102 protein-coding genes and 1 riboswitch (2 of these 103 cut by a window edge) are annotated in these 115,343 nt (G+C 39.1%); of the genes, 26 read left to right on the top strand and 76 right to left on the bottom strand.

Going from position 1 to position 115,343, the window contains the following annotated elements; genetic code table 11:
* The 13 genes from wecB to prfA form a co-directional block, all read right to left on the bottom strand.
* Window positions 1-775 carry the 5' portion of a non-hydrolyzing UDP-N-acetylglucosamine 2-epimerase gene (wecB, locus tag ACNSTQ_RS00785; protein ID WP_418197954.1) on the bottom strand. It extends 371 nt beyond the left edge of the window, so the window shows 775 of its 1,146 coding nt (coding positions 1-775); the start codon lies at window positions 773-775; its stop codon lies beyond the left edge, outside the window.
* Window positions 776-813: 38 nt separating this feature from the next.
* Window positions 814-1,443 (bottom strand): uracil phosphoribosyltransferase, encoded by a 630-nt coding sequence (gene upp, locus ACNSTQ_RS00780; RefSeq protein ID WP_418197953.1) that lies wholly within the window; start codon window positions 1,441-1,443, stop codon window positions 814-816.
* Window positions 1,444-2,126: 683 nt separating this feature from the next.
* A complete protein-coding gene (gene glyA, locus ACNSTQ_RS00775) occupies window positions 2,127-3,368 on the bottom strand; it encodes a serine hydroxymethyltransferase (protein WP_275119302.1) in 1,242 nt (413 codons plus the stop codon).
* A 110-nt stretch (window positions 3,369-3,478) separates the two neighbouring features.
* Window positions 3,479-4,054 (bottom strand): TIGR01440 family protein, encoded by a 576-nt coding sequence (locus tag ACNSTQ_RS00770; RefSeq protein ID WP_418197952.1) that lies wholly within the window; start codon window positions 4,052-4,054, stop codon window positions 3,479-3,481.
* A 21-nt stretch (window positions 4,055-4,075) separates the two neighbouring features.
* On the bottom strand, window positions 4,076-4,516 hold the full coding sequence (gene rpiB / locus ACNSTQ_RS00765) for a ribose 5-phosphate isomerase B (RefSeq protein ID WP_418197951.1): 441 nt from the start codon (window positions 4,514-4,516) through the stop codon (window positions 4,076-4,078).
* 16 nt (window positions 4,517-4,532) lie between these two features.
* Complete coding sequence (locus ACNSTQ_RS00760; RefSeq protein WP_418197950.1) at window positions 4,533-5,828, bottom strand: methyl-accepting chemotaxis protein; 1,296 nt, start codon at window positions 5,826-5,828, stop codon at window positions 4,533-4,535.
* A 44-nt stretch (window positions 5,829-5,872) separates the two neighbouring features.
* A complete protein-coding gene (locus ACNSTQ_RS00755; RefSeq protein WP_418197949.1) occupies window positions 5,873-6,310 on the bottom strand; it encodes a low molecular weight protein arginine phosphatase in 438 nt (145 codons plus the stop codon).
* 90 nt (window positions 6,311-6,400) lie between these two features.
* A complete protein-coding gene (locus ACNSTQ_RS00750; RefSeq protein WP_418198234.1) occupies window positions 6,401-6,913 on the bottom strand; it encodes a manganese efflux pump MntP family protein in 513 nt (170 codons plus the stop codon).
* Between the two features lie 495 nt (window positions 6,914-7,408).
* On the bottom strand, window positions 7,409-8,452 hold the full coding sequence (locus tag ACNSTQ_RS00745; protein ID WP_418197948.1) for an L-threonylcarbamoyladenylate synthase: 1,044 nt from the start codon (window positions 8,450-8,452) through the stop codon (window positions 7,409-7,411).
* A gap of 292 nt (window positions 8,453-8,744) precedes the next feature.
* Complete coding sequence (locus tag ACNSTQ_RS00740; protein WP_418197947.1) at window positions 8,745-9,203, bottom strand: GNAT family N-acetyltransferase; 459 nt, start codon at window positions 9,201-9,203, stop codon at window positions 8,745-8,747.
* 87 nt (window positions 9,204-9,290) lie between these two features.
* The gene (spoIIR, locus tag ACNSTQ_RS00735) at window positions 9,291-9,899 is read right to left on the bottom strand and encodes a stage II sporulation protein R (RefSeq protein ID WP_418197946.1); all 609 of its coding nucleotides are present in this window, start codon (window positions 9,897-9,899) and stop codon (window positions 9,291-9,293) included.
* Between the two features lie 149 nt (window positions 9,900-10,048).
* A complete protein-coding gene (gene prmC / locus ACNSTQ_RS00730) occupies window positions 10,049-10,900 on the bottom strand; it encodes a peptide chain release factor N(5)-glutamine methyltransferase (protein WP_418198233.1) in 852 nt (283 codons plus the stop codon).
* A gap of 13 nt (window positions 10,901-10,913) precedes the next feature.
* Window positions 10,914-11,984 (bottom strand): peptide chain release factor 1, encoded by a 1,071-nt coding sequence (gene prfA / locus ACNSTQ_RS00725; RefSeq protein WP_418197945.1) that lies wholly within the window; start codon window positions 11,982-11,984, stop codon window positions 10,914-10,916.
* A gap of 480 nt (window positions 11,985-12,464) precedes the next feature.
* On the opposite strand from prfA, the gene ACNSTQ_RS00720 reads away from it, so the two are divergent.
* A complete protein-coding gene (locus tag ACNSTQ_RS00720; protein ID WP_418197944.1) occupies window positions 12,465-13,799 on the top strand; it encodes an FAD-dependent oxidoreductase in 1,335 nt (444 codons plus the stop codon).
* Window positions 13,800-14,018: 219 nt separating this feature from the next.
* On the opposite strand, the gene ACNSTQ_RS00715 is transcribed toward ACNSTQ_RS00720, so the two are convergent.
* From ACNSTQ_RS00715 to ACNSTQ_RS00675, 9 genes are all read right to left on the bottom strand, one after another.
* Window positions 14,019-14,495: a hypothetical protein gene (locus tag ACNSTQ_RS00715; protein WP_418197943.1), complete on the bottom strand. Its 477-nt coding sequence runs from the start codon at window positions 14,493-14,495 to the stop codon at window positions 14,019-14,021.
* A gap of 89 nt (window positions 14,496-14,584) precedes the next feature.
* Entirely contained in the window at window positions 14,585-15,196 is a 612-nt protein-coding gene (locus ACNSTQ_RS00710; protein ID WP_418197942.1) for a thymidine kinase, read from the bottom strand.
* 151 nt (window positions 15,197-15,347) lie between these two features.
* Window positions 15,348-15,593 (bottom strand): type B 50S ribosomal protein L31, encoded by a 246-nt coding sequence (locus tag ACNSTQ_RS00705; protein ID WP_216829967.1) that lies wholly within the window; start codon window positions 15,591-15,593, stop codon window positions 15,348-15,350.
* A gap of 130 nt (window positions 15,594-15,723) precedes the next feature.
* On the bottom strand, window positions 15,724-17,001 hold the full coding sequence (gene rho, locus ACNSTQ_RS00700) for a transcription termination factor Rho (RefSeq protein WP_418197941.1): 1,278 nt from the start codon (window positions 16,999-17,001) through the stop codon (window positions 15,724-15,726).
* Between the two features lie 442 nt (window positions 17,002-17,443).
* Window positions 17,444-18,409 (bottom strand): class II fructose-bisphosphatase, encoded by a 966-nt coding sequence (gene glpX / locus ACNSTQ_RS00695; protein WP_418197940.1) that lies wholly within the window; start codon window positions 18,407-18,409, stop codon window positions 17,444-17,446.
* 65 nt (window positions 18,410-18,474) lie between these two features.
* Window positions 18,475-19,761 (bottom strand): UDP-N-acetylglucosamine 1-carboxyvinyltransferase, encoded by a 1,287-nt coding sequence (locus ACNSTQ_RS00690; protein WP_418197939.1) that lies wholly within the window; start codon window positions 19,759-19,761, stop codon window positions 18,475-18,477.
* Window positions 19,762-20,185: 424 nt separating this feature from the next.
* The gene (gene fsa / locus ACNSTQ_RS00685; protein ID WP_418197938.1) at window positions 20,186-20,830 is read right to left on the bottom strand and encodes a fructose-6-phosphate aldolase; all 645 of its coding nucleotides are present in this window, start codon (window positions 20,828-20,830) and stop codon (window positions 20,186-20,188) included.
* Between the two features lie 110 nt (window positions 20,831-20,940).
* Window positions 20,941-21,804, bottom strand: a complete 864-nt coding sequence (gene fba / locus ACNSTQ_RS00680; protein WP_418197937.1) for a class II fructose-1,6-bisphosphate aldolase — start codon at window positions 21,802-21,804, stop codon at window positions 20,941-20,943.
* Between the two features lie 244 nt (window positions 21,805-22,048).
* Complete coding sequence (locus tag ACNSTQ_RS00675; protein WP_418197936.1) at window positions 22,049-22,423, bottom strand: response regulator; 375 nt, start codon at window positions 22,421-22,423, stop codon at window positions 22,049-22,051.
* A gap of 150 nt (window positions 22,424-22,573) precedes the next feature.
* On the opposite strand from ACNSTQ_RS00675, the gene ACNSTQ_RS00670 reads away from it, so the two are divergent.
* On the top strand, window positions 22,574-23,113 hold the full coding sequence (locus tag ACNSTQ_RS00670) for a DUF2529 family protein (protein ID WP_418197935.1): 540 nt from the start codon (window positions 22,574-22,576) through the stop codon (window positions 23,111-23,113).
* A 118-nt stretch (window positions 23,114-23,231) separates the two neighbouring features.
* On the opposite strand, the gene ACNSTQ_RS00665 is transcribed toward ACNSTQ_RS00670, so the two are convergent.
* From ACNSTQ_RS00665 to ACNSTQ_RS00625, 9 genes are all read right to left on the bottom strand, one after another.
* A complete protein-coding gene (locus tag ACNSTQ_RS00665) occupies window positions 23,232-24,869 on the bottom strand; it encodes a CTP synthase (protein ID WP_418197934.1) in 1,638 nt (545 codons plus the stop codon).
* A gap of 323 nt (window positions 24,870-25,192) precedes the next feature.
* Window positions 25,193-25,708 carry a DNA-directed RNA polymerase subunit delta gene (gene rpoE / locus ACNSTQ_RS00660; protein ID WP_418197933.1) on the bottom strand — a complete coding sequence of 172 codons (516 nt, stop codon included), beginning with the start codon at window positions 25,706-25,708 and terminating at the stop codon, window positions 25,193-25,195.
* 472 nt (window positions 25,709-26,180) lie between these two features.
* Window positions 26,181-29,444: a fused isobutyryl-CoA mutase/GTPase IcmF gene (gene icmF / locus ACNSTQ_RS00655; protein ID WP_418197932.1), complete on the bottom strand. Its 3,264-nt coding sequence runs from the start codon at window positions 29,442-29,444 to the stop codon at window positions 26,181-26,183.
* 36 nt (window positions 29,445-29,480) lie between these two features.
* Window positions 29,481-30,104 carry a TetR/AcrR family transcriptional regulator gene (locus ACNSTQ_RS00650; protein ID WP_418197931.1) on the bottom strand — a complete coding sequence of 208 codons (624 nt, stop codon included), beginning with the start codon at window positions 30,102-30,104 and terminating at the stop codon, window positions 29,481-29,483.
* Window positions 30,105-30,199: 95 nt separating this feature from the next.
* Entirely contained in the window at window positions 30,200-31,342 is a 1,143-nt protein-coding gene (locus ACNSTQ_RS00645; RefSeq protein ID WP_418197930.1) for an acyl-CoA dehydrogenase, read from the bottom strand.
* Between the two features lie 81 nt (window positions 31,343-31,423).
* Window positions 31,424-32,566 carry an acyl-CoA dehydrogenase gene (locus ACNSTQ_RS00640; protein WP_418197929.1) on the bottom strand — a complete coding sequence of 381 codons (1,143 nt, stop codon included), beginning with the start codon at window positions 32,564-32,566 and terminating at the stop codon, window positions 31,424-31,426.
* A gap of 26 nt (window positions 32,567-32,592) precedes the next feature.
* Entirely contained in the window at window positions 32,593-33,444 is an 852-nt protein-coding gene (locus ACNSTQ_RS00635) for a 3-hydroxybutyryl-CoA dehydrogenase (protein ID WP_418197928.1), read from the bottom strand.
* A gap of 430 nt (window positions 33,445-33,874) precedes the next feature.
* Entirely contained in the window at window positions 33,875-35,053 is a 1,179-nt protein-coding gene (locus tag ACNSTQ_RS00630; RefSeq protein WP_418197927.1) for an acetyl-CoA C-acetyltransferase, read from the bottom strand.
* Between the two features lie 183 nt (window positions 35,054-35,236).
* Window positions 35,237-37,348, bottom strand: coding sequence for a (Fe-S)-binding protein (locus ACNSTQ_RS00625; protein ID WP_418197926.1), 2,112 nt, complete (start codon window positions 37,346-37,348; stop codon window positions 35,237-35,239).
* 495 nt (window positions 37,349-37,843) lie between these two features.
* On the opposite strand from ACNSTQ_RS00625, the gene cls reads away from it, so the two are divergent.
* On the top strand, window positions 37,844-39,040 hold the full coding sequence (cls, locus tag ACNSTQ_RS00620; RefSeq protein ID WP_418197925.1) for a cardiolipin synthase: 1,197 nt from the start codon (window positions 37,844-37,846) through the stop codon (window positions 39,038-39,040).
* A 218-nt stretch (window positions 39,041-39,258) separates the two neighbouring features.
* Window positions 39,259-41,136: a heavy metal translocating P-type ATPase gene (locus ACNSTQ_RS00615; RefSeq protein ID WP_418197924.1), complete on the top strand. Its 1,878-nt coding sequence runs from the start codon at window positions 39,259-39,261 to the stop codon at window positions 41,134-41,136.
* On the opposite strand, the gene ACNSTQ_RS00610 is transcribed toward ACNSTQ_RS00615, so the two are convergent.
* From ACNSTQ_RS00610 to speE, 6 genes are all read right to left on the bottom strand, one after another.
* Window positions 41,133-41,915: an alpha/beta fold hydrolase gene (locus tag ACNSTQ_RS00610; RefSeq protein WP_418197923.1), complete on the bottom strand. Its 783-nt coding sequence runs from the start codon at window positions 41,913-41,915 to the stop codon at window positions 41,133-41,135. The genes ACNSTQ_RS00615 and ACNSTQ_RS00610 overlap by 4 nt on opposite strands.
* Before the next feature lie 32 nt (window positions 41,916-41,947).
* On the bottom strand, window positions 41,948-42,118 hold the full coding sequence (locus ACNSTQ_RS00605; RefSeq protein WP_418197922.1) for a XapX domain-containing protein: 171 nt from the start codon (window positions 42,116-42,118) through the stop codon (window positions 41,948-41,950).
* Between the two features lie 860 nt (window positions 42,119-42,978).
* On the bottom strand, window positions 42,979-44,646 hold the full coding sequence (gene argS / locus ACNSTQ_RS00600) for an arginine--tRNA ligase (protein ID WP_418197921.1): 1,668 nt from the start codon (window positions 44,644-44,646) through the stop codon (window positions 42,979-42,981).
* Complete coding sequence (locus ACNSTQ_RS00595) at window positions 44,643-45,086, bottom strand: DUF1934 domain-containing protein (protein ID WP_418197920.1); 444 nt, start codon at window positions 45,084-45,086, stop codon at window positions 44,643-44,645. Before ACNSTQ_RS00595 ends, argS begins: the two co-directional genes overlap by 4 nt.
* A 239-nt stretch (window positions 45,087-45,325) precedes the next feature.
* Complete coding sequence (gene speB, locus ACNSTQ_RS00590) at window positions 45,326-46,201, bottom strand: agmatinase (RefSeq protein WP_418197919.1); 876 nt, start codon at window positions 46,199-46,201, stop codon at window positions 45,326-45,328.
* 13 nt (window positions 46,202-46,214) lie between these two features.
* The gene (gene speE, locus ACNSTQ_RS00585; RefSeq protein ID WP_418197918.1) at window positions 46,215-47,042 is read right to left on the bottom strand and encodes a polyamine aminopropyltransferase; all 828 of its coding nucleotides are present in this window, start codon (window positions 47,040-47,042) and stop codon (window positions 46,215-46,217) included.
* Window positions 47,043-47,445: 403 nt separating this feature from the next.
* On the opposite strand from speE, the gene ACNSTQ_RS00580 reads away from it, so the two are divergent.
* The gene (locus tag ACNSTQ_RS00580) at window positions 47,446-49,518 is read left to right on the top strand and encodes a transglycosylase domain-containing protein (protein ID WP_418197917.1); all 2,073 of its coding nucleotides are present in this window, start codon (window positions 47,446-47,448) and stop codon (window positions 49,516-49,518) included.
* Between the two features lie 635 nt (window positions 49,519-50,153).
* Here the strand turns inward: ACNSTQ_RS00580 and ACNSTQ_RS00575 are convergent.
* From ACNSTQ_RS00575 to ACNSTQ_RS00565, 3 genes are all read right to left on the bottom strand, one after another.
* Window positions 50,154-50,687 carry a YwhD family protein gene (locus ACNSTQ_RS00575; protein WP_418197916.1) on the bottom strand — a complete coding sequence of 178 codons (534 nt, stop codon included), beginning with the start codon at window positions 50,685-50,687 and terminating at the stop codon, window positions 50,154-50,156.
* Window positions 50,688-50,947: 260 nt separating this feature from the next.
* Entirely contained in the window at window positions 50,948-51,451 is a 504-nt protein-coding gene (locus ACNSTQ_RS00570; protein WP_418197915.1) for a YwgA family protein, read from the bottom strand.
* Between the two features lie 14 nt (window positions 51,452-51,465).
* Window positions 51,466-52,761 carry an HD domain-containing protein gene (locus ACNSTQ_RS00565; protein ID WP_418197914.1) on the bottom strand — a complete coding sequence of 432 codons (1,296 nt, stop codon included), beginning with the start codon at window positions 52,759-52,761 and terminating at the stop codon, window positions 51,466-51,468.
* Between the two features lie 150 nt (window positions 52,762-52,911).
* On the opposite strand from ACNSTQ_RS00565, the gene ACNSTQ_RS00560 reads away from it, so the two are divergent.
* On the top strand, window positions 52,912-53,055 hold the full coding sequence (locus ACNSTQ_RS00560) for a hypothetical protein (protein ID WP_418198246.1): 144 nt from the start codon (window positions 52,912-52,914) through the stop codon (window positions 53,053-53,055).
* A 43-nt stretch (window positions 53,056-53,098) separates the two neighbouring features.
* On the opposite strand, the gene ACNSTQ_RS00555 is transcribed toward ACNSTQ_RS00560, so the two are convergent.
* Window positions 53,099-53,320: a DUF1450 domain-containing protein gene (locus ACNSTQ_RS00555; protein ID WP_418197913.1), complete on the bottom strand. Its 222-nt coding sequence runs from the start codon at window positions 53,318-53,320 to the stop codon at window positions 53,099-53,101.
* Window positions 53,321-53,464: 144 nt separating this feature from the next.
* On the opposite strand from ACNSTQ_RS00555, the gene ACNSTQ_RS00550 reads away from it, so the two are divergent.
* On the top strand, window positions 53,465-54,310 hold the full coding sequence (locus tag ACNSTQ_RS00550) for a lipoate--protein ligase family protein (RefSeq protein ID WP_418197912.1): 846 nt from the start codon (window positions 53,465-53,467) through the stop codon (window positions 54,308-54,310).
* A 40-nt stretch (window positions 54,311-54,350) separates the two neighbouring features.
* Here the strand turns inward: ACNSTQ_RS00550 and pta are convergent, their stop codons facing one another.
* Complete coding sequence (pta, locus tag ACNSTQ_RS00545; protein WP_418197911.1) at window positions 54,351-55,340, bottom strand: phosphate acetyltransferase; 990 nt, start codon at window positions 55,338-55,340, stop codon at window positions 54,351-54,353.
* 358 nt (window positions 55,341-55,698) lie between these two features.
* Here pta and ACNSTQ_RS00540 point away from each other — a divergent pair, with 358 nt between their 5' ends.
* The 4 genes from ACNSTQ_RS00540 to gerQ all read left to right on the top strand — a co-directional run bounded on the left by ACNSTQ_RS00540 (window position 55,699) and on the right by gerQ (window position 58,704).
* Window positions 55,699-56,439 carry an enoyl-CoA hydratase/isomerase family protein gene (locus ACNSTQ_RS00540; protein WP_418197910.1) on the top strand — a complete coding sequence of 247 codons (741 nt, stop codon included), beginning with the start codon at window positions 55,699-55,701 and terminating at the stop codon, window positions 56,437-56,439.
* Between the two features lie 145 nt (window positions 56,440-56,584).
* Window positions 56,585-57,334, top strand: a complete 750-nt coding sequence (hemQ, locus tag ACNSTQ_RS00535; RefSeq protein WP_418197909.1) for a hydrogen peroxide-dependent heme synthase — start codon at window positions 56,585-56,587, stop codon at window positions 57,332-57,334.
* A gap of 264 nt (window positions 57,335-57,598) precedes the next feature.
* Window positions 57,599-58,030, top strand: a complete 432-nt coding sequence (locus tag ACNSTQ_RS00530; RefSeq protein WP_418197908.1) for a cell wall hydrolase — start codon at window positions 57,599-57,601, stop codon at window positions 58,028-58,030.
* Between the two features lie 134 nt (window positions 58,031-58,164).
* Window positions 58,165-58,704: a spore coat protein GerQ gene (gene gerQ, locus ACNSTQ_RS00525; RefSeq protein ID WP_418198232.1), complete on the top strand. Its 540-nt coding sequence runs from the start codon at window positions 58,165-58,167 to the stop codon at window positions 58,702-58,704.
* Window positions 58,705-58,843: 139 nt separating this feature from the next.
* Here the strand turns inward: gerQ and ACNSTQ_RS00520 are convergent, their stop codons facing one another.
* The 12 genes from ACNSTQ_RS00520 to ACNSTQ_RS00465 form a co-directional block, all read right to left on the bottom strand.
* Window positions 58,844-59,215 carry a DUF423 domain-containing protein gene (locus tag ACNSTQ_RS00520; RefSeq protein ID WP_418197907.1) on the bottom strand — a complete coding sequence of 124 codons (372 nt, stop codon included), beginning with the start codon at window positions 59,213-59,215 and terminating at the stop codon, window positions 58,844-58,846.
* Between the two features lie 102 nt (window positions 59,216-59,317).
* On the bottom strand, window positions 59,318-59,587 hold the full coding sequence (locus tag ACNSTQ_RS00515; RefSeq protein WP_418197906.1) for a DUF5327 family protein: 270 nt from the start codon (window positions 59,585-59,587) through the stop codon (window positions 59,318-59,320).
* Window positions 59,508-61,187: an ATP-binding protein gene (locus ACNSTQ_RS00510; RefSeq protein WP_418197905.1), complete on the bottom strand. Its 1,680-nt coding sequence runs from the start codon at window positions 61,185-61,187 to the stop codon at window positions 59,508-59,510. Before ACNSTQ_RS00510 ends, ACNSTQ_RS00515 begins: the two co-directional genes overlap by 80 nt.
* A gap of 152 nt (window positions 61,188-61,339) precedes the next feature.
* Window positions 61,340-63,121 carry a M3 family oligoendopeptidase gene (locus tag ACNSTQ_RS00505; RefSeq protein ID WP_418197904.1) on the bottom strand — a complete coding sequence of 594 codons (1,782 nt, stop codon included), beginning with the start codon at window positions 63,119-63,121 and terminating at the stop codon, window positions 61,340-61,342.
* A 602-nt stretch (window positions 63,122-63,723) separates the two neighbouring features.
* Window positions 63,724-64,077 (bottom strand): MerR family transcriptional regulator, encoded by a 354-nt coding sequence (locus ACNSTQ_RS00500; RefSeq protein WP_418197903.1) that lies wholly within the window; start codon window positions 64,075-64,077, stop codon window positions 63,724-63,726.
* 40 nt (window positions 64,078-64,117) lie between these two features.
* Entirely contained in the window at window positions 64,118-64,843 is a 726-nt protein-coding gene (locus ACNSTQ_RS00495; RefSeq protein WP_418197902.1) for an exonuclease domain-containing protein, read from the bottom strand.
* Window positions 64,840-65,826 carry a DUF294 nucleotidyltransferase-like domain-containing protein gene (locus ACNSTQ_RS00490; protein ID WP_418197901.1) on the bottom strand — a complete coding sequence of 329 codons (987 nt, stop codon included), beginning with the start codon at window positions 65,824-65,826 and terminating at the stop codon, window positions 64,840-64,842. The genes ACNSTQ_RS00495 and ACNSTQ_RS00490 overlap by 4 nt, the downstream gene beginning before the upstream one ends.
* Window positions 65,827-65,847: 21 nt before the next feature.
* Entirely contained in the window at window positions 65,848-67,116 is a 1,269-nt protein-coding gene (locus ACNSTQ_RS00485; RefSeq protein WP_418197900.1) for an ammonium transporter, read from the bottom strand.
* Between the two features lie 82 nt (window positions 67,117-67,198).
* Window positions 67,199-67,441 (bottom strand): hypothetical protein, encoded by a 243-nt coding sequence (locus tag ACNSTQ_RS00480; RefSeq protein WP_418197899.1) that lies wholly within the window; start codon window positions 67,439-67,441, stop codon window positions 67,199-67,201.
* 265 nt (window positions 67,442-67,706) lie between these two features.
* Window positions 67,707-68,375, bottom strand: a complete 669-nt coding sequence (locus ACNSTQ_RS00475; RefSeq protein WP_418197898.1) for a uracil-DNA glycosylase — start codon at window positions 68,373-68,375, stop codon at window positions 67,707-67,709.
* Window positions 68,376-68,475: 100 nt separating this feature from the next.
* Window positions 68,476-69,252 (bottom strand): inositol monophosphatase family protein, encoded by a 777-nt coding sequence (locus ACNSTQ_RS00470; protein ID WP_418197897.1) that lies wholly within the window; start codon window positions 69,250-69,252, stop codon window positions 68,476-68,478.
* Window positions 69,253-69,276: 24 nt separating this feature from the next.
* Window positions 69,277-71,253: a 7TM diverse intracellular signaling domain-containing protein gene (locus ACNSTQ_RS00465; RefSeq protein WP_418197896.1), complete on the bottom strand. Its 1,977-nt coding sequence runs from the start codon at window positions 71,251-71,253 to the stop codon at window positions 69,277-69,279.
* 248 nt (window positions 71,254-71,501) lie between these two features.
* On the opposite strand from ACNSTQ_RS00465, the gene ACNSTQ_RS00460 reads away from it, so the two are divergent.
* Window positions 71,502-71,843, top strand: coding sequence for a YojF family protein (locus ACNSTQ_RS00460; protein ID WP_418197895.1), 342 nt, complete (start codon window positions 71,502-71,504; stop codon window positions 71,841-71,843).
* A gap of 320 nt (window positions 71,844-72,163) precedes the next feature.
* On the top strand, window positions 72,164-72,829 hold the full coding sequence (bshB2, locus tag ACNSTQ_RS00455; protein ID WP_418197894.1) for a bacillithiol biosynthesis deacetylase BshB2: 666 nt from the start codon (window positions 72,164-72,166) through the stop codon (window positions 72,827-72,829).
* Between the two features lie 135 nt (window positions 72,830-72,964).
* Here bshB2 and glnA read toward each other — a convergent pair whose 3' ends face one another.
* The 7 genes from glnA to ACNSTQ_RS00420 form a co-directional block, all read right to left on the bottom strand.
* The gene (gene glnA, locus ACNSTQ_RS00450; protein WP_418197893.1) at window positions 72,965-74,323 is read right to left on the bottom strand and encodes a type I glutamate--ammonia ligase; all 1,359 of its coding nucleotides are present in this window, start codon (window positions 74,321-74,323) and stop codon (window positions 72,965-72,967) included.
* A gap of 470 nt (window positions 74,324-74,793) precedes the next feature.
* Window positions 74,794-76,272, bottom strand: a complete 1,479-nt coding sequence (locus tag ACNSTQ_RS00445; protein ID WP_418197892.1) for a methyl-accepting chemotaxis protein — start codon at window positions 76,270-76,272, stop codon at window positions 74,794-74,796.
* A 140-nt stretch (window positions 76,273-76,412) separates the two neighbouring features.
* Window positions 76,413-77,924, bottom strand: a complete 1,512-nt coding sequence (locus ACNSTQ_RS00440; RefSeq protein WP_418197891.1) for a DEAD/DEAH box helicase — start codon at window positions 77,922-77,924, stop codon at window positions 76,413-76,415.
* A 215-nt stretch (window positions 77,925-78,139) separates the two neighbouring features.
* Window positions 78,140-78,337, bottom strand: coding sequence for a cold-shock protein CspD (gene cspD, locus ACNSTQ_RS00435; protein ID WP_418197890.1), 198 nt, complete (start codon window positions 78,335-78,337; stop codon window positions 78,140-78,142).
* 161 nt (window positions 78,338-78,498) lie between these two features.
* Window positions 78,499-78,996, bottom strand: coding sequence for a preQ(1) synthase (gene queF, locus ACNSTQ_RS00430; protein WP_418197889.1), 498 nt, complete (start codon window positions 78,994-78,996; stop codon window positions 78,499-78,501).
* Window positions 78,997-79,254: 258 nt separating this feature from the next.
* A riboswitch (PreQ1 riboswitch) is annotated at window positions 79,255-79,300 on the bottom strand.
* Between the two features lie 428 nt (window positions 79,301-79,728).
* Entirely contained in the window at window positions 79,729-80,820 is a 1,092-nt protein-coding gene (locus ACNSTQ_RS00425) for a fatty acid desaturase family protein (RefSeq protein WP_418197888.1), read from the bottom strand.
* A gap of 426 nt (window positions 80,821-81,246) precedes the next feature.
* Window positions 81,247-81,822 carry a TIGR00730 family Rossman fold protein gene (locus ACNSTQ_RS00420; RefSeq protein WP_418197887.1) on the bottom strand — a complete coding sequence of 192 codons (576 nt, stop codon included), beginning with the start codon at window positions 81,820-81,822 and terminating at the stop codon, window positions 81,247-81,249.
* Between the two features lie 215 nt (window positions 81,823-82,037).
* Here ACNSTQ_RS00420 and ACNSTQ_RS00415 point away from each other — a divergent pair, with 215 nt between their 5' ends.
* Both ACNSTQ_RS00415 and ACNSTQ_RS00410 read left to right on the top strand, forming a co-directional pair.
* Window positions 82,038-82,232 carry a hypothetical protein gene (locus ACNSTQ_RS00415; protein ID WP_418197886.1) on the top strand — a complete coding sequence of 65 codons (195 nt, stop codon included), beginning with the start codon at window positions 82,038-82,040 and terminating at the stop codon, window positions 82,230-82,232.
* Window positions 82,232-82,423: a YwbE family protein gene (locus ACNSTQ_RS00410; RefSeq protein ID WP_418197885.1), complete on the top strand. Its 192-nt coding sequence runs from the start codon at window positions 82,232-82,234 to the stop codon at window positions 82,421-82,423. Before ACNSTQ_RS00415 ends, ACNSTQ_RS00410 begins: the two co-directional genes overlap by 1 nt.
* Before the next feature lie 106 nt (window positions 82,424-82,529).
* On the opposite strand, the gene ACNSTQ_RS00405 is transcribed toward ACNSTQ_RS00410, so the two are convergent.
* Window positions 82,530-84,182, bottom strand: coding sequence for a glutamine--tRNA ligase/YqeY domain fusion protein (locus ACNSTQ_RS00405; RefSeq protein ID WP_418197884.1), 1,653 nt, complete (start codon window positions 84,180-84,182; stop codon window positions 82,530-82,532).
* Between the two features lie 537 nt (window positions 84,183-84,719).
* On the opposite strand from ACNSTQ_RS00405, the gene ACNSTQ_RS00400 reads away from it, so the two are divergent.
* The 3 genes from ACNSTQ_RS00400 to ACNSTQ_RS00390 all read left to right on the top strand — a co-directional run bounded on the left by ACNSTQ_RS00400 (window position 84,720) and on the right by ACNSTQ_RS00390 (window position 87,653).
* Complete coding sequence (locus tag ACNSTQ_RS00400; protein WP_418197883.1) at window positions 84,720-86,180, top strand: GAF domain-containing sensor histidine kinase; 1,461 nt, start codon at window positions 84,720-84,722, stop codon at window positions 86,178-86,180.
* A 12-nt stretch (window positions 86,181-86,192) separates the two neighbouring features.
* Window positions 86,193-86,825, top strand: a complete 633-nt coding sequence (locus tag ACNSTQ_RS00395) for a response regulator (protein ID WP_418197882.1) — start codon at window positions 86,193-86,195, stop codon at window positions 86,823-86,825.
* Window positions 86,826-87,116: 291 nt separating this feature from the next.
* Window positions 87,117-87,653, top strand: coding sequence for an NADPH-dependent FMN reductase (locus ACNSTQ_RS00390; protein ID WP_418197881.1), 537 nt, complete (start codon window positions 87,117-87,119; stop codon window positions 87,651-87,653).
* A 194-nt stretch (window positions 87,654-87,847) separates the two neighbouring features.
* Here the strand turns inward: ACNSTQ_RS00390 and ACNSTQ_RS00385 are convergent, their stop codons facing one another.
* The 6 genes from ACNSTQ_RS00385 to ACNSTQ_RS00360 all read right to left on the bottom strand — a co-directional run bounded on the left by ACNSTQ_RS00385 (window position 87,848) and on the right by ACNSTQ_RS00360 (window position 94,282).
* On the bottom strand, window positions 87,848-88,855 hold the full coding sequence (locus ACNSTQ_RS00385; RefSeq protein WP_418197880.1) for a hypothetical protein: 1,008 nt from the start codon (window positions 88,853-88,855) through the stop codon (window positions 87,848-87,850).
* Between the two features lie 64 nt (window positions 88,856-88,919).
* Window positions 88,920-89,591 carry a hypothetical protein gene (locus tag ACNSTQ_RS00380; RefSeq protein ID WP_418197879.1) on the bottom strand — a complete coding sequence of 224 codons (672 nt, stop codon included), beginning with the start codon at window positions 89,589-89,591 and terminating at the stop codon, window positions 88,920-88,922.
* A gap of 38 nt (window positions 89,592-89,629) precedes the next feature.
* Window positions 89,630-90,130: a signal peptidase I gene (locus ACNSTQ_RS00375; protein WP_418197878.1), complete on the bottom strand. Its 501-nt coding sequence runs from the start codon at window positions 90,128-90,130 to the stop codon at window positions 89,630-89,632.
* Between the two features lie 797 nt (window positions 90,131-90,927).
* Window positions 90,928-92,082 carry an HD-GYP domain-containing protein gene (locus ACNSTQ_RS00370; RefSeq protein WP_418197877.1) on the bottom strand — a complete coding sequence of 385 codons (1,155 nt, stop codon included), beginning with the start codon at window positions 92,080-92,082 and terminating at the stop codon, window positions 90,928-90,930.
* 12 nt (window positions 92,083-92,094) lie between these two features.
* Window positions 92,095-92,727: a response regulator gene (locus ACNSTQ_RS00365; RefSeq protein ID WP_418197876.1), complete on the bottom strand. Its 633-nt coding sequence runs from the start codon at window positions 92,725-92,727 to the stop codon at window positions 92,095-92,097.
* Entirely contained in the window at window positions 92,720-94,282 is a 1,563-nt protein-coding gene (locus ACNSTQ_RS00360) for a sensor histidine kinase (protein WP_418197875.1), read from the bottom strand. The genes ACNSTQ_RS00365 and ACNSTQ_RS00360 overlap by 8 nt, the downstream gene beginning before the upstream one ends.
* 443 nt (window positions 94,283-94,725) lie before the next feature.
* Here ACNSTQ_RS00360 and ACNSTQ_RS00355 point away from each other — a divergent pair, with 443 nt between their 5' ends.
* Window positions 94,726-96,816 carry a S8 family serine peptidase gene (locus tag ACNSTQ_RS00355; protein ID WP_418198231.1) on the top strand — a complete coding sequence of 697 codons (2,091 nt, stop codon included), beginning with the start codon at window positions 94,726-94,728 and terminating at the stop codon, window positions 96,814-96,816.
* Between the two features lie 58 nt (window positions 96,817-96,874).
* On the opposite strand, the gene ACNSTQ_RS00350 is transcribed toward ACNSTQ_RS00355, so the two are convergent.
* Window positions 96,875-99,016, bottom strand: a complete 2,142-nt coding sequence (locus ACNSTQ_RS00350) for an EAL domain-containing protein (RefSeq protein WP_418197874.1) — start codon at window positions 99,014-99,016, stop codon at window positions 96,875-96,877.
* A gap of 466 nt (window positions 99,017-99,482) precedes the next feature.
* Here ACNSTQ_RS00350 and ACNSTQ_RS00345 point away from each other — a divergent pair, with 466 nt between their 5' ends.
* From ACNSTQ_RS00345 to ACNSTQ_RS00330, 4 genes are all read left to right on the top strand, one after another.
* Complete coding sequence (locus ACNSTQ_RS00345; protein ID WP_418197873.1) at window positions 99,483-100,943, top strand: alkaline phosphatase PhoX; 1,461 nt, start codon at window positions 99,483-99,485, stop codon at window positions 100,941-100,943.
* Window positions 100,944-100,995: 52 nt separating this feature from the next.
* Window positions 100,996-101,202, top strand: a complete 207-nt coding sequence (locus ACNSTQ_RS00340) for a twin-arginine translocase TatA/TatE family subunit (RefSeq protein WP_418197872.1) — start codon at window positions 100,996-100,998, stop codon at window positions 101,200-101,202.
* Between the two features lie 78 nt (window positions 101,203-101,280).
* A complete protein-coding gene (gene tatC / locus ACNSTQ_RS00335; protein ID WP_418197871.1) occupies window positions 101,281-102,018 on the top strand; it encodes a twin-arginine translocase subunit TatC in 738 nt (245 codons plus the stop codon).
* A gap of 18 nt (window positions 102,019-102,036) precedes the next feature.
* Window positions 102,037-102,222 carry a hypothetical protein gene (locus ACNSTQ_RS00330; protein ID WP_418197870.1) on the top strand — a complete coding sequence of 62 codons (186 nt, stop codon included), beginning with the start codon at window positions 102,037-102,039 and terminating at the stop codon, window positions 102,220-102,222.
* Between the two features lie 186 nt (window positions 102,223-102,408).
* Here ACNSTQ_RS00330 and ACNSTQ_RS00325 read toward each other — a convergent pair whose 3' ends face one another.
* Together ACNSTQ_RS00325 and ACNSTQ_RS00320 are read right to left on the bottom strand one after the other, a co-directional pair.
* A complete protein-coding gene (locus ACNSTQ_RS00325; protein WP_418197869.1) occupies window positions 102,409-104,442 on the bottom strand; it encodes an ABC transporter ATP-binding protein in 2,034 nt (677 codons plus the stop codon).
* The gene (locus tag ACNSTQ_RS00320) at window positions 104,443-106,191 is read right to left on the bottom strand and encodes an ABC transporter ATP-binding protein (RefSeq protein WP_418197868.1); all 1,749 of its coding nucleotides are present in this window, start codon (window positions 106,189-106,191) and stop codon (window positions 104,443-104,445) included.
* Between the two features lie 652 nt (window positions 106,192-106,843).
* Here ACNSTQ_RS00320 and ACNSTQ_RS00315 point away from each other — a divergent pair.
* Together ACNSTQ_RS00315 and ACNSTQ_RS00310 are read left to right on the top strand one after the other, a co-directional pair.
* Window positions 106,844-106,987: a hypothetical protein gene (locus ACNSTQ_RS00315; protein ID WP_418197867.1), complete on the top strand. Its 144-nt coding sequence runs from the start codon at window positions 106,844-106,846 to the stop codon at window positions 106,985-106,987.
* A 414-nt stretch (window positions 106,988-107,401) separates the two neighbouring features.
* Window positions 107,402-109,051 carry a M20/M25/M40 family metallo-hydrolase gene (locus tag ACNSTQ_RS00310; protein ID WP_418197866.1) on the top strand — a complete coding sequence of 550 codons (1,650 nt, stop codon included), beginning with the start codon at window positions 107,402-107,404 and terminating at the stop codon, window positions 109,049-109,051.
* A 58-nt stretch (window positions 109,052-109,109) separates the two neighbouring features.
* Here the strand turns inward: ACNSTQ_RS00310 and ACNSTQ_RS00305 are convergent, their stop codons facing one another.
* Together ACNSTQ_RS00305 and ACNSTQ_RS00300 are read right to left on the bottom strand one after the other, a co-directional pair.
* Window positions 109,110-109,739 carry a hypothetical protein gene (locus ACNSTQ_RS00305; RefSeq protein WP_418197865.1) on the bottom strand — a complete coding sequence of 210 codons (630 nt, stop codon included), beginning with the start codon at window positions 109,737-109,739 and terminating at the stop codon, window positions 109,110-109,112.
* 9 nt (window positions 109,740-109,748) lie between these two features.
* Window positions 109,749-110,927 carry a hypothetical protein gene (locus ACNSTQ_RS00300; protein WP_418197864.1) on the bottom strand — a complete coding sequence of 393 codons (1,179 nt, stop codon included), beginning with the start codon at window positions 110,925-110,927 and terminating at the stop codon, window positions 109,749-109,751.
* Window positions 110,928-111,707: 780 nt separating this feature from the next.
* On the opposite strand from ACNSTQ_RS00300, the gene ACNSTQ_RS00295 reads away from it, so the two are divergent.
* Window positions 111,708-112,109: a helix-turn-helix domain-containing protein gene (locus tag ACNSTQ_RS00295; RefSeq protein ID WP_418197863.1), complete on the top strand. Its 402-nt coding sequence runs from the start codon at window positions 111,708-111,710 to the stop codon at window positions 112,107-112,109.
* Window positions 112,110-112,195: 86 nt separating this feature from the next.
* Here ACNSTQ_RS00295 and ACNSTQ_RS00290 read toward each other — a convergent pair whose 3' ends face one another.
* The 3 genes from ACNSTQ_RS00290 to ACNSTQ_RS00280 form a co-directional block, all read right to left on the bottom strand.
* On the bottom strand, window positions 112,196-112,936 hold the full coding sequence (locus tag ACNSTQ_RS00290) for a YqjF family protein (RefSeq protein WP_418197862.1): 741 nt from the start codon (window positions 112,934-112,936) through the stop codon (window positions 112,196-112,198).
* Between the two features lie 25 nt (window positions 112,937-112,961).
* Window positions 112,962-114,794 carry a UbiD family decarboxylase gene (locus ACNSTQ_RS00285; RefSeq protein ID WP_418197861.1) on the bottom strand — a complete coding sequence of 611 codons (1,833 nt, stop codon included), beginning with the start codon at window positions 114,792-114,794 and terminating at the stop codon, window positions 112,962-112,964.
* A gap of 116 nt (window positions 114,795-114,910) precedes the next feature.
* A protein-coding gene (locus ACNSTQ_RS00280; RefSeq protein WP_418198230.1) for a Na-translocating system protein MpsC family protein crosses the window boundary here: on the bottom strand, window positions 114,911-115,343 show its 3' portion. The gene runs 227 nt beyond the window's last position; only the last 433 of its 660 coding nucleotides appear in the window; its start codon lies off the right edge, out of view; its stop codon occupies window positions 114,911-114,913.

Below are 115,343 nucleotides of genomic sequence, written 5' to 3'. Positions count from 1 at the left end.
GGTCATTTCCTAATACTTCATCTGCTATTTCTCTAACAACCGGGTTAAGGTGAACAGGATAAACCACTTGTACATCATCATGCTCTTCTACAAGACGCTTTATTGCTCTAAACATATTTCGCATAGGCTCACCTAAATTTTCTCGACGATGAGCGGTTAAAAGAATTAGACGGTCTTCACCTAGCTTTTCTAACACCGGATGAGTATAAGTAGAATTTACTGTTGTTTTTAGGGCATCAATAGCGGTGTTTCCTGTGATGAATATTGAAGACTCGTCTTTATTTTCATTTATTAAATTAGTGGCTGATTTATCAGTTGGAGAGAAGTGCAAATCAGCAATGACACCTGTTAACTGTCGGTTCATTTCTTCCGGGAAAGGAGAATATTTGTTCCAAGTACGTAATCCTGCCTCTACATGACCAACAGCTACTTGATTATAAAGGGCAGCAAGACTAGCTACAAATGTTGTCGTTGTGTCACCATGAACTAGAACGATATCTGGTTGAACTTTTTTAATTACTTCATCAAGTCCCTCAAGTGCTTTTGTTGTAACTCCAATTAACGTTTGTCTTGCCTGCATGATATTTAAATCATAGTCTGGTTTTACATTAAATATTTCAAGGACTTGGTCTAGCATTTCTCGATGTTGCCCAGTTACCGTTACGATGGACTCGATTTGCTCATGATGTTTTTCTAGTTCAAGCACTAGCGGGGCCATTTTAATAGCTTCTGGTCTTGTTCCAAATACAGTCATTACTTTAACTTTTGATTGCATCTCAATATCTCCTCACACCACTTTTTTTGGGTTAACACTTACTTTGTTCCAAACAAACGGTCTCCAGCGTCTCCTAGACCTGGTACGATATAACCTTTTTCGTTTAGTTTTTCATCCAGCGCAGCTAAGTAAATATCTACGTCAGGATGCGCTTCTTTGACGATTTCTACGCCTTCAGGTGCAGCAATTAAGCACATTAACTTAATCGTTTTTGCGCCACGCTTTTTAAGGCTGTGGATTGCTTCAACAGCTGAACCTCCTGTTGCTAGCATTGGGTCGATGACGATAAACTCACGCTCTTCGACATCCGCTGGTAATTTTACATAATACTCAACCGGTTGAAGTGTTTCTGGGTCACGATATAAACCTACGTGGCCTACCTTCGCTGCAGGAATAAGGCGTAAAATCCCATCTACCATCCCAAGTCCTGCACGCAGGATCGGTACAAGCCCTAATTTTTTACCTGCGATTGTTTTCGATTTTGCTGGCCCAACAGGTGTTTGTACAATAACTTCTTGTAACGGGAGTTCTCGTGTAATTTCAAATGCCATAAGTGCGGCTACTTCATCAACAAGTTCACGGAATTCTTTGGTTCCTGTAGATATATCACGAATGTACGTTAGCTTATGTTGAATTAACGGGTGGTCAAACACAAATACTTTGCTCATTATGTTAGCTCCTTTTCAAATGTTTTGACGAGCATCTTAAATATGTAAATCACTCCTCAAAATTCTACAAAAAAAAACAAAAATATTCAAGGTTACGATTTAATAAAAGGAGAGACATCACGGTTAATTTACGTGTGGAGGGTTGTAAATAAAACATTTGTACTCTATTTGTGCACTCTGTATTGTATTTGCTTAGTTGCTTTTCATAGGATTACCAAATTCTAGTAAAGTTAATGACGCAACTTGTGTGTAAATTAATCCGCAACAGATTTGAGTTACTACCACCAGCTTGAGTATGAATTTGAGACGAGTCTATTTGAGTATAGGGCACTGAGAGGCTCTTATATGAATGAAAACTGCTTGTTTTAACTGTTTGGGGAACTCAGAAGCTCTTATTTGCCAAAAATGGTGATGACTTAGTCGAATAATCAGTAAATAAGGGCCTCTGAAGTCCGTTATTATTAAAAACCTTAAGATTTATGCAAAATAAGGGCCTGTGAGTGCTCTAATCTCACTCACTGCTACCACAACTCTTTTCACGAAAATTCTTTTCCCCATGTGTTCCTCTGCCCCTCACATCCCATAAAACACAGCCCCGCCTAGCACTAATCGTCACCACTGCACAAAATCAAAATAAAAAGGCTGCCTTCATCATGAAAGACAGCCTTTTCGATCACATTTGCTTATAGGTTTGGATACATTGGGAATTTCTTTGTCAGTGCATCGACACGTGCACTTGCTTCTTTCAGCTTTTCTTCGTTGTCGATGTTTTTCAATGTGAGCGCGATGATTTCGCCAAGCTCATCCATTGCTTCTTCGTCAAGACCGCGTGATGTTACTGCCGCTGTCCCGATACGAATTCCACTTGTTACGAATGGGCTTTCTGGATCGAATGGAATCGTGTTTTTGTTCGTTGTAATTCCAACTTCATCAAGTGCATGCTCAGCTACTTTACCAGTTAACTTTAAGCCCGTTAAGTCTAAAAGTAATAGGTGGTTATCTGTACCGCCTGATACGATTTGGATTCCCTCGCTCATCAGCTTTTCACCTAGACGCTTTGCATTTTTAATGATGTTTTCTGCGTATGTTTTAAATTCTGGTTGTAATGCTTCACCGAATGCAACTGCTTTAGCAGCGATCACATGCATTAACGGACCACCTTGAATTCCAGGAAAAATCGATTTATCGATTTTTCTACCGAATTCTTCAAGGCAAAGAATCATCCCACCACGAGGACCACGTAATGTTTTATGTGTTGTTGTAGTTACAAAATGAGCGTGCGGTACAGGGCTTGGGTGCAAACCAGCTGCTACAAGTCCTGCAATATGTGCCATATCGACCATTAAATAAGCGCCAACTTCATCTGCAATTGAACGGAATTTAGCGAAGTCAATTTCACGCGGATATGCACTCGCACCCGCAACAATTAGCTTTGGCTTATGTTCTTTTGCCAGCTCAAGAACTTTATCGTAGTCGATCGTTTGAGTTTCTTTATCAACACCGTACTCTACGAAATTGTATTGAACCCCACTGAAGTTAACAGGGCTTCCGTGTGTTAAGTGACCACCGTGAGATAAGTTCATTCCAAGTACTGTATCGCCTTGCTCTAAAATCGTAAAATAAACCGCCATATTAGCTTGCGCCCCTGAGTGCGGTTGAACATTAACATACTCTGCACCGAAGATTTCTTTTGCACGGTCACGAGCTAAATCTTCAACGATGTCCACATATTCACAACCACCATAATAACGGCGACCTGGGTAGCCTTCTGCATATTTGTTTGTAAGAACAGAACCTTGTGTTTCCATTACCGCTTCACTTACAAAGTTTTCAGATGCAATCATTTCAATTTTATCTCGTTGTCGACCTAACTCTAGTTGGATTGCTTCATATACTTTAGGATCTTGATTTTTTAACATTTCCATCTTTATTCCCCTTTCAGTAGCAAGCATTCTTCGTGTTTTTCGGTTTATACTTTTAAATTCAATTTCATTCTACCACAATAAACGACAAAATCCGTACCTTTTTTTAAAAATCAAAAACAATCTTCACCATTTCCCTGATTTCTATAGATGGCACGCTCACCACCAATTAATTTCGGTCTCGTTTTAGCAAGTGTTACGTGCGCTTCACCAATGGACCTGATCGAACTGCGCAGCGGGACTGCCACTCGTTTTAAATGCATACCAATCAACGTATCGCCAATATCGATACCTGCATCCGCTGCTATCGTTTCAACTACAACAGGCTCTTTCATTTTTAAATAGGCATGCGTGGCCATTGACCCCCCTGCACCTTTAACAGGGATGACAGAAACGATTTCAAGTCGATGTTCTTTCGCCGTTTCTCTCTCAACGACTAAGGCTCGATTGAGATGTTCACAGCATTGAAAAGCAAGTTGCACGCCCGTTTGCTCTTTAAATTCAGCAAAAGCGGAAAAGAGGGCCTCACTGACACCTTCTGATCCGCTTGTTCCTATTTTTTTACCGATTACTTCGCTCGTACTCGTTCCAATTACAAGAATGTGTTCAGCTGATAATGGCATTTCTTCATTTAGTTCGTTTAACACTTGCAGAATATCCTTTTTGATTGGTTCCATCAAATCGGCCATCCTGGGTACACCTTCTCTCAATTACTGATTTTCGTACTCTGTTATTTTACTCACACGACGCTCATGTCTTCCACCTTCATACTCGGTTTCTAACCAAACTTTTGCAATTTCACGTGCTAGTCCTGGTCCAATTACACGCTCACCCATGGCTAATACGTTACTGTCGTTATGTTCACGCGTCGCTTTGGCACTAAATAAGTCATGCACTAAAGCACAACGAACACCTTTTACTTTATTAGCTGCAATCGACATACCAATGCCTGTCCCACACACTAAAATTCCACGGTCTACTTTACCATTTGCGACTAATTGAGCGACTGGTAATGCATAGTCAGGATAATCGACTGACTCTGAACATTCGCAACCTACATCTTCAAACTCAATCCCCATCTCACTCATTAATGATTTAATCTCTTCTTTAATATTTACGCCACCATGATCTGATCCAATTGCTACTTTCACTTGAATACCTCCATTTTTATGTAGAAAACTTTTCAATTGTTGCTTTTAACTTTTGAGCTTGTCCATTTAATATCTGTGCAGTCGCTGCAACCTCTTCAATAATCGTTGTTTGTTGATCGGTTGCCGTTGCCACTTCTAATGCACCGGCTGAAGTTTCTTCTGCAATGGCCGCTACTTCTTGCGTTTCTTGCGTTGTTGCCATAATAGAACCTAACTGGTTATCAATCAACTGCGAGATTTCATGGATGGCTTCAGACACTTCTAAGATCGACTTTTCCATAAGACTGATCGATTCGTTCGTTTCTGTTCCTTTTACCGATTGTTCGTTAGCGACTTTTACTTGATTTGTAATTTGAGTCACTACATTTTGCACTTCGTGTTGAATATCAGTAATTAGTTTTGTAATGCCTTGAACCGCTTTTGAACTTTCGTCGGCCAATTTTCTCACTTCATCAGCAACAACTGCAAAGCCTTTCCCTTGCTCTCCTGCACGCGCAGCTTCTATCGATGCATTGAGCGCCAGCAAATTCGTTTGTGCAGCAATGTCACCAACTAAAGAGATAATGTCCTCGACTTGTTTGGCTTGATGGTTTAATCGTTCTACCGCCGTTAACGAATGTTGATTATCTTCAGCTAATTTCTTAATTCCTGCAACGAGATGGTCAATAACTTGACGGCTGTCTGTAAGCTTTTCCACCATATGTTCTGCAGAGTTCTTAGAAGCCGATGCACGGTCTTGAACTTGTGTCGCAATCGTCGATACATCTTCCATTGACTCGGCTGTATTTTGGATCGCATTCGCAGAGCTCTCTGCCCCACTTGCAATTTCTTCAATCGTACGACCTATACTTTCAGCTTTTTCTGAAGCTAGTTCTGATGCATTTGTAATTTCTGTCACTTTTAAATTCGTTTGCTGGAAATTTTCATCAATATCTTTAACCATGTGTCGTAAACTCGTCAGCATTTCATTAAATGCTAACCCTAACGCACGAATTTCATCATCTGATTTAGAGATAGCAACATCGACCCCAATATCCCCTGCAGCTGCTTTTCGTGCGGCGTCTTCAAGTTCATGTAGGGGCTTTGTAATGAGTGGCGCTGCTAAAAATCCTAAGATCCCACACCACATCACACCTAATACTAATGTAATGATGATAAATAGATCACTGTTTACATTTAAAAGACCTTGTAAATAATCTGCTAAAAAGAAAATAAAAAATGCACTTGTTCCATACGTGATAATAGCTAGTCCACTTATTCCTAATACCAATTTCTTTCGAATACTAAAACTATACGATTTTTTCTCCCCCACGGTACACCTCTCGCTCATAAAATATGAATTTCTCGGATCTAAATTTACGAATCCAAAAATTTCTCTAGTAATTTTTCAATTTCATCTGCAGTTGAACGATATTGTTCAACCGAGCCACCAAATGGATCGGCGACATCCCCCGCAAAACTGTCTTCCCCTAACGCAAATTCCTTTAATGTAAACACTTTGTCTAGCAGTTCAGGATATTGTGTAATAATTGCTCGCTTATGACTAGCTGTCATCGTTAATACGATCGTCGCCCAATCTAATAACTCCTCTGAGATTGGTTGTGAACGGTGATCACAAGTGATGCCCCGCTCTTTAAGAACTTCGACCGCTTGATGACTCGCTTCACTTCCTGGAGCTGCATAGATTCCAGCTGATTGTACTTCAATTTCATCATTAACTTTTTGCTTAAGTATGGCTTCTGCCATAGGACTTCGGCACGTGTTTCCTGTGCATACGAAAAGTATTCGCTTCATTAAATCGCGTATCCTTTCTAGCTTTACTGCCTAATTTTTTAAGTTTTCTTTTTATTTTACCACAACTTTATTATTTTCAAATCCTACAATTTAGGGCAAAAGTAACTTAACCCCAAATCCAATTAAAATTAATCCGCCGAGAAGTTCACCATACGACCCGATGATACCTTTAAAGCGCGATCCCATCACGAGGCCGGCCCACGACAGAAGCATACTCATTAAGCCAAAAGCAGCCACAGCTATGACGGTTTTAGCTCCTAGCATGCCGAGACTTAGACCAGCGGAAAAGCTATCTAGACTGACACTTAGCGCAAAAACAAATAATCCTAGCCCAACCGGTTTCATCAACCGGCCCTCACCATTTCTTAGTGATGATATAGACATTTGTAAACCGAGAAAAAGAAGGAGTCCTCCTCCTAAATACGTGGCAAACAAGCCAAAATAATTGGATACGAGCTTCCCAGTCACGATTCCTAATAAAGGCATAATAATATGAAAACCGCCAATTACAATACCAATCTTAAACATTTGACGGTATCTTAATCCGACTAATCCCATTCCTAACGCAACTGAGAAGGCATCCATCCCAAGTGCAGTTGCCATAATAAATAGTGTAATTAATTCTCCTCCCAAATGTGACCACTCCTTGTCCGTGCTACTTCAATGTATGCACGTCCAAAGAGAAATAGACAAAGAGATTTTGGGGTGGGCAGGGATGGCACCGCAGTTACCGGGAGCTGGCTGTAAAAAATGTGCAGGCGGTTGACCAATCATCCCCCCGTCAACATAAGCGGACTGAGAGGCCCTTATTTTAATGAAAACCACCTATTTGGAATACTTTGCGGACTGAGAGGCCTTTATATGACTAAACTAAGTTAAAAATAGCTCAAACCCTAGTTAATAAGGGTATTTGAGTCCGGTAAGCTCTATAAATATCCCTTTTTTGCCGAAATAAGGGCCCCTGAGTCCGCTAACAATTGGGGATCGTCACCCGCTTCAGTTTCCTCGATAAATTAAGGCACGCGGACCCTGCCCCCAGTCACGTTCAGTTAACGCAATGGGTTACTAACGTACTGCGGAGCTCATCACAATCTCCAGTTAAATTACTTTTTTACCCGCTGCTTTTTCTAACCGATTCATAATGGCCTCACCTACACCTTGTTTAGGAAAGGTTTCGGCTAGAATAATGTCAATTTCGTGCTCATCAAATTGACGGAGCGTCGCATATAAGTTGCTGGCAACCGTTTCTAAATCTTCTCGAAAGCCACATGTTAGAATGAGGTCTGCTTCATAGTTGCTAACTGCTTCTTCGGTTGTTAATACACCGACCCGTTTTCCTTCTTGACGATACGTATCCACAATCATTTGCAGCCTTTGGGGATAATCAGTAACTAAGTACATCTCAGCATTCGGGGCATAGTGTGTATATTTTACACCAGGAGAACGCGGCGTGTTGCCTTCTTGCTCCAGCGCCGGGTCCACTTTTACAGGGCCTGCGACATGTTCGAGTTGTTCTTTTGTAATTCCGCCTGGTCGTAAAATAACCGGTATGGCTTCAGTACAATCCACAACCGTCGATTCGACACCGACTCCTGTTTTTCCGCCGTCTACAATACCTTTTATTTTTCCATTCAAATCATGGTTCACATGTTGAGCAGTTGTAGGACTTGGCTTCCCAGATACATTCGCACTTGGCGCAGCGACTGGTACATTGGCTTCTTCTAACAATGCTAAAGCAACAGGATGGTCAGGGATGCGGACAGCAACGGTTGATAAATTAGCTGTCACCCGTTGTGAAACGCTGTTGTTACTTGGCAAAACGATCGTTAAAGGCCCAGGCCAGAACGCATCCATCAACATTTCCGCAAGAGTTGGAATCTCCAAAACTAACATTCGCACTTGTTCTTTTGATGCGACGTGAACAATAAGCGGATTGTCACTCGGTCTTCCTTTTGCTGTAAAGATCTTTTCTATCGCGTCATCCATCATTGCATTTCCACCGAGACCATACACAGTCTCGGTAGGAAAGGCGACGACTTCGCCTTGTTTTATCCACAACGCCGCTTCCTTGATTTCACTGCATTTATGTAAGTTATCTTTATTTTTATCCACAATCCAATACACAGTTTGTTTATTACTCACGATTTATCCACCTCATACTCTATTTTCTATTACTTCTCATAACCCTGTCAAACAAAGTCGAAAAACGCTGGAAAACCAACTATTTTAGCTCCTGCTCTTTTTTCAACATTGTACAAAAAGAAAAAGTTACCCACACTTTGTGGATAACCTGTGTATAACTTTATAGATATTAACAGCTTATCTTTCCATTTCCTCTTCATTTCTCCACCTTACTCACATGTGCACACTTCAATTAGTTAAAGGTGCCACGTACTGCAACCCGTACCGCAACCGTACCGCAACGCACTCACTTTCACTCTGCTTTATCTTCTGTTTGTAAGTCGAGCGCCATGAGTTTGGTTACGCCTTTTACGTATTGGCCAAAGTGAGGGGAGTTTTCCACATGTTCTGGGATGTGCTCGTCTTCAATAATTTTAAATCCTAGATATTCAAAGAACTCTAATGAGCGGTGAGTAATTAAATACAGCTGGTCTAATTCCTTTTGTTTCGCATAAGCTAATGCTATTTCTAAAAAATCGAGACCTATTTTTGCATTCCAATGCTCTGATTTGATGACGAGTGAACGAAGCAGTCCGTCGTTTCCAATCGGTTCAATTCCAACTGTTCCTACAATTTCTTTTTCGTCCGTTTCTACAACTAAAAAGTGATCGAGCCTTTTCTCAATTCCTTCTTCTGTTAATCCGGCTTTTGCCACTAGGCGTTGAATAGGTAGTAAATCCTTTGCTTCAGCAATTCGTATAACAATTGACACGAACTCGTCCTCCCTTAAAGTCAGTTATCTATTAACTACAACCATTTATATGAGAGGACTCTATCAAATATTCTACTTTTTCTATTATTAAGCCGTAAACCAACTTTTTACCGTATCAAAGATCTCAAACACAAAGAATTTCACTTCTACTTCATTTTCTACTTCAGCCACGTCATGATCTTCCTCATGTTCTATCGCATCACCATTTGAGAAATCTAAGAAACATAACGGCGGAAATAAAACACACCACCAATTCTCACCGTTGCCACTGCCAAGTGTAATTAACACTGCATTATACTCACCCGCTGGATATACTAAATGTCCATATAATTTCGTTGGAAATTGAACTCTATTAAAATCAACACTAAATGATTGATTGATCCCGTTATTTGCTAGTTTTTTTGCAACAATGGCTTCGATTTCATCTAGATTCGCTTCGATGACATCTTTTGCTTCATCCATTGAGTCGATATGCAGCACCCAATCAGTGATCGTCGCATTGACCTCATCACGAATGTCTCTTTTTAAAATTTGATCTTTAATGGAGTCACTATTGGCAAGGATTCGCAAGCGAATCGCATCCTCTTGGCTCACTTCATCGTGGAAAGAAGCAGCTGCCATATAATTTTGAGACTCCCAATTCATTACTAGAATAAAAACAAAGAATAATAGATAAAAAAGAACTTTAAAATTCATATAAGTGCTCCCACCTTTCTACACCAACAGTGTGGTCCGGGTGAGGCACTTTTAAACCAAAAAGTATTCGACAAATTCAACAATCGTTTTTTCTTGTTAAATAACAACTTCTATACGGCTATAGTCGACCCTACTTCACATACTAGATTTTACCACTCTGCAAAGACCATTCGATCTTTTCCATTCATGTCGAATACAACTTCAACCGCGGCCCCAGGAAGTTTATCTTGTAAAAGTTGTGAGACAGCTCCACCTTGTCCGGCTCCAATTTCAAAGGCAACAATCGCATGTTCACCCGTAACTAGAGGAATTTCATCTGCAAGCCGTCGATAAAAATCCAAACCATCTTCACCGCCATAAAGAGCACTAGCCGGTTCTTTTTCACTGACATACGGTGATAGCGTCTTTTGGTCGGCAATAGGGATGTACGGTGGATTGGAAACGACGATATCGACCTTGTCCTTCGAGTGAATAAGTGGTTGTAGCAAGTCGCCATGGATCCAAGCTACATCTGCACCTAATCTTGTCCCATTTTCTTTCGCGACGGTAAGAGCGGCTTCTGATATATCTACAGCTGTCACTTGCAGCTTTTCACACTCTAACGCAAGGGTAATCGCAATTGCACCGCTGCCTGTGCCGATATCAACGACTTTTAAGGCTGCTTGCTCTCGATATTTGTTTGCAATTCGTTGCAAAACACCTTGAACTAACTCTTCTGTCTCCGGTCTTGGAATCAGTACATCCTGATTGACGATAAAGGTTCGTTCATAAAATTGCTCGACACCCGTTAAATGTTGAACAGGTGTACCATCAGCATAAGCGTGAATATCGGCCATAAAACAGTTTAGCTGTTCTTCAGACAGTTCATCATGCATTGCCATGTAGAGTTGCGTTAAATCTTTTTGTAAATGATGTTTCAATAAAATTTGCGCGACAGGCTGCTCTAAGTTCCGTTCTTCTAAAAAAGAAGAAGCCCATTTAAGGGCTTCGTATACTTTCATCGGTTGCTTCATATTACGAATCAGCCTTTGTCATGAGATCCGCTTGCTCTTCAACGATTAACGTATCGATAATTTCATCGAGTTTTCCTTGAAGAATTTGATCTAATTTCTGTAACGTCAGCCCGATACGGTGATCGGTTACACGGCTTTGCGGGAAGTTATACGTACGAATACGTTCCGAACGGTCACCGGTCCCAACCGCAAGTTTACGGTTTTCTGAGTACTCAGCTTGTGCTTCTTGTTGGAACTTATCATAAATACGCGCACGAAGAACTTTCATCGCTTTTTCTTTATTTTTAATTTGTGACTTCTCGTCTTGACACGATACAACAATCCCCGTTGGAACGTGCGTTAAACGAACAGCAGACATCGTCGTATTTACACTTTGCCCACCAGGTCCACTCGAAGTGAACGTATCGACACGGATATCTTTGTCGTGAACTTCAACTTCAACTTCTTCTGCTTCTGGTAAAACAGCAACCGTGGCTGTTGATGTATGAATACGTCCACCAGATTCCGTTTCAGGAACACGCTGTACACGGTGAGCACCGTTTTCATACTTCAGTTTCGAATACGCACCTTTACCATTAATCATAAAAATGACTTCTTTAAATCCGCCCACACCTGTTGTGTTTGCTTCCATGAGTTCAGTCTTCCAACCTTGCATTTCTGCAAAACGGCTGTACATACGATACAGATCGCCAGCAAATAATGCCGCTTCGTCTCCTCCAGCAGCACCACGAATCTCCATGATAACGTTTTTGTCATCATTCGGATCTTTCGGCAGTAGAAGAATTTTCAAACGTGCTTCAAGCTCCGTTTTTTGTTTTCCTAAATCATTCATTTCTTCTTTTACCATTTCGTACATTTCATTATCAAGCTTTTCTTCAAGCATTGCTTTGGCTTCCTTATATTGCTCCACAACACTCTTATATTCACGATAAGCTTGCACCGTTTCTTCTAAATCGGATTGTTCTTTTGAATATTCACGTAATTTTTTCGAGTCGCTAATGATTTCAGGATCACTTAGCATCTCATTTAATCGATCATATCTGTCTTCTAGTGATTGCAGACGTTCTAACACACGCTTCACCTCATTATTTCAGTCCATAACAGTCTAATTATAGTATAAGCCACCTCTAGAGTCAAAATGAGTATTATGTGAAACTTTCAGTGGCTGCGTCCCTCATCTCCCCAACCGAAAATTAGCTGAACCAATCGGGTTTGTTACTGAGGCCCACACGATGTCGGTCACACAGACGTTGCCACAGGACGTGGCGACCTTAGTCTGTGTTCAAGCGTTTCTCACTTAGCCCTTTTTCTTTCCTTAAAAGCTTGAAGCGGAAGTCAAAGCCCCAGTTAAACGGGGATAAACTTTCACATCTTGAACTTTTCATTACGTCAAACTCCTTATCCATTCAGTCTAACCGCAATTTAGTTCCTTTAACGCATAATTAAGGTTTTTTTACTCTGTCATCATTTGGTTTTCAAAAGCTGTATTCGGGAATAGTAGTAGAGCGAACAGTACATGAAAAGATTGGAATGAGAAAAAGAGGTGACTTAAATGAAGTATGTGATCATTGGCGGCGATGCAGCAGGAATGAGTGCCGCGATGCAAATTGTAAGAAACGAAGATAACCCAACTATTACTACGTTAGAAAGAGGCGGCTATTATTCATATGCACAATGCGGTCTACCTTATGTCGTTGGTGGACATATTCCTTCGACCGAAAAATTAATTGCGCGAGATGTAGAAACGTTTCGTGAAAAATATAAAATCGATGCCCGCACTTATCATGAAGTCAATCAAATCGACACTAACGAAAAAACGGTAAGTGGTTTTAACCTGAAAAATAACGAAAGATTTACGATCGAATATGATAAATTACTTATTGCCACTGGCGCAGATCCTGTTATTCCTAATTGGAAAGGCCGCGATTTAAAAGGTATCCATACGATAAAAACGATACCTGATATTAAAGATCTTCAGGAAAACCTCAGTCAACATGTGAAAAAAGCAACGATCATTGGCGGCGGCTACATTGGCTTAGAGATGGCAGAAAACCTTGTGGATATCGGTCTCGAAGTAGCGATCATTGAACAACAAAATCAATTGGCGACCATTTTTGATGAGGATATGGCAAATCTTATACACGATGAAGCAAAAAAACACGGCGTTCACTTATATTTAAATGAATCGGTTCAATCGTTTGAAGGAGCAGATGGAGTCGTTCAAAAAATAAATACAAACCAACAACAAATCGATACCGATCTTGTCATCATTGCGGTCGGGGCAAGGCCTAATACAGGATTTTTAAAAGATACGGATCTCCATTTTTTCGCAAACGGGGCAATTATTGTAGATGCCTATATGAAAACTAACCTCGAGGATGTGTGGGCTGCAGGAGACTGCGCTACCCAATTTCATCGGGTCAAACAAAAGAACGATCATATTCCTCTAGGTACCCATGCCAATAAGCAAGGAAGAGTTGCCGGGTTAAATATGGTTGGGATCCCCCGACTATTTAAGGGCGTAACAGGAACATCCATCTTGAAGTTCTTTGATCTTACGTTAGCCCGAACCGGTTTGAATGAAACTGAAGTTCAACAATTAGGGTTGAAGTATGAGATCATATCCGGCGAAACCCTGCACATCGCAGGCTATTACCCTGACCCTAAACGGTTACAGTTAAAAATGATATACGACAAAGCAACCACCCGGTTATTAGGAGCCCAAGTGATTGGTGAAGAAGGCGTCGATAAGCGAATTGACGTATTATCTGTCGCTTTACACCACAACATGACAGTAGCTGAGTTAGAGGACTTAGACTTAGCGTATGCCCCGCCTTATAATGGTGTCTGGGACCCTATTCAGCAATTGATTCGCCGGCAACGGTAACCCGGCTTTTGACAGATCGGTTCTATTTAGCTGGGCTTTAGCATTGGTTCAACGCACTTAAGACAGCTCATCTTTTTGTTGCAGTGTTTTTGCTGCCTTTTTGGAACAACTTTTTAACATAAAAAATGAGGTGACTCAGAATGTATTGATACAAAAGCTTCTACCTTTACCAGGCTAGAAGCTCTGATCATACGAACGAGTCAACCTCATTACAAAAGATTATTGTTGTTGTTCCCCTGTATTCAAGTGAATTTGGTATCGCGGAATTCCTTGCCTTAAAGCAGTTCGCAATTCCTGAAGTTTCTTTTCTTTTGCTTTCCCCTGGTAGTTTCCGCCATCATCGACATTCACCCAAGCATGACTTCCAGCTGTAATGATCATTCCTGGTCTAAAGCCTTTTAACTCGATGATTTCTCTAATTTTATCTTGATCTTGGCCTAAGTCTTGCCTGTCCGGTGTTAGTGTACGGAAACTGGCGCTATGATTGACTTCTCCTTCATGTAAAGGCACTGGCCGGTGATTAATGACGTGGTAATTAATCGGACCAGGACCTAACATCCCATAGCTAATGTCTTGACCTGTCACCTGTTGCCCAGACCCACCTGGGTTCCCACCCAACGCTTGTGGCGGATTGGCTGGCGTACAAGCCGTAAGCAGTAAAGCACTCAATCCACAGCCAATTATGAACTTCTTCATTGTAGGGCACCTCCATTGCAACATTCATGAAGCTGCATTTATAGAGTACCCGTAACACGTCATTACTTACTGCACAAATTTACCCAACGTTAACTTCTGACTTTTTCCATTTTTACGAGCTGCGGCTTTTCAGGAACGACGTGACAATGACGACAGCGTGGCTCATAGCTTTCAGAAGCACCCACTAAAATAATCGGGTCATGATAACTTGCCGGTCGACCTTCAATCAAACGCTGCGTTCTGCTCGCTGGTGAACCACAGCAAGGACAAACCGCATGTAATTTTTGTACTTCTTCGGCTAATGATAAAAGTAATGGCATCGGACCAAACGGCTCTCCACGGAAGTCCTGGTCTAATCCTGCACAGATGACTCTCTTTCCTTTATTAGCCAACTCATCGACTACACCGACAATGTTTTCATCAAAAAATTGAATTTCATCAATCGCAACTACTTGTGTATCCTCTTTTACCGAATTTAATATGTCTATAGCTTGCCCTACTGGCTGCGCCATTACTTTAGAGCCACTATGTGAAACGACTTCGACTTCACTGTACCGATTATCGATCACCGGCTTAAAGACTTGTACCTTTAAATTTCCGTAGCTGACTCTTCGGACACGTCGAATCAGTTCTTCTGACTTTCCAGAGAACATACTTCCACAGATAACCTCAATCCAGCCTTCTTTCTTCATTAAGTACATGCAACGTTCCCACCCTTATGCGCGTTTCTATATAAAATGCATCCCTGTCTTTAAGTGACACTGGAGCAAGAGCTTATTTTTTTACCGTTTTTACACTTCTAGATATGAAAAAACAGGCAAGTTGGTACTTGCCTGTATCTTCCTGAGATTATTACTTAAGATTATATTTTTTCTTGAAGCGGTCAACACGGCCACCAGCATCAGCAAGCTTTTGCTTACCAGTGTAGAATGGGTGTGAATCAGCACTAATTTCCACTTTAAGTAGTGGATACTCGTTACCGTCTTCCCACTCAATCGTTTCGTTTGAGTACTTCGTAGAACCGCTTAGAAACTTAAATCCAGTAGTTGTATCTAAGAATACCACTTTACGGTAATCTGGATGGATTTCTGGTCTCATTCGTTCTCAACTCCTTCCGCCCTGAATCTTTTCGAAACAGAGTTAAAATCACACATGACGAAATTATAACAAGGCATAGACCATTTTGCAACTTTATTTTGAATAAAGCTGGCTGGATAAATAAGGAACTTTATCTTCTGCCTTTTTTAAACCCGCTCATTTCTTTTTCCATCGCTTCAAAAAAGTCTTCATTTGTCTTTGTTTCTTTAATTCTGCGAATGAAGTGGTCCATGAAGTCTGGCGAGTCTGTCATCGTTTTGCGAATCGCCCACATTTTTTCTAACTGATCTTTCGGTAATAGAAGCTCTTCTTTACGTGTCCCTGAACGTAATATATCGATGGCAGGGAAAATACGACGCTCAGCCAATTTACGATCTAAGTGCAACTCCATGTTACCTGTACCTTTAAATTCTTCGTAAATGACATCGTCCATTCGAGAGCCTGTCTCCACTAACGCTGTAGCTAGGATCGTCAAGCTTCCACCCTCTTCAATATTTCTTGCAGCCCCGAAGAATCGCTTCGGTCGGTGGAAAGCTGCTGGGTCAATTCCCCCTGATAACGTCCGTCCACTCGGTGGAATGACAAGGTTATAAGCACGCGCCAGTCGAGTAATACTATCCATTAGGATGACGACGTCTTTCTTATGCTCCACAAGACGCATTGCACGTTCTAGAACAAGTTCTGCTACTTTAATATGATTTTCTGGCACTTCATCAAATGTTGAACTAACAACTTCTGCTTTTACAGAACGTTCAATATCGGTTACTTCCTCTGGACGCTCATCAATAAGTAAAACGATCAGTTCCACTTCCGGCTGGTTTTCAGCAATACTGTTCGCCACTTCTTTAAGCAGTGACGTTTTACCTGCTTTCGGCGGCGCTACGATCAGACCACGTTGTCCAAATCCAACAGGTGAAATGACATCGATAATTCGTGATGAAATTTTCTTAGGGTTTGCTGTTTCTAGCTGGATTTTCTCTTCCGGATAGAGCGGAGTCAGTGCCGGAAAGTGAGGTCGTTCTTTTGAAGTGTCCGGGTCTTCACCGTTTACTGCTTCTACATGTAAAAGTCCATGGTAACGTTCGTTTTCCTTTGGCGGTCTTACTTTACCTGAAACTTTATCACCATTTCTTAGATCAAATCGACGAATTTGCGATGCCGAAATATAGATATCTTCTTGACTTGGAAGATAATTGATTGGTCTTAAAAATCCAAACCCTTCTGATTGAATAATTTCAAGAACACCTTCCATAAACATTAATCCATCTTTTTCAGCTTGTCCTTTTAAAATGGCAAAGATTAATTCTTTTTTGTTTAACTTACTATAGTAGGACACCTTATATTCTTTCGCAAGCTCGTAAAGTTCTTTCAGCTTTTTATTTTCTAATTCTGCTAAATTAATTCCCATTGGGACACCACGCTTTTCTTTTATACTAAAAAATACCACTTATTTAAATGTAATAAACACTTTTATACGTCAGCTGCCACACTTATGTATTTTGTGTTAATTTTTATAAATTTTAAATCACCGAATACTGCTCATATGGATCAAAAATGATTTTAACTGAATAAAATGAATAGAATTCATTTGGGAAACGTGTTCTTAATAAAAGAAGGAGTAAAATGAAGTTTAATAGCATTTTGAAAATGTAGGATCTATTTATTTTGCGTATAGTTACTATTTTAACCATACTCTATCGATTTATTCAATTATTCTTTACTAAAATTCATAAAAAATTGCCTTTGTAAAAGGCTGTTTTCGTAAACTTCGTTGCTTTTGAACCGTTTTTTGAAAATAAAATAAAAAAAATTGGATGCCTCAGATTTTCTTGCGGCATCCAATTGACCTTTTATTTAATGACTAAGTCTGGCTTCTTTTTCATGCTATGTTTACCATCTACAAAACGAACAGTTCCTGATTTTGCACGCATAACTAACGATTGTGTTACCGCAGTTGTCCCTTTATAGCGGACACCTCTTAGAAGCTCTCCATCTGTTACACCAGTAGCAGCAAAGATCGCATCATCACCTTTTACTAAATCATCCATCATTAAAATACGAGTTGGATCGTCAATTCCCATTTTACGGCAACGCTCTAACTCTTCTTCGTTTTGTGGTAATAACTTTCCTTGAAGTTCACCACCCAGACATTTTAATCCGACCGCTGCTAGTACGCCTTCTGGAGCACCGCCAGATCCTAACATAATGTCTACACCTGTATCTTCAAATGCAGTATTAATCGCAGCTGCTACATCGCCATCAGGCATAAGTTTAATTCTAGCACCGGCCTCACGAATTTCCTTAATCATTTGTGCATGGCGCTCACGATTTAAGATCGCAACAACTAAATCTTCAATATCCTTATTTTTTGCCTTCGCAACGGCAGCTAAGTTCTCAGCGACAGGTGCATCGATACTCACTTTACCAACCGATTCTGGCCCAACTGCAATTTTATCCATATACATGTCTGGTGCATGTAATAAACATCCGTGGTCAGCAACAGCAATGACAGCCAGTGCATTCCATTGCCCTGATGCTACGATATTGGTTCCTTCTAATGGGTCTACAGCAACATCAACACGAGGGCCATAGCCTGTCCCTAGCTTTTCACCTATGTATAGCATCGGTGCCTCGTCCATTTCACCTTCACCGATAACAACAGTTCCTTTCATCGGAATCGTGTCAAATACATCACGCATAGCTCCTGTTGCCGCTTCGTCTGCTTCATCTTTCTTTCCGCGACCCATCCAACGTGCAGAGGCAAGGGCTGCAGCTTCTGTTACTCGTACAAGCTCCATTGATAGACTTCGTTCCATATCGATTCTCCCCTTTTATATTCTCTCTTATACTATACTACATTCCAGCTTGATGATTGAAGTCTCTAAGAACTTTTTACTTGTTCGGCTTCCTCATCGGACATTTTTTCACGCCATACTTTAGCACCTAAGTTTAACAGTTTATTTTCTAAATCTTCATAGCCGCGGTCCACATGTTCTAGACCTGTTAATTCAGTAACACCATCTGCTAATAAACCGGCAATAACAAGGGCCGCACCGGCACGCAAGTCACTTGCTCTAACTTTTGCCCCTTGAAGTTTCGTAGGTCCAGAGATGATCGCTGAACGCCCTTCCACTTTAACATTAGCCCCCATACGGCGTAATTCATCAATATGCTTAAATCGGGCATTATAAATCGTATCGGTTACAATGCTCGTTCCTTCGGCTTGAGTAAGTAATGTGCTAATTGGTTGCTGTAAATCGGTCGGAAACCCTGGATATACTAAGGTTTTAATATCAACACCTGTCTTAGCAAGGCTATTGTGAATTAACACTTGATCGTCGTTAACCTCAATCTTTAAGCCCATTTCGCGAAGCTTTGCGATTAATGACTCGACATGATATGGGATAATATTATCAATTAAGATTTTTTGCCCAATTGCAGCCGCCATGATCATGTAGGTACCAGCTTCAATTCGATCCGGTATAATGGAATGACGACAACCATGTAATTCATCTACACCGTCTATTCGAATGACATTGGTTCCTACACCTTTAATTTTAGCACCCATGCTGTTAAGCAATGTAGCTACATCAATAATCTCTGGCTCTTTTGCTGCATTTTCAATAATCGTACGACCTTTTGCTTTTACTGCAGCTAACATAATGTTAATTGTCGCGCCGACACTAACGACATCTAAGTAAATTTTTGCGCCTCGCAGTTCATCAGCTCGTAAATAAATGGCTCCTTGCTCATTCGTTACGGTTGCTCCAAGTGCTTCAAAACCTTTAATATGTTGGTCAATCGGTCTTGGCCCTAGATTACAACCACCCGGTAAACCAATTACTGCTTTTTTAAATTTCCCGAGCATCGCACCCATTAAATAGTAGGAAGCACGAAGCTTCTTCACTTTTCCATTAGGCAGAGGCATTGCTACCATATCTTTAGGGTCGACAATCATTTCATGGTCTTTCAACTCGACCTTTCCACCTATTTCTTCTAATAAGTCTGCCAATAATTGTACATCTGATATTCTCGGTAAGTTATCAATCGTCACAGTGGAATCAGCTAATATTGCTGCCGGAATCAGGGCTACAGCACTATTTTTTGCACCGCTAATTTGTACTGTTCCCTCTAGAGGGTAACCACCTTCGATAAGTAATTTCTCCATACTGATTCACTTCCTCATCCAATCTCATCTTTTTTAAAGTGAATGATCTATAGTTTTGCTCATGTTATCATGCACATACTACCCATTATAACCAATTTCAATTCCGATAAAGGCTTTTTTTAAAATTTTAAGTATTTTTTCATATCATTTTGGTAACCTACAAAGGAAAAAAGCTGACTCATACGTGTAGCTCCCTTCCGCACCTGATTAGTAAAATAAAGATATTCTAGCATCAGTAATCGGTATTAGGGTGCCTGACACTAAGGTTGAGTCAGCCGCTTTTCTATTTTAAGGCTCTTCTCTCAAAGATTGTTGCTAATTATTTATGACCGGTAGTCCTGCGGATGTTTGGCTCTTTCACGCATAGCGGGAAGTTTTTGAAAAGGCCCAAAAGCAACAACGGAAACAGCCTATTATAATCTCTTTACTTTTGTTGTTTTTCCCAGTCGGCTAAAAACTTTTCAATTCCTTGATCCGTTAACGGGTGCTTAACGAGCTGGTGAATGACTTTATAAGGGATCGTTCCGATGTGTGCACCTCTTGCAGCTGCTTCACTTACATGAACAGGGTGTCTTATCGATGCAGCAATAATTTCTGTTTGAATTCCATGGACGTCAAAAATTTCAGCAATTTGAGTAATTAAATCTAAACCATTGTGTCCAATATCGTCTAAGCGTCCAAGAAATGGCGATACATATGTTGCACCTGCTCTAGCAGCAAGCAGGGCTTGAACAGCTGAGAAGATAAGTGTCACATTCGTTTTGATTCCTAACTCTGAAAAAGCATGTACTGCTTTTAGTCCGTCGATCGTCATCGGGACTTTAATTGTAATATTCGGAGCAATCGCAGCAAGCTCTTTTCCTTCTTCAATCATTCCTGCAGCATCAGTCGCAATAACCTCTGCACTCACTGACCCTGAAACAATTGCTGTAATTTCACGTAAACGTTCATGAAAATCAACACCTTCTTTAGCAACAAGTGAAGGATTTGTCGTCACTCCTGCTAAAATACCTAGATCATTCGCTTCGCGAATTTCATTAATATTTGCTGTATCGATAAAGAATTTCATATTGCTCCCCCTATCCATCATTATTGATTTTCATTTTTCTACACTTAATAATGAAGAGTTAAAAGCAGACTTGACTTCTGCTTTTAACTCTTGCTGATGCAAAATTATGCTTATGCTTTATTTGAAGAACCAAATTCACGCATTTTGCCTTTAACTGTTTCTTTAATTGCATCACGTGCAGGCCCTAAGAATTTTCTTGGGTCATAAAGATCAGGCTTTTCAGCTAAAACTTCACGTACTGCTTTCGCTGAAGAAATTTGGCTTTCTGTATTTACATTGATTTTCGCGTGACCATACTCGATCGCTTTTTGAACATCTTTTGTTGGAATACCTGTTCCACCATGAAGAACTAACGGAATACCAACCAATTCATCGATTTCTTTCATACGATCAAAACCTAAGTTAGGCTCACCTTTATATGGACCGTGAACTGAACCTAATGCAGGCGCGAAGCAATCTACCCCTGTTTCACGAACTAATTGCTCACACTCTGATGGAATCGCGTATGCCGCTTCTGCTTCATCAACGACTAAATCATCTTCTTGACCACCGATACGTCCAAGTTCAGCTTCAACAGATACTCCTAGAGCATGTGCGACAGCAACAACTTTGTTCGTTAATGCGATGTTTTCTTCAAGCGGATGGTGAGATCCGTCGATCATAACGGAAGTAAAACCAGCGTGAATAGCCTCTACACACTTTTCGAAGCTAGATCCATGGTCTAAGTGGATAGCTACTGGAACCGTAATATTGTAATCTTCCATTAAAGATTTTACCATATTTACAACTGTTTTGAACCCACCCATGTAGCGAGCAGCACCTTCGGATACTCCACAAATCACTGGAGATTTTTCTTCTTCAGCCGCTAATAAAATCGCTTGAGTAAACTCCAAGTTATTTAAGTTAAATTGTCCAACAGCGTACTTTTCAGCCTTTGCTTTTTTAAGCATTTCTGTCATTGAAACTAAAGGCATTTCTTCATCCTCCTTAAATTAAAGCTACATCTAGCCATCTTAACTTACCGATATTTGCGGGTAAATTCTTTTTCAAGTTACCCTTAATGAGAAAAAAATATCCAAAATAAATAGTATGTATTCTAATCATTTCCTTGAATGGTAAGCTTAAGATGACCGTACCTCATTATAGCACATCAATGCTCTTTGTAAAAAAGGAGACTGTGTTAATTCTTTTAGGCGAATTTTTGTCTATCGACTATCTTTATCCGATGTTTTTTGATTTAAAGTTTTCTTTAATGACATTACGCACATCATCAATATCAAAAGGCTTAGCGAAGTGATTAATCGCGCCTAAGTTAAGTGCTTCATTAATCATATTTAATTCTCCGTACGCTGTCATCATCATGACATCGACAAACGGTTTGATTTCCTTAATGCGCTTTAGAATTTCAAGCCCATCCATTCCAGGAATTTTCATATCTAATAAAACGAGGTCCGGCACTTCCTCTTCTACAATTTTCAGCGCTTGCACTCCGTTAGCTGCCTGAAACATTGTATAACCATCTTTTTGAAGAATTTCATTTAATAACACACGAATTCCATACTGATCGTCTACGACTAAGATTTTTTTTGGCAATGGTTTACCCTCCTGTTTTTTTATCTATTATTTAGGTTGTATTCTTTTCATTTAATTCCAATTATTTATATTCTCTATATATTTGTGATTTTCCTCTTTTTTGGTTATATTCAATGAGAAAATTATTTAAAATTAGAGGAGTATTCGAAAATGATACAAATATTCACAACCCAATTGAGCGGAAAAATGAAAGCGATAAAAGAAAAACATGAGGAAGTGATTGAAGATTGCAGCCGTATGATTGCCCAATCTGTTGTCAGCGGACATTCGATTTTTTTATTTGCTGTAGGCGAAATGAAAAGTGTCATTCCTCAGTTTATAGATGGCAGCGATGGCTTTACCAATGTAAACATAATCGAGACGTCGAAGGATCTGCCTACAATAGAAGATCAAGATACCATCTTCATCTTTTCCCCTTCTAGTCACAACGAAGCTGCACTTGAAATGGCGCATGCATTAACAGCTGTAAATCAAGCCTTTATTGCTATTATTGGTGCTACTGACAAAGATCATGCAGATGGTGGTTTACATTCGCTAACAGACCTCACGATTCAATTACAAACTAGTCCAATGGTTCCTACCGATGAAGGATCTCGTGTTGGAACGCCGACAGCCCTTCTTGCGCTGTACGTCTTCCATTGCCTGCACTTAACAACCGTAGATATTTTAACTGAATACGAGTGCCGATAACTTTACGTTACCCTTTGCCAAATCACTTTCGCATCAAAAAAATAGAAAAAAACGAGTAGATCACACGTATCTTACTCGTTTTTTTGCTTTTAATATTGAATTTGATGTTATTTAGCTCTTAAACTGCACCGTTTGAAGTCGTTTCTTTTACAACCGCGCCTTTATTTAATGATGCGTTAATAAATTCACGGAATAACGGTTGTGGTCTTGTCGGTCTTGAAACAAACTCTGGATGGAACTGAGATGCTACGTAAAACGGATGGTCTTGGATTTCAATGATCTCTACTAAGCGACCATCTGGGCTCGTCCCCGAGAAAACAAATCCTTTTTCTTCCATTTGCTGACGGTACTCATTGTTGAACTCGTAACGATGACGGTGACGCTCGTAAACCACTTGTTCATTGTACGCTTGGTGAGCGACACTACCATCAACTAATTTACAAGGGTACAGCCCTAGACGTAACGTGCCGCCCATATCTTCAACATCTTTTTGCTCTGGTAAAAGGTCAATAATTGGATAGTTTGTTTCTGGATTTAACTCAGCTGAGTTTGCTCCTTCTAGTCCGAGAACGTTGCGTGCAAATTCGACTGAAGCTAATTGCATTCCTAGGCAGATTCCTAGCATTGGCACTTTATTTTCTCTTGCAAACTGAAGCGCTGCAATTTTCCCTTCAATACCGCGGTCGCCGAAACCACCAGGAATTAGAATTCCATCAGCATCTCCAAGTAATTCTTTGACGTTCTCTGTTGTTACTTCTTCAGAGTTTACCCATTTGATTTCAATGTCTGAATCAAATGCGTATCCTGCATGGCGAAGTGCTTCTGCTACTGATAAATATGCATCTGGTAATGCTACATATTTACCAACAAGAGCAATCTTCGTTTTCTTCGAGAGATTTTGTACTTTATTAACAAGTGCCTGCCACTCGACCATGTCCGCATCGCCACATTGTAGACCTAAGTAGTTACATACAATATCATCTAAGTCTTGAGCTTGAAGGTCTAATGGAACTTGATATAATGTATCTGCATCACGCGCTTCGATTACCGCATTTTTATCAATATCACAGAATAACGCAATTTTTTCTTTCATTTCTTGAGGAACTGGTTTTTCCGTACGAACGACGATCACATTTGGCTGAATTCCTAGGCTGCGAAGTTCTTTTACACTATGTTGTGTCGGTTTTGACTTCATTTCACCAGCAGCTGCTAAGTAAGGAATTAACGTACAATGAACATACATGACATTGTTTACGCCAACGTCACTTTTTATTTGACGGATCGCTTCAAGGAACGGTAAGCTCTCGATATCGCCTACAGTACCACCAATTTCCGTAATAACAACATCTGCTTTTGTTTCACGAGCAGCACGGAATACGCGCTCTTTGATTTCGTTTGTAACATGTGGAATAACTTGTACCGTTCCACCTAGGTAATCTCCGCGGCGTTCTTTTTTAATAACGGTCGAGTAAATCTTACCCGTTGTAACGTTACTGTTTTGGCTTAAGTTAATATCGATAAAACGCTCATAGTGACCTAAGTCTAGATCGGTTTCCGCCCCATCATCTGTTACAAAGACTTCCCCGTGCTGATATGGGCTCATTGTTCCTGGGTCCACGTTAATATAAGGGTCGAATTTTTGAATTGTTACTTTTACCCCTCTATTTTTTAATAAACGTCCAAGTGAAGCGGCTGTAATTCCTTTTCCTAATGAAGATACAACGCCTCCGGTAACAAAAATATACTTCGTGCTCAATCTCATCTACCCCTTTTGAAAAAATATTTATCTGTAAAAAAATTAAAATAAATTCCATTCATCGGTTGGCTCAATATGTAACTGTATGTCGGTTAGTATATCCTTGTATTGGCGAAAGAACCCAATAAAAAAACAAAAGTGAGACTTCTCCCTAAAAAAAGGGGGCGCTCACTTTTGTTAAATCTACAGTTTATATATTCGAATATTTAATTCTTCTTCAATAGCCCAAAAATGATTTTACCTAGTTCGACAAGAAAAGTCAAGATTATATATTATAATCGTAACTTTAATTGTTACGCTCGTCGGTTTTCAATGAATAACTATTAACTTAATTCCTCGTCCTCTTCAACAGCTTCTTCATCTTCTTCAAACTCTTCCTCTTCATCATCCGAAAAGCCGTCTAAATCTTCTTCTTCAAAATCATCGCTGTCTTCATTATCTGCTAATTCATCCAGCTCGTCCTCGATTTCTTCAAATTCATCTTCGAATTCCTCGAACTCCACATCAACTTCAAAGTCATCTTCTTCAGTGCTTTTCGCTTTTTTACGCGGCTTTGCTGTAATGATATCTTCTTCAATTTTTTCAATCGGATACCACGCCTTAAGGCCCCATTCGTTATTGCCAATGCACATAAATCGGCCGTCGACGTTTAAATCTGTATAAAGGTATGAGATGCGCTTTTTCTTTTCTTCTTCTGACATACCTTTTATTTCAACTACTCGGTTTAGTAAGTCAAAATAATTAAAGGTTTGTTGTTTATTTTCTTTTAAAACATGATAGGCCACTTCAACCATTGATAGTTCTGCTAGTTCTTCACGGCTGTATGCACTAATACTCATACTCACGCACTCCTTTGTCATTTCGTTCATCTATTATGTAAAACTCTAGTTTAGCTAGTTAAAAAATCATACTTTTCATTATAAACATATTTTAAGGTAATATGCTAGAAATGTTAAAAAAAATTCTAAAATCTACTACTTGACGCAAGGACTGAGTCAATTGCTACATTGCTGTTATTATCGGCGAACGAATAAATGACTATGGTTTTGGTTTTATTGTCTGATTTCGTAAGTTTATTGTCCAGCGCTTCTTTTGAATGGAAAATGGGTTAATTCGTGACTTCATACTAGTAACAGACTCTAGCGGATCACTACTATAGTAGGGTGCCCCTAGTTCCCAAATGTACTACAAAATGGAGAAAAATTCCTGTTAGCTGAAAAAGAAGCTGACTCGGAGGCGTCTGTCAGCTCTTCGCTGTTGCAAACACTTTGAGTCAGCTTCAATTTCCTTTAGAAGGTCGTTTCTTTTTTCTTACATATTACGACGGTATTGGCCACCGACTTGATATAATGCTGATGTGATTTGACCAAGGCTTGCCACTTTTACAGTTTCCATTAGTTCAGCAAAGATGTTTCCACCGCTCATTGCTGTTTCTTGAAGACGTTTTAAAGCAGCTGCTGCCTCGTCTTTATGAAGCTCTTGGAACGCTCTTAAGTTCGTAATTTGTTGTTCTTTTTCTTCTTTCGTTGCACGAGCTAATTCCATTTCAAACTCTTCTTCTTCTGGTTGGTTAGGATTAATGTACGTGTTCACACCAATGATTGGTAATTCACCTGTGTGCTTTTGCATCTCATAATGCATGGACTCTTCTTGAATTTTCGAACGTTGATACTGAGTTTCCATTGCACCTAACACGCCACCACGATCGTTGATGCTTTCTAACTCGCGAAGTACGGCTTCTTCAACTAAGTCTGTTAGCTCATCAATGATGTATGAACCTTGAAGTGAGTTTTCGTTTTTCGCAAGTCCTAACTCTTTTGTAATGATCATTTGGATCGCCATCGCACGACGAACAGATTCTTCTGTTGGTGTTGTGATCGCTTCATCGTAGGCATTCGTGTGTAACGAATTACAGTTATCGTAGATTGCCATTAACGCTTGAAGTGTTGTACGAATGTCATTAAAGTCAATTTCTTGAGCATGTAATGAACGACCTGACGTTTGGATATGGTACTTTAGCTTCTGACTGCGGTCATTTGCAGCATATTTTTTATTCATAACTGTTGCCCAAATACGACGAGCAACACGGCCAATTACTGTATACTCAGGATCTAAACCGTTACTGAAGAAGAATGATAAGTTTGGAGCAAAGTCATCAATGTTCATCCCACGGCTTAAGTAGTACTCTACATACGTAAAGCCGTTAGCTAGTGTAAATGCCAACTGACTGATCGGGTTCGCTCCAGCTTCAGCAATGTGATAGCCTGAGATTGAAACCGAATAGTAGTTCCGTACTCTTTGATCGATGAAATATTGTTGAATGTCACCCATCATACGAAGAGCAAACTCAGTTGAGAAGATACACGTATTTTGGCCTTGGTCTTCTTTTAAAATATCGGCTTGAACGGTACCACGAACGGTTTGAAGTGTATATTCTTTCACTTGTGCTACTTCTTCTGCAGTAGGTTTTCTACCGTTTTCTTCTTCAAACTTTTGTAATTGCTGCTCAATGGCTGTATTCATAAACATCGCTAGAATGATCGGTGCTGGACCATTAATCGTCATTGAAACGGACGTTGATGGTGCACATAAATCGAAACCAGCATATAGTTTCTTCATATCATCTAATGTACAAATGCTTACTCCACTCTCACCAACTTTACCGTAAATGTCCGGACGGTGATCTGGATCTTCTCCATATAATGTAACGGAGTCAAACGCTGTACTTAAACGTTTTGCATCGTCATCTTTGGATAAATAGTGGAAGCGGCGGTTTGTACGTTCTGGTGTACCTTCACCTGCGAACTGACGCTTCGGATCTTCCCCTTTACGTTTGAATGGGAATACTCCAGCTGTGTAAGGAAATGAACCAGGAACGTTTTCCTTCATCGACCAATTTAAAATTTCGCCCCAGTCTTTGAACTTAGGTAGAGCTACTTTAGGAATTTTTAATCCAGATAAACTTTCTGTTGTCAGTTCGGTCACAATTTCTTTATCACGGATTTTCGTAACGAAAGAGTCTCCTGAATATTTTTCTTTCAAGCTTTCCCAATTATCAAGAATCGATTTTGCTTGTGGGTCAAGCTTGCTTTCGTAATGTTCTTTCGTTTGTTCTAGTTGAGCTATAACGCTCTCGTCCGCATTTCCTACTTCTTGAAGAGCTGAGATTGTTCCTGTAATTTGGAATAACTTGCGTGCGACTTCTACTTGCTCTTCTGTAACTTTTTTATACTCACGGATCGATTGAACGATTTCACGTAAGTAATGTGTTCTGTCTGGTGGAATGATTAAGTTATCCTTTACAACATCTTTACTTGTTTCAATGTTTGTTACCCAGTCTGTTCCACACTTTGTATTTAACGTATCTACGATTGCTTTAAATAGTGTGTTTGTACCAATATCGTTGAATTGGCTCGCAATTGTACCGTACACTGGCATGCTTTCTAAGTCTTGCTCAAATAAGTTACGGCTGCGTTGGTATTGTTTACGCACGTGACGAAGTGCATCTTCTGAACCTTTACGTTCAAATTTATTGATCGCAATGAGGTCTGCAAAATCGATCATATCGATTTTTTCTAGCTGTGTAGGAGCACCGAACTCACTTGTCATGACATACATTGCTACATCAGAAATCTCTGTAATTTCAGCGTCACCTTGACCAATACCACTTGTCTCAACGATCACAAGATCATATCCTGCTGCTTTTGCTACGTTAATTGCGTCTTGAATGCTTTCAGAAATCTCACTTCTTGAGCTTCTTGTCGCTAAACTACGCATGAACACACGTGACGTATTAATGGAATTCATACGAATACGGTCACCTAATAGTGCTCCACCCGTTTTTTGTTTTGTTGGGTCGATAGAAAGGATAGCGATTGTTTTTTCAGGGAATTCATTTAAGAAACGACGCACGATTTCGTCTGTTAATGAACTTTTACCTGCTCCACCTGTTCCTGTAATCCCAAGGACCGGAACGTTTTGCGTCATTTGTTTTAGTTCATTTAAAGTTTTTTCAGCTGTTGATGCAGCTTCATTTAAGCCTACTGCTTGTTGTTCCGCTAGTGAGATGAGTCTTCCGACAGCACGAGCATTTTTTTCTTTTAGTTGATCCATTTCGTTTGAAAGGTCACGTACAGTTGGGAAGTCGCAATCTGCAAGCATTCCGTTGATCATTCCTTGAAGACCATGTTGACGACCGTCTTCTGGAGAGAAGATCCGCGAGATTCCATACTCGTGTAATTCTTTAATTTCTGGAGGTGTAATTACTCCACCACCGCCCCCGTATACGCGAATGTGGCCAGCACCTTTTTCTTGCAGTAAGTCATACATGTACTTGAAGTATTCCATGTGACCGCCTTGGTAAGACGAGATCGCAATTCCTTGTACATCTTCTTGAATTGCCGCTTCAACAACTTCTTCAACTGAACGATTATGACCTAAGTGAATAACCTCAGCTCCACTTGCTTGAAGAATACGTCTCATAATATTAATCGATGCATCATGTCCATCGAATAAACTTGAAGCTGTTACAAATCGTACTGCGTGTTTTGGACGATAAATTTCAACCGTTTGCATACTTAATTCCACCCTTTCCCTCTACATTCCTGATGGTTATTTAATAATGCCTTTTAAAATTTGTTCTATTTGAAGCTCCGTATACTGTTCTAATGTAAATTGCTTTTTCAATACCCAGCGTCTAAACGTCCACATATGTCCTTGAACAAGAATGTTATGAGCAACCAGCTTAATTTCAGCTTCTTCCTCTAAATCGAGCAAGCCGTCTTGAACGCAATCTCGGACGATCGTTTCGATCATTTCGGTCATTTCATTTTCTTTTTGTAGTACATATGGTAACGCTTCTTTTGGTAATGATTTGGCTTCTTGGTACATGACAAGTACTTCGTCTTTCATTTCGTCAACGACTTTAAAATAAGAAGCAATGGCTTGCTTAAGCCTATCTATTCCCGAGCTGTCATTATCTAAATATTGTTTCAGGCGATCACGAACTTCCTCATAAATCGCATCACAGACAAGATATAGAACATCTTCTTTTGAACCAATGTATTCGTAAAGTGTCCCAATACTGAACCCTGACTCTTTTGCAATTTCTCGAGTGGTCGTTCTGTGAAAGCCCTTCTCTTTAAATAAGTTAACTGCACCTTTGATCATTTGCTCGCGTCGCTTTTTAATGAGCTGTTGATCCTTTACCATCGAAGGCACTTTCTTTTTTCGCAATATAAGACACCTCACTTTATTCCGGTAGCAGGTACCTTTATCCCTGTACTGTATTAAAGGTACCTGCTACCGTCTCTCTTTTTCTATAGAATGAATTAGTCTGCTAGAAGCATTTTTGAGATAACGAGACGTTGGATTTCGTTCGTTCCCTCGTAGATTTGCGTAATTTTTGCATCACGCATGTAACGCTCTACTGGGTAATCTTTCGTATAACCGTATCCACCGAATACTTGAACAGCTTCTACTGTCACTTCCATTGCGATGTCTCCAGCGAATAGTTTTGACATCGCTGCCTCTAGCGCGTTTGGAATTCCTTCACTTTTTTGCCAAGCCGCTTGATATGTTAATAGGCGAGCCGCTTCGATTTTTGTAGCCATATCTGCTAGTTTGAAGCCAATCCCTTGTTGTGCTCCGATTGTTTTACCAAATTGTTTACGCTCTTTCGCATAGCCGACAGCAGCATCTAATGCACCTTGTGCAATTCCTAATGCTTGAGCAGCGATACCGTTACGCCCGCCATCTAGTGTCATCATGGCAACCTTAAATCCTTCGCCTTCTTTACCAAGAATGTTTTCTTTTGGTACACGTAAATCTTCAAAGATGATCTCAGCTGTAGGCGATGAGCGAATTCCTAATTTCTTTTCTTTCTTCCCTACTGAGAATCCTGGCATATCGCCTTCTACGATAAACGCTGTGATTCCTTTGTGCTTTTTATCTGCATCTGTTACAGCGAAAACAACATAAATGTCTGCAACTCCACCGTTTGTAATGAAGATTTTAGAGCCGTTTAAGATGTAGTGGTCTCCATCTTCTTTTGCTGTTGTTTTCATGCTCGCTACGTCAGAACCTGCACCCGGCTCCGTTAAACCGTAAGCACCGATACTGCGGCCTTCTGCTAATGCACGTAAATATTTTTGCTTTTGCTCTTCTGTTCCGAACTTGTAGATTGGCCAGCTGCAAAGTGAAACGTGTGCTGATAGTGTAACACCTGTCGAAGCACAAACACGTGAAAGCTCTTCAACAGCGATAGCGTAACTTACATAGTCCGCTCCAATTCCGCCGTACTCTTCCGGGAACGGGATACCTGTAATACCAAGCTCAGCCATTTTATCAAAAATAACACGGTCAAAACGCTCTTCTTCATCACGCTCTTCAGCCGTTGGTGCTACTTCATTTTCAGCAAAGTCTCTAATCATTTTTCTTAGCATTTCTTGTTCTTCTGTTAATTGAAAGTTCATTGTTATCTCTCCCTTTGGTTTTTAGTTTCTCAAACTTATTGATCATCGTCATTATTAGACGTTTTTATAAAAAGACTTTAATTAATCAGCCATCAAATACTTGTTAATAACCAACTTCTGAATTTCACTTGTTCCTTCATAGATTTCAGTTACTTTTGCATCTCGGAAGAAACGCTCTACTGGATATTCTTTCGTATAGCCATAGCCACCGAATACTTGAACCGCCTCAATTGCAACTTCAACTGCTGTACGTGATGCAAACAGTTTTGCCATTGATGCTTGTTGACCACATTTTAGACCACGATCTTTTAGATTAGCTGCTTGATAGACTAATAGTCTTGCAGCTTCCACTTTTGTCGCCATATCCGCTAATTTAAAGCCTATACCTTGTTGAGTTCCAATCGCTCGGCCAAATTGCTTACGCTCTTTCGCATAATTCGTAGCTGCTTCTAAAGCTGCTTCTGCAATGCCTAAAGCTTGCGCTGCAATTCCAATACGGCCATTATCTAAGTTAGACATCGCGATCTTAAATCCTTCGCCTTCTTGACCGAGAAGATTTTCTGCTGGTACGATGGCATCTTCAAACATAAGCATAACCGTATTTGACCCGTGAAGACCCATTTTCTTTTCTTTCTTACCTACTGTAAATCCAGGTGTATCTTTCTCAACGATAAACGCAGAAATTCCACGTGAACCTGCTTGAGGGTTCGTTGAGGCAAAGACCACATACGTATCCGCTTCTCCACCATTTGTAATGAAGACTTTAGAGCCATTTAAAACGTAGTGATCGCCTTTTTTCACCGCAGACGTTTTTAAGCTTCCCGCATCTGATCCTGCGCTCGGCTCTGTTAAACCGAATGCTCCTAGAAATTCACCTGACGCTAATTTAGGTACATATTTTTGTTTTTGCTCTTCTGTCCCAAAGTAAAGAATTGGATTTGTACCAACCGAAGTGTGTACAGATAAAATAACTCCAACTGTTGCGCTTACTTTCGACAACTCATTAATCGCAATAATATAAGAAGTAAAGTCCATTCCTGCTCCGCCAAACTCTTCAGGAATTGGAATTCCCATTAAACCAAGCTCACCCATTTGGTTTACAATCTGACGAGGAAATGTATCGTTTTCTTCCATTTCTTCAATAAAAGGAGTAATTTGTTCGTTTGCAAAATCACGAACCATTTTTCTCATCATTTCTTGTTCTTCTGTAAAACGTAAATTCATTTTGATCACTCCACTTTTATAAAATCTTAGTTGTAGACATAGAAGCCGCGACCTGATTTCTTACCAAGCCATCCAGCTTTAACGTATTTGCGAAGTAATGGACAAGGACGATACTTGTCGTCACCAAAACCTTCGTGTAATGTTTCCATGATGTATAAGCAAGTATCTAAACCGATAAAGTCAGCGAGTGTTAAAGGTCCCATTGGGTGGTTCATCCCTAACTTCATAACTTCATCAACAGCTTCTGGAGTTGCAACACCTTCAAATACCGTATAGATTGCTTCATTGATCATTGGCATTAAAATTCGGTTTGAAACAAATCCTGGGAAGTCGTTAACTTCAACTGGGATTTTACCTAATTGACGAGATAGATCTTCAATCATACCGTATACTTCGTCACTTGTTGCTAGACCACGAATGATTTCAACTAGTTTCATAACAGGTACTGGGTTCATAAAGTGCATACCGATTACTTTTTCCGGACGATTCGTTACAGCTGCAATTTCTGTAATTGGTAATGATGATGTATTGGTTGCTAAAATTGTATGTTCAGGTGCAATCTGATCTAATTCACGGAAGATCTTTTGCTTGATGTCCATGTTTTCAACTGCAGCTTCAATCACTAAATCTACTTTTGCCGCATTTTGAAGATCTGTTGAAGGCTTAATACGTGCAAGGATCGCGTTACGCTCGTCTTCTGTCATTCTGCCTTTTTCCACTTGGCGATCTAGGTTTTTCGTAATCGTGTTCATTCCTCTTTCAACGAATTCAGCCTTTAAGTCATGCATAAACACTTGAATTCCAGCCATTGCATGAACTTGAACGATTCCTGACCCCATTTGTCCTGCACCAATTACCATTACTGTTTGTACTGTCATTTTTCTTCTCTCCAATCTCACTATTTATTTCAAAAGAATTTAGTTTAGCTTGCTATTGTGAAAAAAACCTTTCGTGGACTTTGCACTTCTCTTGGCATTCATAAGTCTCTTCCTTAGAGGCGGGAGAAGCACGATACCGAAATTAGCGGACACACAGGCCTTTATTTTCGGAAAAAGTCGCTTTTTTCTTATGGTAACGGACTCTGAGGCCTTTATTTATTAATTTTCCTACCTTATATGGGCAATTTTAAGTAAATAAGGGCTTCTCAGTCCGCTAAGTGCTTAAAATTGCTGTTTTTTGTGGAAATAGCGTCTTCTGAGTCCGCTAAAATAGATCGGATACTAGCTTCGTAGAATACAAGTCAGTTTTTGCTCTCATGCGGAGGAGCTCCAGTTCTTACGACGCTAAACGACCGCTTCCGCTTTTCTATTAAACTTCGATCATGATGGCGTCGCCTTGGCCGCCGCCGCTGCAAATGGAGGCAATTCCAATTCCGCCACCTCGACGCTTCAATTCGTAGGCAAGGGTTAAAATAACACGAGTTCCACTTGCACCAATTGGGTGTCCAAGGGCAACAGCGCCACCGTTTACATTTACTTTTTCAGGATCTAAGCCTGCTAACTGGTTACTAGCAAGTGCTACAGCTGCAAAAGCTTCGTTCACTTCAAATAAATCAATTTCTTCTAGTTTTTTCCCTGTTTTTTCTAACAGTTTATTAATAACTAGGCCCGGTGTTTTCGGGAAATCTTTTGGTTCGATTGAAATCGCGGAGTGACCGATAATCTTTGCTAACACTTCTTTCCCTTCTTTAGTCGCACGGTCTTCCGACATAAGGACAAGTGCACCTGCACCATCATTAACCCCAGGAGCATTTCCTGCAGTGATAGAGCCTTCTTTACCAAATACAGGTTTTAATTTATTCAATCCTTCAACTGTTGTTCCAGCGCGAGGTGCTTCATCTTGTGAAACGACCATTGGGTCCCCTTTTCGTTGTGGTACTTCAACCGGAACAATTTCTTCAGCAAATTTGCCTTCTTCGATCGAAGCGAGCGCTCGCTCATGACTTCTGCATGCCCATGTATCTTGCGCCTCACGCGTAAGACCAAGTTCCTCTGCAACTGAATTTCCGTATGTTCCCATGTGAACTTTGTTAAATGAGCAAGTTAATCCATCGTGTACCATTAAATCGACTGCTTTGCTGTCACCCATGCGCATTCCCCAACGTGCATTTGGAATAAAATATGGCGCATTACTCATTGATTCCATTCCACCTGCTACGATCACATCTGCATCGTTCGCGCGAATAATTTGGTCGGCCATTGTTACACTACGCATGCCAGATGCGCAAACCTTGTTAATCGTTTCCGTGTGGACGTGCCAAGGTAATCCTGCATAATCACTCGCTTGACGGGAAGGAATTTGTCCTTGTCCTCCTTGAAGAACATTTCCCATGATCAATTCTTGAACATCGTTAGGATCGACATTTGCACGACTTAAAGCTTCTTTAATCGCAATTCCACCCAGTTGACTTGCCGTTAAAGAAGATAATCCACCACCAAATTTCCCAAATGGTGTTCTTGCCCCTCCAACAATAACAGTTGTTGACATTGTATGTTTCCCCCTCATTTCGACCGAGCGTTCGCTCGACTATTATCTAAAAAAAATAACTCACTAAAAAAAAGACACAGACTGACAATGTTTACGCTTTCATTAGCTATATTAATAAAGTATTCACTGCATGATGTATAAGTTCGAGGCTGACTTAAAAAAGGCAGCCTCTACTCTTATATACTATTGTAGTACTTTTTCTTCTTGTTTCACAATAGATTTTTCTAAAATTTCTGCAAGATCCATTGTTTTTACTGTATCTTCTACTTCTTTCGCTTTCGTTCCATCACTTAACATCGTTAAGCAGTATGGACATGCACTACCGATCACGCTCGGATTTACTTCTAGCGCTTGCTCAGTACGGGCAATGTTAATACGTTGTCCAGAATGATCTTCTGTCCACATCATACCTCCACCAGCACCACAGCACATACCGTCTTGACGATTACGTTCCATCTCGACAACCTTCACTCCAGGGACCGCTTCTAAGATTTCTCTTTGCGGACTATATACATCATTGTAGCGTCCTAGGTAACAGGAGTCATGGTAAACGATCGTTTCATTGACTTCATATTTAGGTGTAATTTTACCTTCTTTGATCAGTTGCGCTAGAAGCTCTGTATGGTGATATACTTCCACACCTTCTAAACCAAAGTCAGGGTACTCATTTTTAATTGTATTGTAAGCATGCGGATCGATCGTTACAATCTTTTTCACTTCATGCTTTTGGAACATTTCAATATTCGCTTGTGCAAGCTCTTGGAATAAGAACTCGTTACCAATACGACGAGGCGTGTCACCAGAGTTCTTTTCTTTACTTCCGATAATTGCAAATTTCACGCCAGCTTCATTTAATACTTTCGCAAATGATTGAGCGATTTTTTGGCTTCGCTTGTCGTAAGATCCCATGGAACCAACGAAGAATAGATATTCGAATTCTTCACCAGCTTTTTGCATTTCTTTAACTGTTGGTACGTGAATATCATCACGTCCATCACGCCAGTTTTCACGCTCTTTACGGTTAATTCCCCAAGGGTTTCCTTGACGTTCAATGTTAGAAATAGCACGCTGCGCTTCAGCTGGCATTTTTCCTTCAGTTAAGACAAGGTAACGACGCATATCAATGATTTTATCAACGTGTTCATTCATAACTGGACATTGATCTTCACAGTTACGACATGAAGTACAGGCCCAAAGTTCTTCTTCCGTAATGACATCACCAATTAAGTTAACATCATAACCAGCCGCAACTTCTTGGCCTCCAGCTGCTTGAGCAGCCATTTGATTTCCTGTTGTATGGCTAAATGCAAAAGCAGGTAACCAAGGTGTACGAGATGTTACAGCGGCACCTTTTTCTGTTAAATGGTCACGAACTTTGATCATTAAGTCCATTGGCGAGAGCATCTTTCCAGTCCCTGTTGCCGGACACATATTTGTACAGCGTCCACATTCAACACAGGCATAAAGGTCAAGTAACTGCTGTTGAGTAAAATCTTCTACTTTACCAACACCAAACACTTCTACATCCTCTTCTTCAAAGTTGATTGGCTTCAGTCTTCCAACCGGACCACCTTTTTTGAAGAATACATTGAACATCGCAAACACTTCGTGTGCTTGTTTCGACTGTGGTACAAATACCATGAAAGTTAGAACTGTAACTAGGTGAATCCACCAAGAAGCATAGAATAAAGCCGTGCCAACTGTTGTTCCTACACCAGCAAATACAGTCGCAATGATACTAGAAAAAGGAGCATACGCGTAGTTTGCTTCATAACCAAACATAATTCTTTCAAAACCAAGCGTCAACAGGATCGTTGCCGATAAGGTAGACAATGCGATATATACAAAAAGAGCTTTTCCATCTTTCTTCCATTGCAAGCGGTTTAGCTTTTCCCCGTAACGACGGTAGCAAGCATAAAGAATGGCAACGGTCATTAGGAAGGCCGTCCACTCCTGCATCGCATGGAAAGGCTTGTGCAAGGCACCTATCGGATACTGATAGCCTTCAATAAAACCTTTAATGATGATTTCAATTAATCCGACTTGGATAATAAAAAATCCATAGAACATGATTAAATGCATAATCCCACTTTTCACATCTTTAAACATCTTACGCTGACCAATTACATTGACCAAAACGCCTCGAAAGCGTTCTTTGAAATCGCGGTCAAACTCTTCTTTTTTCCCGAGTTTGATGTACTGATAGCGAGTAAATAATAGATTAGCAAATAAATAGATTGCATAACTTGCAACGATAATTAATAATACAAGATTAACTATCTTGAATACAGCCATAATAAATCTCCCTTCCTATTTCAATCCTTTAAAGATAGTAACAATAGATAAATTTCTGAAAATTGAATTCGTTTTCAACATTATAACATATTTTATTCATGAATGAGCATTCAGTCGACTAAATTTATAAAAATTTTTTTTAAGGATATTACTTCCATCCTAAAACAAGCTCCCGTTGGTAAAAATAAAAAGAAAAGCGGAAGTACCTTGTTCAGCGGCGTATGGGCTGGAGCCCTCCGTATGAGATAAAGGATACACGGCGATCGACAGTGAGTCGATGTTGACTTATCGTAAGGAGGAGAGCGAAGTCCACTAGACGCTAGGTGCTGCAGCTAGACATCAGAAAAGCGGAAGTACCTTGTTCAGTGACGTATGGACTGGAGCCCTCTGTAAAGAAGACACGGCTATACGAGTTGATTTTTTTCTTACTACCTACATATGAAGAAGCACAACTTATTATACTAAATAAAGGTCAACAAAACTTAGGAGGATTATATGGTACTCTTTTTAATTATAGTGAGCATTATAATACTTATTGCGATATTGCTACGATTAGACTTTAAATATGGCCTGAAAAAGCAAAGAAAAGAAGCAAAGCGCTTTCATCAAGAAATGCGTTACAGTCAGGTCCAATTACTTACAACGGGCGATGACTTATTTGATCACCTCTTTCAAGATATTAAACAAGCCTCTAACCATATTCATATACTATTTTACATTATAAAGGATGACAATATCAGCAAGAAAATGCTGTCATTATTAATGGACAAAGCAAAAGAAGGAGTAAAGGTTCGACTGCTCGTTGACCGGATCGGCGGCGACATTAAAGGAAGCTCCTTAAAAAAACTCAAAGAAGCCGGGGTGTCTTTTGCCTATTCTCATCCCATTAAATTTCCTTACCTATTTTTCACCCTCAACCGCAGAAACCACCGAAAGATTACGGTTATCGATGGCAAGATTGGTTATGTTGGCGGATATAACGTAGGCGATGAATATTTAGGCAGGGACCCTAAGTTTGGCAACTGGCGTGACTTTCATTTGAGGTTAGATGGAGATGGCGTCCAAGATTTACAGGAACAATTTTATGAGGACTGGCATGCCGCAATAAAAGAAAAAATCCCTAAAGATTATTTGTACCCACCTTTAATAAAAGGAACCATTCCACTTCGTATTCTGCCAACGGATGGTGTGTATCTTGAAGACACATTTGCCGACCTTATTCGCCAAGCTGAAAGTACAGTAACCATTGGGACACCGTACTTTATTCCTGGAATGGCTCTGCAAGGGGAGTTAATTAATGCGGCAAAGCGTGGAGTTGACGTTCGTTTAATTGTACCTAAAAAAGCGGACCATCCTTTAGTAAAAGAAGCTTCTTATCCTTATTTTAAAGATTTACTTGATGTCGGTGTCGATATTTATCAATACTACAGAGGCTTTTACCACGCAAAAATCATTATTATAGACGACGAAATCTGCGATATTGGTACAGCTAACTTTGACAAACGCAGCTTTCATATAGACCATGAAATTAATTGCTTGATTTACGATAGTTCCTTCATTCAAAACGTTTTAGAAGAAGTCGAATATGATATATCTATTTCCGAAAGACTTACTCTCAAACAATATAATCAGCGTTCCATTTTCCAAAAAGGAAAAGAACGATTTGCTACTATCTTTTCTGGCTTACTTTGAGCCCATTTTTTAGATATACCTATATATTTTTTTCCAGATATAGTATGATTGAATTATAATAAGTATAAAAAAGACGACTAAATAGTTTATAACGTTTCTAACTTTATAACGGTTTTTAGTCGTTGTTGAAGTCTGCTGTCACCCTTTGGTGGCAGCTTTCGTTGTTTTAGCAGCCAATTGATGTTGATTGTATTTCTCAATTAACGATTAAGGAGGAAATGATTTTGCTAAGAAAATGGATAGAACACCGACAACTCCTTCTAGCACTGGCCAGTGGAATTCTTATTGTGATCGCTTGGGTTTTGGAACGTTCAGCAATTCCCGCTTTTTTTACAGTTAGTATTTTTATCAGTGCCTATCTCATTGGCGGTTTTTATAAAGCAAAAGAAGGTATTGAGGAATTTATTAACGAGCGAAAGTTCTCTGTTGAGATTTTAATGATACTAGCTGCCATTGGTGCAGCAACGATCGGTTATTGGATGGAAGGTGCCATTCTCATATTTATATTTGCGTTAAGCGGCGCCCTTGAAACGTACACAATGAATAAAAGCCACCAAGAAATTTCTGCGCTCATGAACCTGCAACCCGAAGAAGCCACCCTATTAAAAGACGGGACGGAAAAAACTGTAGCTGTATCTGAATTAAGAATAGGTGACCTCGTTCGCGTTAAGCCCGGTGAGCGCATTTCAACAGATGGTGTTATTTTTACAGGAAGAACAACAATTGACGAGTCTGCTTTAACAGGCGAATCATTGCCAATCACAAAACAAGTAGGCGAAGAGGTATTTACTGGAACCGTCAACCTTTCAGGAATGATTGATGTGTCTGTTACAAAGCCTGCTGAAGAAACGTTATTCCAGAAAATTATCACTCTCGTACAGTCAGCTAAGGATGAAAAATCACCATCTCAACAAACCATTGAAAAGTTTGAAGGGCCTTATGTAAAGATTGTACTTATTTTCGTAACGCTTATGATGTTTCTTCCTTATTTTTTACTCGGTTGGAGTTGGCATGAAAGTTTTTACCGTGCTATGGTTTTGCTCGTTGTTGCCTCTCCCTGTGCATTAGTAGCTTCTGTTATGCCTGCAACACTTTCAGCCATATCGAATGGCGCAAGACAAGGAATACTCTTTAAGGGTGGCGTACACCTTGAGCAACTCGCTCACATTAAGGCCATCGCTCTAGACAAAACAGGCACGATCACAAACGGTACACCTGTTGTGACGAATTTATATATTCACCCTGAAATTAATGAAAACGATTTATTTCATGCAATCTGTGCTATTGAAAACCAATCTTCTCACCCATTAGCTAGAGCTATTGTTACGTACTGTAAACAACAAGGCATTGAACCCGTTAAACCAGATGTAATTGAGAATAAAAGTGGTTGGGGGATTATTGGTACCGTAGACGGTGAAGTGTGGAAGATTGGAAAACCCGACTTCTTTTCATTTGAAAAAGGTGAAGCTTTTCAAGAAATAGCTGCCGGTATGAGTGACGCTGGGCAAACACTTGTTTTTGCTGGAAAAGAAAATCAGGACGAAGTAATTGCAGTATTTGCTATTGAAGATACAATCCGAGACGTAGCCATCGAAGCGATTCAAAGTATGAAAAACGAAGGTATCGCTGCGTATATGATTACTGGCGACCATGAAAAAACAGCGAAAAAGATCGCTTCAGAAGTTGAACTCGACGGTTATTCAGCGAATTGCCTTCCAGAAGAAAAAGTAATAGAAATTGAAAAGTTAAAAAAACAATTTCAAAAAGTAGCGATGGTTGGAGATGGGATCAATGATGCTCCAGCGCTAGCAAGAGCAAACATTGGCATTGCGATGGGAGCAGGCTCAGATGCTGCCATTGAGACAGCTGATATCGTTCTCGTTAAAAACAACCTAGCAAAAATTGCAAAGGCCATTCAACTTTCCAAACGATTAAATCGAATTGTCATGCAGAACATCCTCTTTTCTATAGCTGTCATTCTTTTACTTATCGTTGGTAACTTCATGCAACACGTTTCTTTACCGCTCGGGGTGATTGGACATGAAGGCAGTACAATTCTCGTTATATTGAATGGCCTTCGCCTGCTTAAGAATTAAGATCGGACTTTTCTCTTTAAAAAATCAACAATAATTCGGTTAAACTCCGGTGCGTGCTTTGTAGGAATTTGATGTGTAGCTTTGTCGACTGTAACGATTTCAACATCTTTTAGTCGCTCCATGAACATTTTTGCATAGTGATGGAGGTAAAACGATAATCGTCCATAAATGACGAGGACGGGTACTTGAATTTCGTTTAGCCGGTTTGTCGACCGATAATGTAAGCCCTCATTATAAAGTTGATAGGTGATATGTGGATTAGCATGTGCAAAATAAGCTGCCATTTTCTCTCTAAACGCTGTTTCCTGTTTTTTAGCGTGTGCCATCGCAAGTACATTTGCTAAAAAGTTAATTCCTTTTAAGCGAGTAACAAGAAGGCCCAGCCGAAATTCGTTTCTTAATAAAAAGCTGTTCACTTCAGGAAAAGATCCGCTCATCATTACTGCTAACGTTCGTTCAGGATAGGAGATGGCCACTTCTTGTGCGAGAGAACCGCCATTAGAATACCCTAATATGACTGCCTTTTTAACGTTGAGATCGTCTAAAATACGAATAATATCTTCTGCGAGCAGGGACATCTTGATTCGTTCACTCCCTGCTCCACTTTTCCCATTTCCTCTGATATCAAAAAAGATGAGTTGAAAATGTTTGGCTAACTCCCGTTGCTTATCGAATGTCACCAGCCCCATTCCGGGTGGGTGTATAAAAACGATCGGAAGGCCTTCGCCTATCGTTTCGTAGTATATCGGCGACTGAAAACGACCTTGTACGTACGGCATGAGAATCCCCCTCGAGCTACTTCATTTTTTAGCTATCCACTAAAATAAGGTAGTATCCATTGAAATAATTTGTAACCTAAATATATTCCGACGATTCCGGCGATCCCTGGCAAAGCTGGGGGTGCTGGAATGGGTAATTTAATTAATGCAAATAAAAATCCAACAATTAAACCTGCTACTATTGCTAATAAAACTTCCTGCATGTTGTTCACACCTTTTCAGTATCTTTTATTAAAGTCTCCAAAAAACAAGCCCTCTATTTATACCAAATAGAGGGACATTTTATTTGTATGCTTTCCTTGTGGCGATAAGTCATTTTTAGGGCAGTGACACATTGTAAATGTGGCCGTTGTAGTGTTTGTCGAAAATTTAGCGGACTCCAGCGGCCCTTATTTTTATAAAAAACACCCTTTTTTAGTTCAAAGGGAACTCAAAGGCCCTTATTCCATAATATTTATGCTTAATTTTAATAAAACTAGGCAAATAAGGGCTTCTGAATTCCCTAAAGTGTTTCTTTTGAAGATTCTCACTAAAATAAGGGCCTCTCAGTGCTCTAAAGGACAAGATTTAGGGGCAACCGTTCCTCACCGTGTTTCCTTTATCTCATGCGGTGGAGCTTCAGTCCTTACGACGCTGAACGACCGCTTCCGCTTTTCTGACTGTCTAGCTGCAGACGCCATCGGCTCAAGGTCGCTTCGGTTCATCCATCGTGTCCAAACCAGAGGACACTTATGGCTGGCCCTCCAGCGCTGGTCGCCGATAAGCGGGCGTCTTCCGCTTTTCTGACTGTCTAGCTGCAGACGCCATCGGCTCGAGGTCGCTTCGGTCCATCCATCGTATCCAAAATTCAGGACACTTATGGCTGGCCCTCCAGCGCTGGTCGCCGATAAGCGGGCGTCGTCCGCCTTTCCTACTGTCTAGCTACAGCGGTCAGCGTCTAGTGGACTTCGCTCTCCTCCTTACGATAAGTCAACATCGGTTCGTTGCCTCACCGTGTTTCCTTTATCTCATACGGAGGAGCTCCAGTCCTTGCGACGCTAAACAACCGCTTCCGCTTTTCCTACTACATGCGTTCTGGGGCGGATACTCCGATTAGTTTTAGTGCATTTTGTAGTGTGACTTGCACTGATTTTACGAGTGCAAGGCGAGCTTTACTTTTTTCAACGTCTTCTGGGTCGATAACACGCTCGGCATTGTAAAAGCTATGTAGAGCCGAAGCAAGATCAAACGCATAGTTTGTTAAGCGGTGCGGTGAGAGTTTTTCAGCACTTTCAGCAATCGCTTCAGGGAACTCACCGACTTTTTTCAGCAGATGGAATTCTTTTTCCGAGGAAATCAGATTAAGGTTGCTTGTATCATCTAGTGGTAACCCTTGTTCTTCCCCTTGTCTAAGCATACTGCAAATACGTGCATGCGCATATTGAACGTAGTAAACAGGGTTTTCGCTGGATTTACTTACTGCTAAATCCATATCAAAATCTAATTGAGTGTCCGCACTACGCATAGCAAAGAAGTAGCGTGTTGCATCAATTCCTACTTCTTCCATTAAGTCACGTAAAGTTACTGCTTTTCCTGTACGTTTACTCATCTTCACTTTCTCACCGTTTTGGAACAGAGAAACCATTTGAATGATTTGAACGTCCATTTGTTCTTGGCCGTACCCTAGTGCTTGAATTGCTGCACTCATACGTGGAATATAACCGTGGTGGTCTGCTCCCCAAATGTTTATTAATTTATCAAAGCCGCGCTCTAATTTATCTTTATGGTACGCGATATCCGGCGTTAAGTACGTATAGGTTCCATCATTCTTAATCAGGACTCGATCTTTATCGTCACCATACGTTGTCGAACGGAACCATGTTGCCCCATCTTGTTCGTACGTTTCCCCTTTTTCTTCTAATAGCTTTAATGTTTCTAGTACTTTTCCTGAAGTATAAAGGGATGTTTCTGAAAACCAGTTATCAAATTCAACGCGGAAGTCACTTAAGTCTTTTTTCAACTTTTCTTGCTCACGTTTTAAGCCATATGCACGGAAAAATTCCATTCGCTCTTCTGCATCCACATGAACAAAACGATCGCCATATTTCTTCGCTAAATCTTGGCCGAATCCTATGATATCTTCACCATGATAGCCATCTTCCGGCATTTCTTTTTCTAATCCGAGTGCTTGATAGTAACGAGCTTCAACAGAAGTTGTTAAATTGTTAATTTGATTACCCGCATCATTAATGTAATATTCTCTTTGAACGTCGTAGCCTGCTTTACTTAACACATTACATAAAGCATCCCCTACTGCTGCCCCACGAGCATGTCCTAAATGAAGGCTTCCTGTTGGATTGGCTGAAACAAACTCGACTTGAATTTTTGTGCCATTACCTACATTTGTCTGGCCATACTCATCTCCTGCTTGAAGTACGGCTGGGATCATGTCGCGTAAATAACCGTTATCCATATAGAAATTGATGAAGCCTGGTCCAGCAATTTCCACTTTTTCAATGGACGCTTTTTCTTTATTGATATGACTGACAATGTCTTCTGCGATCATACGTGGCGCTTTTTTTGCTACTCTCGCTAATTGCATTGCCATATTCGTTGAGTAATCACCATGCGCTTTATCTTTTGGGTTTTCTAACACGACATCTGGAACTTGCCCCTCATCTATTCCTGAAGCAATTACGGCAGCTACAATTTCTGCTTTTAGTTTTTCTTTCATTTGCTCTACACTGTTCATTCGTTTTCCTCCTCAATTTTTATCGTTACATCAAATGTTCCTGACGGTTCATCTTGTAAAAAGTAATCGTATTTGAGCTGAAGTTTCCCACTAGAACGACTCGCAGGCCACTCATAATGACAGAGATGTGTTTTTGCAGAAGTGTGCCATGAACCAAACGGGCTCCGGTATGTTCCTTCTGTCTTTTCACCAACCGTATAGATTTGCCGCATGGATAGATCACCATTTCGGATGATCGTAGCTTCCTGCTCACCAATTTTTACGGTCGTCTGAACATTTAATTTATCGTTATGTATTTCTTTAAATAGTAGATATGTATACCCGTTTTTCACATAAACGTTTCCCTTTCCTTTGAGGGAGAGGTGTTCTTTTTGGCCACCTTGGCGTATCGTCGTCTTCATTAATACTGAGATTGGTCTTCTCTTATCTTCCACGGACATTGGACTTGCCCACCTTTCTTTTTTCAAGTTTAGCGAGTTTGTCGCGCCGTTGCAAGAACAATCCTATACCAATACAACGGTGCCAGGCACCTTAAACAGTGTAAAGCATTAAAGGTGCCTGGCACCGTAGAAAGCACACACAATGCATCGCGCAATACGTCGCGTATGGCGTAGCACTTTGCCTTTATAGTAAAGAAGCTGACTCAAGGAACGTATGAGTCAGCTCTTAGGGTGCCGTTTTACTTTTTTACCCAACCTAAAATAATTTCGCGGATAAATTTACTTGCAGCAATTGGTGTTTGCTCCGTCGGATCGTACGCTGGTGCGACTTCTACTAAGTCTGCGCCAATGACATTCACGTCAGAATTCGCAATGAGGTGGATGGCCTCTAATAATTCTTTAGACGTTATTCCTCCTGCTTCTGCTGTTCCTGTACCCGGTGCATGTGCAGGATCTAATACGTCAATGTCGATCGTTACATATACGTTTCGTCCTGCTAACTGAGGCAGCACTTCTTTTAGAGGCTCGGCTACATCAAACTTTGACATGTGCATGCCTGACTCTTTTGCATACTGAAACTCCTCACGCATACCAGAACGAATCCCAAATGAATACACATTTTCAGGCCCGATCAGTTCACAGGCTTTCCGAATCGGCGTGGAGTGAGACAACGGTTCTCCCTCGTATCGCTCTCTTAAATCCGCATGTGCGTCAATATGAATGATTGCCATATCTGAGTATTTTTTAAACATCGCACGGAAAATCGGCCAAGACACTAAGTGTTCCCCGCCTAATCCAATCGGGAATTTCCCATCAGCAATTAGCTTATCGATATAATCTTCAATCATATCTAAGCTTCGTGCCGGATTACCAAAAGGCAGCGGAATGTCACCCGCATCGAAGAAATTCACTTCTTCAAGATGCTTGTCCAAATAAGGGCTATACTCTTCTAAACCTAATGAAGCTTCACGAATTCTTGCCGGGCCAAATCGAGAACCTGGGCGGAATGAAACCGTCCAGTCCATCGGCATACCGTAAATGACAGCTTCACTTTCTTCATAACTCGGCTTGCTCATAATAAAAACTTTTCCTGAATACGCTTCGTCAAATCTCAAAACAAGCCCTCCCCTACTTAATTAAATCTTCCACAAAGCGCGGTAAAGCAAATGCTGCTCTATGAAGATCTTTTGTATAGTATTTTGTATCAATGTCGTGGAAACGACTGTCTTCAATTGCTAATGGATCATGCTTTTTCGAACCAATCGTAAATGTCCAAAGTCCACTTGGGTACGTTGGAATACTGGCAATGTATAAACGAGTGATTGGGAAAATTTCCTTCACATCACGTTGTACGTTTGTAATAAGTTCAGGCGTGAACCATGGGTTATCCGTTTGTGCTACAAAAACACCGTCTTCTTTTAGTGCTTTAGAAATACCCGCATAAAATCCTTTAGTAAATAAGTTAACAGCTGGTCCAACTGGCTCTGTAGAGTCAACCATAATGACGTCATACTCATTTTCACTGTTGGCAATATGCATAAATCCGTCATCGACTTTTACTTCGACTCTAGCATCGTCTAACATACCTGCGATTTCAGGTAAGTATTTTTTCGAATACTCAATGACCTTCCCGTCAATTTCAACAAGTGTTGCCTTCTTAACCGATGGATGTTTTAACACTTCACGGATGACTCCACCGTCTCCACCACCAACAACAAGTACATTTTCTGGGTTAGGGTGTGTAAAAAGAGGAACGTGCGCTACCATCTCGTGATAAACGAACTCATCTTTTTGAGTAGTCATAACCATTCCGTCAAGAACGAGCATGTTTCCGAACTCTTCGGTTTCAACCATATCTAGTTTTTGAAAATCTGTTTGTTCTGTATGTAACGTGCGTTTAATTTTCATTGTAATTCCAAAACGCTCCGTTTGCTTTTCTGTATACCATAATTCCATGATCGTCACCTCTTAATATTGTTCTTTCTATTAGTTTGCCCTAGTTTCTTGCTCTTACTAAAAGGTTAACCAAAAACTCTAGTTCAATCATTATTTTTAGTTTGAACTCCGACTTAGATTACAGCATTTGAGTGCAATTTTTATGCCAAACAAAAAAAGTATAAATGAAATGCACAAAATTGCAAGAGAATTTTTAGATATTCAGGTTATTTGTGTTTAAAAATTCATTAATCTTCCAAAAATAGAGATACTTATTGAAAAAATGAACCTAACCTAGCTATTAAAGTCTCCTTTTCATTAAAGGTTGTTTTTCTTTATCCAAAACGTAGTTCCATTTTAATGTGACGCTACACGTTAAGTTTTTTATTATTTTTTAAATCTGATAAGTAAAGAGGTGACTGACATGGAAGTCATCGTAAAAAAACGTTCGAGACGGAAAATAAGTTGGTTGCGCAGACTACTTCGCTTTTTATTATTTCTAATCGTTTTATCTATGTTGGCTGCGGTCTTATTATTAACCTATTTAAAAATGGAAGGTGCTCCTGCATTACAAGTTTCCCAGACGACACGGCTTTTGGATGCAAATGACGTTATTATTGGTGAAAGTCACCAAGGACAAAACCGGTATTGGGTATCGCTTGAAGAGATTAGTGAAGATTTGCTGCATGCCACCCTCTCAATTGAAGATCGTAAGTTTTATGATCACTATGGGTTTGATCCTACACGAATTGCAGGTGCGGTCGTGGCTAATATAAAGTCTGGCGGTAAGGCTCAAGGGGCTAGTACGATTACCCAGCAGTACGCTAGAAATCTTTATTTAACTCATGATAAAACGTGGAAACGAAAATTTAATGAGATGCTCTATGCTCTTCGTCTTGAAATGTATTATACGAAAGATGAAATTTTAGAAGGATACTTAAATACGATTTATTATGGGCATGGTGCTTACGGCATCGAGGCAGCAGCACATTACTTTTTTAATAAAAAGGCATCGGAACTTAATTTAGCTGAAGCAAGTCTTCTTGCCGGGATCCCTAAAGGGCCAAGCTACTATTCACCACAAAATGACTTCGAACGCGCAAAACAGCGTCAAGAGCTTATTTTACGATCGATGGTACAAACCGGCCATATAACATCATCAGAAGCAGAGGCTGCAAAAAATGCGCAGTTACAGTTTGCAATCTCTGAAAATGAAGACACCGCTGCGATCGGACCGTATTTTCAAGAGTATGTTCGAAATTTATTAATGAATGAATATAACATCGATGAAGCGTTAGTTGAGCAAGGTGGATTACAAATTTTCACTACTTTAGACCGGGATATGCAAGCGGAAGCGGAGCGTTGGGTAGAAATTGAACTCGGATCTACTGAAGAGTTGCAAGCTGCACTCGTCGCGGTTGATCCGCGGACAGGAGATGTAAAGGCACTCGTTGGAGGCAGGAATTACCTACAAAGTCCATTCAACCGAGCAACACAAGCACGACGTTCGCCAGGGTCCACGTTCAAGCCCTTCTTGTATTATGCTGCAATGGAACATGGCTTTACCCCGTCATCGACGTTATTAAGTGAACCGACAACATTTACGTTTGATGATGGTAGACCAGATTATTCACCTTCGAATTTTAATGATAACTATGCGAATGACTTTGTCACTTTACTACACGCACTCGCGTTTTCAGATAATATATTCGCTGTAAAAACACATCTCTTTTTAGATACGGAAACATTAGTGGAAACCGCAGGTCGATTTGGCATTAAAAGTGAATTGGAAAATATCCCTTCGCTCGCCTTAGGATCAAATGACGTTCAATTATTGGAATTGACCAATAGTTACTCGAGCTTTACTAACGGTGGAAAACGAGTAGAGCCAAGATTTATTCGAAAGGTCGTTGACAAAAACGGACAGATTATTTTTGAAAAAGAGCCTGTGATTGAACAAATCATAGATCCGAAATTAGCGTTTATTATGACGGATTTAATGACAGCGATGTTTGACCGCTCCATTAATGATTATGCGAGTGTAACCGGTGGATCTGTCGCACACCTTGTGAATCGGCCTGTTGCTGGAAAATCAGGTTCGACTCCATTTGACAGTTGGATGGTCGGTTATACCCCTCAGCTTGTGACGGGGGTGTGGGTTGGTTATGATCTAGAAAAACGGTTAAATCATGCAACAGAAGGCCAGATCGCCAAACGCATTTGGGCACAATTTACCGAGCACTCGCTTAAAGATGATTTGAAATTAGATTTCCATAAACCACCTGGTGTAACTGGCGTTTACATTAATCCAAAAAACGGCTTACTTGCAACGGATGAATGCCCAGTGAAGCGACTAACCTATTTCGTTTCCGGTACTGAACCGACAGAATATTGCCAAGACCATATGCCAGAAGAAGACTCAGAAGTCGAAATGACCGAGGAAGACGTCCACAAGAAAGAAAAATTCCTCGACCGCTTTATCAAATGGTTTAACTAGGAAAAGCGAAAGGTGCCTGCTTATCGGCGACAAGCGCTGGAGGGCTAGCCATAAGTGTCCTGCTCTTCGGACACGTTGGATGGACCGAAGCGACCTCGAGCCGATGGCACCTGCAGCTAGACAGGAGGAAAAGCGGAAGCGGTCGTTTAGCGACGTATGGACTGGAGCTCCTTCGCATGAGATAAAGGAAACACGGTGAGGCAACGAACCGATGTTGACTTATCGTAAGGAGGAGAGCGAAGTCCACTAGACGCTGACCGCTGTAGCTAGACAGCGGAAAAGCGGAAGGTGCCTGCTTATCGGCGACAAGCGCTGGAGGGCTAGCCATAAGTGTCCTGCTCTTCGGACACGTTGGAGTGGCGCCAGCGACCTGATAGTTACAATGTCGCGGTGCCAGGCACCTTTAACAAAGTAATGCATTAAAGGTGCCTGGCACCCATTTTATTTGTACATCGCTTTCAAAAACGACAAAAGGCAGAGGTGGGTTCCTCTGCCTTTTGTCGGTCCTAGTATAAATATGTGTCGATTTATACTAGTTTTAAGTTTAATTCGATTTTAACAAAAGCTCAACCCTTTGAATAAGAGTTCATAAATCGTTCATAGATAACAAAAAAATGGGCTAGACAAATTATATTCTATTGTTCTTCGCCAAGAAGTTCTTGTCTCAGCTTTAGTTCAGAATGATTCCACATGTCTTCGTTATGTGATTTTAGGAACTCTCCTAAAATTTTCTTTGATTTTTCATCCATATGGTCCACAATAATATGGCCTTTTAATGACTTATCCATGCGATTGACGTGTTCCGGCAGGCTTTTATAACCACGTCTTGTTTCCATATCAATTACCATTTCGCATGCAGTCACGCCGGCGTAAAACGGCTTTGCTCCTTTATTGTTTACAGAAACCCACACTAACCAGTACAACTTTCCGTTTGATGAGTCTTCTCGATTGGGTGTAAATTTAATTCGCTTTTCTACAGCGGATCGTGCGTGTAAAGCTCCCATATCAACGAAAGCTTCGGCGTTTTCTGAATTAACTATAATCGGTGAAACATTATTTAAGTCAATAACACCTGTTCCGTATCCACCGTGTCCATCTGTTGAATCGGTGCTCAAAATATTAAAGCCCGTTTTTGTTTTTTTCTGCTTATCGTTTTCAAAGAGATCCATTCATCGATCATCCCTTCATCCATATTCTATAATCAGCATACACGTTTTATGATGCGTTCATTCTATCTTTTAGTTTATCACATGATGAAAGTTAGGTCATTTCTCTGAGACAGTTAATGCTCTAAAAGAAAAAGTTATGTCATGAAAATAAACGGCAGTACAACCCAAAAACGCATGAATTCTCAAGAAACCCATGCGCTTTAAGTTAATTATAGGCTGTTTGCTTCTTAAAGTTCCCCTTAAAAAGTAAGCTCTTGTCATTAGTGATGAACTGATTTTAATTGTTCAATATAAGTGAAAGCTCGTTCCATTTCTTCTTCTGTGTAATTTTGTTTCTTTTTTACCGTCATGACCTTCTCGACAATTTCCTCTTTTTCCATCTCATCGAAGTAAAGGACCGTTGAAACTAATTCAAGAAATCGTGAACTTTGATCATTCATGTTAGAAACGGACAGTTCAATATTCGGTAAATCAAGGTTGTACATATCGAGGAACTTTTCGCCTTCCTCCGTTAAAATGTACCGGTATTGCTGATAGCCACTTTTCGTTTCAAGAGTTTCTTGTAAAAAACCTAGGTTACACAGTTCTTCTATCCGAAGGGTTAGCTCTTCAGAGTACGGGCCAAACATATGAAATTTAAACCGTTCTGAAAATGGAATAGCTAACTTTTTTGAAATATAAACGATCTTCTGCAACTTTTTCCGCCCAACAATCTCACCTGCTTGTTGGAACATCGACAGCAGCTTTACATGTTCCTTTAGCAAAATGCTCCTCCCCTTCATTTAAAAAGAATAGCTTTAATTTTTTGTTTTATCGTTGCATTCTCAGTTTCATCTTCTAGAACATCGAATGGAAAGTATAGTTTATGATCGGTTCGTTTTTTTCCAGATATCGCTTCTACGACATCGGATTCCCGAGACAACTCTCGGATTTTTCCGTTCGGCAATTGCAAGTGGATCGGCAACCGCTCTTCTTCCTCACCAGGACGATAAAAATCGTACGGCAGGTCAGAAGATGAGTCTACTACAAGGTAATATTCAGGGTCAATACCAGCTTCATGGAAAAGTTGGTAAAGAACTGGCCACTCTTTCATCTGCAAATTCGGATTAAATTCGACGTATTTAAACAATCTTCTATTTAAAAATCTACCACAAAGATCACTTAAAATGCGATCATCTTCATCCTGCCAAATTTGGAAATAATACAGGATTATCGCCTCATCAAGCCGCAAATAGTCTTCGATACTCTTTTTTTCATTAAATAAAGAATAAAAATGAACAGGCTTCTGTTTAAATTCATATCCTTGCTCATATAGATGCTTTGTTCTCATTAAAATCTTACTTAAAATGACTTCAGCACTTCTCGTAACTGGATGAAAATACACTTGCCAGTACATTTGATAACGGCTCATTATATAATCTTCAACCGCATGCATCCCACTTTGTTTAATGACAACTTGATCTTCCATTGGCCGCATGACCCTAAGGATTCTCTCCATATCAAAATGCCCGTAGCTTACCCCTGTAAAATAAGCATCTCGTTGCAAATAATCCATTCGATCGGCATCAATTTGACTCGAAATTAAACTAACGACTAGCTTATTGCTGTACGTTTTTTCAATCACATCGGCTACCTTTTGCGGAAAATCGTCACCCATTTTACATAAAACTTGATTGATTTCTGTTTTCCCTAAAATGATCTCTCGCGTCCACTCTTCGTGGTCAGTATCAAACACTTTTTCAAATGAATGGGAGAAAGGTCCATGACCGACATCGTGTAAGAGGGCTGCACTTAAACATAATAAGCGTTCATTATTATCCCAATGCGGCCGACCTTGAAACACTTCAATGATTCTTCGTGTAATTTCATAGACACCGAGCGAGTGATTAAATCGAGAATGTTCGGCACCGTGGAACGTAAAAAAAGTTGTCCCTAATTGACGTATTCGTCGTAAGCGTTGGAATTCCCTTGTCCCGATTAATTCCCAAATGAGTGTATCCCGGACATGAATATATCGATGGACAGGGTCTTTAAATACTTTTTCTTCACTTAATTGACCGTTTATTTTTTGCATCAAGCACACTCCATCTTCATTTTATCTACCTATATTATACAAAAGTTACAATAGGATGTCTCAAGTCGTTCCACAGCTTAACGAAATTTAAATCTTTCAGAATTTTATGGTAAAACAATGGAAGTTTGTCGATGGGGAGGGTCTATTAATTTGAATATAGATTACATTCGTAAAGAAGAAGCTAGGTACCATAATGAGTTTTACAAGAAAAATAGGTTATTTGAAAAGGGGTCTTGGCTTTATAAACCTGTTCCAAACGTTATAACTTTTGTCGTCCAAAAGCCTGCGGATTAAAGGACAGTAAAAAAGCTACCTGTGACCAACGGCACAGATAACTTTATTTTAGTTTTTTACCTATTTTCTCAATGAGTTGATCTTCATTTGCAGCCGATACGGGACGGTTATTGACCATCGTAAAAGACTTTTTCCGGCCTGGTCCACAGTAGGATTGACACCCGATATGAATTTCGGCATCAGGGTCTAATTTTTTTAACCGAGGCAATAAAGTTTTTATATTAGTGGCTTGGCAAATGTCACAAATGCGCAATTCGTTTGCCATTGGAGTTAATTCCTTTCATTTCTTTATGGTAAGATGAGATAGTGTCATTTATTCACAAAGGATAGTATACCATATCTACTATCGTTCGCAATCTTAAGTAATTTTAGACCTGCTTATATTTTTTATCTTTGAGGAGTATAGAAAATGAACACAACAATAACCCATCATCTCTCCAATCAAACGTGGCGATTTATAGATCAATCGACAGTAGGCGTTTATTTTGACGCTCTTCAGTCGTTTGCTTACGATGATGCATTATGCATCTCTGTTGGAAACGGCTGTTCAGACTCTTTATTAAGGACGTGGGTTCATCACGAGACGATCGTCCTCGGCATTCAAGATAGCCGGCTCCCTTTTGTTCAGGAAGGAATTAATTTCTTAAATAAACAAGGCTATAACGTTATTGTTCGTAATTCAGGTGGACTTGCTGTCGTACTTGATGAAGGTATATTAAATGTCTCCCTTATTATGAAGGAAGAGAAAAAGTTTTCGATTAACGAAGGTTATGAGCTTATGTTTGCACTGATTCAGGAAATGTTACGGCCTTATGGCGTTACAGTTGAAGCTCGAGAAATCGTTGGGTCTTATTGTCCAGGCTCATTTGACTTAAGCATTGGCGGTAAGAAATTTGCCGGCATTTCTCAACGGCGCATACGTGGGGGTGTAGCGGTTCAAATCTACCTCTGCGTGACCGGCAGCGGAAGTGAACGAGCAAAGCTCATTCAAACATTTTATGACCGTGCCGTCCAAGGACAGCCGACAACGTTTGAATACCCTCGGATCGTCCCTGAAACAATGGCGTCATTAACGGAACTAACAGGCCAAGCACTGACGGTACAGTCTGTCATTCACCGCCTCCTCCTAACCTTTAAAGAGCAAGGAGCACACCTCACCTCTTCTTCCTTTACAGAAGAAGAAAGACAAACTTATGAAGAACAATACATCCGCATTATTAAACGCAACGAACGAATAAGTGCCAGGCACCCTTAATGCTGTAAAGCATTAAAGGTGCCTGGCACCGTTTTTTATTTTATGCTAGTACTTTTCGTGTGATGGATTGCATCGCTGTGATTAATGAAAGCTTATACACATCTGCTACGTTACATCCACGAGATAGGTCATTGACTGGTTTATTTAATCCTTGTAAGATCGGACCAATTGCATCATATCCACCGAGACGTTGTGCGATCTTGTAGCCTAGGTTCCCTGACTCTAAGCTAGGGAAGATAAACACGTTCGCCTCCCCTTTTAATGGAGAATCTGGAGCTTTCTTTTGGGCCACAGCCGGAACAAACGCAGCATCGAATTGGAATTCACCATCGATCACTAAGTCTGGGCGTTGTTGTTGAGCTAACTTTGTTGCTTCTGACACTTTACGAGTTTCAATAGATGATGCCGAACCCTTAGTTGAGAAGCTAAGCATTGCTACTTTTGGATCAAGTCCGAATACTTTTGCCGTTTCTGCTGTAGCAATAGCAATTTCCGCTAACTCGTCTGCATTTGGAGCAATATTGATTGCACAATCCCCGAAAACAAACTTTTTATCACCCTTTACCATTACAAACACACCGGATGTTTTTTGAATTCCTGGCTGTGTTTTAATAATTTGCAGGGCCGGGCGCACAGTGTCTCCCGTTGAATGTGCAGCTCCACTTACTAAACCGTCTGCTTTATCCAAATGTACAAGCATCGTGCCAAAATAATTTTCTTGCATTAACTTTTCACGTGCACTATCTTCTGTTTCTTTTCCCTTTCTGCGTTCAACAAAAGAAGCAATTAATTCATCTAACTGTTTATATGTTGCGGGTTCAATAATTTCAACATCCTTAAAAGTAACCCCGAGTTCTTTCGCTTTTGAGTAAATATCACTTTCTTTTCCAATAATGATCGGTTTCACGACTTCATCATTTGATAACTGACTAGCAGCTTCAATAATTCTCTCATCCATACCTTCTGGCAATACTACCTGTGGATAATGACTTTTTACTTGCGCTTTAATTACTGTAAAGAGATCACTCACTATAAATTCCTCCTACAATTGATCAGATGACCTTACCAATAAGCATACTCCTCTTTATTTAAAAAATAAACTACTTGGATTAATGTAGTAAAAATAGAAATTTTCCCACGGTTTCGCTAATTTAAGAATAAGTTATATTAGAAAACTTTTTTTAAAAAGTTCAATGGTCTTTTACTACGATTAAAGTACTCTTTTTCATCGTTTCCTTATTCGATTACCCTCATGCAGAAGCGCGCTCGTTAATATTTTACAGAATTAACAACTGTGATTTTTTCTGAATTTTCGTGTTTATATTGGTAAAGTGAATGACTATTCATTATAATGGAAGAAGTTTCTACTATTTGAGGGAGTGAATGGAATGGAGCAACAAACTGTAACTTATGAAGTTCAACAGAACGTAGCAACAATCTCATTAAATCGTCCAGCCGTGAAAAACGCAATTAACTCAGATATGCACCGTGAGTTATATAGTGCCTTTGTACAAGCCAATGAAGATTCAGACGTACGTGTTATCGTTTTGACAGGATCAGGAGATGCATTTAGCTCTGGAGCCGACCTAAAAAGTGTAGCAACTGAGAAATTAGGAGACATCGATTACGGTGACTACCTAAAAGAAACCTACAATAAATTGTTACTCTATATGGATACGATCCAGAAACCAACTGTAGCTTACATAAATGGAATTGCAGTTGGGGCTGGGCTGAGTCTCGCACTGGCTTGTGACTTCCGTGTCGCTGAGTACGATGCAAAGATGGGAATCAGCTTTTTAAAAATTGGTCTCGTTCCTGATGCTGGAGCTTCCTACTACCTTCCACGCCTTGTCGGCTTAGGTAAAGCACTAGAAATGTCTCTTGGAGAGCCCATTTCAGCCGAAGAAGCGTACCGTATTGGACTCGTTCATAAAATTGGACAACCAGATGAGTTCGTGGAGCAACTTCTTAACCTTCCAACAACAGCTTACGGGCTAATGAAAAACGTTATGGGCAGCAGCTATGAGCATACACTAGCTGAAGTCCTACAAATGGAAGAAGAAGCCCAAACGGCTGCCGGAAAAACAAAAGAACACATCATGGCCGTACAACGCTTCATAACCAAATAGATTTAAATTATGGTGCCAGGCACCTTCAACACAGTAAAGGATTGAAGGTGCCTGGCACCGTTTGGTTTGTTTATGGAATAGGTTTAACGGTTTATGGTATAGTATGGTTTGATACATATATTTTTAATTTAAAGGAGTGGAAAGTATGAGTGAAGCAGCAGTTACTCTAGATGGTTGGTATTCATTACACGATTTTCGCGCAATCAATTGGCCTGCATGGAAAACGCTTTCTAGTGAAGAGCGTCAACAAGTTTTAAATGAGTTTATCGGTATGCTAGAAGAGTGGAACCAAACCGAAGAAAATAATGAAGGTAGTCATGCGCTTTACACCATTGTTGGTCAAAAAGCTGACTTTATGCTTATGCTACTTCGTCCAACTATGGAGCAACTCAATGAAATCGAGACAGCTTTTAATAAAACGCGTTTTGCTGAATATACAATTCCAACGTATTCTTACGTATCAGTCGTTGAATTAAGTAACTATATGGCTGGTAAAGATGGCGGAGATCCAATGGAAAATCCAGAAGTCCGTGCACGTCTTTTCCCTAAGTTACCTAAAGCTCAGCACGTTTGTTTCTACCCAATGGACAAGCGTCGCCAAGGCAATGATAACTGGTACATGCTTCCGATGGAAGACCGCCGCAACATGATGCGCAGTCATGGTATGATCGGTCGTCAATATGCAGGAAAAGTAAAACAAATCATCACTGGTTCTGTTGGGTTTGATGATTGGGAATGGGGCGTAACGCTTTTCGCTGACGATGTTCTGCAATTCAAAAAGCTCGTATACGAAATGCGTTTTGATGAAGTATCGGCACGCTTCGGTGAATTTGGCTCTTTCTACGTCGGTAACCTTTTAAATATCGACGGTCTTGAGCGATACTTTCACGTGTAAGTTCTAATCAGAACTAATTATGCGCTCAAAAAAAGACTTATAAAATTTAAGTTGGCTCAATGCCTTTAACATCCAGCTTCTCGTCAGAGAGGCTGGATTTTTTTGCTGGGATTTTTATGAAAAGGTCATAGTCCATTTTTTCGTAACATATATTTGAACTAACTGTGTTTGGGTGTGCCGTAACACGATTAAGCTTCGATCCATAGGCAATTAACAGTCCTCCAACTCACCACGTACGGCACCTAATGAATAGGAGGTGAACAGATGGCCGTTATTAAAGCTAACAGTAGTGATATTGACTTAATGGCTCGTTTAATGCGCGCTGAAGCTGAAGGTGAAGGGGAATTAGGAATGTTAATGGCAGGAAATGTAATGGTCAACCGGGTTCGATCTGCATGTCTAGATTTTGTCGATATCAATTCCGTTCCTCGAATGGTTTGGCAATCACCAGGGGGCTTTGAAGCCACACAAAAAGGCTATTTCTACCAAGGTGCACGTGACAAAGAAAGAAGACTTGCTCGACAAGTCATTAGAGGCGATCGACATCATCCAGCAGAATTTGCTTTATGGTTTTTCCGACCTGAAGGGTCATGTCCAGCTCAGTGGTGGGGCCAGTGGAACTCCGGTCGCTTTAAATTGCATTGCTTCTATACACCGTTAGCATCAGAGTGTCCGCAAGTTTATAGTACATTTTAATAAAATTATACATTCAGAAAAGAAAAAGGAGTGATACAATGTATCAGCAACAATGGGATAATCAACCTGCAATGGATGGCCACACACATATGCAACATCAGCACCCTACAATGGATCCAATGATGCAACAACCTATGACGGATCACCATAAGATGCAACAGCCCATGATGGATCATCATATGATGCAACAACCTATGATGGATCATCATATGATGCAACAGCCTATGATGCAGCAACCTATGATGCAACAGCCTATGATGCATCAACCTATGATGCAGCAACCTATGATGCAGCAACCTATGATGCAACAACCTATGATGCCACCACTATTTTATGCACCACAGCCACAATTACAGCAGCAATTCCCACAAATCCCAGGGATGCTACCAATGGAGATGTCCTATATTGAAAACATTCTCCGTCTCAACCGCGGGAAGCGAGTAAGAGTTTATATGACATTTGAGAATAACCCAGAATGGCCATCTCGAGTATTTACAGGTATTGTTCAAGAAGCCGGTCGCGACCATATTGTCATTAGTGACCCACAAACAGGCATGTGGTACTTGTTATTAATGGTTAACCTTGACTATGTGGAGTTTGATGAGGAAATTGAATACGACTATCCTTTTGGTCAGGCACCTTTAGCTGCATACCAGCCACGCGAGGAAGACTAAAAAAATTATTGATTAATACAATAGGCTGGCTCTTATAAAAAAGTCAGGCCCTCCCCACACACTATAGTTGCAATCATTTCTTATCGATCACTATAATCGGTGTGCACCAGAGGGCCTGACACAAGAGTCAGCTTATTTTTTATGCTCTAAACATACTTATGGCAAGAAGTACCCAACCAGCGATGAATGCTACTCCACCTAATGGCGTAATCATCCCTAGTTTTGAAATCCCCGTAATCGCTAGGACATACAAACTTCCAGAGAATAAGATAATTCCTAATACGATAAGCCACCCAGCCCAATGAACTAAACTAGACTCGACACCTTTCAAGCTAATTAAACCAATTAAGGTTAAACCGAGTGCATGATACATATGGTACTGTACACCTGTTTGATAAATTTTAATATAGTGTTCTGTAAGGCGACCTTCCAATCCGTGAGCTCCAAATGCACCTAAAGCAACACCTAATGCCGCAGCGATACTGCCAAGTACAATAAATATATTGAACATCTGAAATTCTCCTTTACTTTTAATTCCTTTTTAGTCATAGAATACCATACCTCATCGTGCAATTAACAAAATCGAACCTGAAGTGTATAATCATGCAGCCCTTTAAAAATCCAATAAACTACCTTCATCTTTTGTTCGGTTCAAACTACTTGTTGATGGTGTCGTTACATTAGCATTTGGTAATATCCGTGGTTCTTGCGGTACTATGGGTTTTTCTACCGTAGTACTTTCTTTGTCCAACAGCTCACAATAAGCTTTGATTAACATAGCCGCTTCTTGGACTCCCCGTTCATTACCCCGAGCCACTTCTGATTTCATTTCGTTCAGTTGCTGTTCCACTTTGGTGATAATATCCTGAACTGGTATATTCATTATTTCCCTCCTCACTAATCACTTTATTTAAATAAATATTTACGGTTGTACCTTTTCCTTGAATACTTGAAATGTCCATTTTCCCTTGATGATGCTCAATAATACGGTCACATATCATAAGGCCTAGCCCTGTCCCTTTTGGTTTTGTCGTAAAAAACGGCTCACCGATTCGTTCAAGAACTTCCTGGGGGATTCCACTACCAGAATCTGTAATTTCAATGTGGATCATATTGTCACTTTTCTCATAGACATGAATATGAATCTGTCCCCCATGATCCATCGCTTCAATACTATTTTTTAGTAAGTTAATAAGCACTTGCTTAATTTGATCAGGGTCACATTCGACAGTCGTTTCATTTAGTGAATACTGGGTTGTAATGGAGATACTTTTCATGATGGCTGATGTATCTAACAGCGTAACGACTTCTCTGATTAAATAACATATCTTTATTTTTTCGAACTTTTGAACCCCGGGTTTTGCTAATAAAAGAAACTCACTAATAATTTTATTAATTCTAGCAAGCTCGCTTAACATAACGGGTACATGACTATTTGTATTTTGTTCACGTTGCTGCATTAGCTGGAGAAAACCGGAAATAACTGTAATTGGGTTACGAATTTCGTGAGCAACTCCAGCAGCTAACTGACCGACAACAGACAATTTTTCTGATCTCCTAATAAATTCTTCTGTTTGTTTCTGCTCAGTAATATCTCTAAAAATTGAAGCTAATGCGACAACTCGACCATCTTCCGTTCGAATCGCAGATACTGATATAGCAACGTCTAATCGTTTTTCATCGCTCGTAGTAATTTTTAATTCGATTTCCCGGACCGCTTCTCCTCTAGAAATCGACTCCCATTGCTCTTGTAAATATTTAAATTGGACCTCGTTTAGTTGCGGCATCGTTTGGCCAACCACGTCGTTATTTTTCCAACCGAATGTTTCTGTAAACCCATTATTAACTTGATAGATCTTACCTCTTTCATCATGGATGACAATCGGATCCTTTAACTGGTTAAACAAAGTGTTCAAATACCCTTTTGCTTCAATTAATGCTTTAGATGTTTTCTCCGTTTTCAATTGTGCCTTTTGCAATAAATCTTCCGTAAAGCGGCTAGAAAACACTAAAAATATCGTGACGAGTATTCCGAATAGTGCAACATAAATCACATCGACTTTGTCCGACCCTGGGAATAACTCGTTTTGGTACTGCAAGAAAAAATAGATCGTTGCGACTGTTGTCAGAAAACTAGCAAACAAAATCGGTCGGACCATATGATAAATCGAACTAATAATCAATCCTAACCAAATGTATATAAAGTTAATGAGTAAGGGTTCATAGGTAATCAACAAGATGAAAAAGCTAAAAACAAAAAGGATCGATAAATACATAGTAAGTATCGTTAACTGCTTCTGTTTTGATAAAAAATAAACAAGAATACAGATAACTAAACCTATCGGAGCGACGAAAATAAGTATGGCTGGGTCAATAAAAGTATTAATGACTAAGCTAGATGTATAAAAAATCATCAAGAGTTTGGCCATTAATTGATTTCGTTTAAAAATAAGGTCTAAATGCTTTTGCTTATCGATACCCATACACTTCTCCATTTTTCGACATGTTTTCCCCTATTATACCATTACTTCAAAACTGATGTTAACGATGTATGAAAAGAAAAAAACGGTGCCAGGCACCTTTAGCGGACTAAAGGTGCCTGGCACCGTAAAAAATGGTACCTTATAAAACGTTTTTATTTCGTTAGCTCTAGGAATTGGTCTACATCTTTGACGACGAGGTCAATGGCTTTTTGCCAGAATTCAGCTTTTGTTAAATCAACATTTAAATGTTTTTGGGCTAATTCTTCAACATTCATACTACCTGTGTCACGTAACAACTCAACATAGCCATCTTCAAAAGATGCACCTTCTTCAAGAGCGTGTGCATAGACACCGAGGCTGAATAAGAAGCCGAATGTGTACGGGAAGTTATAGAACGGTACACCTGTGATATGGAAATGCTGCTTAGCTGCCCAGAAGTGTGGGTGGTATTCTGATAAAGAGTCACAATACGCTTCTTTCTGTGCTTCGACCATTAACTCGTTTAACTCCTGCGCAGAAAGGAGGCCTTCTTTTCGCTTCTCATAAAATCTCGTTTCAAATAAGAAGCGCGCATGGATGTTCATAAAGAAAGCAATTGCTCGACCAAGTTTACTTTCGATAAGAACGAGCTTTTCTTCATCCGTTTCTGCTTGCTGTACCGCTGCATCACTTACAATAAGCTCTGCAAAAGTAGAAGCTGTTTCCGCAACGTTCATCGCGTAAGACTGCGCAAAGTTCGGCATGTCGCGCATCACATATGCATGGTAAGCATGACCTAGCTCATGAGCTAGAGTCGACACGTTGGATGCACTGCCGCTGTACGTCATAAATACGCGCGTCTCACCGCTTGCCGGTAACGTCGTACAAAAAGCACCTGGACGTTTTCCAGGGCGATTTTCTGCCTCAACCCAGTCTTTTTCAAATGCCATTTTTGTGAATTCAGCCATTTTTGGACTGAACTTGCCAAATTGATCGATAATGGACTCTGCCGCTTCTTCGTAAGGAATCGATGAACTTGCACTTCCGATTGGAGCATGCACATCATACCAAGCTAATTTTTCTAATCCTAGATACTTCGCCTTTTGCTCTAAGTACGGCATAAAGCGTGATTTGTTTTTAGTAATCGTATCCCACATCGCATTTAATGTGGCTTCTGACATACGGTTAATTTCAAGCGGCTCTTTTAGCACATTTGTCCAGCCTCTTTTTTCATAAAGACCGAGCCTAAAACCTGCAAGATGATTAATGGTCGTAGCGAATAAATCTTCATTTTCAGTCCACGTCTTTTCCCACTTTTCAAAAGCATCCACACGAACCTTGCGATCATTATTTGCTAATTTATTTTCAGCTTGCCCAACCGATAGTTCCTCGGTTTGTCCATTTTCTTCAAATGTAATTTTCATACTGTTAACGAGTGCGTTGTACATGTCTGCCCATGCATGGTACCCACTTGTCGATAACTTTTGAGCCAGTTTTTCTTCTGCCGGCGATAATTTATCTTTGGCACGCTCGGCTCTTTCATTTAAGTAAAACGCAACATCAGGAAAATGTTCCTTGATCATCGCTTGTAATTCTTGCTCATTTAATTGCAGAATTTTTTCATCAATGCTCGTTAAAACCCCTTGATAAAGTGATGATAGCTCTTTAGCTGTTCCACTTAATTGAATCGCTTTCTTGTCTGCCATATTTTGCGCGGTTAAACAGCCGACAAATGCACCGATTTCTCTTACTTTTGCAGCTGCATTTTGTGCGTTTTCAATAATTTCAATTAATTTTTGTTGTTCTTTATGTAGTTCCGTTAATTGTTGAAGAGATTGTTCAAGTGCGATCAACTCTTCTTTTGTCTCTTGAATAAACCCTCGTAATTCAGTTGATTCGCTGCCACCTGGAAAAACGCTGTCTAAATCCCATAGTTGATTATACTTTGTTTGCATGCCTCTTACTCCTCTCAAACTTTGTTTCGCTACCCTAAATATTTTACAATACTTCCCGGGGAAATAAAACGAAAATCCCCTATCCTTCCTTGTAATTTCATGAGGACTAAAATAACTTCAAAATTGTGAGCATAGAATTGGATAGTTCTTTCTACACTTATTATGACCCAGTAAACCCATTTTATTGGACCCTCAAAACTGAGAAAAGGATTTTATTTTTTGCGGACTCAAAAGCCCCTATTTTACTAAAAACCAACAGCTTTTCAAGTTTGGAGGACTGAGAGGACGCTATATGCCTCAATTCATCAAAAGCAACCTCGAAAAATAGGAAATAAAGGCTTCTCAGTCCGCTCAGCTCTAAAAAGTACAATTTTAATCCAAATAACGGCCCTGGAGTCCGCTAAATTTCCAATAGCAAAAAATCTACCATTTTCACCTCTCTCGCTAACGGTTAATTAAAATCGCAGGTAGAAAAAGCGCTCACTAGCTCCCCTTACGTTGGCAAACTTCATCTCCAAAAACGAACAAAAAACTCGGGTTTCCAAGGCTAATTCTTGGTCTAGAGTTCCCGAGTCTTTTTATAGTCTAGAAGTCCATGTTTATTACGAAAATCCTCCTGCACGATATCTTTCAATCCATTCAAACCATTCTTCCTCGGTGAAACGCAGCATCGAGCGATCGCTTGAGTTAGGAACAATATTTTCTTGGTCATGACGTCTAGTCATAAGAATCGTTTTAATTCCAGCGATATTTACACCTTGGTCAATAAGAGACTTAATTTCACTAAATCTCTCAATATCGTTTAGTGAAAAAATACGTTGGTTTCCTTCATTACGAGCGGGTTTGATGAGTCCTTGCTCTTCATAGTAACGAATTTGTCTCGCTGTTAACTGAGTCATTTCTTTGACAACACTAATTGGGAAAATCGCCACATGACGAGGGAAATTTTTATTCATCCCCTCCCTCCTTTAAGCCCTGTAATGGGTGTGATCTATTTTATTTCGCTAACTCGGTATATACATCTTGGAGAGTGTGAAACCCTAACTCTTTTACCTTTTGTATATTTTTGATCCATAATTGCGCCGTCATTTTTGCATCTTCCAACGCATGATGGCGCGTTAAAATCGGGATATCAAAAAAATGACAACACTCATCTAATGTGGTTAAACTTTTTTGAGGTGAGGCTATTTTGATTAGAAACGAAGTATCAATCACACGGTGTATAAAATTCGTTCGTAATATATGCCAAGAAACGTGTTGCATAAACGCTTTTTCATGCTGAGAATGATGGGCCACCATTGGACAACCACCAACATATTGAAAAAACTTCTCGAGAACTTGCTCAATCACAGGTGCAAACAGAAGATCTTCTTGATGAATTCCTGTGAACTCCAAAATCGGCTGAGGCAATGGCTCTTCATGCCGGACTAACGAATAAAACCCTTCCTCTTCCACAAGTGAAGTTCCTTTTACTTTTACCGCCCCTATGGAGAGAATTTTGTCCCCTCGATCTGGATAAAACCCTGTTGTTTCCAGATCAAATACAACGACTTCAAGTTCCTCAAAATGTTTATTTAGCACACTTTCTTTCTTTATTTCTTTTTGAAGTTGTCTCATGTAGGCCATTTGTGCAGCATTCGATTGTTGCTGTACTGAGGTGTATACATTCGGACTTAACTTGCCTGACAGTTGTTTCATATATTGAATCATGTGGTTAATCACTTCATGCCACACCCTTTATCGATGTGCTTTTTCGTTAGTTTATAGAGGCGAGCACCGGATCGAATATATCCTTTTAACTCCTGCTTTTCATTAGAAGTTAACTTATCGACCCTCAATAGATGGATCGTTTCATAGCTTTGTTCAATTTCTTGGAAACGAAGCCTGAACTGTAAAAGTCGAGCAAACACTGCACTTAGCATTTTTATTTCCGTCATTTCATCCGGAAGTTGCTCAAATCTCACTAACGTTTCAGGAGCTGTGATTTTCTCTTGTAACGCTAAAAGCCGTAACGAATTCACATACGGAAAAAGAACGGTATTCTTTAAATGAATGACATTTTTATGCGGACCATACGATTCAACCAACAATTGACCAAACACACCAATCGCTTTTTTACGCCGCTCTACATTGTCATAAAACCTTTGAATTAAGGTTGGTTTTTCATTTAGATTTAAAAAAATAACCTCTTTTAACTCATCTAACAGTGACGGATTTCCAATAAAGACTCGTGAGTCAAAAAAAGTGAGCAAATGACGCAACGTTTCAAAGCTCTCTTCTTCCATCCATTCTTGAATTTGCGCCTTCCACGCGAGAAGCGATTTGCACCATCTCTCACTTGAAGCCATGACCAACCCATCACATCGAACGTAACCTACACACTCTAACGCTAATGAGATTTCTTTTCCCAGCTTTAAAAAGTAGTCTCTTTCACGACCATCCGTGGAAAAAAACACTAGCCCATGATCTTGGTCGCTCCAAAGCGCTTGTTCAAACCGTCCAGCACTTCCCATCATAAAGAAAGCAAAGTGAGCAGGGGGAGGACCCCACTCACTTGTTACGTTTTCGATTGCTACTTTTACTGTTTTTGTGATGAGTTCATCGTGGAATTCATTTAGTTTCATATGATCATATTTTACTTGCTCGATATACGACATTCTCCACCATTTCAATTGCTCATACGTATCAACCATAGGTTCTTTCATGTGGTAGACACCACCTTATTCTTATGCACCTGTTTTTTCTGTAGATTTCATACTTTCAGGGTATCCATAGCTTCCATGTTCACTAATATCTAGACCCATGATTTCTTCTTCTTCTGTCACACGAAGTCCTCCCATGACTTTATTCATCACATAAAGGATGATGAATGAAACGACAAACGCGTAAATTCCTCCAGCGACAACACCTAACGTTTGAACACCTAATTGTGTAAAGCCACCGCCGTAGAATAACCCAGCTTGACCCCAACCTACTTCAGTAGATAATGCTGGAACTGCGAAGAAACCTGTTGAGATTGTTCCCCAAATCCCTGCCATACCGTGAACAGATAGGGCAAAGATCGGATCATCGATTTTCGCACGATCAAAGATTTTCATACTTACAACTACAATTAGACCACCAATAATACCGATAATAACCGCTGCCCAAGGTGCTACGAAACCACATGATGCTGTAATGGCAACTAACCCTGCTAAAGCTCCGTTTAATGTCGTTGGAACATCTGCTTTCCCGCTCATCATCCAAATTAAGAACATCGCGGCAATCGCCCCTGCTGCTGCTGCTAATTGCGTGTTTAGAATAACATATCCAAAGAATGCATCGGCTACTTCAAAAGTACTTGCTCCATTAAACCCAAACCAACCTACCCATAGAAGAAGAACCCCTAAAGCTGTGTAAACTTGGTTATGACCTGCTAAATCATTAGATGAACCGTCTTTATTGTATTTACCAATACGCGGTTTTAAAATAATCGTTGCGGCAAGAGCTGCCATAGCACCTGTTAAGTGAACGACTGTTGAACCTGCAAAGTCTTGTTTACCAAGGCCACCTAACCAACCGTCTCCCCACACCCAGTGTGCGACTACTGGATAAACTAAAGCCGAGAATAAAACGGCGAAGATGACATATGCTGATAATTTCGCTCGTTCTGCAAACCCGCCAAAAGCAATCGTTAAAGCGATAAGTGCAAACATCATTTGGAACATGAAGTCTACCGATCCTGCTAATCCACCATCTGGACCTGAAGCATCTCCGAAGAAGAAATCAGAAATTCCTAGAAATCCACCTGCTGACTCACCATAGATGAAGCCCCATCCTACTGCCCAGAAAACAATCGAACCAAGACTAATTGTGAAAATTGTTTTTCCTGCAATGTGACCCGCATTTTTCATTCGAGTCGAACCTGCTTCAAGTAAAATAAATCCACCTTGCATAAGTAAAACTAGAAAAGTACCAATAATGACCCACAAATTATCCATTAAAATTTGTTCCATCTGTCAACCTCTCCCTTCGTTTCTGCGTTAGCTAAGCTAACATCTTTTGTTAACTTAATTATACATTCTTAATTTTCAGAAACTATATTTTTGGAAGATGATCTGACATGGTTTCTAAAACAACGTTTTTTATGGAGGTAAAGCGCGCTCCTCTTCTAGTTGTTTTGCGTATTCCAGCATTAAAGAGAGTTGTTGGCAGATCGCTTATCTTTGTTCTGCTTTTTTGTGAGTTTCTATAATGAAAATACGGACCTTTAGCTGTTTTTAATGATATCTCAATAGTAATATGGTGTTCACGGGCTTCTATTAAAGTTCCTATGATCATATTCTTCAACCTGGTCGTGTTTATTTTCAAGTTAGACCGGTTTATTTTTAACTTTGGATGATTTATTTTCAACTTCGGCCGATTTATTTTCAACTTCTCCCTAAATATTTTCAACTTTCCCGATTTAAAGATTTCTCGACAAGAAAAGCTAAATTTCAACACTTCCAACACCAATCCATACTTATAAACCAAATAAGAAAAACACGGTTTAGCCTAATTTCAGGATCAACCGTGTTGAAGCGTAAATTTATATTAACTTCATTTATTAGATAATTTGCCATTCGATCGGTGTTTCGCCCATCCTCGTTAAATGCTCATTTACTTTAGAAAATGGCTTACTCCCAAAAAAGCCACGGCTTGCTGAAAGCGGACTCGGATGAGCAGATTTAATGATGATATGCTGTTCTCCTGTCACTAATGCTTCTTTGGCTTGCGCATGACGTCCCCACAAAATGAATACGACTGGTTTTTCCCGCTCATTCAAGCTTTGAATTACACGATCCGTGAACTGTTCCCAGCCGATCCCTTTATGAGAATTCGGCTCACTTTTTCTTACAGTCAATACGGTATTTAATAGGAGAACCCCTTGCTTCGCCCATTGGATTAAACAACCATTATCACTAGGCTCACATCCAATATCTTGATAAAGTTCCTTATAAATATTTTTCAGCGATGGCGGTAGTTTTTGTCCCACTTTTACTGAAAAGCTTAATCCGTGCGCTTGATTGGGACCATGATACGGGTCTTGTCCGAGAATAACGACATTCACTTCTGAAAAAGGTGTATAGTGAAAAGCATTAAAAACCTCGGACTCACTCGGGTAGACCGTTGCATTCCTATATTCGTCTTGTAAAAATTGCTGCAACTTCAAAAAGTATTCTCTTGTAAATTCATTTTCTAGCACCCTGTTCCAATCATTACTTACATTCCACAAAACCGTTTCTCTCCTATCCCAAACTGAAGGTTTAGCCCCACTTTAAAGCCACTATATTCCTAATACTGCAAAATCTCTATTCTAACCGCTAGTTTTTTATTTATTTTTCCCACTCTAGAATAGCTGATAGCTCATCATAAATAGCTGGTGTTCCTACCAACACTTGATAGCCTTTTTCTTTTTTTACACTAAACGTTTGGCCTTTTGCTTCTTCGACAATTAATAACCCTGCGCAAATGTCCCATTCTTTCAGCTTGATCTCCCAATACGCGTCAAAACGTCCTGCCGCTACTTGGCATAAATCAATCGCTGCACTTCCTGTTCGGCGAATGCCACCGACTTTCGTAATAATCGCATTAAAATTATCAACGTTGTTATTTGGATCCGTTGCACGGTCATACGGAAATCCTGTTGCTACAACCGCTTGATTTAATCGCTCCGTAATAGAAACGGTAATGCTTCTTCCATTTAACATCGCACCGCTTCCTTTAACGGCCTCATACATTTCATCTAGCTTCGGCACGTAGACGACTCCAATGACTGTTTCTCCTTTATACTTAACACCGACAGAAATACAAAAGAATGGAAAGCGATGAGCAAAGTTTACCGTTCCATCGATCGGGTCGATTACCCATTCAAAATCTGCTTGTCCCTCATGCCATCCACTTTCCTCTGACATAATGGAATGGTCCGGGTATTCCGTATGAATTTTATCGATAAGAAATTGCTCGCTCCATTCATCGACTTCAGTTACTAAATCAATGTCAGATGACTTCGATTTCATCTGAAACGGCTGTTCCATACGAATTAATTGTTCTTTCCCTACTTCTTTTATCCACGCCTTGATATTTTCTTTGATGGCTAGCCATTGTTCCATTATTTATCCACTCCTAAAAAATACTTACTCATTTACTATTGTAGGCAACTCCTGTTGTAAAGGCAAAACAATGGCCAACTCGCAGCCTCTACCTTTTTCTGTATTCACCGACAATTCGCCATTCAACATCTGGATCCGATTTTTCATCGCATTCAAACCAAATCCATATTCTATCTTTTCCACACCTACACCATTATCGACTAATCTAAACTCCAGAAACTTGCACCTAATATGCAATGTAAAGTGAAAGTGTGTACTCTTCCCGTGGCGGATTCCGTTGGTTATTCCTTCTTGAAGGGCATAATAAATGACTTTCTTTTGCGCATGATTCAACTTTGGTATCTCATCTATTGAACTTGTAATCAACACACCCGTTGCTTTCACCGTATCATCCATTAACCCCTTCAATGCTTCTTCTATTTCAATCGTTTCTTGTACTTCTCCAAGTACTTTTACAGATACTCGAATTCGATCCAACCCTTTACGCAATAACTCCTGTGAGAGTTCCATCTTTTCATAGACTTGGTCTGGCTTTGCCTTTGACAAACGCTTTCCCGCCTCCAGCTGAACAATAACCGTTGTTAACGAATGGCCGATAATATCATGAATTTCATGTGCAATTCGGGTTCTTTCTTCTAGGACCGACATTTCGATGAGTGCTTCGACGGTCTCTTTTTGAGATTTCTCTAGCCCAATCGTTCGTTCCTCTACTTTCTTTTCAAGGTTTTCATTCAACTCTTGCAACTCTTGTGACATTTCCTCCACTTTTGAAAACGCCCGTGAAAATTGGGTGGATAACTGAAAGGACTGTCCAAACAAAAAGATAAATAGCCCAAATGGTGATAGTTCTCTCGTTGTGATTAATTGATTGTAAAATAGGAAATCATTGATCACCGTTAGGACATAAATAACCCCTACTACAAGGTTAAGTCTAATCATATCCCGCTTATTCTTATAGGCCTTCATTCCGGAAACGATCACTAACAAAATAACGACAACCGTGATAATTTGATAAGCAGTTAATGTTAGGGTAAAAACTCGCGCTGGTGTAAAAAGGATAATGATAACAAATAAACTAGCAATCCCCCAGACCGTACGAGTCATATGCTTATGAACTTCATTGGGATACAGCTGTCTAGCAAATGAAACAAAAAGTGGAACAGCGATATAAAAGCAAGTATATTCTATCTTCTTTAGCCACTCCCACGGAAAGTTAGGAACGATTTGATTGAAAAAAACTTCACCTACCATCATCGCACGTATACCAATGACGAGGCAAAACAGCCCAAAAAATAGCGTGGATTTCTCTTTTCGTCTTAACATATATAACCCTAAATGGTAGAGACCCATGACAAGTAAGCTGCCAATAAGGAACATTTCAAACGCTAGCTGTTTTTCTCGCAAACTTGTAATCGCTTTGTCTTCACCTATTCGAATGATACGCCACAGCCCGCCTTTTGAATGATGAAAATTCGCGACGTGAAAAACGAGATCCACTTCTTGAGAGTTCGGTGTAAAATAAACGACTTGAGGCTGATAAGCAGCTGTAGTAGCTTCTCGAGTTGTTCCGGGTAACCCTGCTCCACCAAGCTCTTTTCCATTGACCCACAATTTATAAGAAGTAAAAGCATTCGGTAAATAAAGCCCTAGCATTTCATTGACATCTTCTTCTGATAGTTCGATTTTCAAATGATAGGTTGCAAAGCCATCTCCTGGCAACTGTTCTCCTTGCCAAAGATGTCCATTCCATTTGGCCGGCATATCAATCAGCGCCCCCGCATCATTTGGTAATTGTGCAGGGTCTAACCACTCGTTCCAATAAAAATTCCATTCTCCTGTTAACGACGCAGTCCCCAATTCTTTAATGGAAGTAGTTGATAAATCTAGTTTTCCGTTGACAGCAGAGTACTGTCTTTCATTTTTTTCATAGGAAAACAAGAAAAACACAGCACCGACGACGATTACTAAAGGAATGATATAGAATACTAATTTGTTTTTCATCAAACAACCTCTATTTTTTCATTTTGAATGCATGTCTTCTTCATTTATTATAAAATTTTCGTAACAGTATGAATAGTTTATTGGCTAAAATAGTAAATGTCGGTTTCCAACTTGCTTACTACGTGCGATCCCTCTTAGTATCTAGTATGATAAGAGTAGTGAAATAATGGACAGTTACAGTCCGCCCCATTACTTACAAGCAAATCATGCACACTTTACAAAAGAATTGTGTAAAGGAGGAAAATCAAATGGAAGTGATCAATAAAGAATTTGTTCAACAAATGATAAATAAATTGGCTAACCAAGACGTATACATTCATCTTGAAACAACAAACGGGGCCTATACCGCTTATCGGAATGGAACTCCTTTCTCATCAGGTGTCTTTATTCGGAACGGCAAAGTATCTTATGAACACGGAAAAATCACAGGTAACGGCCCCCATCGAGTAGGACTTAAAATAGACTTAGGATGGATCTACGCAGAAGGTCTCACGCATTGCACTATGAAGGGAGACCAATTACTATTAGCTGGCTTAGATGATAAAGGACGTTTAGCTGTATCACTTCAATTAAGTCCTCATCCATTTTAGAAAAGCGGAAGCGCCCGTATAGCGACGTACGGACTGGAGCCCACCGTATGAGATAAAGGAAACACGGTGATCGCTAGTGAGCCGATGTTGACTTATCGCAAGGAGGTGAGCGAAGTCTCGCTAGTCGCTGGACGCTGGAACTAGACATCCCGAAAAGCGGAAGGCGCCTGCTTTTCGGCGACAAGCGCTGGAGGGCCAACAATAAGTGTCTTGCTCTTTAGACACGCTTGGTGGACCGAAGCGACCTCGAGCCGATGGCGCCTGGAGCTAGACATCTTCGAATTTTTTACTTTCTTTTCTTTTAAATAAAGGAGGCTTTTATGGAAAATCATTTACTAGTGATCTTACCTCATCCTGATGATGAATCATTTGGGGTTGCAGGGACGATGTTAAACTATAAAGAAAAAGGCTGGAAAGTCACGTATGCTTGTATGACTTTAGGAGAAATGGGACGAAACATGGGGAACCCACCAATAGCCAACCGTGAAACTTTACCCCAACTTCGAAAGCAAGAGCTTGAAGCCGCTGCAAACATTTTAAAAATTGATGATTTAATCTTTCTCGGGTTGCGAGATAAGACGATTGAGTTTGAAGATGAAAATAAATTAGCCGAGCGAATGAGAACATTAATAGAAGATTGCAAGCCGACGCTCGTCATTACATTTTACCCAGGATATGCCGTACACCCTGACCACGACGCATGTGGTGCTGTCGTGATAAAGGCTGTCGCTTCGATTCCAAAGGAGGAGCGACCAACGGTACATGCACTAGCCTTTTCAAGAGACTGCATCGATGATTTAGGTGAACCACAAATTATTAATGAAATAAGTCGTTTTCATCAAGAAAAGCTAGATGCCTTAAAAGCACATAAAACACAAACTCAAGAAGTCGTCAAACAAACCGAAATTGCGCTTCAAGAAGGTAATGATGAAGCGATGGACCGACTCAATTATGAAAGGTTCTGGCTTTATTCTTTTAATGATTAAATTTAATTCTTAGCAAAAGTAAAAAAGCCACCATTTAAATCCAAGGGTGGCTTACCCTATATTCTAATGACTAAAAACTTCGTTTCACGTGAAACACCGCATAGCGATGTTATGCGGTGTTTCGTATTTCTATCCTTAGAATTTCGCGTGGTAGTTGTCAATTTCCCAGCCCGTAACAGCTGTTCTGAAACTATCATATTCGGCGCGTTTTAAGTCTACAAACTCTGCGAATACGTGATCTCCTAATGTTGAGCGTCCAATTTTTCCTTCTTCTAGCGCATCAACTGCCGCTTCTAAGCTCGTTGGTAAGTTTCGAATGCCTCTTTCTTTTAACTCAGCTGGCGACATACTGAAAATGTCATCTAGTACTTCAGCCGGTGCTTCTAACTTACGGTTTACACCATCTAGACCCGCTGACGCAATAATCGCAAATGCTAAATAAGGGTTAGCTGATGGATCTGGGCAACGAATTTCAACGCGAGTTCCTGCACCGCGTGTTGCTGGAATACGAATTAACGCTGAACGGTTCGATGCTGACCAAGCGACATAGCATGGTGCTTCGTAACCAGGTACAAGTCTCTTATAAGAGTTAACTAGCGGGTTAATCACCGCTACAAAATTATCAATATTGTCAATTAACCCACCGATAAACTGGTACGCTTTCTCAGAAAGTTCACGACTATCGCTTGGATCGTAAAATGCATTTTCTTGCTTTTCGAGATCAAATAATGAAATGTTTGTATGCATTCCGCTTCCATTCGCCCCAGCAATCGGTTTAGGCATAAACGAAGCATGAAGTCCAAATTGTCTCGCCACCGTTTTTACAACCCATTTATACGTTGTCGCGTTATCTGCTGCACCAAGCGCATCAGCATACTTGAAGTTGATCTCATGCTGACCTTCAGCCACTTCATGGTGAGACGCTTCAATTGTAAAGCCCATTTCTTTTAACGTACGATAGATTGCTAGACGAACTTTCTCACCGTAGTCATGCGGAGACGGTTCAAAGTATCCACCAACGTCTTGTGTATTTAATGTAGGACGACCCTTGTCATCCGTTTCAAATAAGAAGAACTCTAACTCTGGCCCAACACTAATCCCGTAACCTTGTTCTTTTGCTTTTTCTACCGTCCTCTTTAAAACGTGACGCGGATCTCCTTCAAAATCAGTACCGTCCGGATTTTTTACTCCGCAAAGAAAGCGAGCTTCTGAGTACCCTTCTTCTACAGACCAAGGAAGAACACAAAATGTATTTAAATCTGGCAGTAAATATAAGTCCGATTTATTAATTGGAGAAAAACCAGTAATTGACGATCCGTCAAACATAATTTTTCCATCAGCAGCTGCATCGATTTGTTCTGCCGTAATCGTTACATGTTTTAATGTCCCTTCAATGTCAACGAATTGCATATGCAGAAGCTCCACATGCTTTTCCTTAATAATCTCTTTAATCGCCTCTAAAGTTAACTTTTTTGTAGAAGAAACTGTACTCATAATTAACACTTCCCTTTCATGTAATCTTTATTAACATCTCTTGTTAACTCTTATTTTAAATTATCTAAAAATTACTTCAACGATTTTGTTAGGTAATCTGACATAGTGATTTTATTATTAGATAAAACTCATAAACAGATTGTTTGCCTTAAGCTGTTTTCTCAAGGCTCTTTTTACAAAGATTGTTGCTCCGTGCTTTTAGACCGTAAGCCAAGCGAATGCTTGGCTCTTCACGCTATGCGTGAAGCTTTTGAAAATAAAATAGCGTTCAGACAAAATTTGTCTTGAAAAGGCTATTTTATTTTCAAAAAACGGTCCAAAAGCAACCAAGTTTACGAAAACAGCCTTCTCTTAAATCTTCTTGACCATTATAACGACAAAATATAGCTCCCTCTTGAGGCTTCGAAATGCGACATCCTAAACGCAAAAAAAACAGCAAGGAATCCTTGCTGTTTTCGTATTAGTCATTATTAATTACTCTTTTTAATACTTTCGACACGTTTTACCGTATCCTCCATATAACCTGAAATTCTTTTTATATCTTCATTCATCGCTTCCGTTGTCGCACTCATTTCTTCTAAGCTTGCAGAATCTTGTTCAATAACCGCAGCAAGTTCATTTGTCGCTTGCTCCACATCTGTTGCTTTCTCATGAACATCACTCGATAAGTCCTCAAACATTGTGACTGTTTGATTAATTTCTGTGATACGTTCATGTAAGTGCTGAAAATGTGAGGTGACTTCAGCTGTGAAAGTAACGCTGCTTACGAGCATTGAACCACTCGCTTCCATTTTGTCATAAGCGAGATGATTACTTTCATTTAACTCTAATAGGTTTTTCGTAATCTTCTCAGTTGTTTGGCTCGTCATTTCAGCTAATTTTCTAATTTCTTGCGCTACAACTGAAAAGCCTTTTCCAGCTTCTCCTGCTCGTGCTGCTTCAATCGAAGCGTTAAGTGCTAATAAATTTGTTTGCTCGGTAATCTTTTTTACATTATCAGTAAATGTATTTGTTTCTTCGATTCTTAATGTTAATTTTTCAAAAATGTTATGGAGTTCCTCAACAGTAGATTGTAATTCCTTCATCTCCATTGATAAGTCGTTTGCTTGTGTTTGACCTTGCTCAGCCACGTCGACGACACGATTAAATTCTGATGAGAGCTGTTTTGATGTTTGGTTTAATCTGTGCATCGATTCCTTTGTATGATGAGCATTTTGAGCAATGATACTAATTTGTTCGGTTTGCGTTTGGCTTCCGACAGCTACCTCATTAATGGCTGAGTGCATTTCAGTCTGCACTTTCACACTATTTCGTAATTGTTCATTTACATTATCAATATTGTCAGAAATACCGACTACATCTTGTTCAAGATTTACTTTTTGCATTTCTTTTTCTAACGCTTCTTGTTCTGCATTAGACACAAACTGTTCTAACGCCTGAAATTGCTTTTTACTTAAATGCGTAATTACACCAAGTAACATAGCAGTTAAAACGTAGGCAATGATCATATTACCAAAATTATCTTGAATTACACCACTTTCAACTGAAGACTTATCAGATCCTATGATTAATAAGGCAACTAAACCTAAAATAAAACCAATTGTAAACAAAACGCGGTCAAGTTGAACGGTGGAAAATACAAGTAAGAAAAAGAGTATAGCTACTAAACCAACACTCCCACCGTGTAGCACAAGAGAAATATATGTAAATAAAAAGATAACAAAGATACTAAAGTATGGAAATAACTTATGTCCTTTAGGATTTCGTCTAAGAACAGCATAACCAACAAGAAGTAACATAAATTCAGTGCCATATATCCATGAACGATCAAATTGTTTCGATAAAAAAGTATACACCATCCCTAAAACAAGTGAAATTCCGATAGCTAGTAACATCAGGACATTTTTCTTCTTTAAATCTTCAAACTGTAATTTTTCTAATGCATTCATTGGTTGAACCTCTTCTCCGCTAAAATAAGCTATATCTTTTATATCGGAAATAAAGTCCTTTTTTTATACTTGTAATAAATTACAAAAAAAAGGAGGCAGTTCATTGTAAACTGCCAGCCTTGATATTAGTAATGTCTTTATTAGTCGTTTTTCTTTTTACGTGAAGCTGAGACTCTTACTTTGCTGTTTTTAGAATTGCCTCTTGATCCACCTTTACGGTCGCGATCGCCACCTCGATTGCGGTCACGGTCTTTATTATTTCCACGGCCATAACCACCGCCACCGCCGCCGCCTTTACCTCGGCCACCGCCAGATTTATAGCCTTTGATTCGTAACGGTGCTTCTTCAGTTAACTTAATTGGAACATCATTTGGCTCCTTCGTTAACATTTTTAAGGCAGCTGAAAGTAACGTTACTGAGTCCGTTTCCTCAAGAAGCTGTTCAGCAGACATACGGTACGATTGAATGTCATTTTCTTCTACCATCTTCATTAAGCTTTCAACCGTCATACGAAGCTGACCTTCCATCGCCTCAGCTAAAGTCGGTACAGGTTTTCTCGTAATTTTACGATTTGACGTTTTTTCAATCGTTTTTAAATGCGAAAGTTCTCTTGGTGTAACTAACGTTAACGCTAACCCTTTGTTTCCGGCACGACCTGTACGTCCAATACGGTGAACATAACTTTCAGGGTCTTGTGGAATATCAAAGTTATAAACATGCGTCACACCTGTAATGTCTAAACCACGAGCAGCAACATCTGTCGCAACTAGAACTTCAACTGTACCTTCTTTAAATTTCTTAATCACTCGGTCACGCTGGTTTTGGTTAATATCACCATGTAAACCTTCAGCGCCGTAACCTCGTTTATTTAAAGCCTCAGAAACTTCATCAACACGACGCTTCGTACGACCAAATACGATAGCTAATGTTGGTGAATGGACGTCTAGCATACGGCAAAGCACATCGAATTTCTTCGACTCAGGTACTTCCATATATTCTTGTTCAACGTTAGCAGTTGTAATTTCAACCGATTTCACAACAATCGCTTCGGCGTCTGGTTTCATAAATCTTTCGGCCAGTCTGCGAATTTGTTTTGGCATTGTTGCTGAGAACAATAGTGTTTGGCGCTCATTAGGAACTTCCGCTAAAATCGTTTCAATGTCCTCAATGAAGCCCATGTTTAGCATTTCATCTGCTTCGTCTAGAACAACCATTTGAATGGCATCCATACGAACAGTTTTACGACGCATATGGTCCATAAAACGACCAGGTGTTGCTACAATGATTTGAGGTTTACGTTTTAATGCTTTAATTTGACGAACAATATCTTGCCCACCGTAAATCGGCAAAGCGGTTACGCCGCGAAGATTCCCGATTTTATTTAGTTCTTCTGCTACTTGAACCGCTAACTCACGAGTAGGTGCTAATACAAGACCTTGAATTGTCCCTGCATCTACAACCATCTTTTCAATTAACGGAATTCCAAAAGCAGCTGTTTTCCCTGTTCCTGTTTGTGCTTGTCCTATAACATCTTTACCAGAAAGTGCTGTAGGAATCGTTTGTTCTTGAATTGGCGTTGCCTCTTCAAATCCCATGTCTGTAATAGCTTTAACAATTTGTTGGTGTATTCCAAAGTCATAAAATGTTGTCAATGGATCTTAATCTCCTTTGTATCTAAATTAATTTATATTATAGCGTTTGCTTTTTCTCAGAGATTTATCATACTCAATTCATGGAGTTAATTAAAATTACTGCGTAAATAATCTACATCGGGGCCAATTATTGGTAATAGGAATGAAAAGAAGAAAGCCATACTCCAGTCATATGGAATATGGCCATTATCTTTAACGTATATGATATCAATCAATTATAGACGAGTTACGTTAGCAGCTTGTGGACCACGGTTTCCTTCAACAATTTCAAATTCAACGTCTTGGCCTTCTTCTAAACTCTTGAAGCCTTCACCTTGAATGGCACTGAAGTGTACGAATACGTCGTCTCCACCTTCGCGCTCGATAAATCCAAAACCTTTTTCTGCATTAAACCATTTTACTTTTCCTACCATATTATATGGCCTCCTAAAAAAAAACAAACTTTGTTAACAGTTGCAAACTGAAGATGACTCGGTACAACTCTATCTGATCAAGAGGCCGAAGTAAAATCAATTCCTAACTTGTTAACATTATTCTAACTATATTACTTTTTGTTCTAAAAAGCAAATCAACATTATCGGTTTGTAATCGTTTCAGGGTACAAATCGTGGTTCATTAAGCGAAAATTTGCCATTTCTTCATATTTAGTGCCTGGTTTTCCGTAGTTACAGTAAGGGTCAATGGAAATACCGCCACGTGGAGTGAACTTCCCCCATACTTCAATATATCTTGGATTCATTAAATCGATTAAATCGTTCATAATCGTGTTGACACTATCTTCATGGAAATCACCGTGATTACGGAAGCTAAATAAATACAATTTTAGCGATTTACTCTCTACCATTTTAACATCTGGGATATAACTAATGTAAATTGTAGCAAAATCCGGTTGTCCTGTTTTGGGGCATAGCGTTGTGAATTCTGGACAATTGAATTTAACGAAATAATCTCTCCCTGGATGTTGGTTATCGAATGTTTCTAGAACCCCAGGGTTATATTCATAATCATATTTTGTATTTTGATTACCTAATAAAGTTACATCTTGTAACTCTTCATCTTTACGACCTACCATTATTTTTCATCCTTTCTCATTCTCTAGCTTAACGTCATGTGATTTAACTATTTCTTCACTCTTTGGCAAATAAAATGGTGATTTGGACAATAAAATTCAAAAACCGGACAATAAATGCATTATTCCAGACAATAAAAATTGAAAATCTAGAAAATATCTACTTATCAAGACATGCTACTATCGGTTTCTAGAGCCAGTATCATTGATTTTTTAACAAAAAAACAAAAAAACGCACCCTAAGGAAGGATACGTGATTTATTTCCCTTAGTTTTTTATAGAGGGTTTGAGCTAGAACCTCTCCTGCGTTTCCACAGTTTTGTTATTCTTTTATAACGAAATTAATTATAGGGAGATCGTCTGTTGTTGTCAATGTATACGGGACATTGGAGAATTTGGAAATGACTAGTGAGTAGTATAATTCGATTGGGCTCCTCCGTATAAATGATAAGAATCGTGACAGGAAAGAACAGATATTGAAATCGAGAATTCTTAGCGGACTCAGAAGCTCCTATTTTAATGAAAATCATTAAAATTGAATCGTTAGGCCCTTATCTATTTAAATTCACTAATGATCACTGTGAATTTTGAAGAATAACGACTTCTGAGTCCGTTAAGCTCTAAAAAGCTACCCTTTTTGCTGAAATAACGGCCTCTGAGTCCACTATTTCCAGTCTTCCGTCCACACTAGCCCTTCTATAATTAAACGCGTAGCAATTAGTTAAATCAACTCATTTAGACGTCTTTATTTTTAGACGTTCCATCCGGGTGGATAGTTTGATCACCACTATGATAGCTAATATTATTCGGATCTAACCCATGCCCTAGTGAACCATACCTATGACCTGCACGTGGATCGACCAACTCATTTTGCTTGTAATACAGTCGCGGCGTTTTAAATAATGCAATCATTGCCTGTAAAAAAGGCATTTCGTGATAACGGTCAGGCCAACGCTCTTTGATTTTTTCTTTCACTAGTGGATAGTATTTCGGGCTAATCGATGGAAATAAGTGATGCTCGGTATGATACGAAAAGTTAAAATGGATCGCATCTACCCACTTCGGAACCGTGACTGATAAACTGTTTGCTAACGGGTCATTAACAGGTACGAGTGGATTCAATCGATGGTTCGTTGATATATACGACATGACAATAAAGTTTGCAATTAATAATGGTAGTAAGAATACAAAGAACCAATTCGTAAATCCAATCCAAAACAGAAGGCCAATCCATGATGCCCAAGGCAAAATCAACTGCAACCATACTTTAGGTCGGTTTCTTGGATTAAAGTCTTTTATGTATACTTTGAACATTCTTGATGAATGTACAGTAAACGTCATTGCTAATGAGAGTAAACTAAATGTAGCACGAATAAATAAAGGAATACGATACATTAACCGCACTAACTTACTTTTCTCTAGATGATCAGACGTAATCCAAGCATCTGGATCTTTATGTTCGTCTTGTGTGTGAACATGGTGATTCATATTATGCCATTTGCGCCACAAACTTGGTCCAGTACATAACGGCCAAAATGCAATCGCGCCTAAAAGGTCACGGATCCATGGTTTTCTTACTACAGTTCCATGTAAGATTTCATGTCCTAAAAAACCAAGACTAGCATAGCAAGACCCTAAAACAACAGCTATTAGGAGGTTGCCCCAAATATTTAACTCAAGCAAACCAACAGCTAAAAAGCCCGCAACAATCACAATCAAAAATGCTAATCCACCTAATAAACGAGAAGGTACTGGCTTATACGCTTCTTTAGGCAGATGAGGTTTTAGACGAGCAGCGTACCAAGATAACGATTGATATTCTTTCATTTTTTTCCCCTTCCAATTTCACTCAAATTGTTTTCATACATCTCCTATTGTTTCTATAAAATGCCCCTTTAAACACTAAAAATTCGAATAAACTGAGATTAGTTTAATCGTAACAGTACTTAAAGGTGAAAATCAATAGGTTTTTACTACCTGATACTAATAGTTATTAATATTATCTACTACTGGAAATATATGCACCTTCATCTGCATTTAAAATTTCTATAACGTTTAATGGGTTCCACGAGAAAAAAGCTGACCCTTGTGTGTTTGTGTTACCTTCTAAAGGCTAACGTTATTAGCTACTTTAAAGGGGTTCACACTTTTATGGAGTCAGCGTTTCTTTATATTTGGCTGTGTAGTATACTTTCTTGCTTTTCAACCGTTTTTTCAAAAACTTCACGCTATGCATAAGGCGACGTTAATTAATTATAGATCGACCTCTTCTTCCGACCACATCCCTTTGTTTTGGTTCAACATTTTTTCTAAAAGCATTTCCGGTTGCTTTTCAATAATGAGTAAGTCTACATTAGCTTGCGGCATAAATCCTGCCGTTGCCGCTTTTTTGATCAATTCACTAACTGGGTCATAGTAATTTAACACATTTAAGGCTCCAATCGGTTTTTTATGGATGCCAATTTGTGCCCAACACATGACTTCAAATAACTCTTCGAACGTCCCAATTCCACCTGGTAATGCGATATAACCATCGGCTAACTCAGACATCAGTGCTTTTCGTTCATGCATCGTTTCTGTTTCGTGAAATTCAGTTACTAAAGGGTGAATGATTTCTCTTTTAAATAGGTTTTTCGGCATAACCCCTGTCACTTTTCCGCCTGATTTTAAGACACTGTCAGCGATACTTCCCATTAAACCAATTTTCGATCCGCCATACACTAATTCAATATTTTGCTCCGCTAAAACTCGTCCTAAATGAACAGCACTTTGTTCAAATTCAGGGTTTGCACCTGGATTTGAACCTGCAAACACACATATTTTTTTCATCGTGTCTCTCCTAATTCAATAATTTTACTTGCTTATATTTTACCATGTGAAACGACACAACCAAGAGAACCGAATAAACGAATCTACATTTTTTCTACTTTTTTAATATAATTATCATTAGTAATACTAACGCCCAAAAAAGAAAACAATATAAAAAAGCTATTTTTATGATAACCTGTATAGGAACGAATGAAACCAAAAGGAGCATTAACAAAATGTCTGAAGAAAAAAACCAAACACAAGAAAAGAAAAAGATTAACCTGCAAGATGCCATCAAACAACAACTAGCCAATAAAAAGAAAAATCAAGGACAAGGCAGTATCAACTCCCATTCGTCCAATCAACCTCAAAAAATGAAAAGCCAACAAACGAAAAAGATCAATAACCAGCGCAAACGGATGGGGACGTAATGAACGGACAAAACCGAAGTGATATTTCTACTGGGATACAAGTAAATATCGTTTTAAAACAAGATCAGCGAACAGGAAAATTGACGAACGGAATTGTAAAAGACATCTTAACAAAGTCAAGCTTTCACCCGCATGGCATCAAAGTTCGCCTTCAAGATGGTTCTGTTGGACGGGTAAAAGAAATTCTATAATAACCCCATGATAAAAGTGATCTTTTGAAACCACACAAATAAGGTGCCACACACAAAAAGGTACCAGGTACCTTTAGTTCACTAAAGGTACCTGGTACTCTTTTTTTTATAGTTTAAACGAACTTTTTAACGATACAATTAAGTTAAAGACTAATTGATCGGATGTTGTATGTTTCGGGTCCACATTAAAGTACCCATGTCTGAAGAACTGGAACTTATCGTTCGCTTTTGCTTCGGCCATGTTTGGCTCTACAAATCCTTTTAAGATTTCTAAAGAATTTGGATTCACATGGTCTAAGAACGTTTTTCCTTCTTCTTTTTCTTCATCTAAGATTAGAGGGTTATATAAACGGAACTCGGCAGGTACAGCATTTGTCGCCTCTACCCAATGGAGGGTTCCTTTTACTTTTCTTCCTGTAAAGCCAGTGCCACTCTTTGTTTCCGGATCATACGTACAACGAAGTTCAACGACATTTCCATTCTCGTCTTTAATGACCTCTTCACACTTAATAAAATACGCATGTTTTAAGCGAACTTCATTTCCTGGGAATAAGCGGAAGTACTTTTTCGGTGGATCTTCCATGAAGTCTTCTTGCTCGATATAGATTTCACGGGAAAATGGAATTTGACGCGTCCCCATTTCCGGATTTTCAGGGTTAACTTCAGCATCAAGCATTTCTACTTGACCTTCTGGATAATTCGTAATAACCACTTTCAACGGTTTGATAATTCCCATCGTACGTGGTGCTTTTAATTTTAAATCTTCACGAACAAAGTGATCCAGCATCTGAACATCTACCGTACTATAGCTTCTCGCCACCCCAATTTCTCGGCAGAAATTACGGATCGATTCAGGCGTAAATCCTCTTCTTCTTAATCCAGAAATCGTTGGCATGCGTGGGTCATCCCAGCCATCTACCACATTTTCATCCACTAATTGCTTCAAGTTACGCTTACTCATTATCGTATTCGTTAAGTTTAAACGAGCAAATTCAATTTGCTTTGGAGTAGCTTCCATTTCACAATGCTCAACGACCCAATTATATAATGGACGATGATCTTCAAACTCTAACGTACAAATTGAATGGGTTACTCCTTCAATTGCATCACCTAGTGGATGCGCAAAGTCATACATCGGATAGATGCACCACGTATCTCCTGTATTATGGTGTGTCGCGTGTGAAATACGATAAAGAACAGGATCTCTCATATTTAAGTTGGGAGATTCCATATCAATTTTTGCCCGTAACACTTTCTCGCCGTTACCAAATTCACCGTTCTTCATTCGCTCAAATAGATCTAAGTTTTCATCAACTGAACGATTGCGGTTTGGACTCTCTTTACCAGGTTCCGTCAACGTTCCACGATACTCTCTAATTTGTTCAGCTGTTAAATCATCAACATAAGCTAAGCCTTTTTTAATAAGAAGTACTGCACGCTCATACATTTCATCAAAATAATTAGAAGCATAGAATAGCCCATCCCATTCGTACCCTAACCACGTTACATCTTCTTTAATCGAGTCAACAAACTCTTGATCTTCTTTTAATGGGTTTGTGTCATCAAATCGTAAATTCGTCTTTCCTTTATACTCATCAGCAAGTTCAAAGTTTAAAACGATTGATTTAGCATGACCAATATGTAAGTATCCATTTGGCTCTGGAGGAAACCGAGTGACTATCTCATCGTTCCTTCCTGACTTTAAATCTTCAGTCACAATGTGCTTAATAAAGTTTGACGAATTATTCGTACTCTCCATCCACCTCAACCTCTCTATTTCACAGTTCATTTTACTAGTAGTTATATCATAAAAATACAAAGATAGCTATGAATGACAGCCATTAAAGTAAAATTCATCCACTACTATCATACTCACCATCGCCCTATTGTAAACGTAGGTTCTTCCCTCCTTCTAAAGTCTGATTTTTTCCACAAAAATGATACAACCAAATATGTAATCAGACTTCAACCCTCTGCCAGACGTTTCCATTTTCATATCAACCTACAATAAAAGTAACAAAACCAACAGGAGTGATGAAAGATGCAACATTTCGGCTACGATGGATTGATCCATGAGAAGAAAAGAAAAGTCGAACAAATCTCAAAAGAGGGTTGGAAACTCTACACCAACCCCCTCAACAAACGATCATGGTTCAATAAACGAAAAAGGAAAGTCAACCCAAAAAAGCGAATAAACCTTAATACACACTGCTACTAGGGTACCAGGCACCTTCATCACAGTACCGCAACAGCGCATTAAACGTGCCTGGCACCAAAAAAGTGAGGGGGAACGAAAGTGGACCGCCATCAAGAGATGACAAAGCTAAAAACGATTAAAGCGATTGCCGAAACGTTAAATCAAGGAAATAACTTGGAGGAAATGCTTCAAACAGTATTAAAAGAGTTATTGCAAGTGACTGAACTCCAAACTGGTTGGATCTACTTAATCGATCCACAAGGAAACTATCAATTAATTGCTGACATTGACCTCCCGCCAGCTTTAAGCTGGCAGGCAAAGAGGCCCATGTGTGAAGGAAACTGTTGGTGTATTAAAGAATATAATGACAATACATTAAATAGAGCATTTAATATTATCGGCTGTAAACGAATTGACGATGCCATTAAACATCAATGGGGTAAAACAAACGAAATCACACATCACGCCACCGTTCCTCTTCAAGCAGGAGACGAGCGATTCGGCCTCCTCAATGTCGCAGCACCTCATAAATCACGTTTTACGGACAACGAACTTGATTTGCTAGAGGCCGTTGCTTTTCAAATCGGAACCGCCATTAAACGAATGAAACTATACCATAGCGAACAAAAACGGGCTGAACTCTACCAAACGTTAGGACAATTTAGCGCAAATCTTAACGCCCAACGAGCAACTGAAGAAAATCTAATACACAGTGCCGTAAATGAAATATACCGTGCGTTTTCCTGGTCCGGAATTGAACTACAATGCAATCAATTGAAAGCAGCAATACAACCGATCACTAAGAAAGCCCTCTATACAATAGAAAAACAGTTCCAGATTGGTGAGACGAAAGGAAAACTAACCATTTCACATGAACAGCTAGGTCCGATCGATGACGAAATCATTCAACAGCTCAGTCACCATCTTGGAATTTTATTTGAAAATACACGGATTGAATCAAAATCAAGAGAAATTACCCTCATCCAAGAGCGAAATCGACTTGCACGAGACTTGCATGATTCTGTCAATCAACTATTATTTTCACTATCTCTAACAGCACGTGGTATGAAGGACTTGAATGACATGGATAAGCTGCACAGCTCCTTGTCCTACATCCAAGAACTATCACAAGAAGCCTTACAGGAAATGCGCAGTCTCATCTGGCAGCTACGGCCGACTGGTTTAGAAAATGGGGTCATAAGTGCATTAAAGTCCTATGGTGACATGTTAAAATTAAACGTCGACGTCGAACTATCTGGAGTGCTCAATTTGCCTAACTCCCTAGAAGAATGCCTGTGGCGAGTTGGACAAGAAGCATTAAATAATATTCAAAAACATGCGAATACCTATACAGCAAAAATATATGTTCAAGCCAAAAAAGATCAAGTCATAATGACCATAGAAGACGAAGGAATTGGGTTTGACCCCAATACAATCGAAAAGGGTGCTTCCATTGGGCTCTCTAGCATGAGGGAACGAGTCGAACTGCTTCGAGGATCCTTTCAAATGAATACAACTGTAGGAAAAGGTACGGTACTATCTATTTCTTTTCCGATGTAAGGAGAGATGAAAATGACCATTCGTATTCTTATTGCTGATGACCACCTTGTGGTACGCAGAGGATTACGTTTTTTTCTTGATATGCAATCTGACATTGAAATTATTGGTGAAGCGAACGATGGGAAGGACGCCATTGAAAAGGTGAATGAACTAAAGCCAGATGTGGTATTAATGGACCTAGTCATGCCAAACATGGATGGTATTGAGGCAACGAAAAAAATTAGAGAAGCAAACCGTACGATCAAAATCGTCATATTAACGAGTTTTTCTGATCAAGATCATGTTATTCCTGCCATTCGAGCAGGTGCTAACGGCTATCAACTAAAAGACATTGAACCTGATGAATTGGTGAAAACGATAAAGGCCGTGTATAACGGACAAAGTCAATTGCATCCCGAAGTCACACATCACGTGTTAACGCATATGTCTGGAGGAAGAGAAGAACATCTACTCGATACATTAACGAAACGAGAAAAAGAGGTATTGCTTGAAATTACGAACGGAAAAAGCAACAAAGAAATTGCTGCGACGCTTTTTATAACTGAAAAAACGGTAAAAACACATGTCTCCAACCTTTTAAGTAAACTTGAACTGTCCGATCGAACACAAGCTGCACTTTATGCGATTAAAAATGGACTTAAATAAAGTGAAACTTTTTCAGTGGCGGGTTTCTTCATTCTCCACTGAAAATTAGTTGAACCAATCGGGTTGTTACTAGCGATTATCTCCCAATAGCCTTTTTTGCCTCCTTAAAGGCTTGAAGTCGGAGTCTTAGCGCTAGTTAAACGGGTTAAAAACTCATTCAAAAGTTGTAGAAAGTTCGCTTCATTATTCCACCTTTATCTCTAGGAAAATTTCGATCCTTTCACGGATGGTCTAGCTATTATTTTTCTTATAGAATAATAATATAGACAACGAGCAAAGGAGAGAAAAGTAATGAATGTATTAGTGATAAACGGAACCCCAAGAAAGCACGGAAGAACACGGATATTAGCCTCACACTTAGTTGATACGTATAATACAAACTATATAGATTTAAGCAGCTTCCCGCTTCCTCTATACAACGGCGAAAAAGATCAACAAAACATTCGAGAAGTTAAGCAATTAAAGGAAATGGCACTAGAGGCAGATGGCTTTATTTTATGTACACCCGAGTATCATTCAGGAATGAGCGGTGCGTTAAAAAATATGCTAGATTTCCTCGGCAGTGACCACTTTAAAAATAAACCCGTTGCTTTAATTGCTGTTGCAGGTGGCGGTAAAGGCGGCATCAATGCCTTAAACAACATGAGAACAGTCGTCCGGGGGTTATACGGCAATGCCATCCCTCGCCAACTCGTATTAGATCCCGTTCACTTTGATAGTGAGCAACAAATGTTAACTCGCGATGGTAAAGAATTAGTTGAAAATGTAGTTGATGAGTTGAACGTTTATTTGGAAATAGCTAAGAGACTTATGAAAGTGCGCTCATAAAGCAAAGAAGAAGTACCCAGCCGTTTGGGGACTTGTTCTCCTTTTCTTTACTAAACAGTTATTCTTCATTTAATGACGTACAGAATAACTCTGTACATCCAAAGCGGAATTCAATACATTTATAAGAAGGTAAAACTCTTCAACTATGGAATATTTACTTTTGTGAAAAAAAAATAGGATAATACCCGATGTTGTCAGGTGTTATCCTCTTCATACTCTTTATTTACCTGGTCCATTCCTTGTTTATCTAAAATAATATTATCTCCTTCACTAGTATCTTCTTCAACTTCTTCTCGCTCAGACTTTTCACTATCTCTGACTGCTATTGCTTTAGGCGTTTCACTTTCAACCGGCATCTCTTTTATAGAGTTTTTATTATTGCATTTGATTCCTTTTTCTTCCAGTTGTACTTGATCAGTTTCTATCATTTGCGGTTCTTTAAGGTCCTCCTGTTCCTTCTCACCTTCTGTTAATTCTGTATAAAGGCTTCTCTCGAAACAGTCTATATGTACCTCTTGTTCTAAGTTATCGCCTTGTGAAGCAGCTTTTACTACCTCGGCATCATCCATATTTTCTTCACTATCTAATTCATCGATCTCTTGTTCTCTTGTAGTAGAGGTTCCTTCTATAGTCTGAGATATATCCTCGCTCTCGTTTGAGCTATCATCTTCTTCATTTCCCTCACTACTTATCTGCTTATCTTCTATGCCTTCAACCGAAAGATCTTCTTTATCTGTATTTTCTTGTTCTGGCACCTCTAATGTATCCTCAGGATAAATAAGCTTTGACTCTGTATATTTTAGAGTTAAATGCTCATTAATATATCCACCAGTAAATCCAATTAATTCAAAAGTACTATCTACCTGTTCAGATTTACCCTCAGGAACTAGTAAGGTAACTTCTATTTTTTCAATAGAATTAGGTGCAAGATTAAAGTTTGTTTTACTGAAACTAGTATCATTGCCCTCTAACATTATGGGAATTTGACTGTCGACTTTATTTGTTAGCGTTAATTGAGCAGAAACATGTCCACCTTCTTCATAGACTATATCATGAATTCTATAGTCTAAAATATTAGAAGTTGAAGCTGTATAAATTGGTTTAGCAGTAAAAGAAGCTTCGCTCGTAAAAAGTGCATCTACCTTAGATGTAAACGGACCGATGAAGAAAATGGTCAAGAATACAAAAAAGAATTTTTTCAAGGCATTTTCCTCCTTTGGAAAAAGAACCAGGTATTTCACTGGTTCTTTTTAAAGACTTAGTTTATTATTGTTGTCTTTCAACCGTATTGTTTTGTACAGCTTCTGTTTTAAATGATGCACCAATTGTCTTCCCTTGGTACTCATTACCAGCACTCTCGTCAAGTGTTAAAGATACCTCAACTTTAATCTTTTCACCTGGTAGTAAAGTTTTGAACTCTCTTAAAGGATTACTATTTCCACGTTGGCCTTTTGTTAATATTGAATAATGATCGTTATTTGATAGGCTATCTTTTAATACTCGAGTTGTTTCCGTACCATCTTCTGCTATGTGGGTGAATACTGCTTCAGCAATAATAGGTTTAAAGTATTCTCTATTATTTCTTATTGAAGTATTGCCAAGCTTAAAGTCGAATGCAGTAATACCATTATCAGTAACTCTTAGGTCAATAGCTCGAGTTCCATCATTTACAATGTAAAATGGGTTTGCTGTAAGAGTTTCTCCAGGGTAGATATCCAAGTTATCTTTATCTGAAAATAAAGTAAATTCTTTGCTTCCGTTAATCACTTGGTCTTGACTTTCAATATTCAAAATTAACTCTGCTGACCTACCTGCCTCGGTGGATACCGCTGATACAGACTGCCTGTCATTAAAACTCGAATACGTCCCTACTCCTACACCTGCGATTAATGTTGCAGATAATGCTGTTCCGATTAAAGCCTTTTGAAATTTGTTCATTTTAAATTCCTCCTAATAGTTATATAAATTTTTAATTTTTAATTAGACTTGTCTGTAGATGGGAATAACCTTCTGAATATTTCTATTACTGCTACCAGAACTAGGGGGGTAATTACAAAGACTATGATCCCTAGCGGTGAAGCAATAAAAGAAGAGATTTTACCGAAACTCGGAATGGTAAATTGGTGAACTCCTAGGATCGATGACATATGTACAAGTTCACTATCCGGGTAAGCGTTGTTATCACCCTGAGTTTCAAAGTACTCACCCTGTGCGTCGATCACTCTGTGTGTTACTAAGTTTTGGTCAGCACGAAATGTTATGACATCACCTCTCTGAATATTTTCCTTCTCTCTAATGATGATCATGTCACTTGCTTTAAACTCAGGCATCATACTGTTTGATAGAACGATCAGTGGTTGATAACCGAAGATTGGATTGTGACTTTTATCATCACTCAGTATGTGGAGCATCCAGGCTCCTCCAATAAAGAGTAAGACAATCGTTGTGAAAAGAAATCCTAGTATTTTCTGAACCATTTTTTACTTCCTCCGAATTCTTCTTCGCGAATTCTGTTGTTGTTCGCTTGCTGTTTACATTTACTATCTTATAAGATTTCTAAAGGACTAGGTATCATGCACCAGGTTGAAACTCACTATCTATGAGGAGGAGATTTTTTCTCATACTTCAGGATGAGGTTTTTCATACTTTTCGTAAAAGTAATAAGAATAGGCCCATATTTTTGGGGCTGTCCTGTATCCTACGTTCGATATAAACGTAAGCCTGAAATTCTAGTAATGCCTTTTTCCCTTATCAAAGTCCTAGAGTGAATACAAAAATGAAGTACTATAAAGTCTATTGAGGCAGCAAGTAGTGTCCTATTTTTGAATACTTTTGCTTAAGCCCAGCAACCTCTAACCGATGAAACTGAAGCTAGACAAATCTCAAGTGATACATCTTCTTCTCACCAAAGAAAAAAGGAACTCACTAGTTCACTAGATCGAGTTCCTTCTTAACAATAGCTTTTTATGGAGTTTTGATAGAAAGTAGCGAATGATATACGGCGGCTGCTCAGAATTGGCGATTGCCTTTTGAAAGGTTAGATTATTTTGGCAATACGGACAAACCCACTGACCTTCGGGGTAACTACTATATGAATTTTGCTGACAATGACTACATGTTTTGTGATACATGTGATCTCTCCTATATGATGTTTGCTTTCATCATATCAGAGTGATCATTGACTCTACATCAACATTGAGGACGATTACCTTCAATAGTGAGGATGATTTTATATCATACTGAAGAATGAGGATTCCCCTCATCTTTTTCTCTATTAACTAATATTTAGATCGCTACGCTCTATTTTCTCATCGCTTATTGCAGTAACTAAAGCAGCAACAACGTCGGCACTAAATTTCTCCCCACTCATATTCTCTATTTCCATGAATGCTTCATCTAGCGTAAACTCATCTCTATATACCCTTGGCTTCGTCATTGCTAGGAAGGTTTCAACCACTCCTAGGATTTGCGATAAGACTGAAATATCTCTTTCTTTTAATCCATACGGATATCCTGAACCATCGATTCGTTCATGGTGATTTAAAAAAGCAGTCCGTATTCTTTCAAATGCTTCAAAGTTTCCTAGAAGCTTTGCACCAAGCAAACAATGCTCTTGGACAGTTTTAAATTCGTAACTCGTAAGCTTGTCGCCCTTTTCAAATAAATAGTCTGGCCACTGAACTCGACTGACATAATGGGCTAATGAAAGAAGCTCCACTTCCCAATCTTCTATTCGTTCTTCTGGAAAATAAGCCGCCATTTTTTTCATTAATTGAGAAGACTGATCAATTTCACTACGCGATGTCTGTGTCTTCGTTTCAACGATAGGAACTAATGTATTCAGTACATACACGACGTGTTCTTTACTTTGTATTTCTGTATCATTAATCGTTAATTTTTTTACTAACGTTAAATGCTTGACCATCAGAAAACCAAATACAAGGCTCCCCAGTCCAAACAAAAATCTACTTACTATCATCATCATATTATCAACCACCATATTCATATAAAGCGTGGGGTCAATCAATAGAAATAGAGAGTAAAAAACAAGGAACAAAGCCCCCCATACGCGAAACACTTTCTCATTTTCTAGTAAACCTAGGACGATTGGAAAATACAATAAGTATACCCACATTTCGATATAATTTAACGGATTATATAACGCCACAAAAAAGAATAAAAGAAAAATAGTGCCTGCAGTGATATGCTGTAGTAAACTCGTATTTTTATTAAATTGCCTATGTAAGCAATAAAAAGCCCAATGAAAAAGGGAACAGAATGTAAAACCTATTAACATCGATAACGATGTATTATCCTTCGTGATGACATAGAGAACAAGGCTTAAAATAACTCCAAGCGTCATGAGGCATGTTAAGCCAAGTAGAATATGATCTCCTCTAATTTTTAACTCGTGGGTTAATGAACTCACATAACGCCCTCCTTATAGTTGAACATTTACTAAATTATGTTTGATTGCATATAGAACGGCTTGAGAGCGGTTAGGTTGTCCTGTTTTTCGTAATATACTACTTACGTGTGTTTTTACTGTTGCTTCCGAAATATATAGCTTCTTAGCAATTTCTTGATTGCTTAAATTATCAACAATGCTATGAAAGATTTCCTTTTCCCTTTGCGTTAGGTTTAACTTGTTTTTTGTCTCCTTATTATCTGTTGCTCTCTTTGCGGTTACTTTCGGTTGAAAACATGAAATTCCCATTAACACCATCTGAATTGTATTTAATATTTGTTCTGGAGGAGTATCTTTCATAATATAACCATCAACTTCTGCATCTACAGCATTGTATATATCCTCACTATCATCATAGGCTGTCAGCACCATTACTTTTACATTGGGATTGTTTTCTTTTATAGCTGGGCAATGATCAATAATAGTTCTCCCTGGCATTTTTAAGTCAGATAACACCAAGTCAGGTTGTAACTCTAGTGCTTTAGATAACAATTCATCACCATTACTTGCTTCCCCAACAATGGTGTAATCACCATGACTTCCGATAATTAACTTCAATCCATCTCGGACGATTTGATGATCATCAGCTAAAAGTATCTTATACATATGCTTGAATTCTCCCCCTCGGTATAATTGCTACAATTTCCGTTCCTTTACCTTCCGTTGAACGTACGAATAAATTTCCTCCTACACTATCGACTCGTTCATGAATTCCAATCATACCGTAACTTTTTCTCGTTGAATGAGTAACCACTTTTTTTTCCATACCTTTCCCATTATCTGTTATTTTTACTGTCCATTGAACCATTGTTGCCTCAATTGTTACCACGATCTTTGTAGGTGATGCATGCTTCATACTATTATTTACACATTCTTCAACTAAACGATAAATAACCTCTTCAATATCTACAGACTCTTCATTAACATGCCCTTTTACAATGAGCTCGACTTCTATTCCTGTCGTCTTCTTCACACGTGTTAGCATTTGGTCAATAGCGTCTAGGATATTCGATATTTTATGCTCATCTCTTAAATATGATATATAATCACGTACTTCTAAATGGCAGTGCTTAACTTGATCTTCCATTTTATCAATTAGAACATGAATATTTTCATGATCACCTTGTTTAATGCTATTCTTCACCTGAAATAACTGAGCTGATAAAAAGAACAGTTGTTGCGCTAACCCATCATGCATGTCCTGTGCCATTTTTTTTCGAACGGTTTCCTTCATCGCACTTTCTACTTCTTGATGAAGTTTAATGTGCTTGCTTTGGCTTAGTATACTAGCTGCAATAATATGTAAGTAAATATAGACAAAGCGTTTGATCGTACTCTTATCTTTTATAGGAATTAATATCGCTCCTGTATTTTTCTTATCACCAACACTCGAGATCGGGAAGAAGAAAAAGTTTTGCGACTTACCTAAGTAGTCTTGCAGTGTAATGATGGACTTTCCTTTATAGCGATCATATTTTTGATCGTATAATAACCTCGTATAATAACTAACACTCCACTCTTCACTTACAAACGTTTCAAACCAGCAAACATACACTTGTTCTAATTTAAAAATAGTTTTGATTACTTTTTCTGTGGCCATATTCAACTCAATCATTGTTGTTACTTTGTTTAACCGATGAATAAACCTCGCAACTTGCCCCCACCTTTTGTTTGTTTCTCTTAGCGTCTTCAATAAAAAATAAAAAATAAGGTAAATCAAGTACACTGAAATTGCCTTTAACAAAAAATGATGTTGACCAGTCGATTCCACTCGTTCTGGCGAATAAAATAAGCCAAACCAAATGAACAAAGTGGTTAGAAAGTAAAATACGGTATAACTATAAACTGACTTTTCTCTTAAAAAGGTACTAACCCACAGCAAAGACAAAAAAGTATATAAAATAAAGGGATTGTTAGCCCCTCCTAAATTAATTAAAACACCAATACTTAAACACAAGTCGAACACTGAAAGCCAGAGCCAGTACTTTTGCTTCAACGAGTAAAAAGATAGTATTACCCAAACTAGATTAATAAATATAAAGAAAAAAAAGCTAGAGATGATGATAGATTCTGCTTTCCCATAAAGCAAAAACAGAATAAATAACACTACCCATCTAAAGCCAAGTATAATTTTTTGTAGATCTATTAGTACAAATGACATAGCAATCTCCTCAGTTAGCCCTACAAAAGTAGTGGAAACAACTTTTATTTTAGTACAGTTACCATATAGTTACAATGACTATTCCTGTCGAAAACTGTAATACTTTGTTAATTATTTTTTAATAGACAGCTTGATTATCTTGCTGATCTTACCTTGGTGAATGAAATTAAGACCAACTTAAATTTCGCAATACGAAACTTTCGATATAGGAAATTAATCCTGAATCGACTGATTTTTGCATTTTTTTATTCCAATATATAAAATTTTCACTCTATTAAATAAAACTATTATACCAAGATTTTAACCCTACTTTATATTAATATACTAACTACCGTGACTTTTTAGAAAATTCATCCTCCTAGATAGAGCTGGATTTTCACAAACTATTATTATATAAGGAGAGGATTTTATTGTTACAACGTAGTAAAAATTCCTTTAAAGGAATGATCTTTTCACTCGTATTCTTACTAGCTTTCTCATCGTTTGCTGGATTTGCCGGGGCAAACACAACCCAAAATTCAGCTAAAGCTTTTGGTGAGTTTGACTTCTCATCGTCTGACCAAATTTCAGTTATTGTTGAACTGAATGAACCTTCAATCGTTGAGGCAAAACATAAAGGTCAAAAACAATCGAAACAAAACTTAAAAAAGGTACGTGAAAACGTAAAAGCAAACGTACAAAAAGCAGCACAAAATGTTACATTCAACCGTGAATATGATCACGTATTCTCTGGTTTCTCTGTAGAAGTAAAAGAAAGTGATATACCAGAACTCCTAAAAGTTCCTGGTGTAAAAGCAGTTTATCCGAACGTTGAATTTACGGTCGATATTGTTGGTGAAGGTTTAGAAATTAATGCATTTGAAATTTCTCCTGAGATGATGGATAGTGCTCCATTCATTGGATCTGACCAAGCATGGGATGCAGGTTTCACTGGTAAAGGGGTTACAGTTGCTGTCCTAGACACTGGTGTTGATTATACACACCCTGATTTAAAAGATAACTTTGGAGATTATAAAGGTTGGGACTTTGTTGATAACAACGACTCTCCACAAGAAACTCCTCCTGGTGACCCTCGTGGCGGTTCAACAAACCATGGTACTCACGTAGCTGGTACAGTTGCTGCTAATGGTTTAATTAAAGGTGTAGCTCCTGAAGCTACCTTACTATCTTATCGTGTTCTTGGACCTGGTGGCCGAGGAACAACTGAAAATGTAATTGCAGGTATTGAAAGAGCCGTTCATGACGGTGCAGACATTATGAACTTATCTTTAGGTAATACATTAAATAACCCAGATTTCGCAACTAGTATCGCGTTAGACTGGGCAATGGCAGAAGGTGTTGTAGCCGTTACTTCAAATGGTAACAGTGGTCCAAACAACTGGACAGTAGGTTCTCCTGGTACATCTCGTGAAGCCATATCTGTTGGAGCTACACAACTTCCTTATGACCTATATCGTTCAGGGCTATTTACTTCAGAAGGTGTAGAGTATCCATCTGCAAAAGTGATGGGCTTCCCTACCGTAGAGGAATTACTAGCACTTGATGGAGTAGAGTTAGAATTTGTTCATGCAGGTTTAGGTGCAGTTTCTGATTTTGAAGGTAAAGATGTTGAAGGAAAAATTGCATTAATTAGCCGTGGTGAGTTTGCATTCGTAGACAAAGCAACAAATGCTAAAAACGCTGGTGCTGTAGGAGTTATTTTATACAATAATGTGGCAGGGGAAAACCCTGATGTTCCTGGTATGGCTTTACCAACAATTAAAACAACTTTGGCTGACGGCCAAAAACTACTTGCTGAATTAGAAGCTGGTAATAATACAGTTTCATTTGCTATCGAGTTTGATCGTGAAGTTGGTGAAACAATGGCAAACTTCTCTTCTCGTGGTCCAGTCATGGAAACATGGATGATCAAGCCTGATGTTTCAGCTCCTGGTGTAGCAATTGTAAGCCCGATACCGACTCATAACCCAGAGAACCCACATGGATATGCCTCTCTACAAGGAACAAGTATGGCTGCTCCACACGTAGCTGGTGCTGCAGCACTTATTTTACAAGCGAACCCGAACTGGAGCGTAGACTTTGTAAAGGCTTCACTTATGAATACAGCTGAAAATCTTTTTGATATTGATGGTAAGTTATACCCTCACAATACACAAGGTGCAGGAAGCATTCGTGTCGTTGATGCAATTAATGCACAAACACTAATTACACCTGGGAGCCACTCTTTCGGTACATTCATAAAAGATAATGGTCAACAAGTTGAACGTCAACACTTTACAATTAATAACCTATCAGATGAGCGTAAAAGGTACTCATTTGACGTTAATTTTAATGGAAACCCTGAAGGCATTAAAATAATTACAAGTAATAACCTTAATGTTCAGCCAAACAGATCTCAACAAGTGAACTTTAATGTACAAATTGACTCTAGCAAATTGAAAAATGGGTACTACGAAGGAACAATTACAGTAAGTAACGGAACAGAAACTTACGAAGTGCCAACTATTTTATTTGTTGGTGATCCACGCCCATAATTAAATAGAAAGACATAATAAGAGGATCAGAGACTAATCTCTGATCCTTTTTTAATATCTAATAGCAAATTCCACATGCCGTCTTCTTAATATAATCTAAAACCAGCTCTCCCCCCATCGGCTTCCCCACAAAATACCCTTGAACTGCATCACATTGCTTCGTCTTGAGAAACTTTAACTGCTCTTCATTTTCAACACCTTCAGCCACCACATTTAATCCTAAACTATGAGCAAGCGAAATGATCGCTGATGCAATTGATTGATTCGCTTTATTCTCGTGTGCATCATAGATAAACGAACGGTCGATCTTTAACGTATCAATCGGAAACTGATTTAAATAACTTAAAGACGAAAATCCTGTGCCGAAATCATCAATTGAAATGGAAACCCCTAATTCTTTCAACTGCTGCAGCATATACGTTGCCTGTTTCGGTTCTTTCATCACCGTACTTTCGGTTAATTCCAATTCTAGAGCGTTAGGGTTAAGACCTGTTTCTTCTATTATTTTTGCGATCATCTCAGTAAGATCATGCTTTTGAAACTGTTGTGCTGATAAATTAACACTGACCGTTAAAGGATGACCTGCATCGTTCCATATTTTGCATTGTTTACATGCCTCACGAAGAACCCACTCTCCGATTGGAATAATTAGGCCCGTCTCCTCTGCTAATTCAATAAATTGACCAGGGTATATGAGCTTATTGTCCTCTTTCTGCCAACGGATCAGTGCCTCCATTCCATAGATCGTACCCGTTTTTAAGTTCAGCTTCGGTTGGTAATGGAGAATAAACTCATTTTTCTCTAGTGCTTGCCTTAAAGATATTTCCATTTCCATTCGCTTTTGTGCACTGTCTTTCATTACCTTATTAAAAAAGCGAAAACTATTTCTTCCCTGTTCTTTTGAACTATACATCGCAATATCAGCATTTTGAATTAATGTATGGATGTCCTCACCGTGGTCAGGGACGATACTAACTCCTATACTCGTAGATACTTTAAAATTTTGCCCTTCAATAAAAAACGGATCCTCCATCGCCTTCATAATCTTTTCACACACCGTAACGGCTTCTCTATGATCTTTTAGATTAGGTAGAACAATAATAAACTCATCTCCTCCTAGTCTCGCTAGCGTATCGTCTTGACTGATGGAGTAATGTAATCGTTTTGCGACTTGTTGCAACAAAAGGTCGCCTGCTTGATGCCCTAAACTATCATTAATCACCTTAAAATGATCTAAATCTAGCAATAAGAAAGCCAGTTTCTCGTCCTGTGTTCGTTCTTCCGTTAAATACCTCTTAATATATGTATGAATATACCAGCGATTAGGAAGTCCTGTGAGGGAATCATGGTAAGCCATATGTTCCATCTGTTTTTCTGCCTTTTTACGATCACTAATATCCCTGCTTAATCCTAAGTATAATGTACGATCTCCAATATGTATTAACCCTACATTCGTATCAGCTGGAAAAACCGACCCATCTTTCCGTAACATGCCGTGTTCATAATTATAGGATTTTCGTTTCGCTACTTTTTCATAAACTGTTGCTAATTTATCAGCCGATAAAGAGACGATATCTTTTATTGATAAATTTAGTAGTTCTTCCCTCGAATAGCCTAACTGGTTACAAGCAGCCGTATTTACATCTAATATTTGCCCCTCGCTATTACTTAGAAAAAAACTGTCTGCTGCTTGATCCACTAATTTCCGAAAAAGTTCTTCACTTTCTTTTAATCGCTTTTCAGCCTTCACCCGATCCGTAATATCGAGTGCAAATCCAAGAAGATACTCTTTTTTTAATTCATCTTCTATCGAAATAATCGTTTTTCCTGTATAAACATAGCCTTCTTGACCTAAAAAATCAGTCTGAACTTCTTTTGTAAACAGCTGCTTCGCCTTCCACACATGTATATCATCTTGACGAATTTTTTTAGCAATTGGCTTCGTAAAAAAGTCAAACACTGTTTTCCCAACCAACTCTTCACTTGTTAAACCGTTACAATCACAAGCTTGCTTATTTGCAAAAATTGTTCTTCCTTCATAATCTTCTAAAAAAATATTTATCGGTAGAGCATCAAGAATTTTTGCATTTAATTTTTCTTCCGTACGTAATTGAAGTAAAAGTTCAGCCTCTCTTCTTTCCAACTCTTCTATTCGCCTGCTCAACTCAACTTCTCTTGAAGATTGCATCCCCGTATCCATTCCTGTCACTCCCTACGCTCACAATTCTTAAAGAAACGATAAAACTGCTACTTATCTATTAGTAAAATCATCTTAGCAATAAAAAATTTCTATATAAATCTATTTTACAGCTTCAATAAACAAAAAGTCTGTTATACGACCGTTTATTTACCATTCTACTATAAAAATTTAACAGAAACTCAATATTATAGATTGTCGTTCTTGTCTTTTTTAAGGCAAAAGTTTCAGCTTCGCTGTTTAAGTCAACGCATAGTTCCACCTAATGCTCACACCAACAACTTAAATGCGTTTCAAAAGTCCCATAACTAAGCTACTTTTTAATTTTAATAACCATACTTTTGAAATGATTTCAAACATTAACAATATACAAATAGTTTTTAAATAATTCTTTAAAACTCATTTGCTAGATTTTTCATAGAACAACTTCTATGGTTTGCAACCTATTAAAAATTAGGGAGGCATAATAATGGTGAACAGTGGTATGAACAGGAGAGACTTCTTAAAAGTTGGAGGAATGAGTACGCTAGCATTAACGTTAGGAACTACAGGTGTAATGTCTTTATCAGATCAATCAAAGGCATTAGCATCGACAGTAGACCCTACAAAAGGCAGAGGCTGGGGTGGGTACGGCCCTCTCGTGAAAGATCCTAACGGAATTATTGACCTGCCAGAAGGATTTAATTACAAGATCATTTCTACCACTGGAACAGCCATGGTAAATCCAAGTGGTGATTTGGTTCCTGGTTTACCTGATGGAATGGCTGCTTATCAAGGTCCAAAAAAGAATACGACAATCCTTGTTCGTAACCATGAGTGTGGTACAAACCACCAATTCCCGGTTAACGGGAAGAACCCTTGGAGTAAAGGTGCAGCTGGTGGAACGACTGCACTTGTAGTTGGTCCAAATCGTGAAGTGGTTGACGAGTACGTAACAAACTCAGGAAACATCCGTAACTGTGCCGGTGGTGCTTCTACTTGGGGGACATGGTTAACGTGTGAAGAAACACGTAACCTCGGGCATGGGTTTGTATTCGAAGTAAACCCTCTTGATCCAGAAAATGAAATGTCAAAAACACCAATTCGTGATATGGGATATTTCTCTCATGAGGCATGTAGTGTCGACCCAGCTACTGGAATTTGGTATTTAACAGAGGATAGTGAACCTTCTTTCTTCTATCGATTTACTCCCCATGACCGCAGTCAGAAATTAGGTTCCCTTCAAAAGGGCGGCATTCTTGAAGCGGCTGCACTTGATGAGCTTCCTGGTAATATGGCAAGTACATTTGCACCTGGACAAAAAGTAGGTATTGTATGGAAACAAGTGAACCCAGAACGTGCAAAAGAAGATGCTAGAGATCTCGGTTGCATTCGCTTTACACGACTTGAAGGGTCTTGGTTTGGCGGTGGTGCATTCTGGTTTGATGATACTAGCGCTCGTTCAGAAACTGCACCAGCTCGTCACGGCCGTGTTTACCGTTACTTCCCAGCTACAAATACATTAGAGCTATTCTTTGAATCCAATGATATGAATGATTTGCGTCGTCCAGATAATGTAACGATCACACCTTGGGGAGATCTTTGGATTGCTGAAGATGGTAACCCGCTTGGAGATCGTATCATCGGTTTAACACCTGAAGCAAACGTATATACATTTGCTCAAAATTTCATTGATGAATTTGCTGGTGTTTGTTTCTCTCCTGATGGTAGAACAATGTTTGTCAATATTCAAAATAAGCCCGGTATGACCCTTGCGATTTGGGGACCATTTGCTAGAAGAAATAGTGCTAAACAATTTGCGATGAGTCATGCCGCTCCTCCAGCTGGATTTGCTCCACAGCTTTCCGATAAAGTTTTAGCCTATGCCGAAAGAGAAGGTATGTCTCCATTAGCTGCAGCTGTTTTAGATCGCCATGGGGTTACTTTATAATTCTAGCCCCCTGCCCAATAAGCCCACTAGATTTTAATGAGGAGGTTATCCCATGTTATCAAACATTGGTATTCCAGGTCTTATACTTGTTCTTGTCATCGCGTTAATTATTTTTGGACCTTCAAAACTACCTGAAATCGGAAAAGCATTTGGAAGTACGCTTAAGGAATTTAAGAAAGCTACAAATGAACTTGTGAATGATAATCCTGCAGAAATAGAAGAAAACTCAAGACATCAAGCTGTAGAACATAAAAAGTAAAACCATAAGGTAAACATAGAAGGTGTAGGTAATTCTTTATCTACCTACACCCTCTTTCTCATGAAAGAAGGGCTCTAGATGGAAAAAGAAGAAATGCAGCTCGTAGATCATTTAACCGAGTTAAGAAAGCGAATTATTGTTACATTCGTCATTTTTCTCATCGCACTGATTGGTGCTTTTGTTTTCGTAAAAGACATCTATCAGTACCTCGTCAAAGATTTGGACGGAAAATTAGCTTTATTAGGTCCTGGTGATATCCTATGGGTTTATATGATGCTAGCAGCTGTTGTTGCCCTTGCGGTGACAATACCAGTTGCCGCTTATCAAGTATGGAAGTTTATTAAGCCGGCTTTGAAAAAGGAAGAACAACGAGCCACTCTCATGTTTATTCCTGGCTTATTTTTCTTATTTATTGGCGGGATTTCATTTGGGTACTTTGTTCTCTTCCCACTCGTCCTTTCCTTCCTATTAAATATTGCGGGTGATCAATTTGAAACGTTTTTTACAGCAGAAAGATACTTTCAATTCATGCTTCACCTGACCTTACCATTCGGTTTTTTATTTGAAATGCCTGCTGTTGTTATGTTTCTTACTAAATTAGGGATCGTTAACCCAGAGAAACTTGTAAAAGGAAGAAAGTTTGCTTATTTCATTCTCATTGTCGTCTCTGTATTAATAACACCACCTGATTTTATATCAGATGTTCTAGTCATTATTCCTTTATTAATTTTGTATGAGATTAGTATTACGTTAAGTAAGATCGTTTACAGAAAAAGTAAAAATATACCTACAGAAGCTGAAGTAGCTTCAAGTTAGTAAAGGAGGGTTTTAGCAATGGTAACGGTTTGTCCTAGACACGTAAAAGACGGATTAAATGTACTTGATGTCCCACACGTATATAAACTAGAGCCAAAAAATGAAGAAATGAAAAAATCGTGTAAATGCCAATTTTGTCATTTACACGCAAATTACAAGTTAGATAGTCTGTCTTCTTATCAAAACCGAAATCCATCCGTTTAAAAATGATTGAACTAAAGCCATATATCCATATTTAAGTCGTTTTTCCCTTTTCATCGCACACTCTAAATAAAACCTTATTATTTGTGTCATGGGAACCTCATTTAACTTATTCTTTATTCCCAATCCATTTTCAAATTATATTTCTTATAAAAAGAGCCAAACCACCGAAGAAGTTTGGCTCTTTTCTTATACTGCTTGCGATACCTTTTTTCCTTGTTGCAGTTGATACATTTGATAATACTTACCTTTTTGTTGTAATAGCTCGTCGTGTGATCCTCGTTCGACGATTTCACCTCGGTCTAATACGAGAATTTGATCTGCATTTCGAATCGTTGAAAGTCTATGTGCAATTATAAAAGTCGTTCTTCCTTTTTTCACTACATTTAACGCATGTTGGATCATCGCTTCTGTTTCTGTATCGATATTCGCCGTTGCTTCATCTAAGATTAGTATAGCTGGATCGTAGGCTAAAGCACGAGCGAAAGAGATTAATTGGCGTTGTCCAGCGGATAGAGTACTTCCTTTTTCTAGGACCGGTTCATCGTATTGCTGCGGTAAATTTTCAATAAATCTGGTAGCTCCAACGTCTTGTAAAGCTTTTTTCACTTGTTCATCAGTAATACTAGGGTCATCTAAGCTGACGTTCGAAGCAATCGTTCCAGAAAATAAAAATGGATCTTGCAGAACAATTCCCATGTGCTTTCGCAGTTGCTGCCTTGGAATATCATTTGTATTCATTCCGTCAATCGTAATTTGGCCTCGATTAATATCGTAATACCTAAACAGAAGATTGATAATTGAGCTTTTCCCTGAACCTGTATGCCCAACTAACGCAACGGTCTCTCCTTTATCTGCTGAGAACGAAATGTTTTTTAGGACATCATGTTCCCCGTCATAGGAGAACGATACATTTTCAAAGCGAACATTTCCTTGATAACGTGGAATGTCTCCTTCATTCACGACTTCTCCTTTTTCATCAAGCAGTTCAAACACACGTACGGACGCAACCCGTGCTTGTTCTAATTGCGCCAGCTGATTGACAATGTCAGTAACCGGTTGAAATAGCCGGTTTAAATAGTCAACAAAGGCATACAACATACCAATGGAGATAACTCCTGCCATTCCAATCGACTGTCCGCCAAAATACCAAATTAGAACAACGAAGGCGATATTCCGAAGCACAAACACTAAGTTATGCGACGTCATCGCATTTAAACTTAAGAGCTTGTTTTGGTACGTAAAATGCTCCTCATTTAACTTCTCAAACTCTTTGGCCGTTTGTTCTTTTCGGCGAAAGGCGCGAATGATTGGCATACCTTGAATCGATTCGTTAATCATTCCGTTAATATCACTTACCCTTGATCTAATCAGATGATTATACTTTGAAGCGAACTTGCGGTATAAGACCATCCAAAGGACGATGATGGGTACGAGAAGCAATGTAATCATTGCCAATCTTGAATCGAGCAGGAATAATGCAATAAATATCCCTGTCATATAGATCGCACTTGTAAAGAATGTGGCTAATACTTTCACATAAAGCTCTCGAATCGCCTCTGTATCATTTGTTACACGTGAAACAATCTTCCCTGCCGGACGATTATCAAAATACGTAATAGGTAACCGCTGAATATGCTCAAACACGTCCGTACGCATCTTTTGAATAATTCGGTTCGCTGCTGTTTGGAGCATTAATGCCTTACCGTATTGGAAAAAGGCTGCAATAATTAGCAGAACCACATAAAAACCTAAGAGCATCACCATCGGCTTAATTTCCGGTTGGTAAAAAGCGAAGATCTGTTGTTGACTAAGCTTTTCCGCTTCATAGCTTGCCGTCTCTGTTCCTTGCGTTACAGTTAGGATGCTACTACCGTCGACTGTACGGCTTCCATCAAAAGGCAAATGCTCTGGAACGGCATAAAAAGAACGTCCAACTTGAACAATTTGCATTTCATTTCCTGTCTGTTGATCTGGTGCTGCATGGATGCTGCGCATATAAAAGCCGTCATTATACCAGACCGTTCGTTCGCTTTCTTCAGTAACCTCAACCCATGGACTTTCAATTCCAAGCATATGGTCATCGATCATTTTCTTTGCAATAAACGGACCTGTTAATTCCGCTGCAACAGCAATCGTCAGCATGACAAGTGCGATAAAAATCGTCTTTTTATAAAGCATGGCATATTGAAAAAGGCGCTTTCCTGTTGTTTGTTGTTTCATTTAACTCACCTCACCGTATGAATCAGCTTGCTGGCGATCATATTGTTCTTTATACCAGCCATTTTGTTGCAGCAGCTGGTCGTGTGTGCCTTCTTCCACAATTTGTCCCTCGTCCATAACAACAATCCAATCCGCATGCTGTACGGCTGAGAGGCGATGCGCCGTTATAAATGTTGTCTTTCCTGCACGCTCGCGACGGATATTTCCAATAATTTTTGCCTCGGTTTTGCCATCAACCGCTGACATTGCATCGTCCAAGATGAGGATTTCAGGTTTTTTTATTAACGCTCTTGCTATTGAAATTCGTTGTTTTTGTCCACCTGAAAGAGCTACTCCTTTTTCTCCGACTAATGTATCGAGTCCTTTTGGCAGGGCCATTAAATCTTTTTCAAACGCAGCTAACTCTAGTGCTATCTCAATTTCCGCCTCACTCACTACTTCTTTACCAAACTGAAGATTTTCGCGGATCGTACGTGAGAAGAGAATTTGCTCTTGCGGTACATACCCGACCCAAGAGTGTACCGTATCGAGTGGCACTTTTTGTAGTGGTACATCATCGGTATGAAGTTCACCCTGCCCAAGCGGATACTCTCGTAAAAGCTGCTTGAGTAGTGTGGTCTTTCCGCTTCCTGTTTTTCCAACTACACCTATCGTCTCGCCCCTACCCACAAATAATGAAATATCCTTCAAGTTATCTGTCGTCGAAGCCGGGTAACGAAACGAATAATTTGAAAATGAGATGGTACCAGGTACCTTAATATCTTCCGGTTCGGCATCATCTTGAACATCCGCTTCGTAGCCGAGTGTTTCATTAACTCGGTCCAATGAGGCGTTTCCTCTTTGCAACACATTAATTAGCTCACCGACAGCAAACATCGGCCAAATTAACATTCCAAGGTATACATTAAAGGAAATTAACTCACCAAGTGTTATCGTCTGGTGAAACACAAGGTACGCTCCATATCCCAGTCCAATGACGTAACTAATTCCGACCAGGATTTTGACAGTCGGTTCAAATAAAGCATCGATTTTTGCTACAGCAATATTTTTGTTGTACACATCTTCTGTCATATGATTGAAACGCTTTTCGTCTGCTTTTTCTTGAACATACGCACGAATGACACGAACACCTGAAACTGATTCCAAGACATTATCATTTAAATTCCCAAATGAGTCTTGGGCAATCGTAAAACGTTGATGGATTAGCTTTCCAAAGTAGTTGATTGCAAGTGCCATAAACGGTAACGGCAACAATGCAGCAAGAGTAAGCTGCCAGCTGATCGTAAAGCCCATTACTCCAATAATAATGATCATGAAGATCGTTGAATCGACTAAAGTCAAAATTCCAAAACCAGCCGTCATTGAGATTGCTTTTAAATCATTTGTTGCTCTCGCCATTAAATCGCCGGTACGATTTTTTTCATAAAAGGTTGGCGTCATTTTTAAAAGATGAGCCATAAAGCGAGTTCTCATAATTCGTTCAATTAAATAAGCGCCACCAAATAATTGGTACATCCACACATAGGTAATGAGGTAGCTGACAACAATCAGCCCGCCATAAAATACGAGTAACTCGACAAGACGCTCTGTTGTCATTTGACCGAAATGAATATCATCTATTGCCATCCCAATTAGTTTGGGCGGAATGACGTCTAAAAAGCTCACAATAATTAATAATGTTATGGCAACGGTATACCGCTTCCAATATTGTTTAAAAAACCAGCTTAACTTCCAAAGTACTGAAAACAAAGTTATGTTCCTCCCTCAGTTGCATCTTTTTGTAAAAATAAACGTTAGCCACTATCCATCAAACCCCAACCAATCATTCGAATAACCTTCTTTTTCATCATCTTAAAAACTCCCTTCGAAATTTATTAATCTATTGCAACGAGCTAGAAATGCTCGGAACAATTACAACACCCACTTAGTTACATAGTGAAACCTCTTTAAATCGTTTAATACTGTCGTTCGTTCCATCAGAAGAACGATGGATATTGATTACATCTTTAGATGGATTACAGCGCTTATTTCTCTAAAAACAAATGCCGTTTAAGCGCAAAAAAGGCACCACGCTTGGGCGCACGGTGCCTAAAAAAGACATAAAAATAACGTACGTCACTTCATTCGTGACCTACGGGTGAATTCGAGATTCGCATTTTAAAATAGCAGCAGCTTAAACTCGATCTTGATGGCGGGTCACATGTTTATTTGAAGTTGTATTGAGTGTAAATTGGAACTGCTTCATTTCGTAACCCTCCTTTTCCATGTATATTTGCATTTATAAGTGTATAATTTTCCAATAATTGTGTCAACAAGATTTTGAAAACTTCTTATTTTCCGGCAAAATAATATCATTTTTTTAGTAAAGACTACAACTAACGAAAAAGTAAGGAGGTCTATTATGGAAAAACAGAAAAAAACTGTTGCTGGTACCGATATTGAAGAAGTGAAACATCTAAATGCACAATCAGGTCTGACCTATAACGAAGTAAAAGAGTTGTTAGCTAGACAACAGGGTACATTCACGAAACATAAACAAAAATAGGTATGGATGATGCTCTCCTTTGAGGGGCGTTTTTTTAATTTTGGTTGCCTTACTACTTAAGCAACAATAGGAAATGTACCACTAAAAAAATTGGGGTTTCTGTTGTTTGCATAAGTCCTAATGTCATCAATCCTACTAAATTTACCAACAGTTATTTTTCTAGGCTCTTTTTACAAAGATTGTTGCTCCGTGCTTTTGGACCGTAAGCCAAGCGAATGCTTGGCTCTTCACGCTAGGCGTGAAGCTTTTGAAAATAAAATAGCCTATTCAAAAAACGGACCAAAAGCAACAAAGTTTACGAAAACAGCCCTTTTCTATTTATTTTTAAAAAAGTACCTCGAGAAGCGAAATAATCGTTATAATAGTATTGTAAATTGACATTAATACATTAATAGAGTAAAGGAGTTCTCACTTATGCTACCTTGTCGTGATGAAGTGTTATTTTTAACGAATCAACTTGTAAATATAGAAAGTATTGTAAATTCAGATGGTGAAAAAGAAATAAGCCAGGCAATTTATATGTTATTGTCATCCTTCCCTTATTTTATGGAAAACCCTAACCACATCCTAAAGCAGCAGACGATCGATGATGAGCAAGAGCGATACAATATTTTGGCATTTGTTAAAGGAACAAAAAAGAAAAGTGATAAAACAGTTATTTTAATGGGACATATGGATACAGTCGGAATTGACGACTATAATCACTTAAAAAATAAGGCATGTCATCCTACAGATCTAATGGAAGCTTTAAAACAAGAGAGACTTCCTACTGTCGTCGAGGATCATTTAAATTCGGGTAACTACTTATTTGGCAGGGGTGTCCTCGATATGAAAAGTGGAGTCGCTAGCCACCTTTATCTATTAAAATATTATTCTGAGCACCCGGAGGAATTGGAAGGCAATCTTCTTGTGGTCATTGAGTGCGATGAGGAAGACGGTTCTCACGGGATTTTATCAGCTTTAAAAGAGTTAAAACATTTAAAAGAAGAGCACGGATTTGATTATATTGCAGCAATTAATGCCGATTTTGTCTCTCCTCGTTATGAAGGAGATGTGAATCGTTATATTTATAAAGGAACGGTCGGTAAATTACTGCCGTCGTTTTTTATAACTGGAGCTGAAACACATGTGGGTTCATGCTTTGAAGGAATTGATCCCAATTTTATTGCAGCTGAATTGACAAAGCAAATTAGTTATAACCCAGATCTATGTAATGAAGCGTTTGGGGAAACGACTGTACCGCCTGTTTCTTTAAAACAAACCGATTTAAAGCCAACCTATACAGTTCAAACGGCCCTATCCGCTTACGTCTATTACAATTTCTTTATTCATTCTTGGTCCCCAAAAGAAGTATTAGAAAAGTTAAAAGACCAAGCTGAAATTGCGTTTATGAATGCACTAAATGAGTTCAATAGAAAGTATAAACAATATAGTCTAGCAAGCGGTCAGCCGTATATGGATATACCTTGGAAAGCTAGAGTATTAACTTATGAAGAAATGAATCAGTTGCTAATTGAAGAAAATGGCACTGATTACGTTGACCATATGTCTCAATTTAAAGAACAACTTTTATTAGATAAAGAACTGGATACAAGAATGTATGCTGCAAGAGTCGTTGAAGAAGCATGGAAATGGATGAGTGATCGAAGCCCTGCGATTATTCTCTTCTACTCTTCTTTATATTCACCTCGAATTGAAGTAACAGGAAAGAATGATAAGGAAGAAAACTTAATTGAATCGCTCGAGCATGCGATTACTGCGATTCAACCACATTATGAATATCCGATTGCAACTAAGAACTTTTTCCCTTATATATCAGATATGAGCTTTGTCGCTTTAAGTGATGATGAGGCTGGCATTCAGGCTGTTTCTAGTAACAATCCGAGTTGGGGTGCAAAACACTATGTCAACTATCAAGATATCCGGGATATTAATGTACCCGTTATTAATATTGGTCCCTACGGCTTCGATGCACATAAACAGTTCGAACGAATGGAATTAAAATACTCACTTGAAGTCGTTCCGAACTTAACGAACAACGTCATCCAAAACCTACTAAAATAGGTAGCAGGTACCTTTAATACAATAACGCATTAAAGGTGCCTGCTACCCTTTTCTTTTTTTATTTATTCATTTGAGCGAGGAAGCCGCCGAGCAGGTCTTCGATGTCTTCTTCTTTTTCTTCAGGTTCTTCAGCAGAAGCAGCTACTTCTTGCTTCGCCTCGTTCCAATTGAAATTTTCTAAGTCATCATCTAAGTCGATATCATTTGGACCTTCAACTTCTTCTTCGAATTCCTCTGGATCTTGTTCCTCCACTGGGTTTCTCTTACTAGCTGTCACCGTCTGCTCCACTATAGGCTCTTCAATTTCAACTTCTTGTAAGTAAAGAGCTTCATCAATATCTAGTGAATTACTATTTAGGGCAGCTAAAATCGAAGTCGCACGAAGCGGATCGGATAGTAATTGATAGACAATCGTTCCTAATAATGCTTCGGAATGTGAATGCTTCAACCAGTTTCGTTGTTCTTTACTTAACGGCTTTGGAAGCGGAATTGTTAGTGTTTCTCTTTCTTTTACTAACGATTGATTGACACCTTCCAAAGCAAACTGAGCGATTTTACTAGAGAAGTTTCTTCGCTCAGTTTCTTTTAATTTCTGGAGTTGCTTAATAATATGATCAGGTGTATCCGAAGGAAGGCGAAACGTTATCGCCTGTCCTCGCTGTATTTCCGTTGTCCCCTTTTTCTTCATGGGATCACCCTATTTTTCTACGGTTTGTTTTTGTGCCACTTTCGTTTCCTTGCTATTTTTTCTTACAAAATCTGAAACTAGCTTGTAATACGCATTCGCCATCATCCAGATACTTTCTTTTTCATCTTCAAAAAATTCAATATTGTAGCCATCTAGGTTGTTATTTAGCGTTTTAATATATTCCTTTAACACCATTGCTCCACCACCAACAAAATAACAGATCTCCGTTTGAGAGTTCTTTTGCCAAACATTACGAAGGTGACGGTATTGTTTTTTTGCTAATTCTAAAAGAATACGATCCGTTATATCGTGAACGCTTGTCCGACTTCCTTTGACCATAATATGGTTACGATCATTCTTTCTCGTAATAATTTCCACGACATCACGGCGACTATCAAGTTCAACTCCATGCTTCGAACGAATTTCTTCACGGATCGCCTCTAATGACTCAGAAACACCAATATTAAAGCCTTGTGCTTTATCATCGTCTACGTTTCTGTTTTTAATTACAGCCACGTCTGTTGACAGTCCACCAATATCCTGTATGAGGATGCGCTTATCAATTAAGTCTCTATTGATAATGTTTAAATCTTTATCCATAACTAAATTAATATAAGCAGCAAAGCCTTCTGGGTATACTTTCACTTCGTCAAATTTGATGTTTACTTTTAAACCTTGATACTTTGGTGTTACTAGAAATTCAACTTGATGAACTGATCCTAACAGTTGCGAACGATAGCCTACATCTTTACCTTCTTTTACTTCTCGAAGTGGTAAACCTGTTCCTAGTGTGTAATTGGCATCAATTACACTCTTATTGTTATTTGCCGCTTTAGCGGTCTCGAGCCCAACTGCATCTAATGCTAACGTAGTGAACAGCATAACTAACGTTTGATCTTCTTCGGATTTACTGCTTCCTGGATCAAGCTCGTTTGCGTTGTCACTTTTCGTTGCTAAATTTCCGACACGGTAAATGACATTGTTTTCGTTCAGAGCAGGGGAGTGGATACGAATATGAATTCCGTCTAGTGGGTCCTTTTCATTCAGTTCTTCAATTCCAATAACAGGTCGATCCTCTGTGTCTCTAGCAATTACGTTTGGTATATACAACTCAGATTCATACTTTCCAAAAATCGCCTTTACACAATCATTACCTACATCAATCGCAGCTATTCGAGAAACATTCATCCTATCACCCTTTCAAGATAAGTATTTAAACTAGTATTCTTACATTGTTCTAAGGTTATCAAACAATTGCTAGAAAGGTCAATAATTCATAAGTTGCGTTCATCTGTATACATGAATACATTATTGTAAACAGATGAACTTATTTTGTATACAACACACACAAAAATGTAAACATGCTGTCATTTAGCGATGTGTACGATTTTGTATTCAAGTATACATTAATGTGTACACCAAGTGTACTTCTTGTTTACTTGTATACACTCTTGTAAACAGGCGTTTTCTTTGCTTAAAATCTTATAATTCGACTCTAGACTACTTATTTCTACAGCTTTAGATAAACGGTCTCGTAGCATATATATTTAAAAAAAGAAATTCTTTTAGACAATTTTCCTAATAATAGTAAACCTATAATACTACTATGCTCCCCTCCCCCACCTGCACAAATCATCCCAAATCGCTTGAATCCCATTTACGGATTACTAGAATAATTAGTATCTATCGTAACCAACCGCTCAATAGATACTAGATACTTTCGCTTATTGTCGACATGGGTAAGAAGGAATAGATATTTATTAAAGTGTCAATATTACTAGTAAAGGGTTATTTTGTTAATATTAATGTTATCTCATAGATAAACTAGGCTATTCTTATTAACCACTTCTAAGTCAAAGGATAGAATTAAATTAAAATTAATTTTTCTAACCCCCCTAAAAAGGAACAGCTCCCCGTATAGGTAGTTAATAAACGTGTAAAAAATACTGAGTAAAAAGGTGGATACATATGATTGGCGAAACGGTTAAAAAATATCGCATTAGAAAAGGTTTAACACTTTCTGACATTGCGGAGCGTTCGGGTATTGAAAAATCATATCTTCTTTCTATTGAAGAAAAGATCTACCTTAACCCATCCTTACAATATTTTGAAAAGATTTCTCCAATACTAGGTATTCCAGTAGATGATTTGCTCATGGAGTGCTCTCAAGAAACCTTTGACCCGATTTGGAATGATGTTGTAAACGAAGCGCTTGAATCCGGGTTAACAACCGAGGAATATATTAAATTTCTTGAATCGACAAAAACTCAAAGTTCTGATACCGAAGACACGAAGCTTCCTATCTTATATCAGTTAAAAACGTTCTGCGGGAAATCAACACATGCAGAAGGTGAGTTTCGTATTATCTAATCACTGACAAACACTAATTAAAATATAAAGAAAACAACCATACTCCTTATCGAGTATGGTTGTTTTCGTCTAATTCCATATTTACATTATCCAAGAAGTCCAACCTTTTTCGGCGGCCATACGGCGACTTCCAGCTTTTTAGCATACTGAAGTAAATTAGGTGGGTCTTTTATAGGAATTCCTACACTTTCTGAAACCGTATTTACATAAATGTCTGCGTTTGCTGATTGTAATGGCCAAGGATCGTGATGAATTTTTCCTTGGTATATACCCTTGTTTCGGGTTACAAAAAGTGCATACCGTTCTGTCAGCCACTCTTCTAAAGTGCCAGGAGAAGAATAATAAATGTCTCCTACCGGTTGATAGTGGGCCGAAAATATTCCTTTATTTACGCGTGAATCGGTTCTCTCACTATAAAAATCAATCGTATTTCCTTGAATACAACATTTCATATTTGCATGCCTATATGGAAGGTTATACGTTACATTTGCTAATACGACAGCTAACTTGCTATTCGCATCTAGGCTAAAGAAATATACGCCTGGCCTACCGTCAAAGGTTACATACGTTCTTACATTCAATTCTGCAAAAGAAGGGGTAAACGGTAATTCAGCTAATCCACGAGCTCGAATACCACTCATAATAAATGGAACAACGCTAATCCAAGCCTCATTTTCAAATGTATCCACTTCAAAACATCTAGGAATAAGAGGACGGAGCAACGATTTCGGAACTTTATAATGAGCAAACAAAAGAGAACTCCATGTCTGTGCCATCAACCAACTTCCATTGGTTCGTGAAAAGCTTTGACGCTTGAGCCCGTCCAATTTACTACCTCCTTACTTTTGCGTCTTAATCGATGTTTACTTGTTCCAAACTAGCTCCTTTTCCAAACAATCGCTCGATATTCTTCTCAACGGTTGGATCAGGAATGAGCGGTGGTGCATGGTGTGGCTTTATCCGGACATCAATAATCATATTGTCGCAGCCCCAATGCTTAAATTCGTAAGAACCATTTACGCCGTAAATATCATGCGAAGGATTACTTCGGGTAAACGTTACCCACATAAAATTATTAATAGACTCGCTTAGAAACTCACTGTCATCGCATAAAATAATCATTGGACAAGTTGGCACTCCACCGTTCGTCTGAATCGCTTCACTTAAACTTTGTAGCTCTTCTTGCGCGTTTTCATACGTTGTAAAAGTAGATCCTTCTAGCGCGACAACTCCTGGCATGACAAAGCGAGATTCACTAAAGCCACTCAGCTTTTTCAACTGCTCAGGTACTTCCTTACATAACTCTCTCTTTTTATCACCGAAAGCCGCTATTACCACTTTACTTCCGGTATTTAACCCTGTCCCTGAATAATCTAACGTATCAATCGTCGTATTCGTTTGAAAATGGATATCTCGACGAAGATCGAGGCGTTCTAGTATATATGATAGAAATTCAACTTCTTTATGTGTATCAAGTGCTTGATCTTGTTCAGCAGTAATAAATAAGTACTTCGCTAAGCTAAGCTGGCCTGTTCCTAGGATATGATTAGCTATCGTTAGAAGTTCAGTTGGTTGTTTAACTTTCTGATAAGGCGTATAGCGCTCACTGCCAATCGCAAAAAGTAACGGGTGAACACCGGCCGCATCAACTGCGTGAACTTCTTTTACACCAGGGATCTCTTGGGGAATCGCATCCCCGGTTAACTCATGAATAAGAGCTCCAAAAGACGTATCTTCCTGAGGAGGACGACCGACAACCGTAAATGGCCAAACTGCATCTTTTCGAGCAAATACTTTATGAATTTTCATGACCGGAAATTCATGTGTAAGGCTGTAATAACCTAAATGATCACCGAATGGTCCTTCAGGCTTCGTTTCCTCAGGATGAATTTCTCCAGTAATGACAAAATCGGCATCGTGACTAATACAATAGCCATCGACGTAACTATAACGAAAACGGCGTCCAGATAGAAGCCCAGCAAAGGTCAATTCACTTAACCCCTCTGGCAAAGGCATAACCGCAGATAGTGTATGGGCAGGCGGTCCACCGACAAAGATACTTACTTTTAGTGGCTCCCCTTTTCGAGTTGCCCTATCTTGATGAACACCAATTCCTCGGTGAATTTGGTAATGCATCCCTATTTCTTTATTTAGTTCATACTCATTTCCGCTCAGTTGAACGCGATACATTCCAAGATTCGAATTCATAATGCCCGGTTTCAGTGGGTCTTCACTATATACTTGCGGTAACGTGATAAAAGCTCCACCATCATCTGGCCAGTGCTTAATGAGTGGTAGGTCCGAAATATTGATTTCTTCAAAGCTAGCTGGCAAAGAAGACTTTTTCATCGGCAAGGCCTTTGAAGCAGCAACACCGGTACGAACATGATTGAATGGGTTTTTTAAAGCTTTTACAGGATCATTTCTAACAGCAACAACATTTTGTGCTAAATCCCACGTTTTTCGAAAGATAAATTTACTTCTCTCAACCGTGCCAAATAAATTCGAGACCGCTCGAAACTTTGATCCTTTTACATTTTCAAATAATACGGCTGGTCCTCCAGCTTCATATACCTTTAAATGAATAGCAGCCATTTCAAGATCAGGATCTACTTCTTCATGAATTCGAACTAAATGACCGTGTTTCTCTAGATCGAGGATACATTCTTCTAAATTTTGATACATCGTCTCCAAGCTCCTAATTTGTTTTATTTTCATTATATCGGTTCTATGGATCAATGTCTTTTCCTACGCTTAATTGCCTCATAACTATGCGATTTATGTAAAAACCACACTAACCTTCATCCCTTCAAGACAAACCCCATTAAGGATTTATCCTCTTTAAAACACCAATCAATAAATATTTCTTTTACTTCCCTATTAAAAATTTTATCGAACTTCCCATAATTGTGAAAATACTTTTTTTCTAATTTATCTTTCGTCATTATGAGTTCTTCCTCAAAACCTTTGGCTAGAAGTGCTTTCTCAATGGTGATTAATATTCGTTTTCGCTCAACAATATAAATGTTAGCTGAAACAGGATATATGTGAATTTGGTCAGGTACTTTTTGAGCCATTAAACTAATTCTAGCAACTTCTTCTTCTAACTTTTCCATATCCACTTGTTCAGATGGACGAACTTCGCTAGTCAATTCTCTGTCTAATAATAAAATAATGAGGCCGGAGTTATTAGGAAGATTCCAATCATGGTACCACTCTACAATCTCGCAATTT

Source organism: Alkalihalobacterium sp. APHAB7 (assembly GCF_048323755.1).
Lineage (GTDB): Bacteria > Bacillota > Bacilli > Bacillales > Bacillaceae_F > Alkalihalobacterium.
The sequence above is the reverse complement of the archived record's forward strand: the minus strand, read 5'-3'. Positions and strand labels throughout refer to the sequence as shown.

Excerpts from the sequence above, each read along its gene's own strand:
- hemQ (WP_418197909.1), top strand. The coding sequence starts at position 56,585 with ATGAGTGAAGCAGCAGTTACTCTAGATGGTTGGTATTCATTACACGAT.
- ACNSTQ_RS00640 (WP_418197929.1), bottom strand. The coding sequence starts at position 32,566 with ATGAATTTACGTTTTACAGAAGAACAAGAAATGATGAGAAAAATGGTT.
- ACNSTQ_RS00285 (WP_418197861.1), bottom strand. The coding sequence starts at position 114,794 with ATGTATCAAAATTTAGAAGAATGTATCCTCGATCTAGAGAAACACGGT.
- gerQ (WP_418198232.1), top strand. The coding sequence starts at position 58,165 with ATGACGGATCACCATAAGATGCAACAGCCCATGATGGATCATCATATG.
- rpoE (WP_418197933.1), bottom strand. The coding sequence starts at position 25,708 with ATGAGTATTAGTGCATACAGCCGTGAAGAACTAGCAGAACTATCAATG.
- ACNSTQ_RS00330 (WP_418197870.1), top strand. The coding sequence starts at position 102,037 with ATGGTAACGGTTTGTCCTAGACACGTAAAAGACGGATTAAATGTACTT.
- ACNSTQ_RS00565 (WP_418197914.1), bottom strand. The coding sequence starts at position 52,761 with ATGCAAAAAATAAACGGTCAATTAAGTGAAGAAAAAGTATTTAAAGAC.
- upp (WP_418197953.1), bottom strand. The coding sequence starts at position 1,443 with ATGAGCAAAGTATTTGTGTTTGACCACCCGTTAATTCAACATAAGCTA.
- ACNSTQ_RS00705 (WP_216829967.1), bottom strand. The coding sequence starts at position 15,593 with ATGAGACCAGAAATCCATCCAGATTACCGTAAAGTGGTATTCTTAGAT.
- ACNSTQ_RS00755 (WP_418197949.1), bottom strand. The coding sequence starts at position 6,310 with ATGAAGCGAATACTTTTCGTATGCACAGGAAACACGTGCCGAAGTCCT.
- spoIIR (WP_418197946.1), bottom strand. The coding sequence starts at position 9,899 with ATGAATTTTAAAGTTCTTTTTTATCTATTATTCTTTGTTTTTATTCTA.
- ACNSTQ_RS00485 (WP_418197900.1), bottom strand. The coding sequence starts at position 67,116 with ATGGAACAAATTTTAATGGATAATTTGTGGGTCATTATTGGTACTTTT.
- ACNSTQ_RS00295 (WP_418197863.1), top strand. The coding sequence starts at position 111,708 with ATGATTGGCGAAACGGTTAAAAAATATCGCATTAGAAAAGGTTTAACA.
- cspD (WP_418197890.1), bottom strand. The coding sequence starts at position 78,337 with ATGGTAGGAAAAGTAAAATGGTTTAATGCAGAAAAAGGTTTTGGATTT.
- fsa (WP_418197938.1), bottom strand. The coding sequence starts at position 20,830 with ATGAAATTCTTTATCGATACAGCAAATATTAATGAAATTCGCGAAGCG.
- ACNSTQ_RS00580 (WP_418197917.1), top strand. The coding sequence starts at position 47,446 with ATGGAAGTCATCGTAAAAAAACGTTCGAGACGGAAAATAAGTTGGTTG.
- rho (WP_418197941.1), bottom strand. The coding sequence starts at position 17,001 with ATGGGAATTAATTTAGCAGAATTAGAAAATAAAAAGCTGAAAGAACTT.
- tatC (WP_418197871.1), top strand. The coding sequence starts at position 101,281 with ATGGAAAAAGAAGAAATGCAGCTCGTAGATCATTTAACCGAGTTAAGA.
- ACNSTQ_RS00710 (WP_418197942.1), bottom strand. The coding sequence starts at position 15,196 with ATGTACTTAATGAAGAAAGAAGGCTGGATTGAGGTTATCTGTGGAAGT.
- fba (WP_418197937.1), bottom strand. The coding sequence starts at position 21,804 with ATGCCTTTAGTTTCAATGACAGAAATGCTTAAAAAAGCAAAGGCTGAA.
- speE (WP_418197918.1), bottom strand. The coding sequence starts at position 47,042 with ATGGAATTATGGTATACAGAAAAGCAAACGGAGCGTTTTGGAATTACA.
- ACNSTQ_RS00670 (WP_418197935.1), top strand. The coding sequence starts at position 22,574 with ATGATACAAATATTCACAACCCAATTGAGCGGAAAAATGAAAGCGATA.
- ACNSTQ_RS00395 (WP_418197882.1), top strand. The coding sequence starts at position 86,193 with ATGACCATTCGTATTCTTATTGCTGATGACCACCTTGTGGTACGCAGA.
- ACNSTQ_RS00715 (WP_418197943.1), bottom strand. The coding sequence starts at position 14,495 with ATGAAGAAGTTCATAATTGGCTGTGGATTGAGTGCTTTACTGCTTACG.
- ACNSTQ_RS00325 (WP_418197869.1), bottom strand. The coding sequence starts at position 104,442 with ATGAAACAACAAACAACAGGAAAGCGCCTTTTTCAATATGCCATGCTT.
- ACNSTQ_RS00595 (WP_418197920.1), bottom strand. The coding sequence starts at position 45,086 with ATGTCCGTGGAAGATAAGAGAAGACCAATCTCAGTATTAATGAAGACG.
- ACNSTQ_RS00365 (WP_418197876.1), bottom strand. The coding sequence starts at position 92,727 with ATGTATAAGATACTTTTAGCTGATGATCATCAAATCGTCCGAGATGGA.
- prmC (WP_418198233.1), bottom strand. The coding sequence starts at position 10,900 with ATGAAAGTATACGAAGCCCTTAAATGGGCTTCTTCTTTTTTAGAAGAA.
- ACNSTQ_RS00420 (WP_418197887.1), bottom strand. The coding sequence starts at position 81,822 with ATGAAAAAAATATGTGTGTTTGCAGGTTCAAATCCAGGTGCAAACCCT.
- ACNSTQ_RS00360 (WP_418197875.1), bottom strand. The coding sequence starts at position 94,282 with ATGTCATTTGTACTAATAGATCTACAAAAAATTATACTTGGCTTTAGA.
- ACNSTQ_RS00500 (WP_418197903.1), bottom strand. The coding sequence starts at position 64,077 with ATGAATAAAAATTTCCCTCGTCATGTGGCGATTTTCCCAATTAGTGTT.
- ACNSTQ_RS00690 (WP_418197939.1), bottom strand. The coding sequence starts at position 19,761 with ATGGAGAAATTACTTATCGAAGGTGGTTACCCTCTAGAGGGAACAGTA.
- ACNSTQ_RS00315 (WP_418197867.1), top strand. The coding sequence starts at position 106,844 with ATGGAAAAACAGAAAAAAACTGTTGCTGGTACCGATATTGAAGAAGTG.
- argS (WP_418197921.1), bottom strand. The coding sequence starts at position 44,646 with ATGAACAGTGTAGAGCAAATGAAAGAAAAACTAAAAGCAGAAATTGTA.
- ACNSTQ_RS00575 (WP_418197916.1), bottom strand. The coding sequence starts at position 50,687 with ATGGATCTCTTTGAAAACGATAAGCAGAAAAAAACAAAAACGGGCTTT.
- ACNSTQ_RS00355 (WP_418198231.1), top strand. The coding sequence starts at position 94,726 with ATGATCTTTTCACTCGTATTCTTACTAGCTTTCTCATCGTTTGCTGGA.
- ACNSTQ_RS00405 (WP_418197884.1), bottom strand. The coding sequence starts at position 84,182 with ATGGAGAGTACGAATAATTCGTCAAACTTTATTAAGCACATTGTGACT.
- bshB2 (WP_418197894.1), top strand. The coding sequence starts at position 72,164 with ATGGAAAATCATTTACTAGTGATCTTACCTCATCCTGATGATGAATCA.
- ACNSTQ_RS00625 (WP_418197926.1), bottom strand. The coding sequence starts at position 37,348 with ATGGCTGTATTCAAGATAGTTAATCTTGTATTATTAATTATCGTTGCA.
- ACNSTQ_RS00510 (WP_418197905.1), bottom strand. The coding sequence starts at position 61,187 with ATGGGTATCGATAAGCAAAAGCATTTAGACCTTATTTTTAAACGAAAT.
- ACNSTQ_RS00615 (WP_418197924.1), top strand. The coding sequence starts at position 39,259 with ATGATTTTGCTAAGAAAATGGATAGAACACCGACAACTCCTTCTAGCA.
- ACNSTQ_RS00470 (WP_418197897.1), bottom strand. The coding sequence starts at position 69,252 with ATGGAACAATGGCTAGCCATCAAAGAAAATATCAAGGCGTGGATAAAA.
- ACNSTQ_RS00630 (WP_418197927.1), bottom strand. The coding sequence starts at position 35,053 with ATGTCAACAACTGTTATTGTTGGAGGGGCAAGAACACCATTTGGGAAA.
- ACNSTQ_RS00750 (WP_418198234.1), bottom strand. The coding sequence starts at position 6,913 with ATGGCAACTGCACTTGGGATGGATGCCTTCTCAGTTGCGTTAGGAATG.
- ACNSTQ_RS00490 (WP_418197901.1), bottom strand. The coding sequence starts at position 65,826 with ATGAAAGAACCTATGGTTGATACGTATGAGCAATTGAAATGGTGGAGA.
- ACNSTQ_RS00415 (WP_418197886.1), top strand. The coding sequence starts at position 82,038 with ATGTCTGAAGAAAAAAACCAAACACAAGAAAAGAAAAAGATTAACCTG.
- ACNSTQ_RS00550 (WP_418197912.1), top strand. The coding sequence starts at position 53,465 with ATGAACACAACAATAACCCATCATCTCTCCAATCAAACGTGGCGATTT.
- ACNSTQ_RS00720 (WP_418197944.1), top strand. The coding sequence starts at position 12,465 with ATGAAGTATGTGATCATTGGCGGCGATGCAGCAGGAATGAGTGCCGCG.
- ACNSTQ_RS00300 (WP_418197864.1), bottom strand. The coding sequence starts at position 110,927 with ATGAATGTTTCTCGAATAGCTGCGATTGATGTAGGTAATGATTGTGTA.
- ACNSTQ_RS00310 (WP_418197866.1), top strand. The coding sequence starts at position 107,402 with ATGCTACCTTGTCGTGATGAAGTGTTATTTTTAACGAATCAACTTGTA.
- ACNSTQ_RS00605 (WP_418197922.1), bottom strand. The coding sequence starts at position 42,118 with ATGCAGGAAGTTTTATTAGCAATAGTAGCAGGTTTAATTGTTGGATTT.
- ACNSTQ_RS00375 (WP_418197878.1), bottom strand. The coding sequence starts at position 90,130 with ATGGTTCAGAAAATACTAGGATTTCTTTTCACAACGATTGTCTTACTC.
- glyA (WP_275119302.1), bottom strand. The coding sequence starts at position 3,368 with ATGGAAATGTTAAAAAATCAAGATCCTAAAGTATATGAAGCAATCCAA.
- ACNSTQ_RS00770 (WP_418197952.1), bottom strand. The coding sequence starts at position 4,054 with ATGGCCGATTTGATGGAACCAATCAAAAAGGATATTCTGCAAGTGTTA.
- ACNSTQ_RS00480 (WP_418197899.1), bottom strand. The coding sequence starts at position 67,441 with ATGATCATAGGAACTTTAATAGAAGCCCGTGAACACCATATTACTATT.
- ACNSTQ_RS00555 (WP_418197913.1), bottom strand. The coding sequence starts at position 53,320 with ATGGCAAACGAATTGCGCATTTGTGACATTTGCCAAGCCACTAATATA.
- ACNSTQ_RS00645 (WP_418197930.1), bottom strand. The coding sequence starts at position 31,342 with ATGAACTTTCAATTAACAGAAGAACAAGAAATGCTAAGAAAAATGATT.
- ACNSTQ_RS00305 (WP_418197865.1), bottom strand. The coding sequence starts at position 109,739 with ATGAAGAAAAAGGGGACAACGGAAATACAGCGAGGACAGGCGATAACG.
- ACNSTQ_RS00465 (WP_418197896.1), bottom strand. The coding sequence starts at position 71,253 with ATGAAAAACAAATTAGTATTCTATATCATTCCTTTAGTAATCGTCGTC.
- ACNSTQ_RS00530 (WP_418197908.1), top strand. The coding sequence starts at position 57,599 with ATGGCCGTTATTAAAGCTAACAGTAGTGATATTGACTTAATGGCTCGT.
- glpX (WP_418197940.1), bottom strand. The coding sequence starts at position 18,409 with ATGGAACGAAGTCTATCAATGGAGCTTGTACGAGTAACAGAAGCTGCA.
- ACNSTQ_RS00410 (WP_418197885.1), top strand. The coding sequence starts at position 82,232 with ATGAACGGACAAAACCGAAGTGATATTTCTACTGGGATACAAGTAAAT.
- ACNSTQ_RS00445 (WP_418197892.1), bottom strand. The coding sequence starts at position 76,272 with ATGAATGCATTAGAAAAATTACAGTTTGAAGATTTAAAGAAGAAAAAT.
- icmF (WP_418197932.1), bottom strand. The coding sequence starts at position 29,444 with ATGCAAACGGTTGAAATTTATCGTCCAAAACACGCAGTACGATTTGTA.
- queF (WP_418197889.1), bottom strand. The coding sequence starts at position 78,996 with ATGGTAGGTCGTAAAGATGAAGAGTTACAAGATGTAACTTTATTAGGT.
- ACNSTQ_RS00515 (WP_418197906.1), bottom strand. The coding sequence starts at position 59,587 with ATGAATATACCAGTTCAGGATATTATCACCAAAGTGGAACAGCAACTG.
- ACNSTQ_RS00635 (WP_418197928.1), bottom strand. The coding sequence starts at position 33,444 with ATGACAGTACAAACAGTAATGGTAATTGGTGCAGGACAAATGGGGTCA.
- ACNSTQ_RS00610 (WP_418197923.1), bottom strand. The coding sequence starts at position 41,915 with ATGCCGTACGTACAAGGTCGTTTTCAGTCGCCGATATACTACGAAACG.
- ACNSTQ_RS00425 (WP_418197888.1), bottom strand. The coding sequence starts at position 80,820 with ATGAAAGAATATCAATCGTTATCTTGGTACGCTGCTCGTCTAAAACCT.
- glnA (WP_418197893.1), bottom strand. The coding sequence starts at position 74,323 with ATGAGTACAGTTTCTTCTACAAAAAAGTTAACTTTAGAGGCGATTAAA.
- ACNSTQ_RS00460 (WP_418197895.1), top strand. The coding sequence starts at position 71,502 with ATGGAAGTGATCAATAAAGAATTTGTTCAACAAATGATAAATAAATTG.
- ACNSTQ_RS00520 (WP_418197907.1), bottom strand. The coding sequence starts at position 59,215 with ATGTTCAATATATTTATTGTACTTGGCAGTATCGCTGCGGCATTAGGT.
- cls (WP_418197925.1), top strand. The coding sequence starts at position 37,844 with ATGGTACTCTTTTTAATTATAGTGAGCATTATAATACTTATTGCGATA.
- ACNSTQ_RS00390 (WP_418197881.1), top strand. The coding sequence starts at position 87,117 with ATGAATGTATTAGTGATAAACGGAACCCCAAGAAAGCACGGAAGAACA.
- ACNSTQ_RS00380 (WP_418197879.1), bottom strand. The coding sequence starts at position 89,591 with ATGAACAAATTTCAAAAGGCTTTAATCGGAACAGCATTATCTGCAACA.
- ACNSTQ_RS00350 (WP_418197874.1), bottom strand. The coding sequence starts at position 99,016 with ATGGATACGGGGATGCAATCTTCAAGAGAAGTTGAGTTGAGCAGGCGA.
- ACNSTQ_RS00505 (WP_418197904.1), bottom strand. The coding sequence starts at position 63,121 with ATGCAAACAAAGTATAATCAACTATGGGATTTAGACAGCGTTTTTCCA.
- ACNSTQ_RS00345 (WP_418197873.1), top strand. The coding sequence starts at position 99,483 with ATGGTGAACAGTGGTATGAACAGGAGAGACTTCTTAAAAGTTGGAGGA.
- ACNSTQ_RS00340 (WP_418197872.1), top strand. The coding sequence starts at position 100,996 with ATGTTATCAAACATTGGTATTCCAGGTCTTATACTTGTTCTTGTCATC.
- ACNSTQ_RS00540 (WP_418197910.1), top strand. The coding sequence starts at position 55,699 with ATGGAGCAACAAACTGTAACTTATGAAGTTCAACAGAACGTAGCAACA.